Raw genomic sequence first — 115,343 nt, forward strand, 5'->3', positions numbered from 1 at the left:
TCTTTAAGCTTGTTTGGACAATAAACATCTTTTAAGTCTACAATTTTTTGTTCAAAATTTTCAGGAATCATTATTTTATTTTTTAAGCATTCATCCTTAATAAAGGCTTTAAGGTTTTCAACTCCGAGTTTTTCTAGAATTGATGGAACTTGAATAAGAATTACGTTGTTTTTAGAGCAAAGCTCTAACTTGAGTTTGTCTCGGTTTAGAGTTTGTTGAAATTTTTCAGGCTTTGCCGAATAAAAAAAATTGATTTTCTTATAATGTTGTTCTCCCTGATGTTCAAATGCTATTTTTAGTTTTTCTGAAAAACCATCTAATTCCATCCAGTTATCTTTTTCAGTTTTTAGCCAACTTGGTCTAGCTTTTTCAAATTCAGTTTCAAACAATTGTTCAAAATATTCACGACATATTTTTTCGCCAATGCCTTGACTACATTTTGGACACCAAGCACCACGCTTAATTAAACTTGGCATTGCTTTCCATCTATGACCTTCGGAACATTGCCATTCTAATTTAGTTGATGAATTTTTATAAATAGAGGATAAACATTTTCCATTTCTCTCTTTTGCAATTAAATCCATTTGTAGAATATTGCCTATATAATTTCCAGCACAAAATGGACACCATTTGTTACTATTAATTACATTATCGGCTACTGCTTCCCAAATGTGACCATTTATACATTCCCATTTATATTTAGATTTGATATTAATGAATTTTTCAGAATTACAAAACCCTCCTTTTTTTATTGCGAAGTCTTTTAAATCTTCAATAGTATATTTAATTCTATTTCTTGCACAGTTAATAACTGCACAAGTCGGACACCAATTTCCACCATTTTTAATTTTATGAAATGAAGCTTTCCAAATATGACCTTCTGAACATTCCCAGTCATATTTTTTTTCTACACCTAAAAAAACATTCGACAAACATTTTCCATTTTTGGCTAAAGCAAATTCTTTCAAATCTTCTATAGAATATTTCATTTTTCTATTTTGCAAAAATTCAATTTTATTAATTTTTATACTTTTAGAAAAATTTGGCACTTTATTCTTCTAAAATTTATATAAATATACTAATAGCCAAATTGTTATTTTGGTTTTCACCTCTAAACTTCTTACTTGATTCTCTGGTAATCCAACGTTATTATTTAATCTTTTTTAGGATTTAATTATTGATACATTTTTCGTTTTGAAGTTCTTTAAGTAAAATAATCAGCTTTGAAAAACTATCATTAAAGTCCCGGTTATAATCTATAGCAAATATTTTTACTCCATATTTTAAAGATTTTTACGTTTTTGATTATCGAAAAACTGCGTTTTGGCTAGACCTTCTTTTCCTCCAAAAAAAATCTATGGGATGAAAATGTTAAATACCATTATATTCTATTGCAATATTTAGTTCTTTAATAAATATATCGAACCTCTGCCCATTTAACCATTCCGGAGAATATTGGCTAATAATTCTGTAAGTAGGAAATTCGATAGTAAGTAGATTTAAACTTCAATTGGAATTTGTAAAAGAACTGGAGTGTAAATATCCACATTTATATCTGATGTCTCAATTGTTACGATTAAGCTATAGCGAATTTGATTGGGGTAGCGAGCAAGTTGCTTTCTATTTTTCCACCATCCTCCTACGGGATAAATTGCAATTTTATTTCGCGTTGAAAGATCTATAGCTGTCCCTTCCCAAATATCTTTATGGATAGATCCTTTATCTCGAGCTTTTGAGCCAAGAATCCAATGCTCATTTCCTTCAGGAATATAATTGTCATCGCGGGCTGCTTTACTTACTCTTGCAGAAAATGCCTCTTCACTCTCGTTTGTATCAATCGTTTTTTGAGATTATTTTACAAAATAAGGTTCAATAACTAATGTCATAACTCCACCGTTATTTTCATTATCATCATCAGAAATAAACATTCGACCAACTATTTCAAAATAAAAGGTTTTAAAGTCTTCTTCCAAATTTGCACTATAAGACTTATTTCTAAGATTAATAACATCTCCTTTGCTTAGATTATATGTTGTTTCTAAATCTAATAAATCATATAGTTCAGTTTTAGATTTATCTTTTGATGAGATTTTCAGAAAGTAAATATTTGAATTTCCATTTATCGTTTTTTGAGATTTTAATAGCAATAGCAAAGTCCTTTGGCTTTGCGGGAGTTGAGGAAATTAAAATTGAGTTTGCTCGGCTGGACTAAACAACAGCAATTTTGCAAAACCATTGTTAGGCAGTTTTAGGTATTTTTCTCATTTATTAAAATCTTCAAATTTAATATTGAAATGGTAACTCATATCGTATTGGTCTTTTAAAATTTTTGCAATATGAGCCTTTCCAATATCCGTAATATTTTCCCAATCATTTATGGCATCAAATTTTTTTAAGGTTTCTATATCTGATGCCTCTAACAATACTTTTCTTTTTTCGAAACTATCATTCATATAAACATTAAAATTAGCTCCATTAAGCATTCGTAAATCTATATTCTCGCTACTGAAGATTTTTGCGAAAATTTCTGAAATATTATCAATCTTAAGTGATTCTATTATTTCATTTTTTAAAAATCCAAGTTTATGTTGGCGACTATATTCCAAAGTCTGTTTTGAAATTCTTGTGGCTAAATCACCATTAAACGGATTGATAGTTTTGTCAAAACAATTAACTATAGCTTTCATCGTAGCTTCTTCAAAGTGCTCTGGTCGAGTGTCCACAACATGAATTCCAATATTTGTTATTTCAAATTTCAGAAAAGTTGTTTTTCCTTTTATTCCTGAAACATAATTTGTAAAAAATGTTAATGTTTCATCTACAATTGATCTATGTCCAAAGTTGTAAGGAATTTGATTTTCACTTATGTTCCATAAAACTTCAGATCCATAATCAATATCGGACTTCTGCATAATTAATTCTATATGCGCATATCTATCGCTTCCGGTAAATTTTGCAACTAAACCTTTTCCTTCTATTGGTAATAAGTCCCATCCTACAATTTTTTGATTTATAGGGAATAAACTAGCAGATTGATAATTTCTTTTAAGATAAGTTTTCATTTATAGTCGATCGTTTTTTGAGATTTATATAATTTATAATCTCTCATTGAAGAGATTATATCTAAAATCTAAATCTTCCATTCTATGAATTTATACTAAAGTTGATAAATTCATACTATTTTTATTTTTCAACACGACTTCTGCATTATATTTATTGATATGTAGATCCTGCATAAATGCATTAGTATGAAGCAGGTAGCTATATCCTCCATAATAAAACTCGTACAATCTGTATTTTCTATGTAGTTCCAGATCTGACTCCATAAAGTGAAGTTTAGGATTATCCAACTGCTCCTGATCAATAAGTAAAATAGGATACCGAGGCTTTAAGTAATATAAAGGTACATCATTTAAATTATATCGTGAAAACTCCCTGATAAAATTAAACTCTTCAGAATGAGAATCTCCACAGATTCTTTCTCTTTCTTCTAAGAATATTTTATATATACCCCGCTTGAAACTTCTAGCAAAATTTTCTTGAAATTTGCTTTGAAGCTTATACTTCATTTTGATATTAATCTGTCTTCGTTGCAGATTTACCTTAAAATATTCTGAGCTGAACCTTTTGTAAGAAGAAATATTTTTACTATCTGAAATTAAAAATCTTGAAAGATTAAAAATCTCTTTGACTGCCAAATCCACAGATGGTTGAAAGCTTTGTTTTTTCCCAAACTCAAAGTTGCAGGAGTCACATACATTTAAGCAGATGTTTTTTCCTCCTAATGATTGAGGAAAAGTGTGTGCTAGAGTATTAAAATTTACATCATGATCATTTCGGCTACACCAAATACATTTTTTCATTTATTGTCATAATTTAAATTATGTAGTCAACGAAATAAAATTTCGTACTTTAAGATTAAACACTTACAAATTGTTCTTTTGAGATTTTTATATTTTCTATTACTTACATAGCGATGTATATTATTATTCATAAGATTCTGGCTTCCAAAAATCATTAAAGTTTTCTAATTCTGCAATCATCGTCTTTTCAACATCTTTCAATTCGGTTGAAGTAGAAATACCAATTTCAGTTAATGCATCTGTTATCTTATCAGTTTTTTTTAATATTAATCGTCCAGTTCTTGAATGAAAATCTCTTTTTAAATAAGAAAAATTCTTAGTATAAGTATTATCCCTTCCTATAATAATTATATTTTCTTTAACATTTGAAAGAACAACTTCCCAATTAATCTCATCGCCAATAGAATAATTAGGTGATGTCGGAGGATTGCCAATAAGCTTTCTTTTATGAGCTTTATTTAATATCTCATCAGTTGTATACAATAAAGTATTTAATCTTGTACATTCTCTTACCATATCTGTAAAAAATGCATAAACAGGATCTTTTTCAGGAGCTTCAAGTATCATATCCATAGCTCCAATAACCAATTTTCTTTTTTTATGATAATCACTTAATGATTTGACTAATTCTGTAAATTCTTGTAAGTTTTCTAAAAATGCACTCGGTTTGTACAGGATATTTGAATCAAGTTCAAAAGCCTTTTTCATTTCATTTATGACAACTTCTCTATTTCTTTCAAATTCTTGAATTATTTGATCAGTCAAAATAATTTTGTCAAAATGTTTCGCTAGTTCACTTAGTAATTTTATTGAATCTTTTTTACTTCTATAAAAATCTAAATAGATATTTGTATCGATGAGAATTTTTACTTTAGCAGATAGAGCTTCAGGAGTTTCTTTTTTTATTGCTTTCATAGTGTATAATCTTCAATTATAGCCGATGAAGCGTTCATTTTCACAGACTCAATTCCTATTTCCATCCCATTTTTAGATTCATACATCTGGCTGGTTCCGATGATTTCTCCACTAGATGCTTTTAGATTAAAATAATATCTACCATCTTTTGCAGATCTTCTTTCATATTTATCATCATTTTGAGAATTGAGCACAACAGATTCAATTCCTTTTTTACAACCTTCTTTAGAGGAATAGCCTTCACTCACCAAAATAATTTGACCATTAATAGCTTTTAGGTTAAATTGATAATCTCCTGTAAATCTTTTTGATATTACGAACTTTCCCATTTATTTCTTTTATTTTTTAAGATTTTATTATTTTATTATTTTATAAAATGTTGCTTTACTGCCTATACTAAAAGCTTTCATAATTTCCTCAATTGAAACATTCTTACTTTCATAAGAGCTCTTTACTAAAGGTGCGATTTTTTTATATTTTTCGGTCATACCCTTTGGTCTTCCTCCGTTTTTACCTCTTGCCCTAGCAGATTTCAATCCAGCATTTGTTCTTTCAATCAAAACATTTCTTTCGTGCTCAGCTAAAACACAGAAAATCTGGAAAATTAATTTTCCACTTGCTGAACTTGTATCAATGTTTTCAGAAATAGATTTAAAATGTATTCCTTTTTCGTTCAGCTCTGTCACAAACTGAATTAACCCAACTGTAGTCCTCCCAATCCTATCTAATCTCCATACGGTTAAGGTATCCCCTTTACGTACGAAATTTAATAAATCGTTAAGTTGCGGTTTTTCTGATTTAACACCACTAACTTTATCGTTTTTTGAGATTTAATTTTATCTAGAACGTTTCGGGGCTTTGCGATGGTGGGGCAATCGAAGCATAAATCTTCAATTTTGAACAAATGTTGAACCGAAGAAATACCGTTGAACTTTGCAGTTTCGCCTCACTATTGCAAAACCCTTGTTATAGGCAGCTCTTCTGTCAATCAACGTTACCATAGTTTCCATCTACTTTTGTTCTTTATCAATTCCTTTATAGTTAGTTTAGTTGTCGAACGAGGTTTTGTTTCTTCGGATTTAATTTGTTCGTCAACCGCCTGAATTATGTGGATGTCAAAATCCGCTACAAAACCAAACGTTGAACTATTTATGTCATACTTTTTCTGGACTTCTAAACTATCAGTTGTTTCAATTAGCTGAGCTATATGCTTATGTCGAATTGGAAGATACCATTTTACATTCGGTTTATTGTTCCAAATTGCAAAATTCATTACAAGAACTTCGGCATCTTCAAAGTCTTTTTTTGTCGGTTTATTCGATTGGTTTATTCTTGTTGTTGCAATTAAATTATGTCCATACTCATTATCTCTAATTGCTTCTAAAACAACTGCTCCACCAAAATTTCCGTTTTCGAGCTTAAAAGTCAAGCAGTCTCCTTTTTCAAAAACGGGCTGGCGAATTATTTTCTTTTTTCTTGATTTCGCTTTTGGTCTTTCTGTTTCTAAGTCCGCAAGAAATTTGTCGAGAACTACTTTACGTTTTTTAATTTCCTTTTCGTCAGCGTCAAGTTGTTGCCAAACTTCAAGTTCTGCTCCTGTTTCAATAATTGTTTTTACACGGTCAAAAATGTCTTTGTTGAGTTGTTTGCATTCCCATTGTGCTTTTGCCAACGCAAACCAAAAATTATTACAATCATCATTATCGCTGATGATTTCTTGATTTTCAGCAATTAACTTGTTCGAAATTTCTGCCACGTCAAGTCCATCATTATACAGGCCGAAAAACTCACTGTAAATGTCAGCATAGGTGTCATTAGATGATATTGCTGTTCCCCAAGTTCCCATATTCTCTGTGTTGTGTCTGTCTTTTAGAGTTGCCTATAAAGTTCAAATTTACGCATTATGTCAATCCAAACTATATGATATTCGCAAAGCCATTTATGCTACTAATATAAAATTTAATTTTGATCATTTTTTGAGAATTATTATTCAGTTAAGTCTAGTAATTTTTTGTCAATATTAATCATAATTCCATAGACTGTAATAAAGTAGTTAAGAGCCATTTGTTCCGAATATTTTTGTTGATATAGTTGAGAAAAAGTTGATGATAAAGTTGTTATTTTCTTTTTTTCTCCGAGTTGGATAGGCTCTCCTTTAATTAATGATTCTTTTACGTCATTTATATTAAACATAAATCCTGTGAAATTTTCAGGAGCATCAATTAGTATTTTTTTTATTTCTGCATGAGAGAAAGGATTTCGTATTTTTTGTCTTAATGCAGTAAGTATAACTTTTTCAGATTCCGTTATCAAATTTTGTTCTTCTGCAGCATCCAATGATTTAAATAAAATAAGATTATCGTACAAATCAATAGCCTCTAAAGTTTTTTGATTATATGTTTCATGATTTGAATAATCTAAGCCCAAAGTATGTTTTTCAATTAGAGCAAATTTTATCATCCTTTCCAAAAAATGGTTTGTTCCTAAAATTGCTGTTTGAAATAATTCAAGTTGTAAATTCTGTAAAATTTCATTTCTTAAACTTGTTAATGGTAAGAAATGACGGGGTTTATGTAAAAAATAAGTTTTTAAATTTCCATAATTTATTTCAACCATTTTAGTGTAATTAGGAATAAAATATGTTTTCATTGGCACCTTTTATTTTATTTATTAAGAAAAATATTATATCTAATTTATAATCCAAGAAGCAAGATTTCTGAACAGCTCGTATTTTGGAATCTAAAGATTTACTTATATAGCTCTTTAGTACGTTTTTTCCAATACTCATGTAATTCATACCGTGTTGTAATAATTAAATTTATGATTTCTTTTAAAGAATCTTCAGAGAACTGTATATACTCTTGTTCCATCCCATTACTTGAAATCTTTAAGTTTACATAGGTATAACCATCGTCATCAGTATTTTCCCAATCAGCATGTACTACAAGGTTTCGTAATCTCCCCGTCTCTCTTAGATCTGCTATTAATTTTTGGTAGCCTTCAATCTTAATAGCACAACCGAGATGAAAATCATCACTAAATCTTTTAAATAAATCTACCTTAGTAGCATATGCCATTTTATGTAATACAATTAGGCCCGTAGAATCTGATCTGTCTGTAAATATTTCACATATTATACTATCTAACGATTTTTCTAAACCATTAAAATACATTACTACTAGGCCGATAAGTGAGAGAGAACTATCCAAATATTTTTCTGCCTTTTCCTCATCTTCTATTTCATGATATAAATGTTGTACAAATACTTTCCTCTTTTGTTTCATAATATTGTAGATATTTCACCAAAAATATATTCTGTCTGCGTAATCTATTTGCGTATATTATTGTTTTTTAATTGCCATTTTCTTTATTTCTTCATTTGTATGATTATCAAGAATTTTAGCATAACGATAAAACGTTGCTCTAGTCAAACCAAGTGGCTTGTAAATCTCCTCTGGAGCCTTAGTTGGATCTTTATACACAGACCGCATAATTATTAACTTAGAAATTGTTTCTTTTGTATAACCTTTTGGTCTACCTCCCAATCTACCTCTCGCTCTGGCAGCTTGCAAACCAGCATTAGTTCTTTCTCTTATAAGTTCTCGTTCATATTCTGCTAGAGAAGCCATGAGGTTTAGAAATAATCTGCCATTAATAGTAGAAGTATCTACACCATCAACAAGACCTTTTATTATAATTCCTTTGTCACTTAAACTTAGCACAAGATCAATAATATTTTTCAGGCTTCTCCCCAGCCGGTCTAATCTCCAAACATAAAGTTCATCACCTTCTCTAAACTGCTCTATCATTTTATCAAGTTCAGGACGATTCTTTGTTGCACCCGAAATTTTCTCTTGATAAATTTTCTCACAACCAACTTTTTCTAAGGCTTCAATTTGTAAATCCAAATTTTGGTCTTTGGTTGAAACCCGTGCATACCCAATTTTCATATTTTGTTACATTAAACTCATACTCTATAAATTTATGAAACTTTGTTTAATGATACGAGATTTTGAGAAATTAAAATAAAAAATAAAGTGTTCCGAATCAGTCAATTGTAAAAATCTCAAAATACCACCGAATAATCTATGCTACATTATAAGGGGAAATGGTCTAAAATATAAGATTAATAATTGGGGTAATAAATAGTAGTATTAAGAATTTAACTTTACCAATATTTCCAAATCATCAACTAATTAATTCGATAATTGTTCATCTTGGATTACAAAAGCGTTGATTTTTAACGCTTTTGTAATTTAATAACTCCAAAATTCATTATTAAAAATACTCGAAGTATTTTTAGAATATGCACGAAATATGTACGAATCAATTTATTCAGATATTTTTCAGACATTTTTATCGAACCTTCTTTATGATGAAAGAGGTAATATTCTCAAAAGCGGGATTAATGTTCTTTCATTGAAGTTTTTACCTATATTTGCGTGGTTTAATTCTGCTGAATTTCAGGATAAAACCGCTGACTCTATCGTCAAATATCAGAAATTAGTTAAATAAATAATTATGAAATATCAAGCGATATTTATCGTTTTGTTATCATCTGTACACCTCTTTTTTGCTCAGGTACTTGATAATAATTTTGGAACCAATGGAAAAATGGTTTATGATATCAATGCAAACTCAAATCTTGAAAAAATAGGGTCGATGATTGCTGTGAGCAACAGTAAAATACTGGTTGGAGGTACTGACAATACCAGCGCTTATCTTGTGAGACAGAATTCTGACGGTTCTATTGACACTTCTTTTCAGAGCAACGGAATCAAACAGCTTCCGTTTAAATCAATTGAAAAAATATTAAAGACAAGCAACAACGAGATGATCATTCTCGGAACTAAGCTTGCCACCGACGGCTATTTTAACATCATCGTCTGTAAAGTTGATGAAAATGGAAATTATGTTACAAATTTCGGCACAAACGGTATTCTGGAAATCAATTTTGGCGCTCAATCAGATGACAATGTCTTTAACGGTGAACTGCAATCTGACGGAAAAATAATTGTGGTCGGTAACAAAAGAGGCACGAATGCATTTACAGAAGGTTACGTTTTGCGTTTATTACAGAACGGTCAATTTGATACTACGTTTAATAATACCGGACTATTCACTATTGCACCTGTTAATCACCGCCATTATTTGAATGCCGTAAATATTGCTCCAAATGGAACAATAGTTTGTTCAGGCTATCTTTTGCTGACGACAGGCTCCAACCAAGATAGAATGTTTATATTAAGATTGTTACCAAACGGAACTTTGGATACTTCATTTGCCACCGTAGGATACAGATATTTTAATGTTACGAATATAGGTGGCTCACTGTCAAATACCAATATTGTTTTAAGTGACGGAAGTATTTTATTGGGCGGAGAATCATTCTCATCAAGCAATAACAATGTTTCATCTAACTTTACAATAATAAAATTCAATGTGGATGGTTCTTTTGAAAATTCTTTCGGAACGAACGGTGTTGTACAGACACTTCTTCCAAGTATCGGAGGTCAGCTGAGAAATATGAAATTAGATTCTTCAAATAATATTATCGCAGTTGGTTCTACGTACTCGGCGACCAATGGTAATGAAAATTTTGCGATGATGAAATTTAATCTATCTGGGATTTTAGATACACAATTCGGAAATTCCGGTGTTGTAATTACAGATTTTTCAGGATTTCAGGATATTCCGTACTCATCGTTGGTTTTTGATTCAAAAATAATTCTTGCAGGATTTGCTTCTTCTTCAGATTTTCCCAGCAACAGCAAATTTGCACTTGCACAATACACATACAATAACTTAGGAATTGTTGAGCCTAAAAAAGCAGATAATTTCAAGATTTTCCCGACAGTTTTTTCAGACAATATTAATATAAAATGTGAAAAAGAGACCAAAGTAAGCGTTGGTATTTTTGATTATTCGGGTAAACTTATTTATGAAAAAGAAAATTTCAGATGCTCTCAAACTCCGGAACAGCTGCAACTGCCGATCTCAAAGCAAGGAGTATATTGGTCACAAATCAATTCAGGAAATAAAATTTCTGTTCAGAAATTGATAAAGAAGTAATATTGGAGTTGCTAACTTTGTTAGGACATAATTCTTATACTCTTTAACGTTAAGAGTATGAAAAAGATCAGAAAAAAGTACCATATTTCTAATTATCTATTCCACTATTCAAACTAACTTCTTATAACTGTAACGTTGATAAAATTTCAAAATCATCAAAGAATTGGTTCGAGATTTGTTCGTGGGGGTCTACAAACCATCCTTTTTCAAGGATGGTTTTCTTTTTTTTTATCTTTTTATTTAATCCTATTTGAAATGGGAGTTAACGCCAACTGCAAAGAATTAACATAGTCGTTATCAAAGTAAATAGCCCGTATTTCTTTATACAGAAAAGATTCGATTAACAACCAGTTTGCTTTGGGACTCAATAATCTCACTTTGAATGAATGTTCTTTAACAAGATCAATTTTACCAATATAACATTTATGAGGTGACTTCAGCTCAATTTGAATAAGTTCAATTTTAGATTGCATATCCGATAATAGTTTTATAGTATCACCAATATTTAGCTCAACACTTTTTTCAGCAATCGCTCCCTTTAATCTCAGTATATTTTCTTTAAATTCATGCTCCTCCGATTTTTGAATGTTTTTAATATATCTTTGGTTGATCAGTACAAAACCGTCCACCACATAATCAACAGGAATATATTTTATATAGCACCATTCATCTGATATATCTATCAATATACCTTCAAATTCTTTTTTATTTTTTAGGGTAATTAAAACAACATTATTGATAAGCTCATTTGTTTTCATCTCTTTTAACCTTTTTACTAAAGGCACTCAAATTTACAAACTCTATAAAGAACAACATCATTCACAGATATAATGATTAATATATTTATAAATAAAATATTTACTTTGTCTATATTGACATTAATAAAAAAAGGCAGCTATAAAAGCTGCCTTTCTCTATTTTTCATTTTTATTTATTAAACCAGATCAAACCTATCCAGATTCATCACCTTCGTCCATGCCGCCACAAAATCATTCACAAATTTACCTTGTGCATCAGCACTTCCGTATACTTCTGCTACAGCTCTCAATTCAGAATTAGATCCGAAAACAAGATCTGCACGCGTAGCGGTCCATTTTGGCTGGCCTGTTTTTCGGTCTGTTCCCATATATAGCTCTCTGTCATCTGACATTGCTTTCCATTGCGTTCCCATATCCAGGAGATTCACAAAGAAATCATTGGTAAGAACGCCCGGTCGGCTGGTGAATACTCCATGTTTTGAACCGTCAAAGTTCGTATCCAAAGCACGCATTCCTCCTATCAATACGGTTAGTTCCGGAGCAGTAAGGGTTAATAGCTGTGCTTTATCAATCAGTAAAGATTCTGTAGAGACCGTATATTTTCTTTTAAGATAATTTCGGAATCCGTCAGCTGCAGGCTCAAGATAGCCCATAGATTCTACATCCGTCTGTTCCTGAGAAGCATCCATTCTTCCCGGAGCAAAAGGAACTTTTACGTCCTGACCTGCATTTCTGGCAGCCACTTCTACGGCTGCATTCCCTGCTAAAACAATCAGATCCGCTAATGATATTTTTTTACCTCCGTTTTGAGAATCGTTGAATTCTTTCTGGATTCTTTCCAGCACATTTAATACTTTATCCAATTGAGAAGGATTATTGACTTCCCAGTTTCTTTGAGGCTTCAGTCTGATTCTTGCTCCGTTGGCACCCCCACGCTTATCACTTCCTCTGAAAGTAGAAGCAGAAGCCCACGCTGTAGATATTAGTTCTGTATTGCTTAGTCCTGAGTTTAAAACTTTTGATTTTAATGCTTCCACATCGTTTTCATCAACCAGTTCGTGGTTTACCTCAGGAATAGGATCCTGCCAGATTAATTCCTCCTGCGGAACATCTGGTCCCAGATAACGGGCACGTGGTCCCATATCTCTGTGTGTAAGCTTAAACCATGCTCTTGAAAAAGCATCAGCAAATGCATCAGGGTTTTCATAGAAATGTCTTGAAATCTTTTCGTAGACAGGATCCAGTCTCAATGAAAGGTCTGTGGTAAGCATTGTTGGTTTATGCTTTTTGTCAGCATCAAATGCATCAGGAATAATATCGGCTCCATCTTTAGCTACCCATTGGTGAGCTCCGGCAGGACTTTTTGTTAATTCCCATTCATTTTCAAAAAGGTTTTTAAAGAAATAATTACTCCATTGAGTCGGTGTTTCTGTCCAGGTTACTTCCAGACCGCTGGAAATAGCATCTCTTCCGCTTCCTGATTTATAAGTACTTGCCCAGCCTAATCCCTGCTGTTCAATTCCGGCACCTTCTGGTTCTTTACCTACGTGATCTGCAGGACCTGCTCCATGGGTTTTACCGAAAGTATGTCCTCCGGCGATCAAAGCAACGGTTTCTTCATCATTCATCGCCATACGGCCGAAAGTATCACGGATATCTTTAGCGGCAGCGATAGGATCTGGATTTCCATCCGGACCTTCCGGGTTTACATAAATAAGTCCCATCTGTACAGCAGCCAATGGATTTTCAAGGTTTCTTGAATGAATATCTCCGTCTGCATCATCATCGGTAGGAAGAACTGCTGAGTGACCTTCTACAACTCCTTCCGAACCGTGAGCATAACGTAAGTCACCTCCCAGCCATGTTTTTTCTGATCCCCAATATACATCAGAATCCGGTTCCCACACATCTGCACGTCCTCCTGCAAATCCGAATGTTTTAAAGCCCATCGATTCCAGAGCGATATTCCCCGTTAGGATCAAAAGGTCTGCCCATGAAATGTTTCTTCCATATTTCTGTTTGATAGGCCACAATAATCTTCTTGCCTTATCAAGACTTACGTTATCGGGCCAGCTGTTTAATGGTGCAAAACGCTGTTGCCCGGCTCCTGCTCCACCCCTTCCATCTCCTACACGATATGTTCCGGCACTGTGCCATGCCATACGGATAAACAGAGGTCCATAATGACCAAAGTCTGCCGGCCACCAATCCTGGGAATCTGTCATCAATGCATGAAGGTCTCTTTTTACAGCTTCCAGATCAAGGCTCTCAAATGCTTTGGCATAATCGAAATCCTTATCCATAGGATCTGAAAGGGAAGAATGCTGACGCAGAAGATCTACTCTAAGCTGATCCGGCCACCAATCAGAATTCTGGGTTCCTCCTCCTGCTACACTCTTCTTCATTGTTCCGTTGTGAAACGGGCATTTACTGATGTCATTCAAATCTTTTTCCATTGTCGTTTATTTTATTTTTTATGTTGATTAATACAGTTTCAATTTTCTGTTGTAAGAACATGACAAACCTACAACGTTTAACCGATAAATACAATCTATTAATTTTTATTTCGATGATAGTCAAAAACTATAAATAAATATTTTCAACGGCACAACATCTGGACATAATTGTGGTATTAAGTTAGTCATTTTTCAGATTAACTTGAATAAAAACAGCCGGATACAGTCCAATTTAGAATTACTCAACGTAAGAATTTTAAAGAGGAAAGGAAGTTGGAGGCTGGAAGAAGGAAGTTTAACAGCATCATAAAAAAGTAACTTTATAATTTCTGAAAAAACATGCTATTTCAACAATTTCTGAAAGCACTTCCCTTCCCAGTTTCCAGTTTCCAATTTTATCTCATAAAAATAAATTAACTATCTTTATATTGATCAAACATGAACATCTGCTATGAAAAAAATAATTGTTGTCATTCTCGTTGTATTTATTATTATACAGTTTTTTCCTATTGATAAAACGAATCCGCCGCCTACTCCCGGCATGGATTTTCTGAAGATTAAAAATACTCCGGAGAAAATTGCCCGTACCCTCAGAACTTCATGTTATGACTGTCATTCCAATGAAACAAAATACCCGTGGTATGCCAATATTTCCCCTACTTCGTGGTGGGTAAAAAATCATATTGATGAGGGCAGGAAACATCTTAATTTTTCTACCTTTGCAGTATATGAACCTAAAAGACAGCTTCATAAGCTGGAAGAATGTATAGAAATGGTTGAGAAAAAAGAGATGCCGCTTGAATCTTATTATTTAGGTCATCAGAATGCTAAACTGTCGGATGAGCAGCGTGCAGATCTTATTCAATATTTCAAAAAAGTAAAAGAAGACACTGAAAGAGGAATCATGTTTAATAAATAACGTCATGGAAAGTTGGGAAAATAAACATATTGTATTTTTTGATGGAGATTGCGGAGTCTGCAATTTCTGGGTGCAGTGGATTTTGGAGCGGGATAAGAAAGACCAATTCATGTTTGCTTCTCTTCAGTCTGATTTCGGACAGCAGTTTCTATCTGAAAGAGGGCTGGAAACGAATGTATTCAATACCATGTATTTATGGAAACCCGGACGGTATTATCAGATCAAATCAAGAGCTGTACTGGAAATAGCTAATTTACTGGGAGGAGTTTATAAACTTTCCTTTGTGGGAAAAATTCTGCCTGCCTCTTTAAGTGACAAAGTGTATGATGCCATTTCCAGAAACAGGATGAAACTGGCCAATCAGAAATGTTATTTACCGGATCAGCATCAGAAGAAAAAGTTTATTCAGGTGTAAATAGTCTTGCACCATTTCATTCAACCTATAAAAAGATATCATTCCGTAAGATTCTCCTACAATATGTATTATGAATAATGCATTGTAGAAAGATTCCTACGGAATGACAAATAAGACGTATAGTTGTTTTTGTTTAATGTTTAATAAAAAATAACCTGAATAAAAATCCCTTATCAACTTTATCATTCATCATTCATTATTACTCATTACCCATTACTCATAAATTCGGCGACCAGACAGAATATGAATTCGGAGGACACTGTATTTTCACCCATTTATCACCCTGAGTGGTTGGATACCAGCTTGAATTCCCTGTGAAATCTTTGATCTGCTGGCTGCTCCAGTTGGTTTCTATCCATCTTTCCTGCCAGCTTGAAGATGTATTGATGTAAACTACAAGTCCCGGATTGCCGTTATAACCGTTACGTCTTGCAATATATTCATCATTATCGGTATACAGAATAGAAGTTGTTCCGGTAGCTTTATTATTATGAATCCAGATCAGGTTGTTCAGTCTTTCTTTATTTAACCATTCTTCATAATCTCTGTAAAAAATAGTCGGATATCCTTCATGAGTTAAGATATAGGCATATGCCGGCATTTTATTGTAGATGATATCTGTATCATGATTGGCAACAAAAGTAACTGCTTTGTATGGGTTTCTTTTCCACATCATATCATCATTCAGGACATTTAAGTTTCCGTTATCAAAAGCTTCATCCATTTTATAATAGGCAGCAAAGTCAAATACGGAACTGTTGGCATTATTGGCCCACCATTCCAATGTGTTGACATTTGAATCCCATAATTCCCCGACAGAAAATCCTCCTACTTTTGAATTCCAGGTATTGACCACCCAAGGTCCGAAACCTTTAACGTAATCGAATCTCCAGCCGTCAAATTTCATTACATTTTTATAATATTTTGCCACGGAATCATCCCTTCCCCAAAGCCAGTCCTGTACATGAGGATTCGCATGACATAAATCCGGGAAACCTCCAAAAGCTCCTTCATCATTGTTTCCGTAAGCATTTTTATAAAAGTCATTATAATTCCTCTGGAATTTCCCTGATGCAACCCCTGAAAAATTAGTCCAGGTATTGGTTCCTGTAAAAGGATTGGCTTCGGATTGTCCTCCACTGTTGTGATTGATTACAATGTCCGCATACACCTGCATATTTTCAGTATGTGCTTTTGTGATCAATGCTTCCAGTTCGGCTCTGGATCCGAAACGGGTTTCTGTACTTCCATTTTGATTAAAATCTCCAAAATCATAATAGTCTGTGGGATCATATCCCATAGAATAGGCTCCGTTCTGTGCTTTTGATGCCGGAGGTAACCATACAGCACCAATTCCTGCATCGGACCATGCTGTCAGTTTATCTTTAACAGTATTCCACCAGTTACCACCTTCCGGAACATCCCAGTAAAAGCCCTGCATCAGAACTCCGCCACCTGGCCCGGCTGTAAATTTACTCTGTGCAGAACCTGAACCACTTCCTGTACTGAACGGGCGGCCATCATGATTGGTAACATTCACTGTTTTGTTGTGCACCTCTTCTTGCTTGGAGGGCTCAGTTGTCAATTCATCACTGGTTCTACATGAGCTTACTAATGCTAAAGCCAGCAGTGAAAGGAAAAAGTTTGTTTTTTTCATCGTTATAATTAATTATCAATCTATTAAACAAGATACGATTTTATAGAAAACAAATTCAAATAAACGGGAAATATTTTCATTTTCTGCAATAAATCAGAAAGATAGGTATTCAAATTTTTCATTAAAAAATCATAAATTTTTCAGATTCCCGAGACAATTTTTCTTTTAATGCATATATTTGCATACTATGGAATACAATACCCAAAAAACTCAGCTTCATATGCCGGAATATGGCAGAATTATACAACAGTTGGTTGAGCGCTGCAAAGAACTTCCTTCCAAAGACGAAAGGAATGAAATGGCTATGGCAATCATCGATTTTATGGGTCAGAGAAACCCACAACTTCGCGACGAGGAAAATTATAAACATAAACTTTGGGACCATCTTTTTATTCTTGCCAATTATGATCTGGATGTAGATTCTCCTTATCCGTTCCCTACAATGGAACAGCTGGCGGAAAAACCTAAAAGAATGGAATATCCAAAACTTCAAGGTGACTTTAAGTTCTACGGAAAAAGTATTCTTCAATTGATAGAAAAAGCAATCGAACTGGAAACGGGTGATGAAAAAGAAGCCCTTATTGAGGTAATTGCTAACAATATGAAGAAGTCTTATAATGTCTATAATAAAGAACATGTGACGGATGATGTTATTTTCCGCCACCTGAAAGAACTGTCTGAAAACAGGTTGGATCTTACCGGAATAGATTCTCTTGAGAAAAGTAAAATCTATTATACCAGCAATAACAACAACCGAAATAATAACAATAACAACAGGAATAACAACAATAATAAAAATAGTAACAATAACCAGCCTAACAAGAGAAGGCACAATAACAATCATAAAAACAGAAAATAATGAGTGGAACATTTCAAATAAGAGGAGGAAAAAGACTGCAGGGTGAAATAACTCCACAAGGAGCCAAGAATGAGGCTCTACAAATTTTATGTGCTGTTCTTCTGACTGACGAGGAAGTAAGAATCAAAAATATTCCGGATATCCATGATGTTAACAGACTGATTGAAATTCTTGGAGATTTTGGGGTAAAAATTACTAAAAACGGACAGGGAGATTATACTTTCAAAGCTGATCAGGTTAATTTTGATTATATAAAATCTAACGAGTTCAAAAAGGACGGAGCAAAATTACGTGGATCCATTATGTTGATGGGACCAATGCTTGCCCGTTATGGAGAGGCTTACATGCCTACTCCGGGAGGTGATAAAATCGGAAGAAGAAGATTGGATACCCACTTCCAGGGACTTGTAGAATTAGGTGCTGAATTCAATTATGATGAAGAGGAGTATTTCTACTCTTTAAAAGCTAAAGAATTAAGAGGTAAATTTATTTTATTGGAAGAAGCTTCTGTAACAGGAACTGCCAATATTGTAATGGCTGCAGCTCTGGCAAAAGGAAAAACAAGAATTTACAACGCTGCATGTGAACCTTATCTTCAGCAATTGTGTAAAATGCTGAACAGAATGGGAGCCAATATCTCAGGGATCGGATCTAACCTTCTTACGATTGAAGGGGTTGAATACCTTAGAGGTACTGAGCACACCATGCTTCCGGACATGGTAGAAATCGGTTCATGGATTGGTCTTGCAGCGATGACAAAATCTGAGATTACCATCAAAAATGTCAACTGGAATCAGCTTGGTGTCATCCCGAATACTTTCAGAAAATTAGGAATCGAGCTTGAGCAAAGTGGTGATGACATCTATATTCCTGCTCAGGAACATTATAAAATTCAGAAATTTATTGACGGTTCTATCCTTACCATTTCGGATGCGCCATGGCCAGGATTTACACCGGATTTATTATCTATTATTTTAGTAGTGGCTACTCAGGCCAAAGGAAGTATTCTGGTTCATCAGAAAATGTTTGAATCCAGATTATTCTTTGTGGATAAATTAATTGATATGGGAGCCCAGATCATTTTATGTGATCCGCACAGAGCTACGGTAATCGGATTGAATCAGGAAGCGCCGTTAAGAGGAACAACGATGGTTTCCCCGGATATCAGAGCCGGAAACGCACTTCTTATTGCAGCACTTTCTGCAGAAGGAAAATCTATTATCCACAATATCGAGCAGATCGACAGAGGATATGAAAATATTGATGGAAGACTGAGAGCTATTGGTGCTGACATCGAAAGAATTTAAAATTATTTATTGACCTTATCCTTTTAGTAATAATAGTTCGACAGGCTCAGCCTGGCAACACTTAAAAATTTCAGTTGGTATTCGGGCTGTCACCCTGAGCCTGTCGAAGGGTTATCAAGAAGAAACCTTTGTTAATTATTAATCTCGAGTATTAAATAAAGGGAGATAAGTCAAGAATTTCATTTAAAAGCGTTCAGGATATCTGAGCGCTTTTTTTGTTTTACCACCCCGTCAAAAATTCTTTGAATTTTCGCCACCCCTCCAAAGAAGGGGAATTTTGTCCCTGTTAACGATTGATCTTTTTAATCTGTTTTTCATCTGCTTTTGTAAAAAATAAAAAGTGCCCGGTAAAAAACCGGACACTTTGGTAATTAAAACTATATGAATCTCACTTAAAAATAGGTTCTGCAGGTATATTCTACCGTTGTATTGATAAGTTTATTTTTATTCAGATAGACTTCAAGCTGCTGAAAATCATCTGAATTGACATTAATATATAACTGTACTGAACCGAAACTATATCCGTTCACATACTCTACGTTAGCAGATAACACTCTATGACAGATGCCGAATTGATTATAGATGGTATTCATCAAATGTTCAAATTTCATTTTGCCATTCAACTCTATTTCCAGTAACAATTCTTTTTTAGGCAGGTTTATTTTATTCTGTAAAACCTGCAGGGCGGGATTAGGTGTAATCATTGCTAAACATTTTTGGGTTAAACTCTGTCAGATCATATGACACTTTTGTTTTTAAATCTGTGACAAAAATATAAAAAAATATTAGTCCACCAAATTAGTAGACTAATATTTTTAAAAATTTAACATAAAAAAAAGAAGCCCGTTCAGCTTCTCTCCATATTTTAATAGTTTCCTATCCTTTCTAATTTATCAGACCCTGCAAGTCCGTTAGGGTTACAACCCGGTTGTCCTTCAGGGACTTTGAGGTTTTTCTTAGTATAAAATTCTTCCCAGAATGTATTCGTTTTTTCTGTCTTTGGATCAATAAACGTCATCGGTTCCAGCTTAAAAATATTTTCAGTCCGAAAAGCTCTTTCTACAAAATCTGAACAGTAATATGAGTTTTCATCCAGAATATAATTAAAATTGTAAGGTTTTCCCAGCATGAAATTCGCTTTTTTAACAGCTTCAGGAATTGCTTTCTGATATTCCGGTTTTAAACGGTAGACAATTACCTCCTGCCCATCTTCTTTCTGATCTTTAATAAAATCTTTCAACTCCTGTTTCTGAGAACCACCTTTTGGAGCAGCGTGCAGAACAAACATTTCGCTGCCTTCTTTTTCCAAAATACCTATGTGATCAAATGACACCGCTTTTTGTTTTTGAGTGACATTATTAATTGCTCCGGAAAGGCCCGACTCCTTGGCTGTCACAAAAAGGAGGTCACCATTTTGGAGTTGTATCTTACCTTGAAAGGAGTGATTACATTGAATCAACAACACCATTAAACAGGACAAAAGCCCGGTAACCATATTTTTTTTGATTATTTTGCTAAAAAACGTTTTAATTTCGGACATCCTATAATACTTTTCGGGGCCAAAATTACAAAATAGAATTCATTACATTTGTGAGAATATTGATCTATTGCTCATACCAACCCAAACATTCCAAAAATCTTATGCCCCATATTTTATTAGTTGAAGACGACGACAGGCTTTCAAAATTGATTGCAAAGGGATTTCAGGAAGCTGAATTTGCGGTCACTGTGGCTTATGACGGAGTCATGGGTCTGAAGCTGGCACTGCAAAATCATTTTGATCTGGTAGTAACCGATATTATATTACCGAAAAAAGATGGCCTTGAATTTTGCAATGAGATCAAAGCTTTAAAACCCCATCTTCCGGTTATTATGCTTACTGCACTGGGAACTACTGATGACAAATTGGAAGGATTTGATGCCGGAGCAGATGATTACCTCACCAAACCTTTTGAAATGCGTGAACTGGTAGCAAGGATTAAGGTACTTCTGAAACGTTTTTCACAACCGTTACATCAAAAAGTTTTCGTTCTTAGATATGAAGGCATTGAAATGAATCTGGAACAAAAAACCGTGAGCCGCGATCATACTCTGATAAAACTAACTCCGAAAGAGTTTAATCTTTTAAAATTCATGCTGGAAAATGCTGAAAAGGTTCTTTCCAGAAGTGAAATTGCGGAAAAAGTGTGGGAAACTCATTTTGATACAGGGACCAACTTTATTGATGTGTATATCAATTATCTCAGAAAGAAAATAGATAAAGATTTCGAAACCAAACTTATCCACACTAAAGCCGGTATGGGATTTATTCTGAAAAAAGACTACGAATCAGGTACCGTACAGTAAATCATTAAGATGAACTAAAAATATCGGGATGAAAATAAGAACCAGACTTACCCTGCTTTTTACCTTAATCACTGCAATGCTTTTAAGTATTTACAGTATTTCGATCTATTATTCATCCAAAGAAGCCAGAGAAAAATCATTTTACAGTGAACTTCAGAACGAAGCGATTGCCAAAGCCGATTTATTTTTCCGAAGCTCACTGCCCGAGCAGGAAATGCATAAGCTTTATAAAAATAATACCAGAACGCTTAATGAAGTTCAGGTTGCCATTTATAATGCCAATAAACAATTAATTTACCACGATGATGCCAAGGTAGACTATGTAAAGGAAACTCCGGAAATGCTTTCGCAGATATTCCAGAAAAAGAAAATTAATTTCTTTTTAAATGATTTGCAGGTCATCGGAATGGTATATCATTATGAAGGAAAAACTTACGCGGTCACCGCAGCCGCTTATGATCAATACGGATACGATTATCTTACGCATCTCCTTACCATCAGTATTATCTCATTCTTCATTATTTTAGTACTGATTTATCTGGCAGGAATATTTCTTTCTAAAAAGGCATTGAGCCCGCTCAGTGAAATGGTTGTTCAGATCAAAAAGATTACTGCCGGAAAATTACAGTTAAGACTTAAAACAACGAAAGAAAAAGACGAACTTAATGAGCTTGCCCAAAATTTTAACGGAATGCTGGAGCGGCTTGAAAATTCTTTTGATTCGCAAAAACATTTTGTATCCAATATTTCACACGAGCTGCGAACTCCGCTATCAGCTATTATTACTGAACTGGAACTGGCTTCTGAAAAAGATAAAACGAAAGAAGAATATCAGGAAACCATTCAATATGCACTGGATGATGCCCGAAATATGGTAAAACTGTCCAATAGCTTAATGGATCTTGCCAAAGCGAGCTATGATCCCAATGAAATCAGTTTTTCCGAAGTACGTCTTGACGAAGTTCTTCTGGAATCTTATACCAAAATCACAAAAGAAAATTCACGATACAAAGTTTCACTGAACATAGAAGACTCGGTAGAAGAGCATCAGCTTACCATTCAGGGAAATGAATATCTCCTACAGGTTTCTTTTAACAATCTTATAGACAATGCCTGCAAGTATTCACCGGAACACACGTGTCTGATTGATGTAAATACTGATTCAAAAATTCTAACAATCAGTTTTACCAATACGGGAAATAGCATTAATAAAGAAGATGTACTTCATATTTTCGAACCTTTTTACAGAAGCGAAACGTCCAGACAGGAAAAGGGTCATGGAATAGGATTATTTCTCACTCAGAAAATTATTCTGCTCCACAATGCAAAAGTGACTGTAATATCAGATTATAACGAAACTATTTTCACGATAGAGTTCATGATTAGTTGATGTGTCAACACTTCATTAAAATTTATTTGAATCTTAATTTCCCTTTTAAAATTCCATACCTCTACTCGTGAGAAAGAGATTTCTTATTGAAAACCGTAGTTCCTATGCTGGCTGCAATCACACATGCAATAGAAATCCACTGTAAAAAAGATAATTCTTCGGCAAGAAAAACCAATCCTGAAAGTGCTGCAAATGCAGGTTCAAGACTCATCAGAATACTGAAAGTCTTTGCAGGAAGTCTTTTCAATGCCATAATTTCTAATGAAAAAGGTAAAGCACTCGAAAGAATAGCCACACCGAGACCTTTTACAAAAATAGCAGGAGTAAGATTAAAAACCGCTCCATCCCAAATCGTAAAGGGAATAATTACCATACTCGCAAATATCATCCCGGTCGTTACCGCATCTTTTCCATCCATTATTTTGGAAACCTTCCCTCCCATTACAATATAAACTGCCCAGAACATTCCTGCCAGAAAAGCCAGCCCGAGTCCTATTAAATCTACATGATCATTCTGCCATGGAACGATCAGCAGAATGCCTATACATGCCAGTAATGCCCATATGACATCCAACAGTTTACGGGATAAAGCCAGCGCAAGGAATAAAGGACCTGCAAATTCTACTGTAACCGCCAATCCCAGCGGAATTCTTTGAATAGCCATATAAAAAATAAGGTTCATTGCGGCCAGTCCTGTTCCGTAGACCGCACAGTATTTCCATTTCTGGCTGTTAAATTGTAAAAACTTCGGACGGTTGATCAAAGTAAGCAAAACAGCAGAAAGTACAATTCTTAAAGTAACCGTACCAATAGCTCCAATAGCCGGAAAAAGCTGTTTTGCAATGGAGGCACCTCCCTGCACACAGATAATCGCTAAAAGAGTAGCCGGTATTGCTAAGTTTGATTTTTTCATTTTTAAAATATAGTGTTCAAAGATTTTGGAAGGAAATTTCCGGGATTACACAAGCTCTTATTTTATATAACAAATTGTGAAAATTTATCATACAAAAAAAACAACCTCCAAATGTATTGAAATTTTATCTCTTACCATGGATACAGTTAACACATATTAACAGGATATAATAAATAATTATTCCTTTTCAGAATCACCAAAAAACACACATGAATTTCTCTAATAATATTCTAATGGTATTCTAAAGCTTTTCTAACTGGGAAAGAAAAGAGTCCTCTATACTTTTGCACTGTAAAAAATAAAGCATATGGACCCAGATCCTTACAGTAATAATCAATCTTAAAAGCTTTAGTTGTACTCACTTTTCCCGTACAGCTGAAAAGCTTTATAAAAACAGGAAAAGTTATGAATACATTCGAATTTACCCTTCGTCTCCTTACCGCATTTGCCTTGGGTGCAAGCATTGGTTTCGAAAGACAATGGCGTCAGAAAAGCGCAGGTCTCCGTACCAATACCCTTGTATGTCTCGGCTCAGCTGCTTTTGTTCTTCTTTCTATCAGAATTGGAGGTGATGCTACAGGCAGGATAGCCTCTTATATTGTAAGCGGTATTGGCTTTTTGGGTGGAGGCGTTATCATGAAAGACGGCCTTACCGTGAGAGGGCTCAATACAGCAGCTACCATCTGGTGTTCTGCATCGGTAGGAGCTCTCAGCGCCATGGGATTTCCTGTGGAAGCAGCCATTACCAGTGGATTTATTATTCTTACCCACATTATCCTTCGTCCTTTAGGCGTAAAACTGGGCAATAACATCAACAGCAGAAACCATTATACCGTATACCTTCTCAGCATCAAATGCAAAAGTGAAGTGGAAAATCATGTCCGCGTACAACTCATGCAATCGCTGAGTGGAAATGATAAAGTATTACTGAAATCCCTTACCAGCGATGACAACGGTCTGCCTGAAAATGCCATCATAACAGCAGAAGTTCATGCTTCTACTCCACAGGACAGTTTCATGGAAAAAACAGCCAGCAGACTCACCATTGAAGATAAAGTCATCAAAGTAAGCTGGGAAATTATAGGCACTGAAAACGATTTGTAACATTAAAAACAACCCTTGAAGCAATGTTAAAAAAATCTTCAAACAAAAATCTCAATTCCGCAGCTCTTGTAAAGTTGAAAGAAGCTGCTGCCGAGAACGAAAAAATGATTTATGCCCTACTGGAAACCTCAGAAGAAGGCCTCAGTGAAAACACGGTAAAAGACCGTCTGAAAATTTATGGTAAAAATGAAATTGCTACCCAAAAAGCCCCCTCATGGGTGAAACAGTTTGCCCATTCTTTTTTTAATCCATTTAATTATATCCTGGCCTGTATTGCCATCATTTCATTATTCATTGATGCTATTCTTGTACCTGCGGGTGAAAAAGATTTCAGCACCAGTATTATTATTTCGGTGATGCTGCTCTTTAGTACGGTTTTAAGATTCATTCAGGAATTCCGAAGCAACAAAGCGGCAGAAGCATTAAAAAAGATGGTAAAGACAAGCTGTCTCACCAAAAGAAAATTCAATGAAAGCAAAGAAATAGAAATCACTGAAATTGTTCCCGGTGATATCATTATTCTGTCCGCAGGGAATATGGTTCCGGCCGACTGCAGAATTCTTAAGAGTAAAGATCTTTTCATCAGTGAATCTATACTGACGGGAGAAGCCCTTCCGGTGGAAAAAAATGCACTTCCCATCAAGGATGCTAAAGACCGCAATCCTCTCGGCCTTCAGAATATATGCTTTATGGGTACCAATGTGGTAAGCGGATCTGCAACAGTTGTTGTGGCAAACACAGGTATTTTCACCTATTTCGGAAGTATCAGCAGAAGTCTGGTTTCTAAAAGACCAGAAACCGCTTTTGATATCGGAGTCAATAAAGTAAGCTATCTGCTGATCAGGTTTATGCTGATCATGACTCCTGTTATTTTCCTGATCAATGGGTTGGTAAAAGGAGACTGGATGCAGGCTTTATTATTTGCCATTGCCGTTGCCGTAGGATTAACTCCTGAAATGCTTCCTATGATTGTTACTGCCAATCTCGCCAAGGGAGCAGTCAATATGAGCAAAAAGAAAGTAATCGTTAAAAGACTGAATGCTATTCAGAATATCGGAGCTATGGATATTCTATGTACTGATAAAACGGGAACGCTTACACTGGACAAAATTGTTTTGGAAACCCACCTCAACGTTCGTGGTATTGAAGATGATGAGGTTTTGAAATGGGGCTACCTCAACAGTTTTCATCAAACAGGTCTCAAAAATCTGCTGGATCAGGCAGTACTGGATCATGCTGAGGTTCACAACCTGATGAGAGCTGATGAATTGTATCAAAAGGTAGACGAAATTCCTTTTGATTTTGAAAGAAGAAGAATGTCTGTGGTATTGAATACCTCCACAGGAAAACACCTGATGATCTGTAAAGGCGCAGTGGAAGAAATGCTTCCTTTATGTCAATATGCTTTAGATCCGGGAGAAGATCATAGTCTGCATATCGAGAATGATAATAGTGTTCCGCTGGATGATACTATGAAGCAGCAGATTATCAGAATGTCCGAAAAACTGAATGCGGAAGGACAACGTGTATTATTAATTGCCATCCGGGAGTTTGACGGTGATCACCCATTGAATTATTCTGTTGCCGATGAAAATAGCCTTACGCTTACAGGATTTATGGGATTCCTTGATCCGGCAAAGCCTTCTGCAGAACCAAGCATCAAAGCTCTGCACAAGCTGGGTGTAGAAGTAAAGGTAGTAACCGGAGATAATGATATTGTAGCTAAAAAAATATGCCATGACGTAGGAATTCCTATCAATACTATTATGCTCGGTGATGAACTGGAGCACATGAGTGATGATGAACTTCGTAAGGAGATGGACCTCTATTCTGTTTTTGCTAAGGTAAGCCCTTTACAAAAACAACGTATTGTAAAAATATTAAGATCTAAAGGTCACACCGTTGGCTTTATGGGAGACGGAATCAATGATGCGGCAGCCATCAAGGAAGCAGATGTAGGAATCTCTGTGGATACCGGAGCAGACATTGCCAAAGAAAGTGCAGATATTATCCTGTTGGAAAAAGATCTGATGGTCCTTCGAAGCGGAGTGATCTATGGAAGAAGAACTTTCGGAAATATAGTGAAATATATAAAAATGACTGCCAGCAGCAACTTCGGAAATATGTTCAGCATGATCGGAGCCAGTGCTTTGCTTCCGTTTCTGCCTATGCTTCCGCTGCAGATTCTGACACAGAATTTACTGTATGATGTATCGCAAGCCTCCATTCCATGGGATACAATGGATAAAGATTTTCTGGAAAAACCGAAAAAATGGGAAGCAGCAAGCATCAAAAAATTTATGCTGTATATAGGTCCTTTGAGTTCCATTTTTGATTATGTGACTTTTGCTGTGATGTTCTTCATTTTTAAAGCCAATACACCGGAACAACAAGGTTTGTTTCAGACAGGTTGGTTTGTGGAAGGTTTATTATCTCAAACCTTGATTGTTCACATTATCAGGACGAAAAAAATACCATTTATCCAAAGCTGGGCCGCCACACCGGTAGTTGCTTTAACAAGTTTAATGATGCTGATCGGAATTCTGATTCCCTTCACTCCAATGGCCGTATATCTGAAAATGCAGCCTCTGCCTCTGAGCTACTTCCTTTATTTAATAGGAATTCTTACAGGATACTGTGTATTAACCCAGTTTGTGAAACAATGGTTCATTAGAAAATTCGGGCAATGGCTTTAGAAAAAATCATAGCTACGGATCTATAAAGAGAAATTTAAATAATGGTTATAAATAACTTATATGAGAAAAACAGTCTTAACAATGGTCTTTTTGACATTGATAACCTCTTGTAAAAATTCTAAAAGTGAAGTTCCGCAGGATCAGGATCTCCTTATAAAAAATGGTCAGGTGACCGTTCCTGAAAATAATCCCATTTTCAAAAAAATCAAAACACAGATTGTTACTGAGCAGGAACACAGTGATGGTGTGGTTTCTGCAGGAACAATCCAGGCAATCCCTAATCATTATGCGGAAATTGCCAGCCCTTTTTCCGGAAGAATCACCCAATCGTTTATTCAGCTTGGCCAAAATATTTCTGCGGGAAGTCCTCTTTTTGAAATCCTTTCTTCAGATTATTTTTCAGTTCAAAAAGATTATACAGATGCCTTGAATGATGTACAGCTAGCCGAAAAAAACTACAGGCGCCAGCAGGATCTCGTAAAACATGGAGTCGGTATTCAGAAGGAGCTGGACGAAGCGGAAACTGATTTTAAAAATAAGAAAACCTCTCTCTCCAATGCTTCTTCTGCCTTGAAAGTCTATAACAGTAAAGGCGGAGGTCTAGGAAGCCCTCTTGTGGTGAGAGCTCCTATTAACGGAGAAATTATTTCCAACAAAATTGTAAACGGCCAATATCTGAAAGGAGATGCAGATCCGGTAATGATTATCGCAGAATTATCAAAAGTCTGGATTTCAGGGGATGTAAAGGAAAAAGACATCCGCTTTGTCAACACCGGAGATCAGGTTTCTGTAAAAGTAAGTGCGTATCCGGACAGAAATATTACCGGAAAAGTATATCATATCAATGAAATTGTAGACGAAGATACCCGAAGTATCAAAGTTCTTATTGAATGTGACAATCCGGACAGAAAACTAAAGCCAGGAATGTATGCTACAGTCAGTTTTTCAACGACTCCTGAAAAGACAGTGATGATTCCCATAACCGCTTTGATGCAGCAGGATGACTCCCAGTATGTATGGGTAAAAACCGGTAAGAGCCAATATGCAAAACGTCCTGTGACAACGGGAGAAACCGATCAGAAAACAGTAAGAATCACATCAGGAATAAAGCTGGGAGAAACCATCATGACTGAAGGGGGAATTTATATGCTGGATGCGAAATAATGTAAAAGAAAAACTATGAAGAAATTACTAACAATCTCGATACAGAAGAGATGGCTTATGCTTGCTCTCTTCCTTTTACTGGGATTCTTCGGATATTATTCCTGGACCAGATTATCCATAGAAGCTTATCCTGATATTGCTGATGTAACCTCACAGGTGGTAACACAGGTTCCGGGCCTGGCAGCCGAAGAAGTAGAACAGCAGATCACTATTCCTTTGGAAAGATCCCTGAACGGTCTTCCGGGAATGCATGTGATGCGAAGCAAAAGTACCTTCGGGCTTTCCATTATTACCATGGTTTTCGATGACGGTATAGATGATTACTGGGCACGCCAGCGTATTCAGGAAAGACTGACGGATGTGGAGCTTCCTTATGGTGCGCAACCAGGATTAGACCCTCTCACCTCTCCTATCGGCGAAGTATACCGTTATATTATCGAAAGCAACAACCACAGTCTGCGGGAATTGACAGATCTACAAAAGTTTGTCATCATTCCTCGTATTAAGCAGGTTTCAGGAATCGCTGACGTCACCAATTTTGGAGGAATTACCACTCAGTTTCAGATCGAACTGGATCCCCATAAACTTGAACAATATGGGTTATCTCTCTCAGAAGTTACCGAAACGATCTCTAAAAATAACATGAGTGCCGGAGGAAGTATGCTTCCTCGTGGAAACCTTGCCTATGTAATCCGTGGAATTGGTTTGGTAAAAGATTTAGATGATCTTGGAAAAATTGTAGTCAAAACTCAAAATGGTGTTCCGGTTTTTCTGAATGACGTAGGAACATTGAAATACGGAAATCTGGAAAGGAAAGGGATTCTTGGCTATACAGACAGAAAACGTAATTATTCTGAAAGTGTGGAAGGAATTGTGCTTTTATTAAGAGGACAAAATCCTTCACAAGTGTTGGAAGGTGTTCATGAAGCTATTGAAGAACTGAATAACGAAACGCTTCCTCCCGGTGTAAAGATTCATCCTTTTCTGGACAGAACAGATCTTGTCAGAACAACGCTTACTACTGTTTCCCATACCCTGACCGAAGGAATTGTATTGGTTATTATCGTATTGATCGTATTTCTTGGAAGCTGGCGCGGAGCATTGCTGGTGGCGATTACCATTCCGCTTTCTTTATTAGTTGCTTTTATATTAATGCAATTCACCAATATTCCGGCCAACCTGCTTTCACTGGGAGCTATTGATTTTGGAATCATTGTGGACGGCGCTATCGTCATGCTGGAAACCATTCTGAAGAAAAGAGAAGAAGACTCAGAAGAAACGCTGGAAGAAAAGACCATTACCCAAAGAGTGATTGAAGTGGCAAAGCCTATTTTCTTTTCCACCATTATTATCATTACTGCTTATCTTCCATTATTTGCCTTTGAAAGAGTAGAAAAAAAATTATTTACACCCATGGCTTTCACTGTAGGATATGCACTGCTGGGTGCACTCGCTGTAGCATTATTGTTAATCCCCGGATTGGCTTATGTGATCTATCGTAAACCGCAGAAAATCTATCACAATAAATGGCTGGAGAAACTAAGCACAGCCTATGGAAAAAGCATTGAAAAAATAATGCAGATTCCTAAAAGAGTGATTATTCCTATTATAATTGTTCTTGTATCTGCCGGAGTTCTCTCCTATCATGTAGGAAAAGATTTTCTTCCCGAACTGGACGAAGGTTCCATATGGCTGCAGGTACAGCTGCCACCCGGAATTTCTTTAGCCAAATCAAAAGAAATGAGTGATACTTTACGTGCCCGAACTTTAAAACATTCTGAAATCACTTATATGATGGTTCAGGCAGGACGAAATGATGATGGTACCGATCCATGGACCGCTTCCCACTTTGAAGTTTCTGTCGGAATAAAGCCCTACAGCGAATGGCCTTCAGGAAAAACAAAAGCCGACCTCATCAAAGAACTCGCAGCAGATTATAAAGACATGCCAGGATTCACCGTTGGGTTTTCACAGCCTATGATTGACGGGGTCATGGATAAAATCTCCGGAGCTCACAGTGAGCTGGTGGTAAAAGTATATGGAGAAGATTTTAAGGAAACCCGAAGAATTGCAGAAAATGTCTTGTCAACTTTAAATACAATTCCTGGTTCGGCAGACCTTGCTATCGATCAGGAGCCTCCATTACCTCAATTGCAGATCATTGCCAACAGAGACAAGATTGCTCAATATGGATTGAACGTAGCTGATGTTGCCGACCTTATTGAAGTGGCATTGGGAGGAAAAGCCATTTCTCAGATCTTTATCGGCAATAAGGTATATGATATTTCATGCCGCTATACGGAAGACAGCCGTGATACTCCGGATAAAATCGGAAACCTGATGCTGACTTCAGCTACCGGTGCAAAAATTCCACTATCCCAGGTAGCAGAAGTAAAATTAAGTACCGGAGAAAGCACCATTACCAGAGAAATGAACAAACGACATCTTACGGTAAAGCTGAATCTGAGAGGAACTGATCTTTCTTCTTTCCTGAAAAAAGCGCAGGATAAAATTGAAAAAGACATCAGATATGATCATGAGAAATACCAGATTAAATGGGGCGGACAGTTTGAAAATCAAAACAGGGCGTATTCCAGACTGGCATTTATTGTTCCGCTGGCATTGGCAATCATGTTCCTTTTATTATACGGTGCATTTGGAGATTTCAGACAGGCTTTGGTTCTGATGTCTATTGTTCCACTGGCATTATTTGGCGGAATGCTGGCGCTTAACATCCGGGGAATGTCTCTGAATGTATCTTCCGCAGTGGGATTTATCGCTCTCTTTGGAGTTGCCATCCAGAACGGAGTCATTATGATTTCCCACATCAACGATCTGCGTAAGAAAGGATACGAACTGAAACAGGCAGCCATCAAAGGCGCAAAAGACCGTTTCAGACCTGTACTGATGACCGCAACGGTGGCTGTAATTGGATTATTCCCGGCATCATTGGCCACAGGAATCGGTTCTGATGTACAGCGTCCACTGGCAACAGTCATTGTTTATGGGCTGATGTTCTCTACTATTTTAACCCTGTTCGTACTGCCGGCTATTTATTTTATGGCTGAACGTCGCAACGAAAAACAAAATTTGGAATCAGATGAAAATTAAAGTTCACATTATGATATTATCTGTCATATTGTTTAGTATTACAAGCATGAAGGCACAGGAAAAAGAGCTTTTACCATTTGAAGAATACCTGAGTCTTGTCGGCAATAAAAATCTGGGTTATGCCTCTCAAAAATACAATGTAAGTATGGCCGAAGCTGCTATTCAGACTGCCAATATGTTTCCTGACCCTCAATTAGAAATGGAAACCACCAATAATGGAGTAAAACAAAGTATGGGATATGTGTATGGTGCCTCACTCGGCTGGACACTTGAATTGGGTGGTAAAAGAAAAGCCAGGGTAAATCTCGCCAGAAACCAATCTGAGCTGAGCAAAATACTATTGCAGGATTTTTTCAGAAACCTCCGTGCAGACGCCAGTTTAGGATATATTGAAGCTTTAAAATCCAAGGCTTTGCTTGAAGTACAGCAGGACTCTTATAAAAACATGCAGCAATTGGCAAAATCTGACAGTATCCGTTACAAATTGGGAACTATAACATTAGTGGCTTCCAAACAGAGTAAACTGGAAGCCGCTTCGCTGCTTAATGAAGTATATCAGGCAGAAAGTGCAGAACAGCAGGCGCTCACCAGTTTGTCTGTATTTCTTGGTGACACCAAAATAACAGGGAGAGATGTTTCCGGGGATTTTAATGCCTTCAATCGAGATTTCAGCATTGATGATCTGATTCTTCAGGCGCTGAATGAAAGAGCAGATTTATTGGCAGCCAGACAAAATACAGAAGTTGCCAAAAGTCAGATCAATCTTGAAAAAGCCAATCGGATCATAGATCTGGGTATCAGTGCAGGAGCAGAACGCCACACCGAAGCCACCAACGAGATAGCTCCTTCTCCCACCGTCAATGCTGTCAAAATGGGTATTAGCATTCCCTTGAAATTTTCCAACAGGAGAAATGCAGGATTGAAAATCGCTGAAATGACCCATTCACAGGCAGAAGTTGAATACAAACAGATTGAACAAAGTATAAGAGCGGAAGTAATACAGGCCTATCAGCAATATACAGCTACTCAGAGACAGCTCAGACAGTTTCATAACGGAATGCTTTCTGAAGCGAAAAGTATTCTTGAAGGAATCACTTACAGCTACAAAAGAGGAGAAAGCTCTATCCTTGAAGTTTTGAATGCCCAGCGAACTTATAACAATATAAGAAAAGATTATTACCAGGCTCTTGCCGATAATGCAGCAGCTTTAATTGAGCTTGAAAGGAAAGCAGGAATCTGGGATATTCATTTTTAGCTGGAAGAGGGAAACTGGAGGATGGAAGTTTCCGGATGTCGATGAATAAATATACACCATTTAATTAACTTTTTAATCCTAAAATACATACCCGTCAAACGACAAACATTGATTCTAAAAACACAACTATAACTTCCTACTCCCATCCTCCAGCTTCCAGCATAAAAAAGGCCCTGAAATTTGGAATTCAGGGCCTTTTTTTATCTTTTATACTGAGATTCATAAATTCCGATCCAGTCATCAGGAGTCATTTTTTTACTGAGTTCAGCGATCAGTTCAAAAGGGATATCTTCTACTTTTTTGAAACGGATACAGGATTTCCCCATATCCAGTTTCTTTTTGGAATGTTTTGGATATTCTCCCACAAACCAGTCGAGAAGTTCAGGTTTTGAATAGAGTCCCATATGATACAATGCTATAAAATTTTTCTGGGAAGCAAGATTGATGAATGGCAGCGGTGTGCCGGGTGCACAGTGATACCCGGCAGGAAATGTGGCCAGAGGAACTACCCAACCTATCATTCCATAATTCGTGGCTTCTTCGAAACCTTTCGGGAGATTGTTGTTCACTGTATCAAAAAGTTTTTTAAAAGCTTCCTGTCTTTCTTCAGGAATTTTTGAAATATAATCTTCTATAGAAACTGACTGAATCTGCATTTTATATTTTTTTCTAAAATACAATTATTTTTATATATGTATTGCAAAAAAGGCAGCCACACGAATGCAACTGCCTACAGAAATTATTAACTCAAAAACTTTTATTTTTTAATGGCTTTTACAGTAGATTTTGAACCATTTTTAAAGTTCATCGTCACCAGGTATAAACCGGCATTTAATTCTCCCAGCGTAAGTTCAGTGGTTGGATTGTCGATAGTTTTCACTACTCTTCCTGCTACATCCGTAACTGTTATGGTTTGAATACCTTTGATGTCAGTTATATGAAAAGTATCTTTAAAAGGATTTGGGTAAATCTCTTCTTTTTTAAGACCATTTGCTTCGGCAATACTGAGTTGTATATTTTTGTCTGCAGAAAAGGCAAAAAGATTAACAACACCATCTCCTCCGCTTTTTGTCAGGGTAACACTTTTTACAGATTTAGACTGGTTGGCGGTATCTATATTCAATGCAAACTGATACATTCTGGGATTAGAACTATCAGATTCTATATCATCACTACCTACCACAACCCTTCCCAGCCCCTGAACCGCATAATTGAATCCGCCATACCAATCAGGAATACTTATATTGGAAAATACCTGAGATGTATTATCTGTGAATGTAACGGTAGCCGTTACACTGGCTGAACCACTTCCGCTTGTTGCAAGCATATATAATTTTAAAGCTGCTAATGGAGTGATAAATACAAGTGTACCAGATTGCCCGATAGTTTCGAGCCTCAGCGAATTATTGGAATTCAGATTCCCCAACTGATAACTTAATCCAGGAGTCGAGGCTACTGCAGAATTGATAATACCATTAGCAGGTATACCAAAAGTTAGTGGCGGATCAGAACTCACTGCTTTAAAATCTGCTGCAACAAAAGCATAACCTACCCCATCAATGTCATTGGTAGTAGAATCATCAGCAGATCCGATGCCATTAGCTATTACATCATCCGTATATCCTGACAGGACAGGCATTGTCTGAAAATTTTGAGCCTGCATTACAACGGCAGAAAATAAAGCAAGACATGAAAGCTTTTCTAAAAATATATTTTTTTTCATAATAAGATGTTTTTGTGTTTAATTCAATTCAAAAATAGAAAACCCATAATAAAAAAGCTATTTAACAAAACAATAAATAAAATATTGACTTAAATTATAAAAAATAGCCGCAAAAAAACTAAAATTATTAACACTCAAAAAATATGTAATGAATATTATTTACTTATTCCCCAGAATAAATCCCCGAAATTAGAAATAATACATCTCATAAAACGGGAGAATAGTAAAAATCAGAAAGTTACACCTGATAACAAAAAAAGGCAGCTACACGAATGCAACTGCCTACAGAAATTATTAACTCAAAAAATTTTATTTCTTAATGGCTTTTACTGTTGATTTTGAGCCATCTTTAAAGTTCATCGTCACCAGGTACAAACCGGTATTTAATTCTCCTAACTGAAGTTCCGATGTAGGATTGTCAATAGTTTTCACTACTCTTCCTGCTACATCTGTAACGGTTACAGATTTAACATTCTTTATATCTGCAACATGAAGTACATCTTTGAAAGGATTAGGATATACATTCACTTCTTTTTTCTTCAGGTTCGTTTCTGAAGTGGATAAAGAGGTAGCCACTTCAAAGGTAAAATCAATGAATTCTCCTCTTGAAATAGCAGTACAAGGATTTGAAGGTGCTGTACTGTTATAATCAGTCACTACTCTCATTCTGTAAATTCCAAGAGGTGTTCCTGCTGGTACAGTGATGGATCCTGAAGTACTTGTAACATAAGTGTTAGTTACAAACATTCTCTCCGAAGCTTCAAAAGTTAAATTATTATTCCAGTCTACCCAAACCCCAATTCCACATGTAGGACCACCTGCAGTGAAAGATACTGAAGTACTGGATCCCGGAGCATTTATTATTTTGTTACTGGTTGTTGTTAAATTCTGATATCCGCCTGCAATACTTGAACCGGACGAATAAGCCATATCTACAAGTCCTCCTGTAGAACTGAAGTCAGAAAGCCATGAGTTCTGAGAAGTAGATGAAGGTAAGCAATATCCTGTTCTGAATGTAAGCATCTCACTCCAGATACTTCTATCAGTAGCACTACATACAGATCTTACCCACACATAATAATTTGTATCAGAAAGCAGTGAATTCAGAGATGCAGAAGTCGTAGCAGAAGTTACAGAGTTGGAAGCGTTCAAAACAGTAGATGCATCAGGTGCTGTATTCGTTGTGCTGTAGTATACTTCGTATCCGTTTCCAGGAACCGTAAAAGGTGCTGTCCAACCAATTGCCGCAGAGTTCATTGTAAGATTTGACACTACAACTGCACTCGGCTCTAGGCAGGATGGAATATCCTGAACAGTAATATTATCAATATAAATAGAACGTGAAGAACCTCCTAAACCATGTTTAAATGCTAACTGTAAATCAGTACCCGCTGGAATATTAACGGTATATTGAGTGTGGGTAGTTGTTAAAGCAATAGGAGAACCAATTGGTGTAAAAGAAGCAGGATCTGTAGGATTTGACAATGTTCCCACTAATAATGTATAATTACTTCCTCCTCCTTTTGCATAGAATCTTACACGTTTGGTACCATCTGAAAGATTTACAGTTGGAGGTGCAACCAGCATTTGGCTACCCGTAGTAGCACTTGAATTGGTCATATAATAGGCATTAGGTGCTGAGTAGTTGTTGGATGTACTTACATATCCATACCCCGCAAATGATGCACTTTCCAGATATGCCCAGCAGCTTGGTGCATTTGTATTGGTACTGGAACCTGTACTTGTAGTATCAAAGTTTTCTGTATACGGAACTGTGAAAGTAGAACAGGCTGTTTTAAATGTTCCTGCAAATGACCATACACTTTGGCCTGTCGCCGTGTTACAATTGGATCTTACCCAATAATAATAGGTTGTATTTGAATTAAGACCTCCAATCGTTGTACTTGACCCTGTTACTCCCGGATAAGTAGGTGTTACTGTACTTGCCGGTGTTGTGTTTGAAGTACTGTGGTATACATCATAACTGGCAGCACTACCTGTCCATGAAACCAAAGCTGAGTTGGCCGTAATTCCGGAAACTGCCTGCAATACAGGAGGCATACAATCCGAATAAGCATCTGCTGAAAAAGCAAAAATATTTGGTATCCCCGAGCCGCTTGCTTTGGTTACTGTTACACTTTGTATCAGTTTAGCCTGATTGGCAGCATCTATTGCCAGTTCAGCCTGATATAATCTTGGATTGGTTCCGCCTTCCGGGGAAGGAACATCATCACCAGCTGCAGGAGTAGCTCCCGGCTTTTTAATCCTTCCTATTCCCTGAATGGCAAAATTGGATCCGTTATACCAGTCTGCGAGGCTGATACTTGAAAAAGTCTGTGAACTGCCATCCGTAAAATTGACCACTACACTTACTGTAGAAGTCCCACTTCCACTTACAGCAAGCATATACAGCTTGGTTGCTGCTTTTGGTGTTGTAAATGCCAACGTTCCGTTATCACTGATTGCAGCCAGCCTTAAAGAATTATTTGCATTCAAACCGGCCAGCTGAAAGCTCAATCCCGGAGTTGTTCCCACTACAGAATTAATAACCCCATCAACAGGAATACCATACGTAATAGCTGCACTTGTGGAGGTTAACTGAAAATCTTTCGCTACAAAAGCGTAAGAAACTCCGTCTACGTCATTGTTCGTAGTAACTGTTGAGGAGCCTATCCCGTTAGCAATCACATCAGCTGTTAAGCCGGAAGAAATAGGCATAGTTTGATAATTTTGCGCCATGAGTACACTGGCAGAAAAGAGAGCAATAGCAGGTACCACTCTAGAAAATAAATTTATTACCATTTTAATCACATTTGAGGCGAAATTTAAGAAAAATATTAACACGAAAATATTATTTTTAACATAATCGTAAAGTTTATTTTATATACATGAAAATTTAATACTAAAACAAACAGATTTTAAGTACACAAAAAATGTAATGAAACATCTTCTTCTCGATTCTTAATTTTATTATTGAGAAATTAAATCCTATTTTTGTCATACAAATTTTTTGAACAATGCCGAATATTTCAAACAGAGCACTGCATATGCCGCCATCGCCGGTAAGAAAACTGGTTCCTTTTGCATTACAAGCAAAACAGAAAGGAATAAAAGTATACCACCTTAATATCGGACAGCCTGATATTGAAACTCCGGAAACAGCTTTAAATGCTTTAAAAAACATCGATTTAAAAGTATTGGAATATGCGCTTTCTGAAGGGAATATCGAATACAGAAAAGCCCTTACAGAATACTACCATTCGTTAGGTTTCTCAGATCTTACTCCTGATAACTTTATTGTGACTAACGGAGGTTCTGAAGCGCTTAACTTTGCCATCTCAACTTTATGTGACGAAGGGGATGAAGTGATTATTCCTGAACCTTATTATGCTAACTACAATGGGTTCACCAGCACATTTGATGTGAATGTAGTCGCTGTACCTTCTACAATTGACACTGGTTTTGCTTTGCCTCCTGTTGAAGAATTCGAGAAAAAAATTACAGAAAAAACAAGAGCAATCATTATCTGTAACCCTGGAAACCCTACAGGATATCTTTATACCCGTGAGGAACTTCAGAAATTGGCAGAAATAGCTTTGAAATACGATATCGTAATCATCTCTGATGAAGTATACAGAGAATACGTATATGATGGAAAGCAGCAGATTTCAATGCTTGATTTCCCTGAACTGGCTGAAAACTGTATCATCATAGACTCAGAATCCAAGCGTTACTCTATGTGTGGAGTAAGAATCGGATGTATGGTCACACGTTCCAACAAAATCCGCAATGCTGCTATGCTTTTTGCGCAGGCAAGATTGAGCCCGGTTCTTTTAGGACAGATTGCAGCAACCGCAGCACACCAGAATGATGGTCCTTATATCAGAGCTGTAAGAGAAGAATATACCCACAGAAGAAATGTATTGGTAGACCTTTTAAATGCTATTCCCGGGGTAATCTGCCCTAAGCCAAGAGGAGCTTTCTACTGTGTTGCAGAACTTCCGGTAGACGATACTGAAAAATTTGCTCAGTGGTTGCTTGAAAAATATTCTCTTAACAACGAAACCATTATGGTTGCGCCTGCAGGAGGATTCTACAGCGATCCGGAATTAGGTAAAAAACAGGTAAGAATTGCGTACGTTCTGAAAGAAGAAGATTTAAAGAAAAGTGCTGAAATTCTTAAAGAAGCTTTAAAGAAGTACAGAGAAGAATTCAGTCTGTAAAACATATCTTATGCCGACAACAAAAAAAAACCATCTGAAAATCCTGTTTTCGATTCTTTTGCTGTCGGCATTTTTTTCCTGTGATTCCAAAAAGACAGAACAGTCAGCTCCCCACAAAAATCCATACGAGATTACATTCATCAGCGTATCCGATATCGGAGGAAATCTTGGAAATTACAGAATTATCAAAGCCACAAAAGATTCTGTTTTTGCAGAAAAGGGAATGACGGCCAATCAGAGCCATAAAGCCTGGTCAACTGCTATGAATTCCGACATCTGGAAAAAGCTGGTATCAACAATCCATGTTACAGATCTTGATCATATAAAAAGTTCTCCCAGCCAGCAGTCTGTAGACGGAACGGATGAAACTTTCCAGATCCGGACTCCCAAAAAATCACATATCTATGTGAATGCTTATGCAGATACTTTACATTACAAGCAATTACAACAACTTAAGGAACAACTAGACAAAATTCTTCCCAAAGAATACAAATAAACATGCAGGAAAATTTTTCATTACAACCTTATAACACTTTCGGTGTTGAAGCCAAAGCCAAATATTTTACTGAAGTCAATACAATTGATGAATTAAAAGAGGCGCTCATTTTTGCGAAAACCCAAACTCTTCAGCTTCTGTTTCTGGGAGGTGGAAGTAACATTCTTCTAACCAAAGATTTTGACGGTCTTGCCATCAGACTTAATTTAAGAGGGATTTCTGAAGAGAATATCAATGAAAACGAAGTATGGGTAACAGCAAAAGCAGGTGAGAACTGGCATGAATTTGTGATATACTGCCTGCAAAAAAATTATGGAGGTCTTGAAAACCTTTCTTTAATTCCCGGAAATGTAGGAACTTCTCCAATGCAGAATATCGGGGCTTACGGAACAGAAATTAAAGATATTTTTATAAGCTGCGAAGTATTGGATTTAGAAAACCTGGAACTGAGAACGTTCAATCTGGAACAATGCAGATTCGGGTACAGAGATTCTATTTTCAAACAGGAAGGAAAAGGGAAATATGTTATCCTTGAAGTCACTTTTAAACTGACTCAAAAAAAACACTCTATCAAAACCGAGTATGGAGCGATCCAATCTGAGCTCGAAAATCTTGGCATTGACAATCCAACCATTCAGGATATTTCCAAAGCTGTTATTAATATCCGGCAAAGCAAATTACCTGATCCTAAAGAAATCGGAAATGCCGGAAGCTTTTTCAAAAACCCAACCATTCCTTTAGGTCAGTTTGAAGCATTAAAACAAAAATTTGAAAATATTCAGGGTTACCCGAATGGAGACTGGGTAAAAGTTCCTGCAGGATGGCTGATTGAACAATGTGGATGGAAAGGAAAACAAATCGGGAATGTAGCTTCACACAAGTTACAGTCTCTGGTGATCATCAATGCTACCGGAAATGCTACCGGAAAAGAAATCTTTGATTTTTCCACTGAGATCATTAATTCTGTGAAAGAAAAATTTGGAATAGAATTAGAAAGGGAAGTAAATATTATTTAATCTAAAAATGCATAAAGGCTGATTCATATGAATTCAGTCTTTTTTATTTCTTAATTATCTGTAAGTGTCGAATATTTTGAAGTCTTATTTTATGCAATATATTTTCGCACGGATTTCTCAGATAGCATAGATCTTTATGATATTATTTTTATTTCACTCTTGCTGAAATTCTTCGATTTTCTTGCGCCTTAAAGCAGCATATTATTCAAAATCTTTGCGTCATTGCATTTTCCAACCAACAATTAATTCAGAATAAACTCATATCCAGTGTCCGGAAAATCACTATTTTAGCTTAAAAATTATAATTTGCGATGAAAATAGCTATTCTTGGAGCCGGAAATATGGGACTTTCTTTTTCAAAATCATTTTTGAAATATGAACTGATCAAACCTGAACACCTTCACCTGATTATCAGAAATAAGGAAAAAATCTCCAAAATAGCTGACGAATTCCCCAGGTCTAAAATTTCCACTTTTGAAGAAGTAAGAGACATTGATGCGGATCTGGTTATTATTGCTGTAAAACCTCAGGATTTTCAAACTGTTGCTCAAAATATTCAATTTACGTTCAAAGAAAACCAGATGATTTTATCCATCATGGCGGGAATCAATATTGAAAAAATTCAGAAATTACTGAATCATCCACTTGTCGTAAGAGCGATGCCCAACTCTCCTACCCTCCTGGGAATGGGAATCACAGGTTACACTGCAGCCAACGGAATTTCTTTCAGCCAGTTAATCAATATTGAAAGGTTATTGAACAGCACCGGCAGATCGGTTTATCTGGAAGATGAAGAGCTTCTGGATGGCGTCACCGCCCTTTCAGGAAGTGGCCCTGCTTATTTCTATTATATTATTGATGCGATGATCAAAGCTGGTATTGAAATGGGAATTGAAGAAAATCTTTCGAAACTTTTTGTAAAACAGACCATGCTTGGGGCTTATCATCTGATCAATAATTCAGAAAAAAACCTTGAGGAACTGATTAAAGATGTTGCATCCAAAGGAGGAACTACCGAAGCTGCTTTAAAAACATTTGAAGACAACAGTTTCAAAGAAATTCTGAAACAGGGCATTCTGAACGCCGAAAAGCGTGCAAAGGAACTTAATAACTAATTTTTTTTTCAATCATTCTGCAAAACTCCCATCCCAGATACACGCCAAACGTATTCAGGATGATATCGTCTACCTCAAATATTCCCATTCTGGTAAAATATTGAAGTGCTTCCACAATAACAATACATGAAATAAAGCTAAACATCAGGGGCTTCAGTTGTTTCATTTCGGGAATGACCCAGCCCAAAAAACCAAAAGGAATAAACATCATAATATTTCCCAAAACAATCGTCACAATATCTATGGTCTTAGCGGGCCCCTGGATAAATTTAATTGTAGAAAAAACAGGTTCTATGGTAATGAGATTTTCCTCATACTGAAATCTGCCCATTCCCAAAAACATCAGATAGAGCAAAAACAGAGTATACGGAACAATAATGATTTTATAAATTTTCTTTAACATCAAACTGCTAATATATTCATTTCAAAAACATTAAATTTGTGTATTAAAATAATTTAATGAAATACGTTCTACTTACACTTATTTCAGCAATGCTGCTGTCGGTTTCATGGCCAACTTATGGAGTTCCGTTTTTTATATTTTTTGCTCTTGTTCCTCTTCTGATGATGGAGCATGGAATTTCAAAATTTTCAGATTACAAAAGGAAAAGCTGGGTGGTCTTCGGATTGTCTTATCTATGTTTTGTGATCTGGAATATAGTCACTACAGGATGGCTGTATGGCTCAAAGAATCCTGACGGAAGCCATTCTCTGATGGCCGTTGTATTCCCGGTATTGGTTAATTCTTTTTTATACTCACTGGTATTCCAATGTTATCACTGGTACAAAAATGCTCAGGGAACCTATTGGGGATTAGGATTTTTAATCGCCATCTGGATGAGTTTTGAAAAATTTCATTTGGGATGGGAATTGACGTGGCCCTGGCTGAACCTTGGGAATGTATTTTCAGATTATCCAAAAGTGATCCAATGGTATGATACTTTAGGAGCAACCGGAGGAAGCTTCTGGATCCTCCTGATTAATGTTCTGATTTTTTACACCGTAAGAACATGGGAAGCGGGAAGAAAAAGAAAGGATTTGATCAAAAACTCGGCTATTATTGTAGCTTTGATTGCCTTACCAATGATTATTTCAGTGATCAAATACAATAATTTTGATGAAAAACCAGTCGGACAGGTGAATATTCTGATGTTGCAGCCGGATCTTGATCCTTATGCTGAAAAATATTCTAAAGACAGCCTGACCATAGAACAGGATTTATTAGCACTCGCTGAAAAAAACTCAACAGGTAAAATTGATTATTATATTGCACCGGAAACAGCGCTTCCGGGAAGAGGATCTATTTCCGAAACAGCTTTTGAAAAGAGTGTACTTCTCAACAATATCAAAGGATTTTTATCCCATCATCCTGAATCTGTTTTTGCTACAGGAATTTCTTCACACCGATTTTTTTATAACCCTGCTGACCTACCTAAGGAAGCATACCAGATCAACAGTGGAGTTTGGGTGAGCAGTTATAATACAGCCATTCAATTAGTACCTAATCAAAAAGTACAGGCTTACCACAAAGGGAAATTAGTACCCGGTGTTGAAATATTCCCTTATATGAATGTTTTAAAACCGCTTTTAGGAGATGCTATGCTCAACCTGGGAGGAACTGTAGCCTCTTTAGGAACAGATAAAGAAAGAGTTGCTTTTTCAAACCCTTACAACAAAGGAAAGCTAGCGCCTATCATTTGCTATGAAAGTATTTATGGTGAATTTGTAACAGACTATGTAAAAAAAGGAGCTAATTTCTTAGGCATTATGACCAATGACTCATGGTGGGGTGTTACAGAAGGACACAAACAACTTTTATCTTATGCTAAACTGAGAGCTATTGAAACCAGAAGAGAAATTGCACGTGCTGCCAACAGCGGAATTTCTGCACACATCAATGCAAAAGGAGAGGTAACTGCTGATACTTTCTATGGTGACCAAACCGCTTTATTTGCAAAAGTAAACCTGTATGATACCATGACATTCTACACCAGAGCAGGTGACCTTCTTTCAAGGTTTTCCATATTTGCGCTGGGATTTTTATTGTTTTACTACCTGATTGAATGGTTCAAAAAGAAAACGAAGAATGCGTAACCCCGAGGGTTAATTAAAATTACTAGATAGGGCTAACATGAAAGAAAAAATATTCAGATACAGATATTCTGTCATTTTTCTGGTGTATTGTATTACAGTATACTTTCTGAGTAAAAATGCAAGTCTTGTATTTGAATGGAAGGTAATCATGGAAGATTTTTCCATTTATCATGATTATTATTATCTAGGCAAACCCACAGCTTATATGCCGCCTTTATATCCTTATTATTTACTTTTAATAGAAAGTATTGTTAAGACACCGCAGTGGGTTATGATTTCATGTATTCTGCAGTCTGTCATTTTATTTTTCTCGGTTTTAGTGCTTGTTCTTTCTTTTGAAAAAAATGCAATAATAAAAAACAGATATTTCTTTGCTTTTGCGTGTATTATTTTTTTCCCGCCTATTCTTTTAGGCGCTACAAAAATCAGTTCATTTGCTCTTACATTATCTGTATTCTGCATTTTCTTTGCGTTAGTATTGAAATTATCGCGAATGGTCACTGCAAAAAGTGTAATATTAATTTCAATATTTTCAATAGCAGGGCTGTACCTCCGGTTTGAATTTCTGTTCTTAATGATCATCTCAGCAATTATGCTGATCCGATATAAGAGAATGAAATATTACAACCTTCTGTTTGTTTTCGCATTTATTTTCATTGCTTATCTTCCATGGTGTATAAGAAACCATGAAAAAACGGGAGTATTTCATTATTCAACTTCTCTCAATTATAATTTCGCAAAGGGGAATAATGAAAAATATGATATTTTCTCAAGCGAAAACCTGCCGTATGATCCAGCAAAAAAAATGGTATTAACCGATGAATATCTTCGTCAGAATTTCACAGATGAGAAACAAATAGATCAATATCTGCAGCAGCTCAATAAAAATTTTATTTCCAAGCACCCTGAACTATTTATTACAAACAGTTTAAAAAAATTAGGAATCAACTTTTTAAATTATTATCCAGGAAACTATAATTTAACAAGCGCTTACATAGTGTATCTATACTCTGGTATTTTACTGGTTTTTAGTTTGCTTTTTATTTACACAATCATTCAAAAGCTAAAATTAAGATTCACATTTGATGCTGTATTTCCCGGAGTCATTTTCATTTTCTATTTATTGTTTTATTCAGTAGCACCATTACCTAGATATTTCCTGTTATATTTCCCCCTATTTTTCCTTTTTGTGTTTCAGAATTTCAGTGGTAAACTCTATTTATATTTATTGAAAATCAAAAAGATAAACAGATAAAAAAAGAAAAGCCAGCTGGACGTCTGGCTTTTCTCATTGATAGAAGATAGAATTGATTCAATTACTTAATCGTAAGCTTCTTTGTGGTTATTTCGTTTTTTATCTTCAGTTTTAATAAATAGACTCCTTTAGGTAAATGAGAAACATCAATTGACTGGTCTGCATTCATACTGACATTCAGTTTTCTTCCATCCATAGAATACATTTCGGCTTCTGAAACTTTTTCCCCTTTGATATATACTTTGTCTGACGTAGGGTTCGGATAGATAACAAATTGCTTTTCAGATTTAATTTCCGCTGTTCCCAACACACTTTGTGCAGAAGCGTCAGAATATACTTTTGCAGCATCAATAGATTTCACACTCCAGTACACATTTTGAATGGATGGATCAAGCTCAAGGAACCAAGATGGTGTTGTTACTACATATTTAGCAATATCTTGAGCCCCCTGTACAGTTCCTACCGTAATTTCATAGCGTAAAGCATTCACCGGAGTTTTATCGTCTGATGCCCCACTCCATGTAAAATTAAAGCGGTTTCCGTTTTTAGTTACATTCAATTGAGTAGGAGCAGTAGGTTTTGCGTTTGCTGCTGTAGAATTATTTTTAAAAACTTTAGTCAGTGAAGGAAGATCGGAAGCTGCCCAATCAAATCCTCCTAATAAGATATCCAGATGATGATCATTATTAAAATCAAAAAGCTGTACCAGCCCCGGACCTCCAAGCGCCGTAATGCCATTGACAGTTCCTTCATTGAATGTATGATTGGAAATATCATAGATATAGGTTTTCACAACAGCATTGTAATTCTCATTTCCTGAAATAATAAAATCGTAATAGCCGTCGTTGTTTAAATCTCCAACACTCAATGCTACATCTGAAATATCATTTACTGCAATCGACTGAGGAGTCAATGTTCCGGTGCCATCATTCATTAAAACAGCAAAATAGACATCATCATTAGCATCTCTTCCCATCACTACAATATCCTGGAAACCATCTGCATTAAAGTCTGCAAAATCTATTTTCCCCACGGCTACAGGTGCAAGATCCTGTGTAGGGGTAAGAACTCCAGCCTGGTTCATATATACTTTGGATACCGCATCTCCATTGATATCTGATCCGATAATCACAAGATCAAGAAGGTTATCATTATTAAGGTCTACTACTTTAAAACTTCCACTCTGAGTTCCGTCTACCCAATTTTCCGTAAGATCAAAACCGGCGCCTGTATTTTTGTAATAATCCAAGCTATTTCCAAAACCTCCTCCATGAGCATATTGAGTTCCATTAAGGGCATAATCAGGCTTTCCATCATGATTAAAATCAAAAACTTCCAGAGAACCGTAAATTTTACCAGGCAGTTCTGCTTCTTTTACAAATCCTGTCCCCGTATTTTTGAATCGGTATTGTTTATAATTAACAACATCCATATAACTGAGTCCTGTAGAAATAATATCCATTAACCCATCATTATTGTAATCAATAAATTTAATATCTCCCAGATGGGTCACATCTGCTCCCAATCCTACAAACGGCACCAAGGTCATCCCATTATTCTGATATACTTCATTATAGGTACTGTCTACATTTCCGTCGCCATCAGAATCTATTGCTCCGTTGAGCACAATATCCAGCGTACCATTGTTGTCTATATCCGCAATATCTGCTGCAGAATAATAAAAATTATTCATGCCGGTCTGTATCTCTGTAAAATTCTGAGCCATCAGACTGACAGGCAACAAAGACCATAAAATATAAATCCTCCTCATATTTGTTTTTATTTAGATTAATTAAAAACAAAGATAGAATATTAAATTTTCTGGGTGAAAAAAAGGCTGTATGAAATATATCAGCACTGATTATCTGCCGTATCCCAAGGATTCTACTATTTTAAAAAATCAATATTATTAATCAGCCACTTATTTGCAAATATTTTTCAAAAGATTTGTCTATCTAAAAAATTCTTCGTTATTTTGCACTCTCAAATATTATACAAATAAGAACATCGAGATATGTCAAGAATTTGCCAAATAACAGGAAAGCGTGCAATGGTTGGTAACAACGTTTCTCACGCTAATAACAAAACGAAGCGTCGTTTTGAAATTAACTTATTAGAGAAGAAGTTTTACCTTCCAGAGCAAGATAAGCACGTTACACTGAAAGTATCAGCTCATGGATTGAGAGTGATTAACAAGATTGGAATCGAGGAAGCTATTGAAAGAGCTACTAGAAACGGATTGATTAAAAAGAATTAATAAATCATGGCAAAAAAAGGAAATAGAGTTCAAGTAATTCTTGAATGTACAGAGCACAAAGAAAGTGGTATGCCAGGAATGTCTAGATACATTTCTACAAAAAATAAAAAGAACACTACAGAAAGATTGGAATTGAAAAAATACAATCCTGTTCTTAAGAGATCTACCCTTCACAAAGAAATTAAGTAATTTATAAATAATAACTTACCATGGCAAAGAAAGTAGTAGCAACCCTACAAAGCGGTCAGTCTAAGAAAATGACTAAAGTGGTGAAAATGGTTAAGTCTTCTAAATCAGGAGCTTACGTTTTCGAAGAAAAAGTAATGAATGCTGACGAAGTAGATGGTTATTTAAAAAAATAATCAGTACTTGGTTTACAATATAAAAAACTACTCATTTATTTGAGTAGTTTTTTTGTTATATTCGTTTCATAAAAAACACAGTATGAAACAATTGTTTATTTTATTTTCCGCGATACTATTCACCGGACCTTCCTATCATTCTCAGACTATTCACGAAAAAAGCAGTTCTCAGGAGAATGTAAAAATTATTATTTTAGGAAATGTGCAGGATGCAGGCTCCCCACAGATCGGATGCCGTAAAGAATGCTGTATGGACCTCTGGAAACATCCTAAGCAGGATAGAAAAGTATCTTCTCTGGGAGTAATCGACAACGGGCTGCAGAAAAATTACATCTTCGATGCTACTCCTGATTTCACCCAACAACTGCAATTACTGATGGACCACTCAGCGGTTCCGAAGAAAACTGTACCTGATGGTATCTTTATTACCCATGCCCACATCGGACATTATACAGGTCTTATGTTTTTGGGGAAAGAAGCTATGAATTCCAAGGCTGTTCCTGTATATACCATGCCGAGGCTTAAAAAGTTTTTTGAAACCAATGGGCCATGGTCTCAGCTGATCCGTTTGAATAATATTGCTCCTTATGAGATGCAGAATGAAGTGCCAATAAAGGTGAACTCCAATTTAGAAGTTACTCCTATCCAGGTTCCCCATCGTGATGAATATTCGGAAACCGTTGGTTTCATCATTAAAGGTCCTCATAAAAAGGCACTATTCATTCCGGATATAGACAAATGGAACAAGTGGAAACACAATATTGCAGAACTTATAAAAACAGTAGATTATGCATTTCTGGACGGTACATTCTACGACTCGGAAGAAATAGGATACAGAAATATTGAGGATATTCCACACCCGTTTGTAGTGGAGAGTATGGAACTATTTAAAAACCTGTCACCGGAATATAAAAAAAGAATTTTCTTTATCCATTTTAACCATAGCAATAAAATTTTAAATCAGGACAGCAAACAGAGTAAGCAGGTCATTGAAAAAGGTTTTAATATCGCACGTCTGGGAGACGAGTTTGAATTGTAATTGTCATCAGTTTCTTTATCAGGCCGTAATAAAAACTCCTGATATGGAATATCAGTAAATAAAAATAATAAAGACTTTGTTTACATATAAAAAAACAACTCCTGTTTTGGGTAGTTTTTTTGCTATCTTTGCTCACCAGATTATTAATCAGTAAAGTATGAAAAAGATACTTGTTCTGGCCTGCACAGCAACTTTTCTATTTTCATTCAGTCAGAAAACAATGAGCACCATAGAATATAAAAGTTCGCCTAAAGTTTTCAACATAAAAGGATTATCCCAGTCGGTAAGTATTGACTGCGGAAATTCCAGAATGATTTTGTTATCCGGACAGGTTCCTCTGGATCCTGAAGGTAATCTTGTAGGAAATACTATTGAAGAGCAAACGCAGCAGGTTTTCAAAAACATTGAAAACATCCTGAAAGAATATGAAGGTACAGGCAAAGATATTATCAAACTGGTAATCTATACCATAGACATCAAAAAAACACCTGATTTCAGAAAAGTAAGGGATTTGTATATTAATCTTCAAAATCCTCCCGTAAGCAGCCTTGTAGAAGTGAACAGGCTTTTCAGAGATGATGTGTTGATAGAAGTAGAAGCCACAGCAGTGATTAAAAATAAATAAGAATAAACTAAAACTATGAGTTGGTTTAAAAATATTTTCAAAAAGGAAGAAAAAGAAACCTTAGATAAAGGATTGGAAAAATCCAGCCAGGGATTCTTTGAAAAAATGACGAAAGCCGTAGTCGGTAAAAGCAAAGTAGATGATGAAGTTCTGGATGACCTGGAAGAAGTCCTGATTGCTTCCGATGTAGGAGCCTCTACCACGATCAAAATTATTGAAAGAATTGAAGAACGTGTTGCCAGAGATAAATATGTAGGTGTTAACGAACTTGACAAAATTCTTCGTGATGAAATTTCAGGATTATTGCTTGAAAACCCACATGCCGGTACAGGAAATATAGATACCTCCAAAAAACCATATGTCATTATGGTAGTTGGGGTAAATGGAGTGGGAAAAACAACAACCATTGGAAAACTGGCTCACCAGTTCAAATCGGAAGGTAAAAAAGTAGTTCTTGGGGCTGCTGATACCTTTAGAGCCGCCGCCGTTGACCAGCTTGTTATCTGGAGCGAAAGAGTGGGTGTTCCTATTGTAAAACAGGAAATGGGATCAGATCCTGCCTCTGTAGCATTTGATACCGTACAAAGTGCTGTCGCTCAAAATGCAGACGTTGTCATCATCGATACCGCAGGAAGACTTCACAACAAGATCAACCTGATGAATGAATTGTCCAAGATCAAAAGAGTAATGCAGAAAGTGATTCCTGATGCACCTCATGAAATTCTATTGGTACTTGACGGATCTACAGGACAAAATGCTTTCGAACAGGCCAAGCAATTTACAGCAGCAACAGAAGTCAATGCTTTAGCAGTTACAAAACTGGACGGAACAGCCAAAGGAGGTGTTGTTATCGGAATCTCCGATCAGTTCCAAATTCCGGTGAAGTATATTGGTGTAGGCGAAAAAATGCAGGATTTACAACTCTTTAATGGTACGGAATTTGTAGACTCATTCTTCAAGAAAAGATGATTTATATCATGTTTTCCCTTATATTAGCAAACAAATCATTTTTTAAATATTAACAATAAAAAAATTTGCAACTATGGGAATTATTACATGGATCCTGTTCGGTCTTATCGCAGGTGCTATCGCTAAAATGATTATGCCGGGAACTCAGGGAGGAGGATGGCTTATCACTATTATCCTTGGAATTCTTGGAGCATTTGTTGGTGGAGCTATAGGAGTTTACGTTTTACACTGGGGAGATGTCACTTCATTCTGGAATCCAAGAAGTTGGATTCTCTCAATCGGAGGTGCTTTAATTATTCTCTGGATTTACGGAATGGCAACAAAGAAAAGCTGATATTAAAGCTGATAAAAATAAAATCCCGGATCTGAAATTTCAGGTCCGGGATTTTTGTATACAATATAAAATTTAGTTAGTTGTTGATTCTGATCTGATAAGGCATTTCCATTTTCACCTCAGACTGTAGTTTTTTGTTTGTGATCTGCTGTAAAATTTCATAGTTGGACTTCCCTATCTTATTTTTAATAATTCTGGCAGAAACATCTTCCTCATTCAGGTCTTTGAAGATTTGTTCAAACGGAGTCATTCTCTTAGGGAAAGCCTCTACATGGTATGACTTTAATCCTGCTTTCTGTGCTGCAAATTTTACAGCATCAGTTAAAGTACCCAATTCGTCTACCAGTCCAATTTCTTTTGCACGAACACCGCTCCATACTCTACCGCCTCCTACATTGTCAATCTGCTCAAAAGTTTTCTTCCTGTTCTGAGTCACAAAATGTACAAATCTCTTATAGGTACCTTCTACACTTCTTGTCATCATATTCACTCCATAAGGTGTCACTCCGTTTAACCCGGAATAATACATAGAGTTGGCATTGGTAGCAACAATATCTGCGCGGATCCCGTTTTTAGCAGCAATATCTTTATAATAAGGCATCACTCCGAACACTCCGATAGAACCGGTAAGTGTATTAGGCTCTGAATAAATTTTATCTGCAGCCATAGCCACATAATATCCTCCTGATGCCGCATAGTCTCCAAAAGAAACAATTAATGGTTTTTTCTTTTTCAGCTGCTGTAATTCAAATAAAATTTCATCTGAAGCATTAGCACTTCCTCCCGGAGAGTTGATTCTGAAAACAACAGCTTTCACTTTATCATCTTCCTGAAGCTTTTTGATATACTTCACATATTTCTCAGAATGGATGTCATTGTAATCATCTCCATTATTAATAGATCCCGAAGCGTAAAGCACTGCAATCTTTTCACCGGATTTATCTTCATCCGCATAAGAATTGATATAACTTGTCAAAGAAATTTTGTTCAGTTTTTCATCATCCTTCACACTTAACTTCGCCTTAAGAAGATCTTCATATTCTGATTTCTGGATCAGTTTATCTGCAAGTTTATACTTTAAGCTTTGCTCAGGAATCATTCCATATAAACTATCTGTAATCATTCTGAACTGAGCAGTATCAATTTTTCTTGATGCTGCCATTTTACTGGAAGTATTTTTCCACAGGTCATTCAAAAGTGTACTTAGCTGTTCTTTATTTTCAGGAGAAATATCATTTCTTAAAAACGGTTCTACTGCAGACTTGAATTTACCGTGACGGATTACTTCAATTCCAACTCCGTATTTATCGGCAAAATCCTTAAAGAAAGTAACCTCCGTAGCCAGACCTTTTAATTCTACCATTCCTGCCGGATGCAGATAATATTTATCAGCAACAGATCCTAAATAATAAGCAGACTGTGATACTCCGTTTCCATAGGCATATACAAATTTTCCGCTTTTCTTGAAATCTTCGATAGCATTTCTAAGATCATCAATTTGAGTAAGCCCGGCAGATAAATAATCAGTTTCTATACTGATTCCTTTAATGTTATCATCCGTTTTTGCTTTATTGATGGCCTCTAATGCATCATATATAAGGATACTTTTATTCTGGGCACCTATACCGAATAATCCCATCTCTTCTTCCGTAGGACTATCGATTATATTGGTCTTTAAATTAATCGTAAGAACTGAGTTCTTTTTCACCGCCACCGACTTATCATTCCCCATCGCACTAAACACAAGCATCATAATGAAAAAGATGAAAAATAGAGCGCAAAGTATGATAATTGCTACTATATTTGCCAAAACATTTTTAAAGAAACTTCTCATAAATCAATCAATTTTCTAATATGTCGCAGCATAAGGTCGTTTTGTTACTAGGAAGTAACTTAGGAGAGCAAAAAAAAAATGTAGAGCTTGCATTAAAGAAGATCAATGAAGCCGGAAATCACATTTCACAAACCAGCGAATTTTTAATGTCTGACCCCGTAGAGTTTGCCAGTTCCAATATTTTTTGTAATATTGCAGCAATAATATTCACTCATCTTTCACCAATCCAACTGCTTGATTGTATTAAGAATATAGAAGTTGAGATGGGAAGAATTAATGATTCAAAAGTATCCGGAGGTTATACTGACAGGATTATAGACATTGATATCATTAAGTATAATGAGTTAAATTTTAAATCAGAAAGGTTGGAAATCCCTCATAAAAAACATCTTTTTGAAAGGGACTTTTCCAGAATATTATTGAAAGATTTTATTTAAAACATAAAACATATTGTATGAAATTAGGTTTATTATTATTGGCTACGTCATTGCCAATTGCTGCGTTCGCACAGAACAGTGGCACTACAGTAAACTCTTCCACAGAGTATCCTAATACATTCTCCTCAGGTTCCGCCAATGTACAAACTTTCGACAATAAAGCCAGACGTTTCAGAGACTGGTCTATTTCTGTCGGAGGAGGTCCTGCATTTATGGTACACTCCGATTTAAAATCTATCCGCAAGGATAAGACCAATTGGGGATACAATGCTTACGTAAGCGTGGACAAACAAATCACACATGCATTCGGGCTAAGCCTAATGTATATGAGAGGAGAAACGAAACAGACAGCCCAGCTTCCCGGTGCTGCAGGTGTAAAATCAGGAGTAGCTACTGCAACAACACAATTTGACAACATCTCTTTATTAGGGGATATCAACTTCTCGAATCTCTTCAGAAGAGTAGACAACCACTCTCCATACAGATGGGCTTTCCATGGATATATGGGTATTGGAGTTCAGGGATTCAGAACTTCACTACATGATAACGACGAATTCAGATGGAGCAATACTCCAAGAAGAACTCCTTTGTTTATTAAGCAAGACATTGATATCAATTCTATCTTCTATCAGGGAGGTGTTGGAATAAAATATAATGTTTCAAAACTTATTGACGTTGAGGCAAGAACCATGTACATCATCAGTGGTGATGATGAATTCGATGGCGGCGGATGGGCAGATCCTAATGATTATGATCCTTCTACTCCAGGTTCAAAATATAACATGCTAAACTCAAGAAGATCTGATAATGCCTGGACAGTAAGTTTAGGAGTATCTTTCAAATTAGGAAAGCACGAATCTCACCTGGCATGGCATGATCCTCTTCAGGAAGCTTACTACAGAACCAGCGTTCTTGAAAATGCAAGTACTGACCTTGTTGTTTGCGAAAAAGGAGATGCAGATAATGACGGAGTATGTGATGATTGGGACAGACAGCTTGATACTCCTGCAGGAGCAAGAGTAGATGGTGCCGGAGTTGCTTTGGATATGGATCTGGATGGAGTTATCGACCTTTATGATAAGTGCGTAACTGTACCGGGACCTGTTGAAAATAACGGATGTCCAATTAAATAATTAAACAGACTTCAACTTCTTTTTTCAAAAAAGAAATCAAATAATAATACACGATGAAATTAAGTTTAGCAATTGTAGCATTAGCTTTGGCAATTCCTTCTGCCACTTATGCACAAGACTCAACTGCAGATTCAAATGGAAAATACCCTAATACATTTTCTTCAGGATCTGCCAATGTTACCCCATTTAACAACCAATCTAAAAGATTTAATGATTGGTCTATCTCTGTAGGAGCAGGTGTTCCCCTTCTTCAGTCAGCAGATTTGACGTCCATCAAAAATGGTAATGGTAAAAATCTTTTTGGATATTCAGCGTATGTAAGTATTGATAAAGCGATTACCCATGCCTTTGGGATCAATTTACAGTATGACAGAGGTGAAACCAGACAAGGATGGTTCAATACTAAAAATGCAGCACCAGATGCATCAGCAGTAGGAGCAAGAACTCAGTATGACGCAATCTCTATCTTAGGAGATATTAACTTCTCGAATCTGTTAAGAAGAGTTGATAACCACTCTCCTTACAGATGGGCACTTCATGGATATGCAGGTATCGGTACTATCGCTTACAGAGCATACCAGAAAGACGGAAGTAACAGACAGAGGTTAATGACAGAAATCAAACCTTTCGAATTAGGTTCTATGTTCTTCCAGGCTGGTACAGGTGTGAAGTTTAAAGTAAACAGAAGAATTGATATTGAAGGTAGATTAATGTATGTAGTAACCGGTGATGATGAATTTGACGGAGGTGGTGATGCTTACAGTGCTATCAACAAACGTTCTGAGCAGGTTTCTGACAACTTCTTCAACGCTACTTTAGGTCTTTCTTTCAAATTAGGAAAGCACGAGTCTCATGTAATGTGGCATGACCCACTTCAGGAAATCTATTATAAGCTTGATGTACTGGCTAATAAAAACCAGGATATCGAAGTATGTAAAAAAGGAGATGCTGATAATGACGGGGTATGCGACGATTGGGACAGACAGCTTGATACACCTGCAGGTGCTAGAGTGGACGGTGCCGGAGTTGCATTGGATACTGACCTGGATGGTGTAATTGACCTTTACGATAAGTGTGTAACGGTTCCAGGACCTGTTGAAAACAACGGATGCCCTATTGCTAAAAAAGATAATAAGGAAACCGCTGTAGAAGTAGAGAAAACCCTTAAAGATATTTACTTCAACTTTAATAAAGCTACTATCAGACCTGAATCTAACGAAAAATTGGATCTGGCAGCTTCCATTATTAAAGAAAACGGAGGTAATTATCTGTTAACAGGACATACAGATATCAAAGGAAATGCAGCGTACAACCTTAGATTGTCTAAAGAAAGAGCAGCTGCTGTAGTAGGAGCTCTGGAAAACAGAGGCATTAATGAAAATGTGCTGAAATCAAGAGGTGTTGGCTCTGCTGAAGCAACAATCCCAGCGTCGGCTTCAGATGCTGAAAGAATGGCAGACAGAAAAGTTACGGTAAGATTTATAGAAAGTTCAGAATGGGATTCTATCAAAAAGAAAGACTATGAAGACGCTCCTGTAAAAAAAGCAGTAAAAAAAGTTCCTGCTAAGAAAAAGAAGAAATAATTTTAAAATACTTCATAAACCGAAAAGAATTGTTCTTTTCGGTTTATTTTTTTTTTACTACGATTTTTTTTACATACCTTTATCATTATTTAAGACAACTTTATGAAACATATTAGTAATCAGTAAGTTTGTTTTGAAAAAAATTAACACAAAATCACTTTTTAACGTAAAAAAATCATTTAAATAACTTAACTTAAAAAAATAACACTATGAAATTAAGTTTAGCAATTGTTGCATTAGCTTTGGCAATTCCTTCTGCCACTTATGCACAAGACTCAACGGCAGTTTCAAAAGGAGAGTATCCTAATACATTTTCTTCGGGATCTGCTAATGTTTCCCCATTTACCAATCAATCTAAAAGATTTAACGATTGGTCTATTTCTGCCGGGGTAGGTGTTCCACTTCTTCAGTCAGCAGATTTGACGTCGATCAAAAATGGTAACGGTAAAAACCTTTTTGGATATTCAGCGTATGTAAGTATTGATAAAGCAATTACCCATGCTTTTGGGATCAATTTACAGTATGACAGAGGTGAAACCAGACAAGGATGGTTCAATACTAAAAATTCTGCACCAGATGCATCAGCGGTAGGAGCAAGAACTCAGTATGACGCAATCTCTATCTTAGGAGATATTAACTTCTCGAATCTGTTAAGAAGAGTTGATAATCACTCTCCTTACAGATGGGCACTTCATGGATATGCAGGTATTGGTACTATTGCCTACAGAGCATACCAGAAAACCGGAAATAACAGACAGACATTAATGACTGAAATCAAGCCTTTTGAACTAGGTTCTATGTTCATGCAGGCTGGTACTGGTCTTAAATTCAAAGTGAACAGAAGAATCGATATTGAAGGTAGATTAATGTATGTGGTAACCGGTGATGATGAATTTGACGGTGGAGGAGATAAATACAGCGCTATCAACAAGCGTTCTGAGCAGGTTTCTGACAACTTCTTCAATGCTACTTTGGGTCTTTCCGTTAAACTTGGAAAACACGAATCTCACTTAATGTGGCATGACCCACTTCAGGAAATCTATTATAAACTTGATGTACTGGCTAATAAAAACCAGGATATTGAAGTATGTAAAAAAGGAGATGCTGATAACGACGGGGTATGCGACGATTGGGACAGACAGCTTGATACACCTGCAGGTGCTAGAGTGGACGGTGCCGGAGTTGCATTGGATACTGACCTGGATGGTGTAATTGACCTTTACGATAAGTGTGTAACAGTTCCAGGACCTGTTGAAAACAACGGATGTCCTGTAGCTACAACCGGACCTGTAGTAGAAACAGAAACTAAGTTGGAGGGAATTGAATTTGATTTAAATTCTGACAGAATTTTACCATCAAATACTCCAATTTTAAATAACGCTGTAAACTATATTAATTCTTCAACTGGTTCTTACAATGTAATAGGAGCTACTGATACAAGAGGTACTGATGCTTACAACCAAAAACTATCAGAGAGAAGAGCAAACAACGTTAAGAACTATCTGATCAAAAACGGTGTTCAAACAGGTAAACTACAGGCTGTAGGAAAAGGTGAAAAAGACCTTAAATACCCTGAGTGTGAACCAGCAACGAAGTGCCCTGAATGGAAAAACAGAGCCAATAGAAGAGTATACTTCGAAGCTAAATAATAAATATATTGATATATCATATGAAAGTCACGCCCTGCGTGACTTTTTTTGTCTAAATCTTTCCTTATTTTTACAACATGATTTCTCCGCAGGATTTTCAAAAGCTAAAATATGATACTCTTAAGTATTTCTGGGGTTATACCGACTTCAGAGATTCTCAGGAAGAAATTATCAATGCTGTTATCAACGAAAAAGATACCTTGGTTCTGTTACCTACAGGAGCAGGAAAGTCTCTGTGCTATCAATTACCCGCATTATTGAAAGAAGGGACCTGCCTTGTTGTATCTCCTTTGCTGGCATTGATGAAAGATCAGGTCAATCAGCTTAAATCACGCGGAATAGAAGCAGAATATCTGTCTTCTGAACTGGATGAATATGATGCGGAAGCAGTGTACGACCGTTGCAAGGAAGGGCTTACAAAACTTCTCTACGTTTCTCCTGAAAGACTTACCAATACTCAGTTTATTCAAAACATGGAGGAAATTCAGTTATCCTTCATTGCCGTGGATGAAGCCCACTGTATTTCGGAATGGGGACAGGATTTCAGACCCAGTTACCAGAATATAAAAGGATTCAGAAATAATCATCCTGAAATTCCATGTCTTGCTTTAACGGCAACAGCGACCCCGAAAGTGCTTGAAGAAATCAAAAATAAGCTGGAACTGAAAAATCCTTTTGTTTTTCAAAAGAGTTTCAAGAGAGAGAATATCAAAATCTTTACCGATGAAGTATCTGATAAATTCCAACGTGTTTTTGATATTTTAAAATACAGCAACGACTCCGGGATTGTCTATGTAAGAACAAGAAAAGAAGCAGAACTGCTGGCAGAATTTCTAAAGAAAAACCAACTGAAAAATGTAGATTATTTTCATGCCGGCCTAACAACCAAGGAAAAGAATGCAAGACAGAATCTTTGGAATAACAGCGATAATCATGTTCTTATTTCTACTAACGCCTTTGGAATGGGTATTGACAAAGACAATGTTCGCTTTGTCATTCACTATTCTCCTGCTGCGTCTCTGGAAAACTATTATCAGGAGATCGGTAGAGCCGGAAGAGATGGAAAAGAAAGTTTTGCTTTCATGCTATGGAACAAACAGGAATTATTAAATTTTGATCAGGTTTTAAAAAATCAGACCCCCAACAAAGCTGAGTTTTTGAAGATCATCAGCTACCTCTACTCTATTTTTCAGGTAGCAGAATTCGAACTTCCGGAAAAAACATTTCAACTGAACAGCCTTAGTATACAGAATTTCACAAAACTGTCTAAAGCTAAGATCAACAATGTACTCAATTTTCTCCACAACCAGGAAATTGTTTACTACAACGATTATAAAAGCCTGTCTTCGCTTGAACTTTTCATTAAAGCTGATGAGATAGACCAGCTCCCCCAAAAGGATGCCCATTTTATAGAACTTCTTTTCCGAAACATATCCGGGATTACAACCCACAAAGTAATGTTCAGTGAGCAGCAGGTAAGCAACAAAATCAATATCAGTGTTCCTTTGATCAAAGAACGTTTGAAAGAACTTCAGCAAAAAAATTATCTTGAATATATTGATGGGGCACTGGCAAGTATCAAATTCCTGAAACCCCGCGATGAAAGAGCTGTGAATAGTGCTTACTGGAAATTATTTGAACATATTCAAAGGAACAAAATTCAGAAATGGGAAGAGATGAAATTTTACGTAGAAAACAATGACTACTGTAAAATGAAACTTATCCTAGCCTACTTTGGTGAAAAAAATTCCAAAAACTGTGGCCAGTGCTCTGTCTGTGAAAAAAATAAGCAGTCGATCTTTGGAAAAAATATTTCTCAGCAAATCATCAGCTTACTAGCTAAAAAATCAGCTACTATTGAAGAACTGTCTATCCAGCTCAGTTACCATTCCAAAGAAAATATACTGGAAAACCTGATCTTTCTTTTGGATTCAGGAAAGGTAAGAATGCTGAATTTCAGAACGTATGCGCTGAATCATGAGTAATGAGTAATGGATAATGAGTAATGAGTATTATAAACATTATGATCTCAACCTGCCTAAATCCACTGCTCTCAAACTCTCACACCCTAAAACTCTCTTACCCTCAAACTCCAATATCATCCGACTCTCAGATCAAAAACTTATCTTTGCAGTATGAAATCATTGAAAGTCGTTTTTTTAGGAACTCCTGAGTTTGCAAAAACCTCTTTGGAGGCTATTCATCAATCTCATCATCAGGTGGTAGGCGTTGTAACCGTTGCTGATAAAGCCAGCGGACGCGGACAGAAAATTCACCAATCCCCGGTAAAAATATATGCAGAAGAAAACAACATCCCTGTTTTCCAGCCGGAAAAGTTGAGAAACCCGGAGTTTCTGGAAGAACTCAGAAAACTCGATGCTGATGTATTTGTTGTGGTAGCATTCAGAATGATGCCTAAAGTACTTTTTGAAATGCCTAAAATGGGAACCTTCAATCTTCATGCTTCGTTACTTCCTGATTACAGAGGTGCTGCACCAATTAATTATGCTGTAATCAATGGAGAAGAAAAATCCGGAGCTACTACCTTCTTTATTAATGAAAAAATTGATGAAGGTAATATTCTTCTTCAGCAGGAAATAGAAATTTTACCTGATGAAAATGCAGGAAGCCTTCATGACAGGCTGATGGAGATGGGTTCAGGTCTTGTTGTAAAAACCTTAGATGGTCTTGCTGAAAATGCAATTGAAGAAAGACCTCAACCTCACGTAGAACATCCTAAAAACGCTTATAAAATTTTCAAGGAAGATACGAGGATCAATTGGGAGCAGCCTTCAAAAACTATTCATCAGTTTATTCTGGGAATGTCGCCTTATCCTGCAGCTTTCACTACTTTAAAGATTGACAATGAAGAAAAAGGATTAAAAATATTCGGGGGCAAATTTGAACTTTCCGATCACGGGAAACCAGCCGGAAGTCTCGATATTTCTAAAAATGATTTTAAAATCTATACCCAGGACGGAATTTACTATCCTTTGGAACTTCAATTGGAAGGGAAAAAAAGAATGATGGTAAAAGATTTTCTGAATGGCTTCCGAAACTTTGACGGAATTACATTAAGCTAAAAGCAGATCATGACCCAGCATAAAAAGTCCCGAAAGTATTTAAACTTTCGGGACTTTTTATTTTTCAAAAATCAGCTTTTACTGACAATTTTCTTCCGGATTCTGCTGATAAACTCAGGAGTTACTCCCAGATAGGCCGCAATCTGAATATTGGTAAGACGATTGGCTGTCTGTGGATAATCTTTTAAAAATTCTACATAACGTTCATCTGAAGGTTTGCTTAGATTATCAATAATTCTACGCTGTAATGCTATAATTGACTTTTGAAATTTAAGTCTCATTAATCTTTCAATCTCCGGCATTTCAGCATATAACTTTTCTTTTTCCATTTGGGGAATGAGAAGAATCTCGCTATCCTCAAGCGCCTGAATATTGAGCTTTGAAGGAATACGGTTCACAAAACTATCAATATCGGAGATCCACCAGTTTTCAATTCCAAAATACAATATCTGTTCGGCTGCATTATGATGGGTATGAAAAACTTTTAAGCAGCCACTTACCACAAATCCTTCAAATTCGCAAATCTCACCTTCTCTTAAAAGGAATTCTCTTTTCTTTATTTTCTGAAGATGAAAGGCACTGCAGTATTTATCCAGCTTTTCGTCTGAAATATCAATATAGCCCCGGATGTGTTTTTTTAAAGACTCAGTCATAATTTAAAAATAAAAAAGGTTTAGAAAAATCCTAAACCTTATATTTTATATTAGAAACAGTCATTTATTATGAAAAAATTCATTACCGACTGTTCATTTACTAAAGTTGTACCATCTCAGTAACCTCTACATCATATCCTCCAACCTGAGGTTTGATATTAGGGTTTTGAGTGATTACTTTGAACTTATTGATTCCTAAATTCTTTAAGATCTGCGTTCCGATTCCATAATCTCTGTAGTTGTACGCTAATGTAGGATGCTGCTCCTGGCCGTCCTGATAGTTCAGGAACTGCTGAAGCTTTCTCAATGTATTTTCAGAGTTTGAAACGTTATTAATGAAAATGATGGCACCTTTTCCAGCTTCATTAACCATACCTGTTACTTTTTCCAACAGGGGTTTCTCACCATTATTTAATCTTGTCAGTACATCGAAATAAGAATCTGAAGACTGTACTCTTACCAAAACAGGCTCATCTACTGTCCATGTTCCTTTTGTCAATGCAAAGTGGATCTGTTCATTGGAAGTTTCTCTGAAAGCATAAAAATCAAAATCACCATAATGTGTTTTTACTTTTTTCTCTTCAAGTCTTTCTACCAGATTTCCTTTTTTAAGCTGATAATGGATCAGGTCTTCGATAGAAACGATCTTCATATCGTGTTTTTGCGCAAAAGCGTGAAGTTCCGGCAGACGGGACATTGTACCATCTTCATTCATGATCTCACAGATCACTCCTCCTTCTTTCAACCCAGCTAAATTCGTAAGATCGATTGCAGCTTCAGTATGTCCGGCTCTTTTCAATACACCACCTTTTCTTGCACGAAGCGGGAAAATGTGACCAGGTCTCATAAAGTCTGTAGGTTTGGATTTTTCATCCATCAGTGCTAAAATTGTTTTTGCTCTGTCACCTGCAGAAATTCCGGTAGATGTTCCGTTACCCAGAAGGTCAACGGATACGGTGAAGGCAGTTTCTTTAGGATCGCTGCTTCTGCTTACCATTACTTCAAGGCCAAGCTCATCACATCTTTTTTCAGGAAGCGGCATACAGATCAGTCCTCTTCCGTGAAGTGCCATAAAATTGATAATTTCCGGCGTTGTCAGTTCTGCAGCACAAAGAAAATCACCTTCATTTTCTCTGTCTTCATCATCTACTACTATGATTATTTTACCATTTTTAAGGTCTTCAATAGCCTCTGGAATAGTATTTAATTTAATATCGGACATTTTTACTTTTTATTTTTGCAAAGATACTCATAAAAATAAGCATCTGCCAATTAATTATGGATGGTTTATTACGCTTTGGATAAGGAGTCTGCTGCCTCTCTGAAAATCTCGTAAGATCTCAATCTTTTCTGATGATCATAAATATGTGAGTTGATCATCAGCTCATCAACCTGGAATCTTTCCTGGAAATCTTTAAGTTTTTCCTGAACTTCAGCCTGATCTCCGATAAAGGTATATCTCAGTTTCTGCAACACCATGGATTTTTCCATCGGGGACCAGATTTCGTCCATATCATCCACGGGTGGAGCAAAAGGTTTTCTGTCATTTCTTACAATATTGATGAATGCCTGAAATAAAGTTGTGGATATTTTATGAGCTTCTTCTGAAGTTTCTGCTGCCACACCATTAACACAAGCGATGATATAAGGTTTGTCCAGATATTTTGACGGTTCAAAATGTTCTCTGTAAATTTTAAAAGCCATTTCCATCTGCTCAGGAGCAAAATGTCCTGCAAATGCGTACGGCAAACCTAGTTCTGCAGCCAGCCATGCACTGTCTGTACTGGATCCCAGAATATAAAGCGGGATATCAAGTCCTTCTCCGGGAATGGCACGAACCATCGCATCCGAATTTTCTTTTGAAAAATATCTTTGAAGTTCAAGAATCTGTCTTGGAAACTGTTCGTTGATGATAGCTGGGTTTCTTCCCAAAGCCTGGGCTGTAAGTCCGTCTGTTCCCGGAGCTCTTCCTAAACCAAGATCAATTCTTCCGGGAAACAAAGATTCCAGTGTTCCGAACTGTTCTGCTATGATCAGGGAGCTGTGGTTAGGGAGCATAATTCCTCCCGAACCAACCCTTATAGTTTTCGTTCCGTTGGCAATGAAACCAATTAAAACAGAGGTTGCTGAACTGGCAATACTTTCCATATTATGGTGCTCTGCCAGCCAGAATCTTTTATAATTTAAATTTTCAGCATGATTCGCTAATGATAAGCTGTCCTGAAAAGTTTCGTGAATGCTTTTATCCTGCTTTACCGGCGCAAGATCTAAAACAGAAATTTCAAAATTTTTCATATTGAGATCGTTAATTTTTCCAAAGGTGATAGTGAATCTCCTCTGTCAATTTCATATTCTAAATTGAGTTCTTAAAAACCAAACAAATTTAAAACATAAAAACTGCATTAGTTACTTTTTGTAATTAATAAAAACAATTGATCAGTTCAGGGAAAAACTATTGGAATAAAATTTTTGTTTACATCGTTTTGCTTATGTGAGTTTAAAATTAAATAATCGCATTAAAAAATATATTTTAACAAAAATAATTCAATAAAAAGAGAGATATTCATTATATTCGTATACCAAATTTTTAAAAACTTTAATATGATCAAAAAAACAAACAGCCTGTTTTATAAGCAGATGCTGACAGGAAAAACTGTGTTTATGAGTTTTCTTATTGCAGCTACATTTTCCTCTTGCAGTAAAAACAATGAGGAAATTGCTTCTGAAGCTCAAGCCAATGCCTTCAACGCAGACAATGTAAAAAAAGGACAATTGAATGGCCAGGAAATTACCTATGAAAGAAAAAACGGAATGAATTTCTTTCAGGGAGATATTGTTCTTACAGACAAACAACTATCAGAGGGTAATGAAGTTAATAAAGGCGGTGCCAGTTATTCAAGATGGCCTAATGGGAAAATCTATTATACCATTGCCAGCAATATGGGTTCCATTAATATTAATAAAATCAATTCTGCCATCAGCGAGTACAATAATAAAACGAATACGCAGTGGATCTACCGTACCAACCAGTCTAATTATGTTGAATTTATTTTCGGAAGCTCATCAGGATCTGACGGCTGGGCACATATCGGATATCAGGGTGGAAAACAAACCGTTTCTTTGGACCAATATATTTCTGTAGGCTCAGTCATTCATGAAATGGGACATACGGTAGGACTTTACCACGAACATACGCGTAAAGACAGAGATCAATATGTAAAAATCCTGTGGAACAATATCCAAAGCGGACAGTCTTATAATTTCAATATCTATAATTCCGGAACAGATATAGGACCTTTCAATATTAATTCTGTGATGATGTATTGGCCAACCTCTTATTCTAAAAATGGACTGCCAACGATTACCAGAGCTGATAACAGTAATTTTACTTATAGCAGAACCGGATTTACTACCGGAGACATCAATACCATCAATGCGATGTATCCTTAGTTTTCAAAAAATTCATATCAAAAAAAGAACTCTTATGAGTTCTTTTCTTTTTTATAATTATAATGATTAATTAAAATCCTGATTTCGTTAAATTCAAAATGATTGGGCAGTGCATTTTTCCATTCAGTCAATGTTTCATGCGGGTTTTTGTAGAACTCATCTTCAAAAGCCTTGATCTTATCTGAAGTAATGACTCGGGAAATATCCAGTAATCCCTGCTCGGCAAATTTGGCAAGATGGCCGATAACGGTTTCTTTCACCAATCCTCTTGCCAATGCAATTTCTCCTATGGTTTTTCCCTGTTCAAACAACTGGAAGGTTAAAACCTGTGACGGAACTTTAGCAATTTTCAGATTGATTTCTTTATCATTCTTTTCATCTAAAAGTTTCGTTTCAAGAAGGTGAATGTCTCTCAGGCTGTTCAGATATTCTTCAATATCTTCCAGCCAGCTTTTAAATTCTTCGTTGTATTGTTTTAAGCCTTTCGCGCCCTTTATTTCGGCATAAAAATCTTTCAAAGGATCGAAAATTTTATTTCTGATTTCTGTAAAGAAGAAATTAACAGCGCCTTTTGATTTGCTTTCAATTTCGGACCATTCTTCTTTCTGTTCAATAAAATTATTGACTTTCTGAAAAATGATACGTTCCAGTTTTTCAAATATTTTCCCCAAATTAACCGCTTCATGTTTCAGCTGAAGATAAAGCTGCTTGGTTTTAACATGGTCAATATTCTTGGTGACAATGGAAAGGTTATTCCACTCCTCCACTTCTTTCAAAAACCATGTACAGTCTAACGTACGCAATACTTTTCTGATGCTGTAATCATATTTTTCCTGATTCAGGATAGCTTCTACATGATCATTGGCAATAGTATCCGTATGGAAATGCAGAATCCTGTTATCCTTGAAGATTACTTCGGGAGTAATTTTTGATTTTAAAACAATTCCTTCCAAGGTTCTGCAACGGGATAAAGCAACATATACCTGTCCGGCAGTAAAACTTTTCCCGGCATCAATAATCACTTTATCAAACGTTAATCCCTGGCTTTTGTGAATAGTAACGGCCCATGCCAATTTGATAGGAAACTGTTCGAAACTTCCCAACACTTCTTCTTTGATATTTTTATCCGTATCAAGAAAATATTTTTTCTGTTCCCAGGTTTCTCTTTTTACAACAATTTCTCTCTCACTTTCATCCAGAACAACACGGATTTCGTTCTCGTCCAACCCGATAATCTCGCCCAGTTTTCCGTTAAAATATTTCTTTTCACCGGAAATATCATTTCGGATAAACATGATCTGAGCTCCTATTTTCAATTCTAAAAACTGTTCGTTCGGGAATTGATTTTCTTTAAAATCCCCCACCAGTTTAGCTTCATACACCTGAGGATCAACTTTAATTTCCGCCAGTTTTTCCTGGTTGATTTCATCTGCCATTTTGTTGTGAGAACACAGATATACATAAGATTCTTTTCCCATATCAAAATCAGGATCATACCTTTCATTGAGATGATTAAAGTCTATATTATCCACATCGCCGTCACGGATTGCATTCAGAATTTCCAGAAACTCTTCATCAGATTGTCTGTATACTTTTGTAAGCTCAATGGTGACAATTGGAATTTCCTTAATGGCATGGCTGTCAAAAAAGAAGGGTGAATTGTAATACATTTTCAGGATATGCTCATCCCTTACCACCGGAGGAAGCTGAAACAAATCTCCGATAAAGAGCATCTGTACCCCTCCAAATCTCTGATTATTCCTTCTGATAAATCTCAAAGAAAAATCCATCATATCCAGAACATCAGCCCTCAGCATTGAAACCTCATCGATAATGATAATTTCAACCTCTCTCAGAAGCTTCAGCTTATCTTTACGGTATTTGAAATGAGGCATCAGATCGGCAATATTATTAGCCAAACTGGTATCTATCCTTTCTGTAGTAGGAAGAAAGGTTCTTAACGGCAGTCCAAACATGGAATGGATGGTTACTCCTCCTGCATTAATGGCAGCGATTCCCGTGGGAGCTACTACAATATGCTTTTTCTTTGTGCGCCGTACAAAATCATTAAGAAATGTCGTCTTTCCTGTTCCGGCTTTCCCGGTTAAAAAAACGCTTCTGTTGGTATACTCTATTAAGTCAAAAAAATGATTATTCATCTTCGTCAAAAATACGGAAATGAATTTGAATTTCTTACCTTGGCATAAGTTTTGAAAAATTATAAAAAAGAAAACGTTTATTGTGAAAAAAATATTCTTTCATATCCCGGCAATAGTATTGTGTACTACATTAACTTTAGTTTCATGTAATACCTCAAAGAATGCCAATACCAATCTTCCTATTGATATCGCAGACAGACCTGCTGACGAAGACAGTCAGAAATATGAGCAGGCACAGCTGGATAGATTAAAAGCTTCTATTGAATCTGAAGTATCAGGAGAAAAATGTACGGATGCCAGTGAATGGGCATTTGCTCCTATGGGATCAAAAGCCTGTGGCGGACCTCAGCAATACATCGCCTATCCTAAGAAAATAGAAGAAACTTTCTTACAAAGAGTGAATGAGTATACGGATAAAGTGAAAGCTTTTAATGAAAAGTATAATATTACATCTGACTGTATGATGATCACGCCTCCCACATCACTTAAATGTGTCAATGGTAAGATCAGACTTATTACACCAGATAATAATTAACAATAACGCAAAGGTTCTATATCAAATCGAAAAAGCTCTGTCTTCAAACAGAGCTTTTATATTTATTTTAAATAGATCAATGGTGAATTGTGCTTCGTAAGTGAATAGTGCATTTTACTGCCAAAAATAATTGACAAGCGCAGCGAATTAACTATTCGCTATTCGCCAAACAACCTAAAATTGATGATCCTTCACACTCTCCTTATACCATGATGAATATTTCACGTAGTTATCTGCAATTCTGTTCACCTCTCCTTCCAGTAACTGAGCATTAATATCTTTGATTTTTCTTGCCGGAACTCCTCCCCAGACTTCTCCGGATTTGATATGGGTTCCCTGAGTCACTACAGAACCAGCTCCTACAATAGAGTTTTCTTCTACAAGACAGTCATCCATCACAATAGCTCCCATCCCGATCAATACATTATCTTTAATGGTACATCCATGAACAATCGCGTTATGTCCGATAGAAACATTGTTACCGATATTCAAAGGATATTTCTGATAAGTACAGTGCAGCATTGCATTATCCTGAACATTCACCTTGTCACCCATTTTGATATAGTGAACATCACCTCTGATCACTGCATTATACCAGACACTGCAGTCTTTTCCCATTGTAACATCGCCAATAATGGTTGCCGTTTCTGCTAAAAAAGTATTCTCTCCGATCTGTGGTGCTTTTCCTAAAAGCTGTTTTATTAGTGCCATAATATTAATTTGAAATGTGAAAATGTGCCCAATTGAAAATTAAAATACCCTATCTTTTCTGATATCTAACTTCTAAATTACAGTGATAGCAAAAATCTAACTCTCAATTTTCAGCTTCTAACTTCTAATGCGTATTTTTGTATCTCAAATTTAACGAAAAAATGCGTACCGTACTTATAGAACCAACTGAAAACCCAAAAGTGATGAAATTTGTAGCAGATTACAATCTCATCCCGGGTTCTTTAGAACTGGACAGAAATTCAGATATTTCAGAAATTCCTTTGGCACAGGAACTTTTCAATTATCCTTTTGTGGAAAGAGTTTTCATTACCGCTAATTTTGTAGCTGTGGCAAAACAGGATACCATAGAATGGGAACATGTTGCTGAAAGTCTGAAAAATGTGATTGAAGATGAATTACTGGCCAACCCGAGAATTTATCTTCAGAAGAAAAAAGAAATGTATCAGATTTATGCTGAAATGACTCCGAATCCCAATGTAATGAAGTTTGTTTCCAGCAAATTACTGATGGATGGTTTTGTAGAAGTAAAATCGAAAGAAGCTGCTGAAGAAGTTCCTTTAGCATTGGCTATTTTTAAAGAGTTTGATTTTGCAACGGAAGTTTTCATTTCGGACAACTTTGTAGCCGTTACAAGAGATAATTCTGTTGAATGGCACCAGGTGATGATGACTGTTCGTGCACTTATCGCCGAATATCTTCAGAACGGAGGTGAAATTTCAAAAATAGAACCTCAGAAACATGAAAATCCTGTTGAAAAAATTATCAACAGAGATTATACTGAAGATGAGCAGAAAATTTCTGATATTTTAAATGAATATGTAGCTCCTGCCGTAGAAAATGATGGTGGAAAAATTTCTCTGATGGAATATGATCAGGAAAGTAAAACAGCAAAAATGCTTCTACAGGGTGCATGCTCCGGATGCCCAAGTTCTACTGCTACTTTGAAAAACGGAATTGAAAATATTTTAAAGCAATTCGTTCCGGACCTGGTAGAAAGAGTAGAAGCTGTAAATGGATAAAACAGTTAAAATACCTCCCGGAAAGAAAATTTTGGTGATTATTGGAAGTGCTTCGGCAAATTCCAGCAATCAGAAACTGACGGAACAGGTGCTGGAAAAGACAGACAACACAGATTTTCAGCTGTATGCTGATCTTTCTGTTCTTCCGCATTTTGATACCACATTAACTGATGAGGATACTCCGGAAGAAGTTCTGAAGATCAGAGAGGATATTAAAAACTCTGCAGGTGTTATATTTTCTACACCGGAATATATTTTCAGTATTCCCGGAAGATTAAAAAATCTTTTGGAATGGTGTGTTTCCACAACAGTATTTTCTGAAAAACCTGTTGCTGTGATCACCGCTTCTGCCAGTGGAGAAAAGGGGCATGAAGAATTGTTGTTGATTTTAAAAACTCTCGGAGCCATAGCAGATGATAAACATCAGGCATTAATAAAAGGGATAAAAGGCAAATTTGGAAGCAATGGCTTACTGGAAAGTAATACCTTTGCTAAAGTATCAAAATTAGTAACAGATTTTATAACTTCTGTTTCATAATTAAAATTTAGAATATTGAATAAGAAAGGAATTTTACTAGTCAACCTCGGATCACCGAGATCTACTTCTGTAAACGATGTAAAGGAATATCTTGATGAATTTCTGATGGACGAAAGAGTGATTGATTACCGTTGGATCTTTCGTGCCCTTCTTGTACAGGGAATAATCCTGAAAACAAGACCAGCAAAATCTGCCGAAGCGTATAAAACGGTTTGGACGGATAAAGGTTCTCCGCTGATTGTCATCACTGAACAGATTCAGAAAAAGCTTCAGAAAGTAGTAGATGTTCCTGTGGAAATCGGAATGAGATATGCACAACCGAGCATTGAAACCGGTATTCAGAAACTGGTAGATCAGGGAATCACTGAAATCGTTCTTTTTCCTCTGTATCCTCAATATGCGATGAGTACAACGGAAACGGTCATTGAAAAAGCCGAAGAGGTAAGAAAAAAGAAGTTTCCAGGTATAAAAATTAATTATATTCAGCCTTTCTATAACAAAGATATTTATATTAACTGTCTTGCGGAAAGCATTAAGGAAAAGCTTCCCGAAAATTTCGATGCATTACAGTTTTCTTATCATGGAGTTCCGGAAAGACATATTTATAAGACAGATCCTACGAAGACCTGTAATCTTAATGACTGCTGTTCCAGGGATGATAATCCAAGTCATCAGTTCTGCTACCGTCATCAATGTTATAAAACGACACAGCTTGTCATTGACAAATTAAACTTACCTAAAGAGAAGACTATTGTTTCTTTCCAGTCAAGATTAGGAAAAGACAAATGGATTGAACCCTATACCGATGAAACATTGGAAACAATTGGTAAAAAAGGGATCAAAAACCTGGCTATTGTATGTCCGGCTTTCGTTTCTGACTGTCTTGAGACCCTGGAAGAAATTTCTGTAGAAGGAAAAGAGCAGTTCATGCATGGCGGCGGTGAAAATTTCCACTATATCCCATGTCTGAATGATGAAGACCGATGGATTGAAGTTGTAAAAACGCTTTGTGAAGAAAAACTGAATGATTTCTATTTGGTATAATCTTCTTTACTTACAATATACAAAAGGCCGCAGGAATTAACTTGCGGCCATTTTGTTGACATATATAAAAAAATTTGGTGCTATTTTTTAATCAGGTTTCCTGCTTTCTCTCCGTTTACCAATACAATATATACTCCCGGAAGAATATTGGAAGGAAGCTGGATGTTCAGCTTATTCACCCCGTCTGTAATTTCTACTTTCTCAGAAATTTCTTTTTTACCTGTAAGGCTTACCAATTCTACAATTCCTTTTCCTGATTTCCCTTCAAAGTTGATGGTAAATCTGTCGGTTGCAGGATTCGGGCTTATGGTATACAGGGCTGTTTGTGCTGCTGCCACTTTTCCTGAAGGAGAAGTTCCACCTCCTACACCTACAGCATTCCAGGCATTGGTAACCTGTGTTACTTCATTGCTGCCTGATCCATACAGATCTGCGGCTGCCTGAAGAGAATAGGTTCTTGCATTCGCATAGGTAGAAGAAGACGTCAGATAAGTTGTCAATGTTCTGTAGGCAATGGCCCCAGCCTTATCGAGTCCGATTCCGGAAACATTATAAGCAAAACCTTTATCGTTCGTACCTGACCCTCCTGTTACTAATAAATAATACCAGAAATTAAGTACTCCTGAATTGGTATGCACTCCGCAATAGTCATTGGACTGGCTTGGAGTAACACAACCCGAAGTTGTAGTCGTTTTCCAATAGGTTCCCATATAAGTATCCGGCTGGCTGTACGCATTAGGATTGGCCATATTTCTGATTACATAATTGAAATCTTCTCCCAGTGTCCAGCTTGCCTGTGTAGGTCTTGCCCAACGCTCAATGGTATTCCCGAAGATATCTGAAAAACCTTCATTCAATGCTCCGGATTCTCTCTGATAAGCAAGATTAGCCGTTTTAGAAGTGAGCCCGTGTGTAATTTCATGCCCACATACATCTATTGCTGTCAAAGGTTTTCCACCGTTGGTGGTAGAGCTTCCGTCACCATAAGTCATTCTGGAGCCATCCCAAAACGCATTAAAATAGTTGGTAGAATAGTGAACATAAGATTTTATGGCGAAATTATTATTATCAATACTCTTACGTCCGTATTTTGTGTAGAAATAATCCACTGTCATTTCTGCTCCCCAATGAGCATCGGTAGCATACTGATCTTTATTGGTATTAACATTATTCCAGTTATTGTCTGTATCTGTAAAGTCTACCGCAGAAGCATAGCTGGTTCCCTTTTTCAGATTATAGGTTTCTACTGAAGTTCCCGCATTTCTTCCGGTTTCTCTTAAACGATAGCTTCCGTTATAAGAATCTGTGGTGATGTTGCGGGTTCCGCTATATCCTGTAACGGCTGTTCCCGGTGTGTTTACTTCATGAATAATGGCATCTACTCCAAGTACTTTCCCATTTTTAGCATCTACAAAAACATATTGTCTGCTTAATGGTTTTTCAGCATAGATATCAAATTTATAAGCGAGCCTTAAATCATTCAGCTTGTCATCATCAGGATTTGAATAATAAACCAGTTCACCTTTTGGAGTATAGCTTGCATTGGGATCACCGGTTTCTTTTTTAAGAAAATCTTCCTCTTCTTTATTTTTCCATTTATAGGATTCTGCTCCTACAAATGACAAAGCACTCTGTAAAGCTGCATTTTCAGCAAGGCTGGCATTTTTGTCAAGCCCTTTCGGAACTTTAACAACCCATTTTCCGGATTGTCCTACAATTTTGCCGTCTTTTGTTTGTACCGCCATCATTCCGTATTCTACAGGAATATCATTTACGGTCTGTTGAAATCTTTGAGTTTCAAAACCCAATGCATCTTTTTCTAAGCCTAGTTTACGGGCCTGTCCCGGAGAAAGTCTCTGAGAAGCTTCGTCAAATAAAACAGGGCTTCCCTGATACGCAGGTGCATTTTTTTCAAATCTCATAAATTCAGCATGCAGTCCGCTTTTACCCGGAACTAATTTCGATGGAGTGTTTTGTCCAAACACAAAGGAGCAGGCGGCAACACTTGCCACTAAGATAAATTTCGTTTTCATATTAATATTGGTTGATTGTGGTGAAGAATTTATAAACTTTTCACAATAAAACAACAAAAACGATGAATAAAATTCAATTGATATTATAAATCAATAAATAAAACACAATAATGATTTTAAAAAAAAGAAAATTATTTAAACATAATTTTTTCGTAATGTGAATTTTATGTTAAAAAATTTAATTAAAATCAAAATTTTGTGAATTATTTTTTTTCACTATGTAGTGCATTATATTATGAAAAAATTAGTCATAATATAAGATTTGAGAGATTAATTCTTTTCAATACAGACAAAAAATAGGACTATCTTAAGAGACAGTCCTATTTTTTATGTATATTTTAAATTATAATTACTTACCGTTTATTGGCAATGGGGGTTCTGAATTCTCCATATCCCATTAAACCATCATAATTTCTTCCAAATGGCGCATAATAAAGAAAGGCCTGATAAAGGTTTTCTGTCTGCCAGAAATTACCATTCACTTCTCCAAAATTCAGAGCGCCATTTCCTTCTTTTGTAGCCAACACATAGTTATAAAACCCTTGTTTAAGGAATATTTTCGCTACATACTGCTTGGTGGATGCGTCATACTGCATCTGATTTTCCTTGCCTGGCTTATAATTATTAAATCCTCCGAGCACATAAATTTCTTTATCCACAGGATCAGAGTCCAGATAGAAATGAACCCATGAATAGTCAGCTTCTCTTTCCGCATCTCTCTCTCTTCCCAAGTCGTTTCTTCTGTAATACCATGCTCCATTCACATCTGGCTGATACTGATAATTTAAAGGAAACGCCCATACCGGATGAAGGTAAGTCTGGTTGACATCATCTTTTATTTCAGTAGCACGCACCATATCCGCTGCCATGTTCATATTTTTATTATCGAAATAATAAAACTCATTGTCTCCCGGAAAAACAAGATTCATCTGCTGGAATAACACCTGATTTCCTAAAACACTACTAGGCTTAAGATTGGAAATCACCATATTCGGGTTGTTATTCTGCATCACATTCATGGTGATAGAATTGACATTGGAAGAAATATCACCCCCTTTCGGAGAAACATTCACTTCTACCCTCTGATTAACATTGGGATTTTTTGCATCCGCAAATCTCGAAATATTTAAACCCACAGCGGTTACATCTTCTACCAGATAGAATCTTTTTTTGAAAAGTGGCTGGTCTGCCGAATCTTTGTAGACAATCAATTCATAATTCCCTGAAACTTTCAGCTGGATTTTATCATTCGGAAAAACCAGTTTATAATGCGTATAAGCCTGCAATGTATTGAATGAATACTGAAACTGGTCCAGCAAAGCATTCATACTTCCGGTAGCAAATTCTGTAAAAAACAGATTATCTTCATTCCAGTTTCTGTCATAATGCTTGAAGGTATATCTGTAGATCTGACTGCCGTTTGTAAGATCATCAAAACCTAAAACCAATTGTTCACCTATCTTAATTACAGGGGTTTCATCATTAGTCTGAGGATTGAACAGCTGAACACTTTGGATATTTTGTCCAAAAACCAGTCCGCCCAAAGAAAGTAAGAGTATTCGCAAAGTTTTCATTATGACGAAGATAACGAAAAATAGCCATTTTCTTAATAATATCGTATTTTTGAATCAAAAATATTCAGATATGCTTCAGATTCAAGGTTTCGTATTCAACTTTGCGAGTGAAAATACTTATATCATCTATAACGAAAATAAAAATGCCTGGTTAATCGATCCGGGAAATATGAATGCTCAGGAAACTCAGGCTATTCATAATTTTATTACAGAGAAAGAACTGAAGATTCAGAAAATTCTTTTAACCCACGCTCATATTGATCATGTATTGGGACTTCAGTGGGCTTTTGACAAATTCAATGTACCTGTCAGTATGCATCAGGAAGATCAGGAAGTACTGGATATGCTTCAGGCAAGTGGTATGCGGTTCGGAATGCAGATCAACCCTGTAAAAGTGAATATAGAATATGTGAAGGAAGGTGACGAACTGGATCTGGATGGAGAAAAGTTCAAAATCTATCATGTTCCGGGACATTCTCCGGGAAGCGTTGTCTATCACAATGATACACAGAAGTTCATGATTTCGGGTGACGTTCTTTTTGAAGGAAGTATCGGAAGAACAGATCTGTATAAAGGAAATTATGACCAGCTGATCGAAGGAATTCAATCGAAACTTTTTATTTTAGATAATGATACCCAGGTTTTCTCAGGACATGGAAATCCTACATCGATTGGTTTTGAGAAACAGTATAATCCGTTTTTGAAGTAAAAGGGTCGGAGGGTTTGAGAGTTTGAGAGATTGAGGGTTTTAATTGTACCAACGTCTGAAATCAAAACTTAAATCTGATACTTATATAAAAATCATTCTATAAAATTTAAACATAATTAACAGGTCGCTCCTCCGGAGCTTTATTTTACGGTGATCTCATTTTTCTACTAACAGTTTATCCCGATGGGATCAAATTTAGCTCCAATGGGAGCTAACTGTTAATATAACGTATATGTTTTAACGTTAGAGCTCCGGAGGAGCGACCTGTTAATCCATGATATAAATATTGATATTTCCAATGTATTTAGACTTTTTATCGGAAATAATAAAAAAATACAAAACCGTCAGAAATTCTAACGGTTTTGCTGTTATAAAGAAATAGAATTTAGAAATCCAATGTGATGGATGCTCTGGCAGCGGCTCCCATAATAGGTCTTGCCATGATGATTCCGTCTCCATTTGGAGAACCTGCTCTTGGATCACCTTCTGTGATTCCGATGGTATTAAAGATATTGGTTCCATCCACTGCAAAGCGTATTTTCCCTAGCTGATAAGACATTCCCGCCCCAAATTCTGTGAAAGAAGGCAACGTCTGTACGTTCTTTTCATCCTGGAAACGTTTTCCATAATAATTCATACTTACATAGGCTCTCCATGATTTGGTAATATTGACTGCCGGTGAAAGATTAAAATAAAACTTCGGCATTCTTCTTACTACATTTCCTTCAAGAACACTTCCTGCTTCAAGATTCTTATATTTTGGGCTTTGAATGGTTCCATTAAAGGTAACTTCCAAGATATTATTGAATAATCGGGCATAACCTTCTAATTCAACTCCATAATTTTCTGTATTGGCAAATGTATTTTCAGACTTTCCATCTGAGAAGATATCTGTAAATGACAGGTTTTTTAATGTGGAATAGAACGGAATCACTGCTACATCAAAAGTACGCGAGTAATATTTATATCCAACCTCCAATTGGTTTGTTGTTACTGATTTTAAAGGTTTATCAGGGTTTGGATTGGAGAAATAGTTGTAATAAGCTTCCTCATTCGGTGATCTGAAACCGTTAGAAAAACGTGCATACACTGCATTCTCTCTGTTGATTTTATAATTAGCTGCCGCCGTGAAGGATACTTTATCAATATTATAATTCCAATAGGTATATTTGTTTCCCAATACACTCATATTATCATCAGCGGTTGTTGTGTTGAAGCTGTGAGTTCCATCAGTTGTTAACCCTGAATTATTTAAATTCGAACTTGTTGTATTGGCAAAATTTCCTTTGTAATAATCGTGGCTGTAACGAAGACCTCCATTTACACTTAAAGCATCGGTAATGTTGTAATCAAGGTTTACATAAAGGTCATTCAAACTTCCCTGAGTCTGAGTTCTTCTTTGTAAGAATGTCATATCCATTACTCCGTTGTAGGTTTTAGAATACCCATTATCAGACGGACTCATAGAAGGGTTTACCAGATTTAAAAGCTCAGGTCTGTCCGTAGCAGTTGCCAGAACATTACTCCAGTTCCAATATTGCTGAGATTTCCAGTTGGATTTGTAAAATCCTGCGGTAACATTTCCTTTATCGAATTTATAATTGAATTGTAAGTCATTCACGAAGTTATTCATCTGCTTGTCGATTGCCCAGAATCCTAATTTTTGTACATACTCAGGGTTGACAACAGCTCCGTTGCTTACCAGAGAATACTGATAGTTACTCATTCCAAGTCCACCGTCTTTCACAGCATCAGTGGCATATTTAGAAGCTAGTTTTGGGCCTCCTGCCGGGAAAATCCCAGTATAATTCATATTGATATCGGTATATCTGGTTTTGTTTAAAACCGTGAAATTATTTCCAAGATCATATTTAAATTCAGCACCCAATACATCTACTTTCGGATGGATTCCATCTTCAAGATTTCTGTTGAAAAATCCGCCTCCTGCCTGTGGAATATTCAGCTGGCTGATGGCTCTGTAGCTGTAGGTTCCATAATTAGGATCAAACCCCTGGAATCCTTTCAGCTTGTTACCGTTTTGTACCAAAGGAATCGGAAGGAAGAATGTATTTCTGTCATCCAGTTTTTTGTAATATACTTTTACATACCCTTTATCGAAAACATATTTCAGGTTCATTCTTATCTGTCCGCCGTTATTGGCTTTGAAACCTGTTTTTCTGATTCCGTCATCTGTTCTGTAAAAACCACCGACATTAAAAAATAATTTATCCTGAACTAAAGCTCCTCCCACGTTTACATCGGTACGCATTAATCCATAAGTACTTGTTTCAAGTTTTGCTGTACCTCTGAAATCATTAGTTCCTTCCCTGGTAATAAAGTTGATCAGACCTCCTGGAGAATTCGTTGCATAAATAGATCCGGAACCTCCTCTCAAGGCTTCCATACGGCTGACCGAATTGTCTACACGGAAAAAGTTATCTGCATTGGCAAACTGAAGCGCTCCGTCTTCAAAAACCGGAAGACCGTCTTCCTGAACCTGTACAAATTCGTACGCTCCTGCAGAAGGAATCCCTCTTGCAAAAAGGTTGTTTCCTACTTCTCCTCCTGAAGTTTCCACGGCAAATCCCGGAACTCTCTGTAATAAAGCAGCAGCACTGATCGGATTCTGCTTCTGGATTTCTTTGGCACTAAATGTGGAAATCGCTGTACTGGATTCTATTTTTTTCTTTGGATTTGAGTTTCCTGTGATGACAATCTGATCGATAGAGGAAACTTTTGCAGAATCCTGCGGCGTTTCCTGGGCATAAGCATTATTAAAATATAATGTAGCTGTTGCGGCGATTAAAAAGATTGATTTTTTTTTCATAGCCTTATTTTTATAGTTAGTTTCAGTTTTGTTGTAATTGTAAATACACTCCATTCGTCCAACCGAATCCGTCCTGATTGGGGTATTCCCCGCCGCCTGCTATTGTTTCTGTGTCTAATGCATTGTATTTTTCCATCAGTTTCCCGGTATTTTTGTAGACTCTTTCTACATTGGAACACCAGTTGTTTTTAATTTTTTCTGCCAGCTCATCAAAGCCGTAATTTTTCATTGCTTTAAAGCCAAGCCATTGATAAGGAGCCCACGCATTGGGAAGATCCCACTGCTGCCCTGAGTTTTTAGTGGTGGTAACAAGCCCGCCACGATAAAGGAACTTTTCAGCAACAGTGTTGGCAACAGCCTCAGCCTGTTTCTGATCTGCAATACCCAGGAATAAAGGGTAAAGAGCAGCAATATGTTCAGACGGTGTTTTTGTGTTTTTTTTTGTGTGATAATCTTTATAATTGTTAGTATTTCCATCCCAGAAATATTTATTGATCATCTGTCTTCGGCTTGCTGCTCTTTCTGAAAAATAATTTTCTTTTTCACTCAGATCCTGAAGTGCTGAAGATTTTGCCAAAGTCATCTCCAAATGCCATAAAAGGCAGTTCAGATCAACCTGTGCAAGATTCAGAGTTTCTATCGTCTGTATATGTTCTCCGTCCGCAAACCATCTGCTGGAAAAATCCCAGCCTGATTCACAGGCGCTTCTTATATTTCTGTAAAATTCTTCTCCTGAAGCTGTTTCATGATCTTCAATATCGATCAGATAACTTTCGGGACGTGGTGCATTTTCTGCATCATAATAACGGTTCAGAATATCTCCGGCTGCTGTTCTCACCACTCTTTTTACCCTGGCATTGTTTTCAAGCCCTTCTTCACCATCCATCCAGAAAGCATATTCTTTGTCCAATGTTTCATGGTATTGTGTATAAATTGTTTCATCATGCGTTGTTTCAAAAAGGAGATCAAGCATTAATGAAAAGTAAGGAGGCTGCGATCTGCTCAGGAAATGCGTTCTGCTAGCATTCGGAACAAATCCTACATTTTGGATCAGGTAAGAACAGTTTTCAATAATGTTTTTCATCATTTCCACTCTGCCGGACACTTGCAGTCCAAGCATGATAAAATAACTGTCCCAATAGAAAAACTCATTAAAACGGCCTCCGGGAACAATGTAAGGTTTAGGTAATTTTAAAAGAGTACCCTTTTCTTCATACGCTGTACGGGTAAGCTCATCCCACAACTTTTCGATATGTTCACGAATGGGAAGCTGGTCTTCTCTCTGCACAGAAACTCTTGCCCCTAAAAAGTCAAAATGAGTCATCACAAAATCTTTCAGATCAAAACCTTCTGCATTTTTTGATTGTTCATAGTCCTCATTGATCTTTGCTATGGGAAACAGAGGAACTGCATCCGTCATCATTTTCTGATCTTCAAAAATTTCAGATCTCTGTACATCATCAAACAGACTTTGAATTTCGTTTATATAAAGCTGATTACTCATTGTTATTTTTTAGGATTAATTTTTAATTTATTCATGAAAACCGCGGAGGTGATCAGTAATGAAAGCGGAATCAGGGAAAGATAAAATGCCTGCTGACCGCTGAACTCCTGAAACACAAAACCGGTGATAATAGAACCGATAGTTCCTCCGATTGCTGAGAACACAACAATCAGTCCTGACATCGCACTGTGCAGATATTTCGGGATAGATGCCAGAATTACAGAATTAATGCTCGGATAAATGGGTGCCAGCAAACCTCCCATCAAAGGAAATAAATAAACAACCAAAGGAGCATTCATCCAGTTTGTATTCGTATCAATATGAATATTATGGGTCAATGGTAAAACCAACAGTAAACTGATAGCAAAACCAACTACACAGAAAGAAACCACATAGATCCAGCTGAATTTTTTGGAGAAGAATCCCGATAAAAATCTTCCCAATGCAAAAGCTCCTGCTAAAACGGCACCTGCCTGGATACTCATAGAAGTAGGCACTTTTAAAATTTCTTTATAAAAAGTAGGCGTCCACGTCTGAAAGCTTTGCTCTACCAATACAAAAAGAAAAGCACATAATAAAAAGCACAATACTTTTTTATAGCTGAATAAACTTACACTGTTTTTTAAATCACCCAAGAGGTCTGTTTTCTCACTTTTAGCTTCCTGTTCGTTCAGTTTTGAAAAGAATAAGAATAAAAAAGACAGCGTTGAAAGAGCTCCCAGCACCCAATATACATTCAGCCATTCTGTAGATTTCGGATTATGATCATCAATATATAAGCTGAACAAAACATTTCCTGCCAATACTCCGACCATAAAAAAACCTTCCAGAAATCCCATAAAACTGGAATGTTCCTTATCTGTTTCCGTTACCAGCCCGATAGAGGTAAAAACCGATATTTTGATTAATGCAAAGGAAACTCCTACCGTTGCAAATAATAATTTGAATACCCAAAAATCATTGGTAAAAGGCATTACAAAACACATGCAGCTTACCAAAAGCAAGGCGGTCAGCATTGATTTTTTGATTCCTATCTTCGGAAGAAATGAAGCCAGAATGAAAGAACATATAGCAATGGGAAGATCTTTGAAGCCTTCCAAAACACTGGCCGATGATTTTGAAATTCCAAAGTTCTGCTGTACCTGTAGAATGACTGTTCCTACAGAATTCAGAAGAATGGCAAAGACAAAATAGTTTAAAAATAAAACGGCCTTGATGTTAAGATTTCTCATTCAGGTTATTTCTTGTCGGCTAAGATAGAAGCATTTGTGTTAACGATAATTTAACACAGTAAATGAATATTTGAACTATATTAATATATTTACTATTTTTAGTAATTAAATATGATTAATTAAATGAAAGTTACTTTTGAAAGGGTTATCCCTAATGAAAAGAGTTCATTCCGCACGATTCATAATAATTCCCCTATTTCAGAATTCAAATGGGAATACCATTATCATCCCGAAATTGAGCTGGTATGTGTGATTTCCGGGAGTGGTACCCGCCACGTGGGCTATCATAAAAGTAATTATACGAACGGAGATCTGGTACTCATCGGATCGAATATTCCTCATTCCGGATTTGGCCTGAATTCTATTGATCCGCATGAAGAAATTGTCCTCCAGTTCAAGGAAGAAGTTCTACAGTTTCCTCAGCAGGAAGTAGAAGTAAGATCCATCAAAAACCTGTTGGAACTTTCAAAATATGGAATTCATTTTCATCATAAAGTTAAAAAAGTAATGCTTCCCAAACTGAAACTGATGCTGGAATCTGAAGGCTACAAAAGATATTTATTATTGCTTGAAATTCTTTTTGAACTTTCAAAATGTGAAGATTATGATCTGTTGAATAAAGAAATCATGCCCTACACCATTATTTCAAAAAATAAAACCCGCCTTGAAAACATCTTCACTTATGTAGAACATCATTACGACAAGGAAATTGATATTGAAGACGTGGCAAAACTTGCCAACCTCACTTTACCTGCTTTCTGCAATTTCTTTAAAAAAGCCACCCAGATTACGTTTACAGAGTTTGTGAACCGCTATAGAATTAATAAAGCATGCCTGCTGATGGCGCAGGACAGATCTATTTCAGAATGCAGTTATCAATGTGGATTTAATAATGTGACCTATTTTAACAGAATGTTTAAAAAATATACAGGAAAGACTCCTTCTGAGTTTATCAGAAATTACTCTCATAATAAAGTGAATGTGGATCTGAAGGTTGAAAAGGAGACTAAGGTTAAAGCAAGTTTTTAATAGTAGTATAAATTCCTGAGGACAATTCGTATGGTTATACTAAGCGTTATACTTGTCCATTCCGTAGGAATCCAGGCTTACATTTCAGAAGTTTATAATAAAGGAATGCAAACTGTGTTGAGACTCTACGGAGTGACAAAGCGTAGGAAGAAATTTACTATGTATTAAAAATCTGCGTCATCTGCAAAATCTGCGAGAGAAAAGAACCCTGCAAGAAACAAAAAAAGCTACCCCAAAAGAGCAGCTTTGTATTATTGAGTAAAACCAGTAACTAAATAAACCAGCAACCAGTAATTATTTCCATTTAATATTGCATCCCATGCTTGGTCTTTGAATTTCTTCCTGAGCTTCCCCAGCCAAAAGATTTTCAAAAGCAATAATCAGATCTTCTCCGGTTACATCTTTATTATTTCCAGGTCTTGAATCATCCATCTGGCCTCTGTATACAAGGTCAAGCTTATCATCAAAGAAATAAAAATCCGGTGTGCAAGCGGCATCATAAGCTTTAGCTACAGCCTGGCTTTCATCAAACAGATAAGGGAAATCAAATCTCCTTTCAATCTGGAATTCGATCATTTTTTCCGGAGAATCTGCCGGATATTTTTCAATATCATTAGCATTGATAGCAATGAATTCAATTCCACGCTCGTTATAATCTTCGTACAGTTCATTGATCTTATCAATCACATGAAGAACAAACGGACAGTGGTTACACATAAAGATCACCAATGTACCTTTTTCTCCTTTCAGTTCATCCAAAGACTGAAGTTCATTCGTTTTTGACGGGTTAGGAAGTTCAAAAAACGGAGCTTTTGTTCCTAATGCCAGCATATTTGAGGGAGTATTCATATCCTTATTTCTTTAGTGGCAAAGATAATTATTTCTTTTATTAATTGAACTGAGTTCTTAAACAGAGATATTATTTTTGCAGGGTAAGGAAGCTGGAAGCTGCAGGAAGGAATACTTTCAGGTCTCAAAAATAGTTATAGTCAAATTCTATTATTCAATTTATTTACCTCAGAAATAACTTCCAGCCCCCATTCTTCCAGCTTCCCGGCTTTGGTATATTATTTTTAAAAAGTCGGTAAATCTATAAAACTCATAATATCCCTTGGAAGTTATATTAAAAAGTTTGTAGTTTTGCTAACGCTGTTAGTAAATAAATATCATGGGTCTACATGAACGCCGTCAACGAGAAAAAGAATCTATCCGCGCAAATATTTTGCAGGCTGCTTTTACGTTGGCTAAAACTGAAGGCTGGGCATCACTTTCTATGCGAAAGATAGCAGACGCTATTGAGTATAGTGCCCCGGTGGTGTATGATTATTTTGAAAATAAAGAAGCTATTCTATTTGAAATTTCTTTAGATGGCTTTCACAAGTTACATATAGAATTATTAAAAGCTCAGCAGAAACACGATACTCCGGAAGAGCAACTTGTTGCCATTGTGGATGCGTACTGGAACTTTGCTTTTAAAAACAAGGAATATTACCAGCTGATGTTTGGTCTTGGAATGCAGTGTTGCGGAAAAGGACAGATGAAAAAGGAATTCTCATCATTCCAAGAGCTTATCTATGAATGTACTTATGAGATTATAAAGAAAAACGGATCCAATCCGGACAATGCCTGTCATATGTCTCACGCTCTGTTTTCTGCCGTACACGGAATGATCTCTATTATGATGATGCGTACAGCTGATATCCCTTCAACAATGAATAAGACGACTTTAGACGAAACTGTTTCGGCTTTTATTAAGTCTTTATAGATTTTTTTTGAATTAAAAATTAACACCGTTAGGAAAATTAACACTGAATTAATATAGATAATTCCTGTTAGTCCTGATTAAAAACTCAAACATTTATGAAGCCATTCATCTTTTTAAGTTGTTAAAATTAGTGATTTTTTGCTTATTAATTAACACTGTTAGTAAAATTAACACACCTTACACCATCATTATACACTTAAATACATTAAAAACAATTTCAATTATGGAAACAATCGACTTTATTGGACATTAAAAATTCTGTAATTTTTTTTGAACTAATTATTAACACTGTTAGGAAAAAATACAGCATTTATCAAAACACATTACTTACCTCTAACACTTCATTAAAAAAATTAAACCAACAATGAAATTACCTGGAAAAACAAGGTTTATTGTACTTATTGCAAGTATAATTCTTTTACAGAGCTGCACAAAAGCCGCAGAAGGAACCAATGCCGCACCTCCAGCTCCAGAACTTCCGGTTTATACCGTTATTACTTCGCCCGCTACTACATATCAGGAGTTCCCAACTGCTTTGGAAGGGAAAAACAACGTCGAAATCCGATCTCAGGTAGATGGATATCTGGATAGAATCTATGTAGAAGAAGGTGCTTATGTAAGAGCGGGACAACCGTTATTTAAAATAGATTCAAGAAGCTATGGCGAGCAGATGAATATGGCTCAGGCTAATCTTCAGGTTGCCAATGCCAATATTCAAAAAGCACGAGTAGAAGTTGACAGACTTCAGCCACTGGTTGCTGCCAAAGTAGTTTCTGATGTACAGCTTAAAACAGCAAAAGCTAATTATGAAGCTGCCGTTGCTGCAGCTTCACAAGCCAAAGCCTCTGTAGGCAGCGCCAGAATCAACGTAGGATTTACCACCATTACAGCTCCTGTGAGCGGTTATATCGGAAGAATTCCTTATAAAAAAGGAAGCCTGATCTCAAGAACAGATGTAAATCCATTGACTTTATTATCTGATATCAGTGAAATCTATGCCTATTTCTCTTTAAGTGAACTTGATTTCATCGCTTTCCAGAATAAATATCCGGGAGCAAGCTTAGAAGAAAAACTGAAAAATATGCCCATGGTAGATCTTGTGATTGCTGACAACAGTACTTACCCTGAAAAAGGAAGACTAAGTATTGTAGACGGACAGTTTGATAAAACTACCGGAGCGATCAGTGTACGTGCCGTTTTCCCTAATGCCAACGGAACGTTAAGAACCGGAAACACGGGAAGAGTACGTATGCCTCAGCTTATTTCAAATGCTGTAGTTATTCCTCAGGAATCTACCTTCGAAATTCAGGATAAAACCTATGTCTATGTAATGGGTAAAGATCAGAAGGTAACCGGAAGACCTATCAAAATATCAGGAAAAACGGATAGCTATTATTTTATTTCTGAAGGGCTTGCGCCTGGAGAAAAAATTGTATTCACAGGAATTGGAAACCTGAAAGATGGTGCCTCCATCAAGCCGAAAAATATTTCTTCGGACAGCTTGTTAAAAGCAAAACCATTATAGTCCTTTCCGAATACAGAAGACTTAAAAAAATAAACTTCTTATGTTAAAACAATTTATAGAAAGACCGGTCCTTTCAACGGTCATCTCCATAATACTCTTATTATTGGGAGCTTTGTCTCTCTTTAATTTACCGATTGCCCTCTTCCCGGATATCGCTCCACCAAGCGTTCAGGTAACGGCATTCTATCCCGGAGCCAATGCTGAGGTGGTAGCACGTTCGGTGGCTACTCCTATTGAGGAAGCAGTGAACGGGGTTGAGAATATGACCTATATGACTTCCAACTCCAGTAACGACGGTACCATGACCCTGAGTGTTTTCTTCAAACAGGGCGCTGATGCCGACAATGCGGCAGTAAACGTACAGAACCGTGTATCGAAAGCGATGAGCCAGCTGCCTCAGGAAGTAGTTCAGGCGGGAATTTCCACACAGAAGGTACAGAACAGTATGATCATGTTCATGGGATTGACCAGTGAAGATGAAAAACAATATGATGAATTATTCCTTCAGAATTACCTGAAAATTAATGTCATTCCACAGATACAGCGTATTCCTGGGGTAGCACAAGCTCAGGTATTCGGAACAAGGGATTATTCCATGAGAATCTGGCTGAAACCGGATCGTCTGGCAGCTAATAACCTCTCTCCTCAGGAAGTTTTGGGAGCCATTAAAGATCACAACCTTGAAGCTGCCCCAGGCCGTCTTGGACAGGGAAGTAAGGAAACCTATGAATATATCCTTAAATATAAAGGAAAACTGAATAAGGATGAAGACTATGAAAACATCGCCATCAAAGCAAACAGTGATGGATCTTTCTTAAGATTAAAAGATGTAGCAAGAGTAGAATTTGGTTCTTATACCTATACTGCCACCAACAGAGTAGACGGAAAACCGGTTGCCGGATTTGCTATCCTGCAGACAGCCGGATCCAATGCCAACGAAATCCTTACGGAAATTGAAAAGCAGGTGAAAGTAATGGAAACTACCCTTCCAAAGGGAGTGAAGCCAATCATCATGTATAATTCCAAAGATTTCCTTGATGCTTCTATCCACCAGGTTGTGGAAACGCTTGTTATTGCCTTCGTATTGGTATTTATTGTAGTATTTATCTTCCTTCAGGATTTCAGATCTACCTTAATTCCGGCTATTGCAGTACCAGTTGCGATTATCGGGACATTCTTCTTCCTACAGTTATTTGGTTTCAGTATCAACATGCTTACGTTGTTTGCATTGGTACTCGCCATTGGTATTGTGGTAGATGATGCCATTGTTGTGGTGGAAGCCGTCCATTCTAAAATGGAACAAACGGGAATGCCTGTAGAACATGCTACGATGCACTCGATGAGCGAAATTTCAGGAGCTATTATTTCCATTACATTGGTAATGTGTGCCGTGTTTATTCCGGTTGGATTTATGCAGGGACCTGCAGGAGTTTTCTACAGACAGTTTGCTTTCACATTAGCGATTGCGATTTTAATCTCAGCAGTGAATGCATTAACATTGAGTCCGGCATTATGTGCGATGTTCTTAAATGATCCTCAGGGAGAACACGGGGAACACGGTCATAAAAAAGGTTTTGGAGCAAGATTCTTCAATGCTTTCAATGCCAGCTTCAACAGCATGACGAGAAAATATATCTACAGCCTTAAGTTTTTAATTAAAAATAAATGGGTTGCAATAGGTGGTCTTGTTGTTATTACAGCAGCCAGTGTCTTTCTGATCAAAAAAGCACCGTCAGGATTTATTCCTACAGAAGACCAGGGATTCGTATTATATGCCGTGAATACTCCTCCGGGAAGTTCACTGGAAAGAACACACAGAGCGACAGCACAAATTGATAAAATCATCAATGGTGAAAAAGCAACCAACCACCTTTGGGTAGCAGATGGGATGAACTTCATCAGTAATGCCAACGCTTCTCCATATTCTGCAGGTTTCATTAAACTTAAAGATTATGACAAGCGTGGTGAAATGAAAGATCCTGATCAGATTGCAGCAACATTGACAGGTAAGGTAAGCCAGGTAAAAGATGCCAATGCATTCTTCTTCAACTTCCCTACTGTACAAGGTTTCGGTAACGTTTCCGGATTTGAGTTCATGCTTCAGGATAAAACGAACGGTTCTTTTGAACAGTTGGGAACAACTACTCAGCAGTTCATTGGAGAGCTGATGAAAAGACCTGAGATTGCATTTGCCTTTACAACTTATGCCGCAGGAAATCCCCAGTATACCATTGATGTGGATACAGATAAGGCCAACCAGCTGGGTGTTTCTGTAACAGAACTGATGCAGACCATGCAGATTTATTTCGGAAGTAGCTTTGTATCAGATTTCAACAGATTCGGAAAATATTACAGAGTAATGGCTCAGGCAGATATTCCTTACCGTACGGATGTCAATTCACTGGAAGGAATTTATGTAAAAAATAAATCCGGAGAAATGGTGCCTGCAAAAACTTTGGTAACATTAAAAAGATCTTTCGGTCCTGAAACGGTAACAAGAAATAACCTTTTCAACGCAGTAACCATCAACGGAACTCCAAAACCTGGTTACAGTACCGGAGATGCCATCAAAGCGGTAGAAGAAGTGGCACAGCAGTCACTGCCAAGAGGATACGGATATGAATGGACAGGGATTACCCGTGAAGAGATTAAAACAAGCGGACAGACTGCCTTTATTTTCTTCTTAAGTATTCTTTTTGTTTACTTCTTACTGGCAGCTCAGTATGAAAGTTATATCCTTCCGTTTGCTATTATCCTTACCATTCCTACAGGGATTTTCGGAGTATTTGCCTTCACAGGATTAGCCGGAATCGATAACAATATTTATGTTCAGGTAGGATTGATCATGCTTGTCGGGCTATTGGCAAAAAATGCCATCCTGATTGTAGAGTTTGCCGTACAGAGAAGAAAAGCAGGGAAAACATTGATTGAATCTGCACTTCAGGCATCAAGATTACGTTTAAGACCGATCTTAATGACCTCTTTTGCCTTCATCGTGGGAATGCTTCCGCTGGTATGGACGCAAGGTGCTTCTTCAAAAGGAAACCACTCTATCGGTTACAGTACAGTAGGGGGAATGCTTACAGGAGTAATATTCGGGATCTTTATCATTCCGGTAATGTATGTCATATTCCAGTATCTGCATGAAAAAATGCCAAGCAGAAAAAAGAAAAGACTTCTGAGAAAACAAATGGAGGAAGAGCTTTTAGCTGCTAGTCACTAATAAAAAATGAATTACAAAAACTTAGAGAAAATTTTAAGATCATAGGTTTACCTATTTACCTGCCTGTTCTTAATGGTTTAAAAAAGCTGATTATTTTCTCCTACTAAAGACAATTTTTGCCTCTACAGAAACCTCTCTAAGTTTTGGATTCAATTAAAAGTTTAAAAACTATGAAACGAGTAAAAAATATTATTCTAACATTTGTGCTGGCCATCGGCTCTGTTTCGTGTGTGTCTAAACTGGCCTACACGGAGCCTGAGCTTCCTCTTCCGGAAAAGTTCCAGTACACCGCAACTGCAGACACCGCCAGTATAGCCAATCTGGAGTGGAAACAGTTTTTCAGCGATCCTATTTTGCAGGAATTGATTGAGAAAGGAATTAAAAATAATTATGACCTTCAGATTGCCCTGAAACAGGTAGCTGCTTCACAGGAAAAACTGAAACAGGCAAAATATATGCAATATCCGGACGTTGGTTTCGGAGTAAGCGGACAGATTTCAAGACCTTCCAAAAACAGCATGAACGGACAAAGCTTAAATTTATTTTTAGGTTCAAGCCATGTTGAAGATTATAATGCAGCTTTCAACCTTTCATGGGAAGCAGACATCTGGGGAAAAATCAAAAACCAGCAGGAAGTTTCAAGAATGCAGTACCTTCAGACCTATGAAGGTTCAAAAGCAGTTCAGACTCAGGTAGTAGCAGCTATTGCTCAAGGATATTACAACCTGTTGATGCTTGACAGACAATTGGCTATTGCAAAATCAAATCTGGAACTGAGCAGCAATACTCTGCTGATTACACAGAAAATGTGGGAAAGTGGTGATAACACCTCTTTAGGAGTACAGCAGGCAGCAGCACAGAAACAGGCTACTGAACTTTTGATTGCCCAGCTGGAACAGAATATCGCCATTCAGGAAAATGCATTGAGTATTTTAACTGGTGAGCTGCCTAATAAAGTAAACAGAACCATTGAAATGTCTGATACTTCATTACCTCAGAATATCTCAGCAGGACTTCCTGCAGCTATGGTAAGCCGAAGACCGGACGTACGCCAGCAGGAATTGGTTTTATTAGAATCCAATGCGATGGTAGGAATTGCTCAGGCCAACATGTATCCGGCACTGAAGATTACAGCTAACGGAGGGGTTAATTCATTCAAATTTGATAACTGGTTCCAGATTCCGGCTTCGTTATTCGGATCGGTTTTAGGGGGAATTACCCAGCCTATTTTCCAGAAAAGACAGTTGAAAACAGATCTGGAAGTAGCTAAAATTCAAAGAGAGAAAAATGTCCTGGCATTTCGCCAGTCGGTATTGAATGCTGTAGGTGAAATTTCTGATGCTTTGGTTTCCAATGAAAATCTAAAAGTTCAAGAACAGAAAGCCACAGAGCAATCTACCACATTGAAAGACGGAATTAAAAGTGCACAACTTCTTTACAAAGGAGGTTCAGCCAATTACCTGGAAGTGATTACAGCACAGGGAAATTCCCTACAGGCAGAGTTGAATCTGGCTTCCATTAAAAGACAGAGATTAAGCAGCATTGTAGATTTATACAGAGCTTTAGGCGGCGGTTGGAAGTAGTAAATTAAATTATATTTGTTTTAAGGTGCGGTTCTTTTCAGAGCCGCATTTTTTTAATATAAAAATACCTTAATTAATGATCATCCGTACTGTCATTCTGAATGGAACAAAGTGGAATGAAGAATCTTTTAAAATAATAGTTGAGATTCTTCCTTCGTCAGAATGAAAAACAGAGCGCTTAACTTATTCCTGAAATTGCTCCGCAATCCATTTCAGCAAATCCTCATAATCCTTTTCAGAATACCCCAACTGTAAATAATGAATATCATCCGCCTTTCTGTACCATGTCAGCTGACGTTTTGCATATCTTCGGCTGTTCTTTTTAATTTCCGAAACCGCAAAATCAAGATCCCATTCTCCGTCAAAATATTTGAATAATTCTGCATAGCCCACAGTATTCAAAGCAGTCAGGTCTTTGAATTTTTCAAGACCTTTCACCTCATCCAGCAATCCATTTTCCATCATTATATCAACCCTGCGGTTGATTCTGTCATACAATTCTTCCCTTGGCGCTTCAATTCCGATTCTGATCACATTAAAATCTCTTCCATTTTGAGAAACCGAAATATGTTCAGAATATTTTTTATCCGTTTGCCAGATAATATCTATGGCTCTTAATAGCCTACGGTGATTGTGAATATCTACCACATTGAAATATTCGGGATCGAGTTCTTTTAAAATTCCCTGAAGTTTTTCTATCCCTTCCTCTTCCATCATGGCCTGAAGCTTCTCCTGGTTTTCAGCATTCGCTTCCGGTAAATCATGAAGCCCTTCTATCACTGCTTTTTCATACATCATGCTTCCACCAACAAGAATCACAGTGTCATGAGCAGCAAAAAGTTCATTAAGTTTCTGAAGCGCATCTTCTTCATATTGTCCGATAGAATAATAGTCTTCCACAGATAGGTTTCCGATAAAATGATGAGGTGCTCCAGCCAGTTCTTCTTCTGAAGGAGCAGCCGTTCCTATTTTCATTTCTTTAAAAAACTGGCGGGAATCACAGGAAATAATCTCCGTATTGAAATGCTGAGCCAAATCAATTGCCAATCTCGTTTTACCAATTCCGGTGGGTCCTACAACAGAAATTAAATTTTTCTTTTTCACCGCGCTAATTTACGAAAATGCACTCATTTGATTTTTTATTTTTGAATACAAATAAAGCTGCTGTTTATTTTGAACCATTAAGTTTTTAATGAAGAAGTTAAGAATATTAGGACGAGCTTCGCTTCTTAGTATGCACTTATAAAAATCTACCTTATTTTTTTCCTTAGTTAGCTTAACACCTTACATGTTCTTAATGGTTCAGATAAATTTAAAAATTGAATAATCATATATTTTATGTTGAAGTTTCATGGTATTATAGTATAGACTTAAATGTTTATCTTTGTAGAACAATAAAAAACTATGATTTTATCAATGACCGGATTCGGTAGAGCCGAAGATGTTTTTGAAGGAAAAAAAATTACAATTGACATTAAATCTCTCAACAGCAAGAGCTTTGATTTAAATATTAAAATTCCTTTACGTTATAAAGAAAAAGAATTTGAAATCAGAAAAATTCTTAACGATAGAATTATCCGTGGAAAAGTAGACTGCTACGTTAATATCGAGAATCTTGAAGAGTCCAATGATGTAAAAATCAATAAAAACTTAATTGACTCTTATATCAACGAACTTAAAAACATAGCTTCTGACGGTCCTAATTTCGAATACCTTAAAATGGCGGTAAGACTTCCTGATGCCATCACCTCAAGACCTGACGAATTAACAGAAGGGGAATGGGAAGCTCTGGCTACGATTGTCAACAATGCCGTAGACAGATTCGAAGAATTCAGAAGAACTGAAGGTAGTATTTTACACGAAGAATTAAACAGAAACATCCAGAATATTGACAAGTATCTTGGAGAAGTAATTCCTTTTGAAGAAGAAAGAATTGTAAGTGTGAAAGAGCGTTATCAGAAATCTTTGAAAGAATTTGAAAATGTTGATGAAACACGTTTCTATCAGGAGATGGCCTATTTCACTGAAAAACTTGATATTTCTGAAGAAAAGGTAAGACTTGCCCAGCACTTGAAATACTATAAAGAAGTAATGGACAATGAATCTTTCAACGGAAAAAAACTAGGATTTATTTCTCAGGAAATCGGTAGAGAAATCAATACATTAGGTTCTAAAGCCAATCACGCAGAAATCCAGAAACTGGTGGTGATGATGAAAGATGACCTTGAAAAAATTAAAGAACAAACGTTAAACGTATTGTAGATACGAGGTGCGAGATACGAGGTTGTCATTTCTAAAAAAAACCGAAACTCAACACCCGTAACCCGAAATTGTAAAAAATGGATAAAGTAATTATATTTTCAGCACCATCTGGGAGCGGAAAAACTACATTGGTAAAGCATTCACTGGAGACATTTCCTGAACTGGAATTTTCAATCTCATGTACCACGAGACAACCCAGAGGAAGTGAAGTTCATGCGGTAGACTATCATTTTCTGACACCTGACGAGTTCAGACAGAAAATTTCTGAAGATGCTTTTGTAGAATATGAAGAAGTATATACTGATAAATATTACGGTACTTTAAAATCTGAAGTGGAAAAAATCTGGAAGCAGGGGAAAGTTGTTATTTTTGATGTAGACGTAAAGGGAGGCATTTCATTAAAAAAATATTTTGGTGAAAAAGCGTTGTCTATTTTTATAGAACCACCTTCCATTGAAGAATTGGAACGAAGATTGATTTCCAGAAACACAGATGATGCAGAAACCATAAAAACCCGTGTAGCAAAGGCAGAAGAAGAAATGACCTATGCCAGCGGGTTTGACAAGATCGTAATTAATGAAGATCTTGATGCAGCTAAAAAAGAAATAGAAAGTTTAATAAAAAGTTTTATCAGTAATTAATGGCTGGAAGATAGAAGCACGAGCATGGGAGTAAAATATGACACTCAAAATCTGACTTCTGATTTCCAACCTCTAGCTTCTGATCATAAAAAATTGAGGTTGATATGAGTACCGAAACATTAGAAAAAGCTAAATCTGCAATTCCTGTCAGAGGATTTCTGGATATAAAAGATATTGCTATTCCTCAGGGTGAAGAATTGGTAAAAGCCATTCTTAAACTTAAAGAGGAAAAAAATGCTGTTATTCTTGCCCATTACTACCAGCCGGGAGAAATTCAGGATATCGCAGATTTCCTTGGAGATTCTTTACAGCTGGCGAGACAGGCAAAAGACACCAATGCTGACATGATTGTATTCTGTGGAGTACATTTCATGGCAGAAGCCGCTAAAATTCTTAATCCAACTAAAAAAGTAGTTCTTCCTGATACCATGGCCGGATGCTCACTGGCAGATGGCTGTTCTGGAGAAGGATTGAGAAAAATGCGTGAGCAGCACCCGAATGCTTTGATTGCCACTTACATCAACTGTAATGCAGAAACCAAAGCAGAAAGTGATATCATCGTAACCAGTTCAAATGCCGAAACAGTCATTGAAGCTCTTCCGAAAGACAGACCAATTATTTTCGCACCGGACAAAAACCTGGGAAGATACTTATCTAAGAAAACAGGACGTGATATGATCCTTTGGGATGGAAGCTGTGTAGTACACGAAGCATTTTCAATGGAAAGAATTGCCCAGCAATTGGCAGACAATCCAGATGCAAAACTGATTGCACACCCAGAAAGTGAAGAGGCTGTTTTAAAGCTGGCTCACTTCATTGGTTCTACTTCTGCCCTGTTGAATTATGTAGAAAAAGATGACTGTCAGAAATTCATCATCGCTACAGAAGAAGGAATTCTTCACGAAATGAAAAAACGTGCACCTCATAAAGAACTGATCCCTGCATTGGTTTTTGACGAAAGCTGCAACTGCTCAGAATGTTTCTACATGAAGCGTAATACAATGGAAAAACTATATTTATGCATGAAATATGAACTTCCTGAGATCCTTATCGATGAAGAATTACGATTAAAAGCATTGAAACCTATTGAAGCAATGCTTGATCTTTCGAAAAGCATAAAATAATTTTTTTGTTATTCAATATTTATTATATTTAGCACTTAAACTAATAATAAATATGAAAAATCTAAAAAGATTAGACAGAAAAAGTCTTAAAAACGTAAACGGAGGCGGTAGTACATGCAACTTAAACTGCGAAATACACGAAACCTGTGGTCTAGGGTGCAATGGAGAATTAATCTGCGTACCCAGAGGCATGTATATTCCGGATAACTGTTAAAAAAATAAAGCACTGTTTTCACAGTGCTTTTATATTTTTAATCTGCAGTAATTGCAACAAAACAATCTGTGCTTACAACGACGCACATTCTGCAATTCTCAGACAGTGTCCAATATGCCTCACACGAAGGATCACTGGAAGAGCCAGGTCCAAAAACCAGATGGGTAGGACAGCCATCACATCTTGATACGCCAGCTCCCTTCATCTGTTCCAAATCTCTTCTGCTTAATTTTTTAATTGTTTTCATATTTTAAAATTTTAAGACACTCCTCCATTTACACATGACATATCAACAATCACGCACATTTTACAACGGTCAGGAAGCATCTGAAAAGCCTCACAAGGAGCATCGCCAGGATTATTTCCGTACGTAGTATTCTTAGGACATCCTGTACATGTGGCTGGACCTGCTCCCTGTACTGTCTGAAGTTCTTTTCTGTTTAATTTTCTTAAATTTTTCATAGTAGTTTTAATTAATTTTTGATTTTTTACTAAGCTTCTAGAATGGGGCAGCTTCCCGGCACTGACGGATCATAAGGAAAAAGGTAAAGGCACACTTTACGTCCTTTAAAATCTGTACATACCGCGCACCCTTTTGGCCCGCAGTCAAGATCAACAGCACAGGAGTCTCCTCCACCTCCAATAATAGCTCTCAAATTTTCTCTGTTTAATTTTTTTGAATTTTTCATAGTACTTTTGTTTTAAATTAAATTGAGTTTACTCTTTTTTATTCAATGCTACAGCATCGGTGCGTAGCAGGTTCCTCCCGGTTTCAGCCAGCATCCCCATTTTCCTCCACCGCGGAAACAGACAAACTGCTCTCCTCCGCAAGCTTCAATCTGGATATCAGTGAAACCACCTTTGATGTTTTTCTTATCTTCTCTTGATAATTTTTTAATTGTTTTCATATTCTAATAATTTAGTATTCAGTAATTAAAAAAACAGACTTTTTGTTATTGAAGATTAAAAAGGACCAAAGCATTCAAAACTTACCAACACTCTACCTTTACAACATTCCGGTAAAGCATGATAATCAGCACACGATCTCGGTTCACCGGGTCCGTATGGTCCAGCAGGACAGTTTGCAGTACAAGGGCCTATTCCACCGTTGACTGATTTCAAATCCTTTCGATTGATTTTCTTTAAATTTTTCATAGTATTTTTTTTGATTAGTTTTCAGGATAAATACACAGTGAACTTACAAATACACAGGATTTGCAACGTCCAGGTAACGCATTATATTCTTCACAGGAATGGGCAAATTCAGGCCCTGGACCATATCCTCCATCAGTAGGACATCCGTCACACCTAAAAGCGGCTCCGCTTATTTGTTTTAAAGTCGTTTTGGAAATTTTCTTTAGATTTTTCATGGATATTTTGCTATTAGTTAATATCATAAATGTAACATTTTTAATCAATTACACCAAATATATCTCCCAAAAAGGAAATATATTTTATTATGTTAAACTCTTGCCTGTTTCAAAATAATTTGTACATTTGTTATGTTACAATGAATTTTTTAAGAAACATATCTGATATTTCTGCCCTGAAATCACTTATTTCAGGCATATCTTCTGTTTCTACATTTGGCACTACAACAATTACCCCATAACGGGGTAGATTTTCACATATTATTCCCGGTACCCGTACTCTTTTTTTTAAAGAGTAGTCACTTCGTTATATCCAACTTCAAATAAATAATTGATGAAAGTTTTAAAATTCGGCGGAACTTCAGTCGCCCACTCTCAGAATATCCTCCAGGTGGAAAAAATAATAAAAGAAGAATCTTTAAAAAATAAAATAGTTGTTATTGTATCCGCTCTTCATGGCGTTACCGACCAACTGATCAGAGCAGCAGAATATGCTTCCGTGAAGGATGAGAGCTATATCCGGACTGTTCAGGATCTTGAAGAAAAACATATTAGCCTGGTAAAAGATCTTTTCCCTATCACAGAACAAAGCTCATGGTTAAGCTTTGTAAAAAAACATTTTAACGATATTGAAGAGCTCTGCAATGGAATTGCAGTACTTGGTGAATTCACAGACAGAATTAAAGATAAAATTGCGTCTTACGGAGAATTTCTGTCCTCAAAAATAATTGCAGCAAGATTACAGCATGAAGGATTAGACTGTGTATGGATGAATTCCGCAGAACTAATCAGAACAAACAGTAATTTCACTCATGCAAAAGTAGATTTTAAATGTACAGATCAGAATATTGCCGGTTTTTTGAATGAAAACCCAAACCGCATCATTTTAGGTCCGGGTTTTATTTCCTGTGACGAAAAAAATAATGCTACAACATTAGGAAGAGGAGGTTCAGATTACACAGCTTCTATTATTGCCGCCGCTTCTCATGCAGAAGAACTCCAGATATGGACAGATGTAAGCGGCATGATGACTGCCGATCCACGCTTGGTTTCCAATGCCAAACCTATTTCAGAAATTTCTTATCATGAAGCTATGGAACTGTCTCATTTTGGAGCAAAAGTGCTTTATCCGCCTTCCATTCAGCCGGTGATGGTAAAAAATATAAACCTGGTTATTAAAAATACTTTTGATCCGGACGCACCGGGAACTTTAATTTCTCATCAACTGACATCTTCAGAAGAGGAAAAACAGATTGCAGTAGGAATTTCCAATATGAACAATATTGCCCTGCTTACACTGGAAGGTAGCGGAATGGTAGGAATTCCGGGTATTTCAGCGAAATTATTCCAATGTTTAAGTCATGAAAAAATTAACGTGGTTCTTATTACACAAGGATCTTCAGAACATTCCATCACCGTTGCGATTGAAGAAAAAGAAGCTCAACGCGCCGAATATGCAATCAACTCTTCTTTTGCGGATGATATTGATCTGAAAAGAGTGTATGCCGTAAAAATTGAAGCCGGACTTTCTATTCTTGCTTTGGTAGGAGAAAGCATGAAAAGCAGAAGTGGTGTAAGTGCAAAAATGTTCGGATGTCTCGGTAATAATGGCATTAATATAAGAGCCATTGCTCAGGGATCTTCAGAAAGAAATATCAGTATCGTTATTTCAGAAAAAGACAGTAAAAAAGCAGTCAATGTACTTCACGAAGAATTTTTTGAGTCCGAAATAAAGCAAATCCACCTTTACATCTGTGGAACAGGAAATGTAGGTTCAAAACTGATCCAGCAGATTTATAACCAAAATGATTATTTAAAAGAAAATTTTTTAATCAATCTAAGAATTGCCGGGATTTCCAACAGCCGTCATATGATGTTTTCAGACCAGGGAATTTCACAGGAAAATTACCTTAGCTGGAATCAGCAGGGCGAAAAAGCTTCTGCCAGAGAATTTGCTGATGAAATTATCCGCAGAAACCTCAGAAATTCTGTTTTCGTGGATGTAACAGCAAGCCCTGATGTTCCTGAAGTGTATGAAAGTTTATTAAAAAGAAGTGTAGACATTGTTGCCTGTAATAAAATTGCGGCTTCTTCGGATTTCAAAAAATATAAAACTTTAAAAAATACCGCCAGAAACCACAACTGCAGTTTTTATTTTGAAACCAATGTAGGAGCAGGACTTCCGGTAATAGGAACTATCAACGACCTCATCAAAAGCGGAGACCAGATTCAATCCATTAAAGCTGTACTAAGTGGCACCTTGAATTTTGTGTTTAATGAGTATGACGGAAGCAGAACTTTTTCTGAAGTGGTAGCCCAGGCTCAGAAAGAAGGTTACACAGAGCCGGATCCAAGACTTGATCTATCCGGAACAGATGTAGCAAGAAAAGTTTTAATTCTCGCAAGAGAAGCGGGATATCCTCTTCAGTTTGAAGAAATTGAAAACATAGGTTTTCTGCCTGAAGAATGTATGCAGGGAAGCGTTGACAGCTTTTATGAAAAGCTTACAGTATATGAAGATCATTTTAAGAACTTATTAAATAAAGCTAAAAACGAGGGTAAAATATTAAAATATGTTGCAGAATTTGAGGATGGAAAAGCTAAAGTAGGTCTACAGCATATTGCTCCGGATAGTGATCTGTTTCACTTATACGGTAAAGACAATATTGTCATTTTTAAAACCCTCAGATATTCCGAGCAGCCATTGGTTGTAAAAGGTGCTGGTGCCGGTGCTGATGTAACAGCAAGTGGAGTTTTTGCAGATATTATCCGTTCTATTTAAAAAACAATTATGAAAAAAGTAAAACTAAAAGTCCCGGCCACTGTTGCCAATCTGGTTTGTGGATTTGATATTTTGGGAATGGCAGTTCATGCCCCTTATGATGAAATGGAATTAAGATTATTGGAAACTCCTGATATTATTATAAAACATACAGACTCTTTCGGGCTTCCTGAAGAACCTTCAAGCAATGTTGCGGGGATTGTTCTCGTAAAAATTCAGGAATATTTTAATCTTAAAAACGGCTTTGAGGTCATTATCCATAAACATATAAAACCGGGAAGCGGGCTCGGCTCCAGTGCGGCAAGTGCCGCCGGAGCCGCCTTAGGGGCCAATCTTTTATTAGGAAACAAACTGTCCAAGGAGGAAGTGGTTCATTTTGCCATGTTTGGAGAAGAACTGGCTTCAGGAGTACGCCATGCAGACAATATCGCACCATGTATCTATGGTGGAATTACGCTGGTGAAGTCTACCAACCCGATTGATATCATCCCTTTGAACAGCCCGGATTTATTTGTAACCGCTGTACATCCACAGGTGGAAGTAAAAACTTCAGATGCCAGACAGATTTTAAAGAAAAATATCAGTTTGAAAAGCGCTGTAGAACAATGGGGAAATATAGCCGGACTGGTAGCAGGAATTCAGAAAAATGATTTTTCATTGATTGGAAGAAGCCTCAATGATGTCATCATAGAACCTGTCCGCAGTATTCTGATTCCGAAGTTTGATGAAATCAAAGAAAAAAGTTTGCAACTAGGAGCCTTGGGAGGAGGAATATCCGGTTCAGGACCATCAATTTTCATGTTGTCTGAACAAAAAGAAACAGCAGATAAAATTGCTCAGATGATGGAATCAGTATACAATGAAATTGAAATAGAAAGTTTTGTCTATGTTTCAAAAATAAATCCAGCAGGTGTTCAAATCGTAGAAGAATCTTAATCATAAAAACAGAAATGAAATATTATAATTTAAAAGACCATTCGGAAAAAATTGATTTCAGAGAGGCAACAATAAAAGGTCAGGGAAAAGAAAAAGGGTTATTTTTCCCTGAAAGTATTCCACATTTTGACGAAGAATTCATTCAAAATATACATCAATATTCCAATGAAGAAATTGCATACAGATGTATGAAAGATTTTGTGGGTGATGAAATTCCTTCAGAAATTCTAAAAGAAATTGTGGCAGAAACGGTGAGTTTTGAAATACCTCTGGTGAAGATCAGTGAGCAGATTTCCATTTTGGAATTGTTTCATGGCCCTACCCTGGCCTTTAAAGATATTGGGGCCAGATTTATGAGCCGCTGTCTGTCTTATTTTTTGAAAGATCAGGAAAAAAAGGTTACTGTTCTTGTTGCCACTTCCGGAGATACCGGAGGAGCTGTTGCCCATGGGTTTTATAAAATCCCGCAGATTAATGTGGTAATTCTGTACCCTAAAAACAGAGTCAGTCCGGTTCAGGAGAAACAGTTGACGGCATTAGGCGAAAATATTTCAGCTCTGGAAGTTAATGGTAGTTTTGATGATTGTCAGAATCTTGTTAAACAGGCTTTTTCAGATAAAGAAATCAACAATCAGTTATTTTTGACGTCTGCCAATTCTATCAACGTAGCAAGATGGCTTCCTCAGCAGATTTATTATTTAATAGCTTTGAAACAATGGGTTCTGCAGCATAAGGAATATCCTGTAATCTGTGTGCCAAGTGGTAATTTCGGAAATATCTGTGCAGGATTGCTGGCTCACTTCAGGGGATTGCCTGCCAGTCATTTTATTGCCGCCTGTAATGCCAATGATGTAATTCCTGATTATTTTACAACCCAGAACTACCAGCCACAAAAAGCAATTGCTACCCTATCGAATGCTATGGATGTAGGAGATCCGAGTAATTTTGTACGAATTCTGGAGCTTTTCGGGCATCAGTTTGAAACACTACAAAATAAAATCTCAGCCTATTCCATTGATGATGACCAAACCATGAGCACCATCACGGAAGTCTATAAGAAATACGGGTACATTCTGGAGCCTCACAGCGCTGTAGCTTTTGCTTCAATGGAAAAATATCTGCAGGAAAACCCTTACCAGAAAGGATTTATTCTGGGTACTGCTCATCCGGTAAAATTTCCTGATGCTGTAGAAAAAGCTATTCATACTCAGATTGAAATTCCTGAATCCTTGAAGGACCTGATGAAAAAGGAGAAAAAAACTGTAGAAATAAATTCAGATTTTGAAGAATTAAGACGATTTTTGCTTCATAAAATCTGAAGCAATGAGCAAAATATATCTTGAAGATGTACGAATATATGCGTACCATGGTGTACTTCCTGAAGAAAATATCATTGGAACGTATTATATTCTGAACATAGAACTTCATACCGATCTGTGGAAAGCTGCAGAATCTGATGATTTGCATGACACTATAAGTTATGCCGATATCAATGAAATCCTTCATAGTGAAATGAAAATAAAATCCAGATTACTGGAACATGTTGCCGGAAGAATGATTACAAAAATTCACAACAGCTTTCCACAGATCGATTATATTAAATTAAAAATTACCAAAACAGCTCCCCCGATGCAGGGCGAAATGAAAGGAGCAAGTATTGAGTTGGAAAAGAGTTTTAAACCGGAAAATTAAAATTCTTATTTTCGTTTATAAAAAAAACATTCAAATTGAAATTCGTTAAAATATTATTTTTAGTAGCAGGGGTTAGTGTTTTTGGTCAGACTGGTGTAGATAATCAGCTGGCGGCTTATAACTTCCCAAAGATAAAGTCCAGTATTACCATGCCTGTGACAATTCCCCTTTCTGAGCTTAGCAATATGATCAATGCTTCCGTGAAAGATCTGGTTTATCAGGATGACTCCTATACTGATAATAACAATGATCAGTTCAAGGTAAAAGTTTGGAAAACCAGACCTATCCGCCTTGTAGGTGGAACCAGTCAGAATCTGCTGATCGAAGTTCCTTTAAAAATATGGGCTGAAAAAGGAATCGGTACATTGGGAGTTTATACCTACCAGAATACTACTTTCGAAACGGTAATGTCTTTCAATACAACCGTTACATTTAAAAATAACTGGACTATTACGACGAGTACCCGGCCGAACGGTTTCAGATGGGTAAGTAAACCTGTGCTTGATTATGGAAGAATCCAGATTCCCATTACTTCTATTGTTGAAAAAAGTTTAAAAGAGCAACAGGAAAAATTCTGTAAAACCATTGATCAGCAGATGGCTACACAGCTGAATTTCCAGCAGTATGCCTTGATGGCCTGGAATACCTTTCTACAGCCCTTCAATATTTCTGAGGAATATAATACATGGCTGAAAGTAAGTCCTGTGGGCGTTAATATTACTCCTTTAAAATTTTATGGAAATCAGATCAACGCTACATTTGGGGTTGATATCTTTTCCGAAACATTTACAGGGAATAAACCTGCCGCATCTTCTCCTGTGACCAGTGTTGCCAATTTTAATACAACCCCTACAGTTGCTGATAAGTTTATTTTGCAGACTACAGCCAATATTCCTTTTACTGAGGCAAGCAGTATGGCGAGAAAAACTTTCCTGAATAAGGAGTTTGACATACGCGACTCTAAAGTAAAAGTAACAGACATCAGAGTGTATGGTGTTGATGACAGAGTAGTTATTGAAGCTCAAACCGATGGTTATATAAAGGGGACTTCTATCATTTCAGGAATTCCCGTGTATGATGAGACAAAAAGAAAAATTGTTTTGTCAGAAACGAAATTCAAACTGAAAACCACCAATATTCTGCAGAAAACGGCCTCTCTTCTGTTTCAGGGAAAAATCGTAAAAATGATTGAAGAAGAATATGGCATCCCCACTCAGGAACTGGAAGAAACCTCGAGAAAAAGTATTGAAGAAGCATTCAACAAAGAATATTATAAAGGATTAAAAATGAACGGAAAAGTTTTCAATCTTAAACCCAGCAAAATTCTGCTCAGCAATACAGGAATTACGGCCGTTATTGATACGAATGCTTCATTAAAGCTTATTGTCAACGGGTTCTAAAATTTTAAACAAAAAAAACTAAACCAAAAACTAATAACCGACCATGAGAAAATATTTAGTCATTGTAGACCGAAACAGAGCTGAAAAGCTGACCAGATTTGCTAATTTTTTTATTGACAGACTTGTAATCTCAGCTTTTTTTCTTGCTTTGGGCTTTATTGCTTCCTTGCTGTACAACCTTGCCAATATTGACTTTCTGATTAAGATTGTTTATAAAATGTCAGAAATGAATAGATTCCTTGATATACTGATAACCTCTCTTATCTACTTTATATACACTTTTCTGATAGAGTATTTTACCAAAGGAAGGTCGGTCGGCAAGTATATTACAGGAACTAAAGTCATTTGTACAGATGGCACTGAGCCTACTTTCAATGACTATCTTATCAGAAATATTTCGAGAATTGTTCCTTTTGATACGCTTTCCTTTTTCGGTGAAAATGGCTGGCATGATAAATGGAGTGAAACAAGGGTAATTAACATCAAAAATTATCAGGCTGAAATTCAAGCGAAAAGCGAAATTGAGGATCTTGGAAAGAAAGAAATTGCTTAAAAACTTTTGTTCATAAAGAAATTTTACTATATTTGCACACCTCAAAAATGGTAAAAATGGTACTTTGGCCGAGCGGCTAGGCAGTGGTCTGCAACACCATCTACAGCGGTTCGAATCCGCTAGGTACCTCAGAAAAAACCTCTAAGTTATTTAGAGGTTTTTTTGTTTTTATATTTGTTGTTGTTTTATTATTACATTCTTTATCATCAATATTACGTATGAAAAAATCAATATCCTTTTTTATTATTTCATTCGCACTTGCCCTTTTGAATGGATATTTTTTTAATTACATTAATGATACCTATTTTCATTTTGATATCAACCACAATAAGCACAATAATATTTCAAAGGATGAATTAAACTTCATTGCCATATTTATCGCTCCTTTTCTGGAAACATTTTTATTTCAGTATCTCCCATACTTAGTTTTAAGCCAATGGATGAAGATCAGCAATAAAGTACTTTGTATAATTATTATGAGTATCATTTTTGCATCCATGCATTATTATAATGGGCTATATATTGTCATGACATTTTTTGGAGGCATTATTTTAAACAATCTCTATATTTATTACAACAAGCACGCCCATGCCTACAGTTTTATGCTGACAGTATTCTTTCACGGGTTATTCAACCTGTACGGCTTTTTATTTATAATGTAATATAATTTTCCTCTTTTAATGATACAAAAAAAGCCCTTCAGATCACAGAAGAGCTTGATAAATAATGTAAAAAGTAATGATGGATAGAAAATTATCTCCTTCAAAAATAGAGGATTAATCCAACAAACTTTTATGAGTAGCGTCATATTGGGCAAAAAAAAATCCTCGGAAATTCCGAGGATAAAAACTAATAACCATGAAAACTCAAATTAAACATGAGTTACATTTCTATATTGAAAAATCGTGCCAAGAATAATGATTTTGAGAAAAAAAGTCATTTTCTTACTGTAGCACCATTTTAACCAATTCAACATTTAAAACAGATTATACTGATACCTTAAAAACCTCCTCATAATTACCTTTAATAGTTTCAGATAAATCTAATTGTCCGGCAAAAGTATTAAAAAAAAAATAATTTACATTTTAATAAAATAAAATTTACATTCAGGACATAAAAAAAATTTAACATAGCTCATCTGCCATAAAAAAGTATTTCAAATAACAAATTGGCACACTTTACCCGTTATGACATAAAAATAAAATTTCATCAAGATCAACATAAAAATATCACTTCAATTCTTTTATATAAAAAGCCCCCAGAAATGGAGGCCTCAAAAAACACAAATGATGAAAAAAAATTTTATATCAGAGATAAAAATTATTTTATCTATTAATTCTAAGCCAAAGATATACCAGTCTTTTTTTTTATTTTATGAGTATAATCATAAAATTATTATTTCTTTTAAATACTGAATTTCCCGATCATCAACTTTATTTCTCAAAAAAAGACAATAATCAAAATCTATAGAATCATATTTCTTATAGCTGTGAAACATTTTACACTTAAAAAAACATAATACACTACCTAGTGTGCAAAATATAAGAAAAAAATACCCGATATATGATGATCGAGGTTATGTTTTCCACATATATAATTTTATAATTTTACATTATTAATTCAAGAAACTGTGGCAAATTTTTCTATACTTATAGCAAACTATAATAATGGAAAGTATTTCAAGGAGTGCTATCATTCATTAATCAATCAAACCTACGAAAACTGGGAGGTAATTATTATTGATGATGCCTCTACAGACGATTCGGTAGAGATCATAAAGTCTCTGATTAAAAATGATTCCCGTTTTAAGCTTTATCATAATGCCATTAATAAAGGTTGTGGATTTACCAAAGCTAAATGCATGAACTATGCTCAGGGAGATTTATGTGCATATCTTGATCCTGATGATGCACTTCATCCGGAAGCACTGGAAAAGGTAACATTGGAATTTAAGAACAGAGAAGATCTTGCTGCCGTATATTCTCAAATGATACTGTGCAATGAAAACCTTGTTCCGGAAAAAATTTATACAGGCACTAAACAAATTTATAACAACCGCTATTTCTTCAACTATCCTATTCAGTTTGCCCATTTCTTCACCTTTAAAAGAAAGATTTATTTAAGAACTGCAGGCATTAATGTAAATCTGAAAAACGCAGTAGATCAGGATCTTTATCTGAAAATACTGGAGCAGGGGCAAGTGAAATACCTCAAAGATCCTTTGTACCTCTACAGACTGCATTCCAACGGAATTTCTCAGGACAAAGCAAAACAAAGTGCAAAGGAATCATTTGCAAGAGTAATTCATGACACGATGAAAAGACGGGGAATAAAAACCATTAATCACAAAGTTGTTCCTGAAGTTTTTACCGGTTCAAATGAAATTTTTGATCTTTTGAATTACCAGACCCGCAGAATGCACCGTCTCATCAGTAAAATAAAAGTTACTTTAGATAATATATAAGTAAAAAGGCTGCTCAAATTGAGCAGCCTTTTGTTATAAAATATGGAATGAAAAATGTTTGTAATAAAAGTATCCGTTTTTGAACAATGAGTATATGCGCAAAATCATAAAGCATCAAAAAGAAACGGCCTCCTGACGGAGGCCTAAAAAACACAAATGATGAAAAAAATCTATTTAGAAAAATCCAAACAGAATATTGTAGAGTCATTCAGCATGACCAATATAGTCTACATTTTCCAAGCAGAAAATATAACACAGTATAGGAACAGAAGAATGAATACTTTCTATAAGAATCAAACCGCACCTGAAGACAAATCAAATATAATTTACATTACAAAATACTTTATAGTTTATATTTAATATAAAAATCAAATGTAATGACTGAAAATATCTTCATCTCTGGAATGGGTAAATTTAGCTAAATATTTGTTTGCTCACAAGGCTTATTCTTCCCAAATGATTGGAATATACACTGTGATATATCCATCAGCATCTACCTGTGCGTCAGAAACTGTAGCAACTACGGTTCCATAGCCAACCCATCCACCTTGCCCCTGCATTGCCGAAAAAGTATAAGTTCCAGCAGGAAGCCCATCATAATATTGTGGAACAGATTGAAATCCTCCACTATAATATGTATCATACACTTCCCCGGTCGTCATATTTTCTGCAAGGAAACTTCCTACATCATAATTTCCTGACAGAATTTTTGTTCCGTTTTTAGAAAGAAGGCCATACCGGATCTTATAAGTCTGGGTTTTTAGTGCTTTATCAGCTATTTCTGAACTACCTTTATGGGGTTCTGTTATTTCCCTGGAGGAAAACGATGTTGCAACAGCCAGCAATCCAATAAATGCTGATACTGTAAAAATTGATTTTTTCATATAACAAGTAATTTGGTATTCAAAAATACTCAACTTATATGAATTTAATAAAAACTATCAGTGAAATAAAATTTACAAATACTTTTAAAAACAAAAAAGAAGATTGGAAGCATAATAATATTTACTTTATTTTTTTATTTTATCCTAAAAAGCATAGAACTTAAAATAATCAACCTTTATTTTTCAACCTTTGAAATCTACCATCAACAGTACAAAACTGATCATTATATAAAATTAACTCTCTTTTTAATTATCAATTTTAACACTTATTAACTAAAATTTGGCTTCATAATTGAAAATAGAATTAAAATCAAAGTCATTTTGGCTTGATCGTATTAAAATTTGAATTATGAGAAAGATAGTATTAGCAGGTTTTTTATCCGTCTTTTTAATGACGGCCTGCAAGAAAGATGACAGTGTTGCAGAAAAGTCACTGGAAGCACAGAAACTTGAATTTCAGGCCAGACAACTTGAAATAGAAAAACAAAAACTGGCTATTGAAAAGGAAAAAATGGTATATGAAGCGCAGAAAAAAGCAGATAGTGTATCAGAAAGCAAAAAAGCGAGAGCTGCTGCCGAAAATAATTCAAAACCACAGGTAATCAGAGAAACCCGAACAATATATAGAGACAGAAACTCCAATTCTGGATCAGGAAGCAGCAACGGAAGTTATGCTAATAACGGAAGTGGTACTTCACAGGGAACTACTCAGAAAAAAGGATGGAGTAAAGCTGCCAAAGGAACTGTTATTGGTACGGTAGGTGGAGCTGCTGCCGGAGCACTTATTGCTAAGAAAAACCGAGGATTAGGAGCTGTAATTGGTGGTGTTGTAGGTGGTGCAACCGGATATACCATTGGTAGATCACAGGATAGAAAAGACGGAAGGGTACAACCCCGTTAATAAATATTTTTAATGATAAAATATAAAGATTGCTTACTTTTAAGCAATCTTTTTTTATGGTGTTAATTCTGTTTTCTTCCATTTTCATTATTCCTGTCCTGATGGGCTGGGGAAAGATCATGGAAAATATATGGGGAATTTTATTCCAGGGTATCTCCGGGAAAATTTTATCAGGAATCCTTGGAATAAGCCTGATATGGACCATTCTTTCTTTTTTCATTCCCTTAAATATCAAGGTGGAAGCGCCTTCAGTACTATTGGGTCTATTTTTTTTCTTTAAAAATAAACTTTATCAGGAATTCCATCACTTTTCAAAAAAAGAGTGTCTAGTTTTGAGCGTAAGTTCTGTGACTGCTATATTTGCCGGTTCTTTCTACCCTTATATATTGGATCATTTCGGTTATTATGTTCCCACTTTGAAATGGCTCACAGAATATGGACTGATAAAGGGAATCTCGAATGTTGACCTCACCTTGGGACAAATGTCTGTGTGGCATATTTTTCAGGCGGGATTTTCCAATTTTTCTGATCCGTTTTTAAGAATTAATACCCTATTGCTTATAATTTACAGTATCTATAGTATTGAAAGGAAAAACTGGGTTCATCTTTGTTTTCTACCGATATTACTGCTGTTTTCGCAATCTCCAAGCCCTGATCTTCCTGTAATTATTTTTTCATTAATCATTTTAAATGAAATTACAGCCGGAAACAGTAATACCACGCTCCTTTTTGCCTTTTCTGTTTTTGTTTTTACTATAAAACCTACGATGCTATGGTTGCCTGTTTTCGTTTTCTTAAACTTTGTTTTAATTTGTAAAAGTACCTTTAAACAATTTCTTTTTGGGGGTTCAATTTTATTTTTATTCTTCATTAAGAATATCTGGACATTCGGATATCCGGTATTTCCCATAGCAACAGGTGATGTCGGAGTACCCTGGAAGCCTGATCCGGAGATTTTAAAAATTTCTTCACAATTTGCCATCATGAAAACCTATGATATGCAGTACACGTTTGAGGAAATACAAAAATTCTCAACTATTGATTATATCAGAAACTGGTTTTCTTTGGATGGAATAAAATCCAAAATCAATATTCTCTTTGTTTTAAGCTTAGTTATTTTCTCCGTATTTGCCTGGATTAAAAAGAGAAAACTCATCACCCTGCTTTGTATTTCTTTGTTGATAAAAAGTATATTAGTTCTGGCTTTTTCAGCCCAATACAGATTTTTTACAGATGTATTCTTCGTGATATTCTTTGTTCTGTTTTATGAATATTTTGATCGGAAGAAATCCATTATTACTTTTTCTGCGCTCAGTTTATTATGTATTTCAATCTTATCGTTTCCTGAATTGATCCAGAGATCTATTCCCAGTTTCAGGGTGGGAAGTTTTATGACCGGATTTGAAAAAGAACAGATTTACAAGCCTGCAACCTATGAATATCAGCAGTTTGACACCTATAAGGTAGGAAATTTTAAATTTAATGTTTCTCACCATTATCCTTATAGTTTTGACACCCCACTTCCGGCAATTACTCCGGCTTATCTTTCTGATGATGTGAAAGCGGGGATTTTCCCACAACTTTTAGACAAAAAGGATATCAAAAAAGGATTTATCTCAAAAAAAATGACTTCAGCAGAAAAAGAGGAAGCCCAAAAGGTTATCAATAATATCAAAAACACTGATAAATAGAACAAATCCAGAAACTTTATTATCTGAAGAAAAAAAGGTAATTTTGTATCATGTTCAATACATTAGGTAATCTTCTTAGTCTTACAACATTTGGAGAAAGTCACGGAGTGGCTTATGGCGGTATCATCAATAATTTTCCGGCAGGTTTAGCGGTAGATCTCAATCAGGTTCAGTACGAACTGAACCGAAGAAAACCCGGCCAGTCATCAATCGTTACACAAAGAAAAGAAAGTGACACGGTAAAGTTTCTTTCCGGAATCTTTGATGGAAAAACAACTGGTACACCCATCGGTTTTATCATCGAAAACGAAAATCAGAAATCGAAAGATTATGATCATATTGCCGGGGCGTATCGTCCTAGTCATGCAGATTTCACGTATGACCAGAAATTTGGTTTCAGAGATCACCGTGGTGGTGGAAAATCTTCTGCAAGAGAAACCATGAACTGGGTAGTTGCGGGGGCACTTGCCAAGCAGCTTTTACCGAACATTGAGATCAATGCTTACGTATCTTCCGTAGGTGATATTTTCTGTGAAAAACCTTATCAGGCTTTAGATTTCTCCCAAACAGAAAGCAATGACGTTCGTTGTCCGGATGCTGAAACGGCAGAAAAGATGATTGCAAGAATCAAAGAGATCAAAAAAGAAGGGAATACTATTGGAGGAACAATTACATGTGTGATTAAGAATGTTCCTGTAGGAATTGGTGAACCTATCTTTTCAAAACTTCAGGCTGAACTGGCAAAAGCAATGCTGAATATCAATGCATGCAAAGGTTTTGAATATGGAAGCGGTTTCTGCGGTGCTAAAATGACCGGAAAAGAGCACAATGACGCCTTCAATACAGATTTCACTACAAAATCTAACCTTTCAGGAGGTATCCAGGGTGGAATTTCAAACGGAATGGATATCTATTTCCGTGTGGCTTTCAAACCTGTAGCTACTATTCTGAGACCTCAGGACAGTATTGATAAAGATGGAAATCCTGTCATTGTAGAAGGAAAAGGACGCCACGATCCTTGTGTAGTTCCGAGAGCTGTTCCTGTAGTGGAAAGTCTTGCTGCATTTGTACTGGCAGACCTATTTTTGATCAACAAAACAAGAAACATCAATAATTTTTAACATAAATATTTTTAGTAATGAAAAATTACTGGGATAAAGGAATTTCGTTTGAAGAATACCTTCAGATTGCAAAAAAAAGATTAGAGAATCCTGCCAACCAACAGGAAGCTGACTATAAACAATATTATGAGCTGGGTCTTCAGAGAATGGACCGAACGGTAAAAAAATACGTCCCGGATGAAGAGCAGCTGAAAGAACTTTCTTCCAAGAACTTTGACGGAAAGATTCTGATTATTTCTGAAGCATGGTGTGGAGATGCAAGTGCAACAGTACCTGCTCTTTTCAGATTTTTTGAAGGACATAATGAAGTAAGGGTATTCCTGAGAGACAGTGATAAAAGCTTAATCAATCAGTTTCTGACCAATGGTACGGAATCTATCCCGAAAGTCATTATCCTAGACAAGGACCTGAATGTAAAAAATTCGTGGGGACCGCGTCCCAAATATGGATATGAACTTCTCATGAAATATAAAGCTGATCCTGAAGCCTATCCAAAAGATTCTTTCTATAATGACCTGCAGATATATTATGCTAAAAACAGAGGGAAAGATGCTGTTCAGGAAATTTTGGATCTTCTATAAAAAAGAGATATGAAAAAAAATATCATTTATCTTGTAATTATTGTCATTATCGCTGGTGTTGCTTTTATGCCAGGGGTAAGAAACTTTCTAAAAGAAACCTTCTTTCCGGTAGCAACTATAGAAAATGCAGTTCATATCAGTGAAGAGGATTATGATATAGAGCTTAAAGGGATTAATGCACCAAGCACTAATCTTAAAAACTTTAAAGACAAAGGTGTTTTCCTGAATTTCTGGGGGACATGGTGCCCACCTTGCAGAAAAGAATGGCCTTCTATCCAGAAACTATATGATACCAGAAAAGATCATGTAGATTTTGTATTGATTGCCATGAATGATAAGGAAGAGGATGTAAGAAAGTTTTTGAAAGATAATAATTATACCGTTCCGGTGTATATTGCTCAGAGTCCGATTTCTGAGAAAATTCTTCCAAAGGTATTCCCTACCACTTTCCTGCTGGATAAACACGGAAGAATCCTTATTAAAGAGGATGCCACAAAAGACTGGAACACAGAGACTGTGCACCAGTTCATTGACAATATTATCAAATAATATTTTAACTAAATTTTATAATTTGTTGGTACAGGATTTGCGAATTTTATAGCATTGAAAAATTTATTAATCCAAACACAAAATGAAATATTCAAAATTAAATCTTGCAAAAGAAGCCATCAATCATAAGGGCTTTATCAAAAAGATCCCTGATATTTTCAGAATGGTCAAAATGTGGAGAAAAGGAATTTATCCTATGAAATCCATAGACATTATTCTTCCTTTACTGGGGATTTTATATGTACTCTCCCCTATTGACCTCCTTCCTGAATTTGTGATACCGGTTCTTGGAGTCATGGATGATCTGGCAGTATTGTCACTTACCATTCCTAAGCTCATCAAAGAGGTTGACAAGTTTTTATTATGGGAAGCCCAGCAAAAATACAGTGGTGCCCAAGTCATTGATGCTGAAATCGTAAAATAATAGTTTATTATATTTTTAACACCATCCCGGTCAATCCGGGATGGTTTTTTATTGACAAATGAGCGATAAATTTTTAAGCCTTATTTCAATTCCTTAAATTTGCAGTATCTAATAAAAAATAATGGAAAGTAAAAAAGAATTCTTCTTAGAGTGCTACAAACTAGGAATCATTAAATTCGGAAGGTTTACCCTGAAAAGTGGTATTGAAAGTCCTTTTTATGTAGACCTGAGACCTTTGGCTTCAGATCCTAAAATTTTAAAAAATCTTGCTAATTATTTACTGGAAATGCTTCCGTTAGATAATTTTGATTTAATCTGTGGAGTTCCTTATGCTGCGCTTCCTATGGCTACTGCAATGTCTCTGGAAAGCTATATTCCATTAATTATTAAAAGAAAAGAAGCGAAAAGCTACGGTACCAAGAAGCTGATTGAAGGAATTTACCAGAAAGGACAAAACTGCCTTCTGGTAGAAGACGTGATCACTTCAGGAAAATCTTTGCTGGAAACCATTCCTGAAATAGAACAGGAAGATCTTAAAGTTTCTGACATTGTGGTGGTACTTGACAGAGAACAGGGAGGAAAGCAATTACTGGAAAGCAAAGGATACAGAGTACACACTCTTTTCAATATTTCAGAAGTATGCAACATTCTTCAGGAAACAGGTGAATTATCAGATGAAGAAGTAAATAGAATCCAGGACTTCCTTCAGGGAAATCATATTCAGTTCGAAGAAGAAACCAGATCTTCTTATGAGCAGAAACTTCAGGTAACACAGCATTCCGTTTCAAAAAAATTACTGGAAACAGCTTTAGCAAAAAAATCAAACCTTATTGCCTCTGCAGATGTTACTACAACTCAGGAGCTGTTGGAGCTTGCTGAAAAAGTTGGTCCGCATATTATTGCTTTAAAAACGCATATCGATATTATTTCTGATTTCGAATACGAAAAAACAATCACTCCTTTAAAAGCTATTGCTGCAAAACACCAGTTCTTACTGATGGAAGACAGAAAATTTGCTGATATCGGAAACACTCAGGAACTTCAGTTCACAAGCGGGGTTTTCAAAATTACAGATTGGGCAGATTTCGTAACGTCTCAGGTAATCGGAGGTTTTGAATCATTAGACTGCTTCAAAAATGTAGGAGTGGTAGCCATCGTTGGAATGTCTTCCAAAGGAGCTCTGACAACTGCAAGCTATCGTGAAGAAGCTTTAAAGGTAGCTTTATCTCATCCAAATGTAATTGGAGGTGTATCTCAGAATAAAATTCCTGAAGATCTGTTATTGTTCACTCCGGGAGTAAACCTTGCAGATTCCGGAGATGGTAAAGGACAGCAGTACAACACACCGGAGCATGTTTTCAAAACCCTTCACACAGATTTTATTATCGTAGGAAGAGGAATTTATAAATCCAACGATCCTGAAGCATCAGCAATCACTTATAAAACAGAGGGATGGAATGCTTATATTAATTCTTTGGAAAAAAAAGCAATTCAAGGTTAAAATGCTATAAAGTATATACAAAATAAGTTATATTTGGGCTTTATCACGAATATTTGAAAAAGATCAGCATTTGCCTTATTTTGTTATGGGGAGTTGTACAGGTTTCTGCGCAGACAGACAGTATATATATTGAAACAAAACTGTCTCCTGACAAAAAGAACCTTGAGGTCCGCCAGGAAATTGTGTATTACAATCATTCCGGGAAAGACCTTCAAACCATAAAACTCCTGAATTGGGTTTCCGCGTACAATAAACGGGGAACTTCTTTAGTCTACAGAAAACTGGAAGACCGGAATAATGATTTGCATTTTGCAAAAAATGATCAATTGGGAAAACTTCTTGAACTGAATATTAAAAATTCTGAAGATGAAGTCCTTCCCGTCAATACCCTTTCAGATGAGAATCTTTTTATTCCTCTGAAGAACGTATTAAAACCTGGCGAAAGCGTCACCCTACAGTTGCAATACAGGATGCAGCTTCCCGATAAAACTTTTACAGGATACGGGACATCCGCTCAGAATACTGTATTAAAATATTTCTTTATTGTTCCGGATCATTTTGATCCGGACAATATTTCCAGAAGAAACTATCATGATATTGAGGAACAGGTAAGTTTTAATACTTTCTGGACCATTAACTTTGACATCCCTGTAAATAGTTTTGTTGAAGGTAATCTTCCACAGGTTCAGATGAATTCATTTAAGGGATATCTGGACTCGGACCCTGAATTCCTGATTTCTACAACAGAATTCCAATCCATCAAAACCAATGTTGACGGAGATGAAATTGAAATCAAATTTGGATACAATCTGAAACCGGATGAAAAACAAAACCTGGAGTTTTACCTTCCTTTACAATTAAAATTCATTAAAGAACGCATCGGATATCTTCCGAAAAGTATTTTTATTTCTGATAAGTTCAGAGCCAAAGAAGACTTTTTCGGGAATAATGATATTACTTTCTGGAAATTCAGATTCCGCCTGTTTACCGAAACCGAAAAAACAGATATGGATTATTTTGGGATCATTGCCAAGAAAATTCTTGACGAAGGCGTAATTGCTGATAAAGAAAAAGATCATTGGTTTAAAAATGGTTTAAAATCTTATCTGGAAATTCAGTACCTCAAAAAATTCTATGCTGATACAAAACTTTTAGGTACACTTCCCGAGACCAGAATCTTTGGACTTAAGCCTTTAAAGTTATTCCACGCCTCCAAAGTAAAACTTCTGGACCGCTATGGGCTTTCCTATCAGTATATCATGCTGCAGAACCTTGATCAGAAAATCGATGAACATTTCCCTGTTTTGAGTAATTTCAATGATATGGCTATCAGCAGCTTTGAAACCGGAAGTCTTTTCAATTATTCGGCAGACAAAATGGGATATGACCAATTTGATGCGATTTTAAAAAACTATATTTCTCAGAATTCCGGAAAAAAAATTAATCCTGATGAATTTCTGTCGTCCCTTGCTGAAAATAATAAATCAACAGCCTATCTCTCCAACTTTTTCAAACAGAAGAACAGGGTTGATTTTAAATTAAAAAATATTAGAAAGGATAACGATTCTCTCCAAATAAAAATTGTAAGAAATACAGACATCTCTATTCCTGTAAAACTGGAAACAGAAACCAGGGAAGGAGAAAAGAAAACGTACTGGATAGACACGGAGGAAAATGAACGTACCACCAGCCTGTCACTTCCTGCATCAGATAATATTTACAAAACCACCTTAAATAGCGGCTATATCTTCCCTGAATCCAATTACAGGGACAACTTCCTGTATGCGAAAGGACTGTTTTCCAATGCAAAAAAAATTAAGCTTAAATTAATAAAAGATATTCCTAACCCGGAATACAATGAAATTTACATCAGCCCAAGGGTACGTTTCAATAATACGTATGATAAATTTCTTCTGGGAGCCAATTTTAAAAATCAGTCTTTCTTTGATCAGAAATTCCTGTATTCGGTAACTCCAACTTATAGTACCGGAACAGGAAAACTTACCGGTTCAGGAGCTGTCTCCTATTCTATCCTTCCCGCAGAAAGCATTATCCGAAGTTTAACATTTGGACTTTCAGGGTCTTATTTTCATTATGATTATGATCTGGCTTACAGAAAAACCTCAATTTCTTCTTCTATTAACTTCAGAAAGAACCCAAGAAGTACCGTTAGCAGAAGTCTTGGCGTTTCCTATAATTATTTTGAAAGAGATCTGAGTCCGCAAATGATCGCCAATAATGATTACAGCAAATATAATCTCTGGAGTATCGGCTATGGTTACAGCGACAGCCAGATGATTCATGAAAAAAGTTTCAGTCTGAGCGCCCAGGGAATGGAAGATTTCAATAAAATAACGGCTGAAGGCTTCTACAGATGGGAATTTGCACCTAAACAAAAGCTGAGCTTACGTTTATTTGCCGGATACTTCTTAAGAAACAATACCCGAAATAACCTTTTTGATTATGGAATTTCAAGGGTTTCCAACTATTCATTCTCTTATACTCTCTTGGGAGAAAGTGCCAGCAGTGGTCTTCTTTCCCAGCAGTTTATATTAGCTGACGGAGGTTTTAAATCTTTCCTGCCGGGAACAGTGAACCAATGGATCACTTCTGCCAATGTAGATTCCAGTGTATGGAAAATATTTCATGTGTACGCAGATGCCGGAGTGTATAAGAACAAAGATCTCCCTGC

The 115,343-nt window shown here is 36.3% G+C and carries 103 protein-coding genes and 1 tRNA gene (2 of these 104 running past the window's edge); 63 read left to right on the forward strand and 41 right to left on the reverse strand.

Annotated features, from left to right (window positions below):
• From FB551_RS13285 to FB551_RS13335, 11 genes are all read right to left on the reverse strand, one after another.
• Positions 1–989: the 5' portion of a zinc-ribbon domain-containing protein gene (locus FB551_RS13285; RefSeq protein WP_142017833.1), read on the reverse strand. Its footprint begins 541 nt before the window's first position; the window shows 989 of its 1,530 coding nt (coding positions 1–989); its start codon is at positions 987–989; the stop codon falls past the left edge of the window.
• An 861-nt stretch (positions 990–1,850) separates the two neighbouring features.
• Entirely contained in the window at positions 1,851–2,153 is a 303-nt protein-coding gene (locus FB551_RS13290; RefSeq protein ID WP_226798690.1) for a hypothetical protein, read from the reverse strand.
• A 108-nt stretch (positions 2,154–2,261) separates the two neighbouring features.
• Positions 2,262–3,062 carry a hypothetical protein gene (locus tag FB551_RS13295; RefSeq protein ID WP_142017835.1) on the reverse strand — a complete coding sequence of 267 codons (801 nt, stop codon included), beginning with the start codon at positions 3,060–3,062 and terminating at the stop codon, positions 2,262–2,264.
• A gap of 90 nt (positions 3,063–3,152) precedes the next feature.
• On the reverse strand, positions 3,153–3,863 hold the full coding sequence (locus tag FB551_RS13300) for an HNH endonuclease (protein ID WP_142017836.1): 711 nt from the start codon (positions 3,861–3,863) through the stop codon (positions 3,153–3,155).
• A gap of 123 nt (positions 3,864–3,986) precedes the next feature.
• Positions 3,987–4,778, reverse strand: coding sequence for a PIN domain-containing protein (locus tag FB551_RS13305; RefSeq protein ID WP_142017837.1), 792 nt, complete (start codon positions 4,776–4,778; stop codon positions 3,987–3,989).
• The gene (locus FB551_RS13310; RefSeq protein WP_142017838.1) at positions 4,775–5,107 is read right to left on the reverse strand and encodes a YegP family protein; all 333 of its coding nucleotides are present in this window, start codon (positions 5,105–5,107) and stop codon (positions 4,775–4,777) included. Before FB551_RS13310 ends, FB551_RS13305 begins: the two co-directional genes overlap by 4 nt.
• A 27-nt stretch (positions 5,108–5,134) precedes the next feature.
• Positions 5,135–5,608 (reverse strand): recombinase family protein, encoded by a 474-nt coding sequence (locus FB551_RS13315; protein WP_142017839.1) that lies wholly within the window; start codon positions 5,606–5,608, stop codon positions 5,135–5,137.
• Between the two features lie 164 nt (positions 5,609–5,772).
• Complete coding sequence (locus FB551_RS13320; RefSeq protein ID WP_142017840.1) at positions 5,773–6,624, reverse strand: hypothetical protein; 852 nt, start codon at positions 6,622–6,624, stop codon at positions 5,773–5,775.
• 140 nt (positions 6,625–6,764) lie between these two features.
• The gene (locus FB551_RS13325; protein ID WP_142017841.1) at positions 6,765–7,427 is read right to left on the reverse strand and encodes a hypothetical protein; all 663 of its coding nucleotides are present in this window, start codon (positions 7,425–7,427) and stop codon (positions 6,765–6,767) included.
• A gap of 98 nt (positions 7,428–7,525) precedes the next feature.
• Positions 7,526–8,062, reverse strand: a complete 537-nt coding sequence (locus FB551_RS13330; RefSeq protein ID WP_142017842.1) for a hypothetical protein — start codon at positions 8,060–8,062, stop codon at positions 7,526–7,528.
• Between the two features lie 57 nt (positions 8,063–8,119).
• Entirely contained in the window at positions 8,120–8,728 is a 609-nt protein-coding gene (locus FB551_RS13335) for a recombinase family protein (protein ID WP_142017843.1), read from the reverse strand.
• Positions 8,729–9,299: 571 nt separating this feature from the next.
• On the opposite strand from FB551_RS13335, the gene FB551_RS13340 reads away from it, so the two are divergent.
• Positions 9,300–10,850, forward strand: a complete 1,551-nt coding sequence (locus FB551_RS13340; protein ID WP_142017844.1) for a T9SS type A sorting domain-containing protein — start codon at positions 9,300–9,302, stop codon at positions 10,848–10,850.
• A gap of 236 nt (positions 10,851–11,086) precedes the next feature.
• Here the strand turns inward: FB551_RS13340 and FB551_RS13345 are convergent, their stop codons facing one another.
• On the reverse strand, positions 11,087–11,608 hold the full coding sequence (locus FB551_RS13345) for a hypothetical protein (RefSeq protein WP_047434845.1): 522 nt from the start codon (positions 11,606–11,608) through the stop codon (positions 11,087–11,089).
• Positions 11,609–11,784: 176 nt separating this feature from the next.
• A complete protein-coding gene (gene katG, locus FB551_RS13350) occupies positions 11,785–14,064 on the reverse strand; it encodes a catalase/peroxidase HPI (protein WP_142017845.1) in 2,280 nt (759 codons plus the stop codon).
• 451 nt (positions 14,065–14,515) lie between these two features.
• Here katG and FB551_RS13355 point away from each other — a divergent pair, with 451 nt between their 5' ends.
• Positions 14,516–14,983: a heme-binding domain-containing protein gene (locus FB551_RS13355; protein WP_047434850.1), complete on the forward strand. Its 468-nt coding sequence runs from the start codon at positions 14,516–14,518 to the stop codon at positions 14,981–14,983.
• A gap of 4 nt (positions 14,984–14,987) precedes the next feature.
• Positions 14,988–15,398 carry a thiol-disulfide oxidoreductase DCC family protein gene (locus FB551_RS13360; RefSeq protein WP_142017846.1) on the forward strand — a complete coding sequence of 137 codons (411 nt, stop codon included), beginning with the start codon at positions 14,988–14,990 and terminating at the stop codon, positions 15,396–15,398.
• Positions 15,399–15,615: 217 nt separating this feature from the next.
• On the opposite strand, the gene FB551_RS13365 is transcribed toward FB551_RS13360, so the two are convergent.
• Positions 15,616–17,055 (reverse strand): alpha-amylase, encoded by a 1,440-nt coding sequence (locus tag FB551_RS13365; protein WP_142017847.1) that lies wholly within the window; start codon positions 17,053–17,055, stop codon positions 15,616–15,618.
• Between the two features lie 187 nt (positions 17,056–17,242).
• Here FB551_RS13365 and FB551_RS13370 point away from each other — a divergent pair, with 187 nt between their 5' ends.
• Both FB551_RS13370 and murA read left to right on the forward strand, forming a co-directional pair.
• Complete coding sequence (locus FB551_RS13370; RefSeq protein WP_047434860.1) at positions 17,243–17,914, forward strand: DUF4290 domain-containing protein; 672 nt, start codon at positions 17,243–17,245, stop codon at positions 17,912–17,914.
• The gene (gene murA / locus FB551_RS13375; protein ID WP_047434862.1) at positions 17,914–19,221 is read left to right on the forward strand and encodes a UDP-N-acetylglucosamine 1-carboxyvinyltransferase; all 1,308 of its coding nucleotides are present in this window, start codon (positions 17,914–17,916) and stop codon (positions 19,219–19,221) included. The genes FB551_RS13370 and murA overlap by 1 nt, the downstream gene beginning before the upstream one ends.
• A 392-nt stretch (positions 19,222–19,613) precedes the next feature.
• On the opposite strand, the gene FB551_RS13385 is transcribed toward murA, so the two are convergent.
• Both FB551_RS13385 and FB551_RS13390 read right to left on the reverse strand, forming a co-directional pair.
• The gene (locus FB551_RS13385; protein WP_047434867.1) at positions 19,614–19,925 is read right to left on the reverse strand and encodes an NIL domain-containing protein; all 312 of its coding nucleotides are present in this window, start codon (positions 19,923–19,925) and stop codon (positions 19,614–19,616) included.
• 161 nt (positions 19,926–20,086) lie between these two features.
• Complete coding sequence (locus FB551_RS13390; protein ID WP_226798714.1) at positions 20,087–20,689, reverse strand: YiiX/YebB-like N1pC/P60 family cysteine hydrolase; 603 nt, start codon at positions 20,687–20,689, stop codon at positions 20,087–20,089.
• A 173-nt stretch (positions 20,690–20,862) separates the two neighbouring features.
• On the opposite strand from FB551_RS13390, the gene FB551_RS13395 reads away from it, so the two are divergent.
• Entirely contained in the window at positions 20,863–21,567 is a 705-nt protein-coding gene (locus tag FB551_RS13395) for a response regulator transcription factor (protein ID WP_142017848.1), read from the forward strand.
• Positions 21,568–21,595: 28 nt separating this feature from the next.
• Positions 21,596–22,957: an ATP-binding protein gene (locus FB551_RS13400; protein WP_142017849.1), complete on the forward strand. Its 1,362-nt coding sequence runs from the start codon at positions 21,596–21,598 to the stop codon at positions 22,955–22,957.
• A gap of 61 nt (positions 22,958–23,018) precedes the next feature.
• On the opposite strand, the gene FB551_RS13405 is transcribed toward FB551_RS13400, so the two are convergent.
• On the reverse strand, positions 23,019–23,870 hold the full coding sequence (locus FB551_RS13405) for an EamA family transporter (RefSeq protein WP_047434875.1): 852 nt from the start codon (positions 23,868–23,870) through the stop codon (positions 23,019–23,021).
• Positions 23,871–24,275: 405 nt separating this feature from the next.
• Between FB551_RS13405 and FB551_RS13410 the strand changes: the two genes are divergently transcribed.
• From FB551_RS13410 to FB551_RS13430, 5 genes are read left to right on the forward strand one after another with little or no spacing between them, the layout of a single operon-like run.
• Positions 24,276–24,974 carry an MgtC/SapB family protein gene (locus FB551_RS13410; protein WP_142017850.1) on the forward strand — a complete coding sequence of 233 codons (699 nt, stop codon included), beginning with the start codon at positions 24,276–24,278 and terminating at the stop codon, positions 24,972–24,974.
• 23 nt (positions 24,975–24,997) lie between these two features.
• Complete coding sequence (gene mgtA / locus FB551_RS13415) at positions 24,998–27,670, forward strand: magnesium-translocating P-type ATPase (protein WP_142017851.1); 2,673 nt, start codon at positions 24,998–25,000, stop codon at positions 27,668–27,670.
• A gap of 60 nt (positions 27,671–27,730) precedes the next feature.
• Positions 27,731–28,834, forward strand: a complete 1,104-nt coding sequence (locus FB551_RS13420) for an efflux RND transporter periplasmic adaptor subunit (RefSeq protein ID WP_142017852.1) — start codon at positions 27,731–27,733, stop codon at positions 28,832–28,834.
• A gap of 15 nt (positions 28,835–28,849) precedes the next feature.
• Entirely contained in the window at positions 28,850–31,945 is a 3,096-nt protein-coding gene (locus tag FB551_RS13425; protein ID WP_142017853.1) for an efflux RND transporter permease subunit, read from the forward strand.
• A complete protein-coding gene (locus FB551_RS13430; protein WP_142017854.1) occupies positions 31,935–33,200 on the forward strand; it encodes a TolC family protein in 1,266 nt (421 codons plus the stop codon). Before FB551_RS13425 ends, FB551_RS13430 begins: the two co-directional genes overlap by 11 nt.
• Positions 33,201–33,400: 200 nt before the next feature.
• Here the strand turns inward: FB551_RS13430 and FB551_RS13435 are convergent, their stop codons facing one another.
• The 3 genes from FB551_RS13435 to FB551_RS13445 all read right to left on the reverse strand — a co-directional run bounded on the left by FB551_RS13435 (position 33,401) and on the right by FB551_RS13445 (position 37,725).
• Positions 33,401–33,856, reverse strand: coding sequence for a DUF1801 domain-containing protein (locus FB551_RS13435; protein ID WP_047434890.1), 456 nt, complete (start codon positions 33,854–33,856; stop codon positions 33,401–33,403).
• 101 nt (positions 33,857–33,957) lie between these two features.
• On the reverse strand, positions 33,958–34,923 hold the full coding sequence (locus FB551_RS13440; RefSeq protein WP_142017855.1) for a T9SS type A sorting domain-containing protein: 966 nt from the start codon (positions 34,921–34,923) through the stop codon (positions 33,958–33,960).
• Between the two features lie 309 nt (positions 34,924–35,232).
• A complete protein-coding gene (locus FB551_RS13445; protein WP_142017856.1) occupies positions 35,233–37,725 on the reverse strand; it encodes a GEVED domain-containing protein in 2,493 nt (830 codons plus the stop codon).
• A 215-nt stretch (positions 37,726–37,940) separates the two neighbouring features.
• On the opposite strand from FB551_RS13445, the gene FB551_RS13450 reads away from it, so the two are divergent.
• From FB551_RS13450 to proC, 4 genes are all read left to right on the forward strand, one after another.
• Positions 37,941–39,146 carry a pyridoxal phosphate-dependent aminotransferase gene (locus tag FB551_RS13450; RefSeq protein WP_047434897.1) on the forward strand — a complete coding sequence of 402 codons (1,206 nt, stop codon included), beginning with the start codon at positions 37,941–37,943 and terminating at the stop codon, positions 39,144–39,146.
• A 10-nt stretch (positions 39,147–39,156) separates the two neighbouring features.
• Positions 39,157–39,642, forward strand: coding sequence for a hypothetical protein (locus FB551_RS13455; protein ID WP_142017857.1), 486 nt, complete (start codon positions 39,157–39,159; stop codon positions 39,640–39,642).
• Entirely contained in the window at positions 39,639–40,658 is a 1,020-nt protein-coding gene (gene murB / locus FB551_RS13460; protein ID WP_142017858.1) for a UDP-N-acetylmuramate dehydrogenase, read from the forward strand. The genes FB551_RS13455 and murB overlap by 4 nt, the downstream gene beginning before the upstream one ends.
• A gap of 311 nt (positions 40,659–40,969) precedes the next feature.
• Positions 40,970–41,773, forward strand: coding sequence for a pyrroline-5-carboxylate reductase (gene proC, locus FB551_RS13465; RefSeq protein ID WP_142017859.1), 804 nt, complete (start codon positions 40,970–40,972; stop codon positions 41,771–41,773).
• Here the strand turns inward: proC and FB551_RS13470 are convergent.
• On the reverse strand, positions 41,763–42,176 hold the full coding sequence (locus tag FB551_RS13470; RefSeq protein WP_142017860.1) for a VanZ family protein: 414 nt from the start codon (positions 42,174–42,176) through the stop codon (positions 41,763–41,765). The genes proC and FB551_RS13470 overlap by 11 nt on opposite strands.
• Before the next feature lie 56 nt (positions 42,177–42,232).
• Between FB551_RS13470 and lnt the strand changes: the two genes are divergently transcribed.
• Positions 42,233–43,867: an apolipoprotein N-acyltransferase gene (gene lnt, locus FB551_RS13475; RefSeq protein WP_142017861.1), complete on the forward strand. Its 1,635-nt coding sequence runs from the start codon at positions 42,233–42,235 to the stop codon at positions 43,865–43,867.
• Positions 43,868–43,904: 37 nt separating this feature from the next.
• Positions 43,905–45,122, forward strand: coding sequence for a hypothetical protein (locus FB551_RS13480; RefSeq protein WP_142017862.1), 1,218 nt, complete (start codon positions 43,905–43,907; stop codon positions 45,120–45,122).
• 61 nt (positions 45,123–45,183) lie between these two features.
• Here the strand turns inward: FB551_RS13480 and FB551_RS13485 are convergent, their stop codons facing one another.
• Positions 45,184–46,893 carry a T9SS type A sorting domain-containing protein gene (locus FB551_RS13485; RefSeq protein WP_226798691.1) on the reverse strand — a complete coding sequence of 570 codons (1,710 nt, stop codon included), beginning with the start codon at positions 46,891–46,893 and terminating at the stop codon, positions 45,184–45,186.
• Between the two features lie 243 nt (positions 46,894–47,136).
• On the opposite strand from FB551_RS13485, the gene rpmB reads away from it, so the two are divergent.
• From rpmB to FB551_RS13520, 7 genes are all read left to right on the forward strand, one after another.
• Entirely contained in the window at positions 47,137–47,379 is a 243-nt protein-coding gene (gene rpmB / locus FB551_RS13490; protein ID WP_002976757.1) for a 50S ribosomal protein L28, read from the forward strand.
• A 6-nt stretch (positions 47,380–47,385) separates the two neighbouring features.
• A complete protein-coding gene (gene rpmG / locus FB551_RS13495; RefSeq protein ID WP_027373683.1) occupies positions 47,386–47,568 on the forward strand; it encodes a 50S ribosomal protein L33 in 183 nt (60 codons plus the stop codon).
• Positions 47,569–47,588: 20 nt separating this feature from the next.
• Entirely contained in the window at positions 47,589–47,741 is a 153-nt protein-coding gene (locus tag FB551_RS13500; RefSeq protein ID WP_002976755.1) for a DUF4295 domain-containing protein, read from the forward strand.
• A gap of 82 nt (positions 47,742–47,823) precedes the next feature.
• Positions 47,824–48,780 carry an MBL fold metallo-hydrolase gene (locus FB551_RS13505; RefSeq protein ID WP_142017863.1) on the forward strand — a complete coding sequence of 319 codons (957 nt, stop codon included), beginning with the start codon at positions 47,824–47,826 and terminating at the stop codon, positions 48,778–48,780.
• Positions 48,781–48,937: 157 nt separating this feature from the next.
• Complete coding sequence (locus FB551_RS13510) at positions 48,938–49,405, forward strand: RidA family protein (protein WP_142017864.1); 468 nt, start codon at positions 48,938–48,940, stop codon at positions 49,403–49,405.
• A 15-nt stretch (positions 49,406–49,420) separates the two neighbouring features.
• Positions 49,421–50,374, forward strand: coding sequence for a signal recognition particle-docking protein FtsY (ftsY, locus tag FB551_RS13515; protein ID WP_034694984.1), 954 nt, complete (start codon positions 49,421–49,423; stop codon positions 50,372–50,374).
• A gap of 73 nt (positions 50,375–50,447) precedes the next feature.
• The gene (locus FB551_RS13520; RefSeq protein ID WP_034694983.1) at positions 50,448–50,708 is read left to right on the forward strand and encodes a GlsB/YeaQ/YmgE family stress response membrane protein; all 261 of its coding nucleotides are present in this window, start codon (positions 50,448–50,450) and stop codon (positions 50,706–50,708) included.
• 76 nt (positions 50,709–50,784) lie between these two features.
• Here the strand turns inward: FB551_RS13520 and sppA are convergent, their stop codons facing one another.
• Positions 50,785–52,542: a signal peptide peptidase SppA gene (sppA, locus tag FB551_RS13525; protein WP_142017865.1), complete on the reverse strand. Its 1,758-nt coding sequence runs from the start codon at positions 52,540–52,542 to the stop codon at positions 50,785–50,787.
• Positions 52,543–52,562: 20 nt separating this feature from the next.
• Here sppA and folK point away from each other — a divergent pair, with 20 nt between their 5' ends.
• The 6 genes from folK (at position 52,563) to fmt (ending at position 60,427) form a co-directional block, all read left to right on the forward strand.
• Positions 52,563–52,979, forward strand: coding sequence for a 2-amino-4-hydroxy-6-hydroxymethyldihydropteridine diphosphokinase (gene folK, locus FB551_RS13530; protein WP_047434928.1), 417 nt, complete (start codon positions 52,563–52,565; stop codon positions 52,977–52,979).
• Positions 52,980–52,996: 17 nt separating this feature from the next.
• The gene (locus FB551_RS13535) at positions 52,997–54,112 is read left to right on the forward strand and encodes a hypothetical protein (RefSeq protein WP_047434931.1); all 1,116 of its coding nucleotides are present in this window, start codon (positions 52,997–52,999) and stop codon (positions 54,110–54,112) included.
• 53 nt (positions 54,113–54,165) lie between these two features.
• The gene (locus FB551_RS13540) at positions 54,166–55,695 is read left to right on the forward strand and encodes an OmpA family protein (protein WP_142017866.1); all 1,530 of its coding nucleotides are present in this window, start codon (positions 54,166–54,168) and stop codon (positions 55,693–55,695) included.
• A gap of 209 nt (positions 55,696–55,904) precedes the next feature.
• Entirely contained in the window at positions 55,905–57,344 is a 1,440-nt protein-coding gene (locus tag FB551_RS13545) for an OmpA family protein (RefSeq protein ID WP_047434936.1), read from the forward strand.
• Between the two features lie 77 nt (positions 57,345–57,421).
• Complete coding sequence (locus FB551_RS13550; protein WP_047434938.1) at positions 57,422–59,329, forward strand: RecQ family ATP-dependent DNA helicase; 1,908 nt, start codon at positions 57,422–57,424, stop codon at positions 59,327–59,329.
• 150 nt (positions 59,330–59,479) lie between these two features.
• On the forward strand, positions 59,480–60,427 hold the full coding sequence (fmt, locus tag FB551_RS13555; protein WP_142017867.1) for a methionyl-tRNA formyltransferase: 948 nt from the start codon (positions 59,480–59,482) through the stop codon (positions 60,425–60,427).
• A 71-nt stretch (positions 60,428–60,498) separates the two neighbouring features.
• Here fmt and FB551_RS13560 read toward each other — a convergent pair whose 3' ends face one another.
• The 3 genes from FB551_RS13560 to FB551_RS13570 form a co-directional block, all read right to left on the reverse strand.
• Positions 60,499–61,080, reverse strand: coding sequence for a Crp/Fnr family transcriptional regulator (locus FB551_RS13560; protein WP_142017868.1), 582 nt, complete (start codon positions 61,078–61,080; stop codon positions 60,499–60,501).
• A 100-nt stretch (positions 61,081–61,180) separates the two neighbouring features.
• A complete protein-coding gene (gene ribB / locus FB551_RS13565; protein WP_047434942.1) occupies positions 61,181–62,302 on the reverse strand; it encodes a 3,4-dihydroxy-2-butanone-4-phosphate synthase in 1,122 nt (373 codons plus the stop codon).
• Positions 62,303–62,370: 68 nt separating this feature from the next.
• A complete protein-coding gene (locus FB551_RS13570) occupies positions 62,371–63,375 on the reverse strand; it encodes an LLM class flavin-dependent oxidoreductase (RefSeq protein WP_142017869.1) in 1,005 nt (334 codons plus the stop codon).
• Between the two features lie 306 nt (positions 63,376–63,681).
• Here FB551_RS13570 and FB551_RS13575 point away from each other — a divergent pair, with 306 nt between their 5' ends.
• Positions 63,682–64,530, forward strand: coding sequence for a M12 family metallopeptidase (locus FB551_RS13575; RefSeq protein ID WP_142017870.1), 849 nt, complete (start codon positions 63,682–63,684; stop codon positions 64,528–64,530).
• A 32-nt stretch (positions 64,531–64,562) separates the two neighbouring features.
• Here the strand turns inward: FB551_RS13575 and FB551_RS13580 are convergent, their stop codons facing one another.
• A complete protein-coding gene (locus FB551_RS13580; RefSeq protein WP_142017871.1) occupies positions 64,563–66,689 on the reverse strand; it encodes a helix-turn-helix domain-containing protein in 2,127 nt (708 codons plus the stop codon).
• 82 nt (positions 66,690–66,771) lie between these two features.
• Between FB551_RS13580 and FB551_RS13585 the strand changes: the two genes are divergently transcribed.
• A complete protein-coding gene (locus tag FB551_RS13585; RefSeq protein ID WP_047434951.1) occupies positions 66,772–67,224 on the forward strand; it encodes a hypothetical protein in 453 nt (150 codons plus the stop codon).
• Between the two features lie 174 nt (positions 67,225–67,398).
• Here FB551_RS13585 and FB551_RS13590 read toward each other — a convergent pair whose 3' ends face one another.
• On the reverse strand, positions 67,399–67,935 hold the full coding sequence (locus FB551_RS13590; protein ID WP_142017872.1) for a gamma carbonic anhydrase family protein: 537 nt from the start codon (positions 67,933–67,935) through the stop codon (positions 67,399–67,401).
• A 161-nt stretch (positions 67,936–68,096) separates the two neighbouring features.
• On the opposite strand from FB551_RS13590, the gene FB551_RS13595 reads away from it, so the two are divergent.
• From FB551_RS13595 to hemH, 3 genes are read left to right on the forward strand one after another with little or no spacing between them, the layout of a single operon-like run.
• A complete protein-coding gene (locus tag FB551_RS13595; RefSeq protein WP_047434954.1) occupies positions 68,097–68,975 on the forward strand; it encodes an iron-sulfur cluster biogenesis protein NfuA in 879 nt (292 codons plus the stop codon).
• Positions 68,968–69,513, forward strand: a complete 546-nt coding sequence (locus FB551_RS13600; RefSeq protein ID WP_226798692.1) for an NADPH-dependent FMN reductase — start codon at positions 68,968–68,970, stop codon at positions 69,511–69,513. The genes FB551_RS13595 and FB551_RS13600 overlap by 8 nt, the downstream gene beginning before the upstream one ends.
• Positions 69,514–69,528: 15 nt before the next feature.
• The gene (hemH, locus tag FB551_RS13605; protein WP_142017873.1) at positions 69,529–70,557 is read left to right on the forward strand and encodes a ferrochelatase; all 1,029 of its coding nucleotides are present in this window, start codon (positions 69,529–69,531) and stop codon (positions 70,555–70,557) included.
• Between the two features lie 80 nt (positions 70,558–70,637).
• Here hemH and FB551_RS13610 read toward each other — a convergent pair whose 3' ends face one another.
• Positions 70,638–72,590 carry a M4 family metallopeptidase gene (locus FB551_RS13610; protein ID WP_142017874.1) on the reverse strand — a complete coding sequence of 651 codons (1,953 nt, stop codon included), beginning with the start codon at positions 72,588–72,590 and terminating at the stop codon, positions 70,638–70,640.
• A gap of 353 nt (positions 72,591–72,943) precedes the next feature.
• The gene (locus tag FB551_RS13615; RefSeq protein ID WP_047434961.1) at positions 72,944–74,164 is read right to left on the reverse strand and encodes a type IX secretion system plug protein; all 1,221 of its coding nucleotides are present in this window, start codon (positions 74,162–74,164) and stop codon (positions 72,944–72,946) included.
• Positions 74,165–74,234: 70 nt separating this feature from the next.
• On the opposite strand from FB551_RS13615, the gene FB551_RS13620 reads away from it, so the two are divergent.
• Positions 74,235–74,873 (forward strand): MBL fold metallo-hydrolase, encoded by a 639-nt coding sequence (locus FB551_RS13620; RefSeq protein WP_142017875.1) that lies wholly within the window; start codon positions 74,235–74,237, stop codon positions 74,871–74,873.
• Between the two features lie 385 nt (positions 74,874–75,258).
• On the opposite strand, the gene FB551_RS13625 is transcribed toward FB551_RS13620, so the two are convergent.
• From FB551_RS13625 to FB551_RS13635, 3 genes are read right to left on the reverse strand one after another with little or no spacing between them, the layout of a single operon-like run.
• Positions 75,259–77,700: a TonB-dependent receptor gene (locus FB551_RS13625; protein WP_047435897.1), complete on the reverse strand. Its 2,442-nt coding sequence runs from the start codon at positions 77,698–77,700 to the stop codon at positions 75,259–75,261.
• Positions 77,701–77,722: 22 nt separating this feature from the next.
• Positions 77,723–79,204: a trehalase family glycosidase gene (locus FB551_RS13630; RefSeq protein ID WP_142017876.1), complete on the reverse strand. Its 1,482-nt coding sequence runs from the start codon at positions 79,202–79,204 to the stop codon at positions 77,723–77,725.
• A gap of 2 nt (positions 79,205–79,206) precedes the next feature.
• Positions 79,207–80,436 (reverse strand): MFS transporter, encoded by a 1,230-nt coding sequence (locus FB551_RS13635; RefSeq protein ID WP_142017877.1) that lies wholly within the window; start codon positions 80,434–80,436, stop codon positions 79,207–79,209.
• A gap of 123 nt (positions 80,437–80,559) precedes the next feature.
• Here FB551_RS13635 and FB551_RS13640 point away from each other — a divergent pair, with 123 nt between their 5' ends.
• The gene (locus tag FB551_RS13640; RefSeq protein ID WP_047434970.1) at positions 80,560–81,465 is read left to right on the forward strand and encodes an AraC family transcriptional regulator; all 906 of its coding nucleotides are present in this window, start codon (positions 80,560–80,562) and stop codon (positions 81,463–81,465) included.
• A gap of 294 nt (positions 81,466–81,759) precedes the next feature.
• On the opposite strand, the gene FB551_RS13645 is transcribed toward FB551_RS13640, so the two are convergent.
• Positions 81,760–82,314 (reverse strand): thioredoxin family protein, encoded by a 555-nt coding sequence (locus tag FB551_RS13645; RefSeq protein WP_034694944.1) that lies wholly within the window; start codon positions 82,312–82,314, stop codon positions 81,760–81,762.
• 319 nt (positions 82,315–82,633) lie between these two features.
• Between FB551_RS13645 and FB551_RS13650 the strand changes: the two genes are divergently transcribed.
• The 4 genes from FB551_RS13650 to FB551_RS13665 all read left to right on the forward strand — a co-directional run bounded on the left by FB551_RS13650 (position 82,634) and on the right by FB551_RS13665 (position 89,561).
• Positions 82,634–83,230 (forward strand): TetR/AcrR family transcriptional regulator, encoded by a 597-nt coding sequence (locus FB551_RS13650; RefSeq protein WP_142017878.1) that lies wholly within the window; start codon positions 82,634–82,636, stop codon positions 83,228–83,230.
• Between the two features lie 364 nt (positions 83,231–83,594).
• A complete protein-coding gene (locus FB551_RS13655) occupies positions 83,595–84,755 on the forward strand; it encodes an efflux RND transporter periplasmic adaptor subunit (RefSeq protein WP_047434978.1) in 1,161 nt (386 codons plus the stop codon).
• A 40-nt stretch (positions 84,756–84,795) separates the two neighbouring features.
• Complete coding sequence (locus FB551_RS13660; RefSeq protein ID WP_142017879.1) at positions 84,796–87,978, forward strand: efflux RND transporter permease subunit; 3,183 nt, start codon at positions 84,796–84,798, stop codon at positions 87,976–87,978.
• Between the two features lie 170 nt (positions 87,979–88,148).
• Entirely contained in the window at positions 88,149–89,561 is a 1,413-nt protein-coding gene (locus FB551_RS13665) for an efflux transporter outer membrane subunit (RefSeq protein ID WP_047434982.1), read from the forward strand.
• 183 nt (positions 89,562–89,744) lie between these two features.
• Here FB551_RS13665 and miaA read toward each other — a convergent pair whose 3' ends face one another.
• Positions 89,745–90,665: a tRNA (adenosine(37)-N6)-dimethylallyltransferase MiaA gene (gene miaA, locus FB551_RS13670; RefSeq protein WP_142017880.1), complete on the reverse strand. Its 921-nt coding sequence runs from the start codon at positions 90,663–90,665 to the stop codon at positions 89,745–89,747.
• Positions 90,666–90,965: 300 nt separating this feature from the next.
• On the opposite strand from miaA, the gene FB551_RS13675 reads away from it, so the two are divergent.
• The 4 genes from FB551_RS13675 (at position 90,966) to FB551_RS23700 (ending at position 93,802) form a co-directional block, all read left to right on the forward strand.
• Entirely contained in the window at positions 90,966–91,823 is an 858-nt protein-coding gene (locus tag FB551_RS13675; RefSeq protein WP_142017881.1) for a YicC family protein, read from the forward strand.
• 77 nt (positions 91,824–91,900) lie between these two features.
• Positions 91,901–92,464: a guanylate kinase gene (gmk, locus tag FB551_RS13680; protein ID WP_047434987.1), complete on the forward strand. Its 564-nt coding sequence runs from the start codon at positions 91,901–91,903 to the stop codon at positions 92,462–92,464.
• A 104-nt stretch (positions 92,465–92,568) separates the two neighbouring features.
• Positions 92,569–93,588, forward strand: a complete 1,020-nt coding sequence (gene nadA / locus FB551_RS13685; RefSeq protein WP_002976710.1) for a quinolinate synthase NadA — start codon at positions 92,569–92,571, stop codon at positions 93,586–93,588.
• Positions 93,589–93,640: 52 nt separating this feature from the next.
• Entirely contained in the window at positions 93,641–93,802 is a 162-nt protein-coding gene (locus tag FB551_RS23700; protein ID WP_445343426.1) for a bacteriocin-like protein, read from the forward strand.
• A gap of 258 nt (positions 93,803–94,060) precedes the next feature.
• Here the strand turns inward: FB551_RS23700 and FB551_RS13690 are convergent, their stop codons facing one another.
• The 5 genes from FB551_RS13690 to FB551_RS13700 are packed head-to-tail and all read right to left on the reverse strand — an operon-like array spanning position 94,061 to position 95,199.
• The gene (locus FB551_RS13690; RefSeq protein WP_047434991.1) at positions 94,061–94,264 is read right to left on the reverse strand and encodes a bacteriocin-like protein; all 204 of its coding nucleotides are present in this window, start codon (positions 94,262–94,264) and stop codon (positions 94,061–94,063) included.
• A gap of 29 nt (positions 94,265–94,293) precedes the next feature.
• On the reverse strand, positions 94,294–94,491 hold the full coding sequence (locus tag FB551_RS13695) for a bacteriocin-like protein (RefSeq protein ID WP_047434993.1): 198 nt from the start codon (positions 94,489–94,491) through the stop codon (positions 94,294–94,296).
• A gap of 48 nt (positions 94,492–94,539) precedes the next feature.
• A complete protein-coding gene (locus FB551_RS23300) occupies positions 94,540–94,710 on the reverse strand; it encodes a bacteriocin-like protein (RefSeq protein ID WP_156121586.1) in 171 nt (56 codons plus the stop codon).
• A gap of 55 nt (positions 94,711–94,765) precedes the next feature.
• Entirely contained in the window at positions 94,766–94,957 is a 192-nt protein-coding gene (locus FB551_RS23705; RefSeq protein ID WP_156121588.1) for a bacteriocin-like protein, read from the reverse strand.
• 14 nt (positions 94,958–94,971) lie between these two features.
• Complete coding sequence (locus tag FB551_RS13700; RefSeq protein ID WP_142017882.1) at positions 94,972–95,199, reverse strand: bacteriocin-like protein; 228 nt, start codon at positions 95,197–95,199, stop codon at positions 94,972–94,974.
• A gap of 307 nt (positions 95,200–95,506) precedes the next feature.
• On the opposite strand from FB551_RS13700, the gene thrA reads away from it, so the two are divergent.
• From thrA to FB551_RS13745, 9 genes are all read left to right on the forward strand, one after another.
• Complete coding sequence (gene thrA / locus FB551_RS13705) at positions 95,507–97,954, forward strand: bifunctional aspartate kinase/homoserine dehydrogenase I (protein WP_142017883.1); 2,448 nt, start codon at positions 95,507–95,509, stop codon at positions 97,952–97,954.
• A gap of 9 nt (positions 97,955–97,963) precedes the next feature.
• The gene (locus tag FB551_RS13710) at positions 97,964–98,890 is read left to right on the forward strand and encodes a homoserine kinase (RefSeq protein WP_142017884.1); all 927 of its coding nucleotides are present in this window, start codon (positions 97,964–97,966) and stop codon (positions 98,888–98,890) included.
• Between the two features lie 14 nt (positions 98,891–98,904).
• Positions 98,905–100,209: a threonine synthase gene (gene thrC, locus FB551_RS13715; protein WP_142017885.1), complete on the forward strand. Its 1,305-nt coding sequence runs from the start codon at positions 98,905–98,907 to the stop codon at positions 100,207–100,209.
• Positions 100,210–100,213: 4 nt separating this feature from the next.
• Positions 100,214–100,582 (forward strand): dihydroneopterin aldolase, encoded by a 369-nt coding sequence (gene folB / locus FB551_RS13720; RefSeq protein ID WP_047435002.1) that lies wholly within the window; start codon positions 100,214–100,216, stop codon positions 100,580–100,582.
• Positions 100,583–100,617: 35 nt separating this feature from the next.
• Positions 100,618–101,982, forward strand: coding sequence for a DUF4403 family protein (locus FB551_RS13725; protein ID WP_142017886.1), 1,365 nt, complete (start codon positions 100,618–100,620; stop codon positions 101,980–101,982).
• Between the two features lie 43 nt (positions 101,983–102,025).
• A complete protein-coding gene (locus tag FB551_RS13730) occupies positions 102,026–102,535 on the forward strand; it encodes an RDD family protein (protein ID WP_142017887.1) in 510 nt (169 codons plus the stop codon).
• A 58-nt stretch (positions 102,536–102,593) separates the two neighbouring features.
• Positions 102,594–102,664, forward strand: a tRNA-Cys gene (locus tag FB551_RS13735).
• An 89-nt stretch (positions 102,665–102,753) separates the two neighbouring features.
• Positions 102,754–103,197, forward strand: a complete 444-nt coding sequence (locus tag FB551_RS13740) for a CPBP family intramembrane glutamic endopeptidase (protein WP_142017888.1) — start codon at positions 102,754–102,756, stop codon at positions 103,195–103,197.
• A 968-nt stretch (positions 103,198–104,165) separates the two neighbouring features.
• On the forward strand, positions 104,166–104,999 hold the full coding sequence (locus FB551_RS13745; protein ID WP_142017889.1) for a glycosyltransferase family 2 protein: 834 nt from the start codon (positions 104,166–104,168) through the stop codon (positions 104,997–104,999).
• Between the two features lie 443 nt (positions 105,000–105,442).
• Here FB551_RS13745 and FB551_RS13750 read toward each other — a convergent pair whose 3' ends face one another.
• On the reverse strand, positions 105,443–105,883 hold the full coding sequence (locus tag FB551_RS13750) for a hypothetical protein (protein WP_142017890.1): 441 nt from the start codon (positions 105,881–105,883) through the stop codon (positions 105,443–105,445).
• A gap of 349 nt (positions 105,884–106,232) precedes the next feature.
• On the opposite strand from FB551_RS13750, the gene FB551_RS13755 reads away from it, so the two are divergent.
• The 8 genes from FB551_RS13755 to FB551_RS13790 all read left to right on the forward strand — a co-directional run.
• Positions 106,233–106,784 carry a YMGG-like glycine zipper-containing protein gene (locus tag FB551_RS13755; RefSeq protein WP_142017891.1) on the forward strand — a complete coding sequence of 184 codons (552 nt, stop codon included), beginning with the start codon at positions 106,233–106,235 and terminating at the stop codon, positions 106,782–106,784.
• 56 nt (positions 106,785–106,840) lie between these two features.
• The gene (locus tag FB551_RS13760; RefSeq protein ID WP_226798693.1) at positions 106,841–108,475 is read left to right on the forward strand and encodes an LIC_10190 family membrane protein; all 1,635 of its coding nucleotides are present in this window, start codon (positions 106,841–106,843) and stop codon (positions 108,473–108,475) included.
• 50 nt (positions 108,476–108,525) lie between these two features.
• Complete coding sequence (gene aroC, locus FB551_RS13765) at positions 108,526–109,596, forward strand: chorismate synthase (protein WP_047435022.1); 1,071 nt, start codon at positions 108,526–108,528, stop codon at positions 109,594–109,596.
• A gap of 17 nt (positions 109,597–109,613) precedes the next feature.
• Entirely contained in the window at positions 109,614–110,177 is a 564-nt protein-coding gene (locus FB551_RS13770) for a thioredoxin family protein (protein WP_142017892.1), read from the forward strand.
• 9 nt (positions 110,178–110,186) lie between these two features.
• The gene (locus FB551_RS13775) at positions 110,187–110,726 is read left to right on the forward strand and encodes a TlpA family protein disulfide reductase (protein WP_142017893.1); all 540 of its coding nucleotides are present in this window, start codon (positions 110,187–110,189) and stop codon (positions 110,724–110,726) included.
• Between the two features lie 82 nt (positions 110,727–110,808).
• A complete protein-coding gene (locus tag FB551_RS13780; protein WP_034694904.1) occupies positions 110,809–111,150 on the forward strand; it encodes a YkvA family protein in 342 nt (113 codons plus the stop codon).
• A gap of 121 nt (positions 111,151–111,271) precedes the next feature.
• Positions 111,272–112,651, forward strand: coding sequence for an orotidine-5'-phosphate decarboxylase (gene pyrF / locus FB551_RS13785; RefSeq protein WP_142017894.1), 1,380 nt, complete (start codon positions 111,272–111,274; stop codon positions 112,649–112,651).
• 53 nt (positions 112,652–112,704) lie between these two features.
• A protein-coding gene (locus tag FB551_RS13790) for a gluzincin family metallopeptidase (protein WP_226798694.1) crosses the window boundary here: on the forward strand, positions 112,705–115,343 show its 5' portion. The gene runs 184 nt beyond the window's last position; only the first 2,639 of its 2,823 coding nucleotides appear in the window; it begins with the start codon at positions 112,705–112,707; the stop codon falls past the right edge of the window.

It is taken from the genome of Chryseobacterium aquifrigidense (assembly GCF_006716485.1).
GTDB lineage: Bacteria > Bacteroidota > Bacteroidia > Flavobacteriales > Weeksellaceae > Chryseobacterium > Chryseobacterium vietnamense.

What these genes read in the sequence shown, in the direction of transcription:
- FB551_RS13575 (WP_142017870.1), top strand. Translation starts at nt 63,682, where the DNA reads ATGATCAAAAAAACAAACAGCCTGTTTTATAAGCAGATGCTGACAGGA.
- FB551_RS13390 (WP_226798714.1), bottom strand. Translation starts at nt 20,689, where the DNA reads ATGGTGTTGTTGATTCAATGTAATCACTCCTTTCAAGGTAAGATACAA.
- FB551_RS13540 (WP_142017866.1), top strand. Translation starts at nt 54,166, where the DNA reads ATGAAATTAAGTTTAGCAATTGTAGCATTAGCTTTGGCAATTCCTTCT.
- FB551_RS13640 (WP_047434970.1), top strand. Translation starts at nt 80,560, where the DNA reads ATGAAAGTTACTTTTGAAAGGGTTATCCCTAATGAAAAGAGTTCATTC.
- sppA (WP_142017865.1), bottom strand. Translation starts at nt 52,542, where the DNA reads ATGAGAAGTTTCTTTAAAAATGTTTTGGCAAATATAGTAGCAATTATC.
- FB551_RS13405 (WP_047434875.1), bottom strand. Translation starts at nt 23,870, where the DNA reads ATGAAAAAATCAAACTTAGCAATACCGGCTACTCTTTTAGCGATTATC.
- FB551_RS13755 (WP_142017891.1), top strand. Translation starts at nt 106,233, where the DNA reads ATGAGAAAGATAGTATTAGCAGGTTTTTTATCCGTCTTTTTAATGACG.
- FB551_RS13365 (WP_142017847.1), bottom strand. Translation starts at nt 17,055, where the DNA reads ATGAAAAAAACAAACTTTTTCCTTTCACTGCTGGCTTTAGCATTAGTA.
- FB551_RS13395 (WP_142017848.1), top strand. Translation starts at nt 20,863, where the DNA reads ATGCCCCATATTTTATTAGTTGAAGACGACGACAGGCTTTCAAAATTG.
- ftsY (WP_034694984.1), top strand. Translation starts at nt 49,421, where the DNA reads ATGAGTTGGTTTAAAAATATTTTCAAAAAGGAAGAAAAAGAAACCTTA.
- FB551_RS13665 (WP_047434982.1), top strand. Translation starts at nt 88,149, where the DNA reads ATGAAACGAGTAAAAAATATTATTCTAACATTTGTGCTGGCCATCGGC.
- FB551_RS13645 (WP_034694944.1), bottom strand. Translation starts at nt 82,314, where the DNA reads ATGAATACTCCCTCAAATATGCTGGCATTAGGAACAAAAGCTCCGTTT.
- FB551_RS13510 (WP_142017864.1), top strand. Translation starts at nt 48,938, where the DNA reads ATGAAAAAGATACTTGTTCTGGCCTGCACAGCAACTTTTCTATTTTCA.
- FB551_RS13650 (WP_142017878.1), top strand. Translation starts at nt 82,634, where the DNA reads ATGGGTCTACATGAACGCCGTCAACGAGAAAAAGAATCTATCCGCGCA.
- FB551_RS13310 (WP_142017838.1), bottom strand. Translation starts at nt 5,107, where the DNA reads ATGGGAAAGTTCGTAATATCAAAAAGATTTACAGGAGATTATCAATTT.
- FB551_RS13580 (WP_142017871.1), bottom strand. Translation starts at nt 66,689, where the DNA reads ATGAATAATCATTTTTTTGACTTAATAGAGTATACCAACAGAAGCGTT.
- aroC (WP_047435022.1), top strand. Translation starts at nt 108,526, where the DNA reads ATGTTCAATACATTAGGTAATCTTCTTAGTCTTACAACATTTGGAGAA.
- proC (WP_142017859.1), top strand. Translation starts at nt 40,970, where the DNA reads ATGAAAATAGCTATTCTTGGAGCCGGAAATATGGGACTTTCTTTTTCA.
- fmt (WP_142017867.1), top strand. Translation starts at nt 59,480, where the DNA reads ATGAAATCATTGAAAGTCGTTTTTTTAGGAACTCCTGAGTTTGCAAAA.
- FB551_RS13340 (WP_142017844.1), top strand. Translation starts at nt 9,300, where the DNA reads ATGAAATATCAAGCGATATTTATCGTTTTGTTATCATCTGTACACCTC.
- FB551_RS13535 (WP_047434931.1), top strand. Translation starts at nt 52,997, where the DNA reads ATGAAATTAGGTTTATTATTATTGGCTACGTCATTGCCAATTGCTGCG.
- FB551_RS13430 (WP_142017854.1), top strand. Translation starts at nt 31,935, where the DNA reads ATGAAAATTAAAGTTCACATTATGATATTATCTGTCATATTGTTTAGT.
- FB551_RS13660 (WP_142017879.1), top strand. Translation starts at nt 84,796, where the DNA reads ATGTTAAAACAATTTATAGAAAGACCGGTCCTTTCAACGGTCATCTCC.
- FB551_RS23300 (WP_156121586.1), bottom strand. Translation starts at nt 94,710, where the DNA reads ATGAAAACAATTAAAAAATTATCAAGAGAAGATAAGAAAAACATCAAA.
- FB551_RS13385 (WP_047434867.1), bottom strand. Translation starts at nt 19,925, where the DNA reads ATGATTACACCTAATCCCGCCCTGCAGGTTTTACAGAATAAAATAAAC.
- FB551_RS13300 (WP_142017836.1), bottom strand. Translation starts at nt 3,863, where the DNA reads ATGAAAAAATGTATTTGGTGTAGCCGAAATGATCATGATGTAAATTTT.
- FB551_RS13305 (WP_142017837.1), bottom strand. Translation starts at nt 4,778, where the DNA reads ATGAAAGCAATAAAAAAAGAAACTCCTGAAGCTCTATCTGCTAAAGTA.
- FB551_RS13655 (WP_047434978.1), top strand. Translation starts at nt 83,595, where the DNA reads ATGAAATTACCTGGAAAAACAAGGTTTATTGTACTTATTGCAAGTATA.
- ribB (WP_047434942.1), bottom strand. Translation starts at nt 62,302, where the DNA reads ATGTCCGATATTAAATTAAATACTATTCCAGAGGCTATTGAAGACCTT.
- FB551_RS13445 (WP_142017856.1), bottom strand. Translation starts at nt 37,725, where the DNA reads ATGGTAATAAATTTATTTTCTAGAGTGGTACCTGCTATTGCTCTCTTT.
- mgtA (WP_142017851.1), top strand. Translation starts at nt 24,998, where the DNA reads ATGTTAAAAAAATCTTCAAACAAAAATCTCAATTCCGCAGCTCTTGTA.
- FB551_RS13620 (WP_142017875.1), top strand. Translation starts at nt 74,235, where the DNA reads ATGCTTCAGATTCAAGGTTTCGTATTCAACTTTGCGAGTGAAAATACT.
- lnt (WP_142017861.1), top strand. Translation starts at nt 42,233, where the DNA reads ATGAAATACGTTCTACTTACACTTATTTCAGCAATGCTGCTGTCGGTT.
- FB551_RS13330 (WP_142017842.1), bottom strand. Translation starts at nt 8,062, where the DNA reads ATGAAACAAAAGAGGAAAGTATTTGTACAACATTTATATCATGAAATA.
- FB551_RS13360 (WP_142017846.1), top strand. Translation starts at nt 14,988, where the DNA reads ATGGAAAGTTGGGAAAATAAACATATTGTATTTTTTGATGGAGATTGC.
- FB551_RS13450 (WP_047434897.1), top strand. Translation starts at nt 37,941, where the DNA reads ATGCCGAATATTTCAAACAGAGCACTGCATATGCCGCCATCGCCGGTA.
- FB551_RS13635 (WP_142017877.1), bottom strand. Translation starts at nt 80,436, where the DNA reads ATGAGAAATCTTAACATCAAGGCCGTTTTATTTTTAAACTATTTTGTC.
- FB551_RS13485 (WP_226798691.1), bottom strand. Translation starts at nt 46,893, where the DNA reads ATGAGGAGGATTTATATTTTATGGTCTTTGTTGCCTGTCAGTCTGATG.
- FB551_RS13730 (WP_142017887.1), top strand. Translation starts at nt 102,026, where the DNA reads ATGAGAAAATATTTAGTCATTGTAGACCGAAACAGAGCTGAAAAGCTG.
- thrC (WP_142017885.1), top strand. Translation starts at nt 98,905, where the DNA reads ATGAAATATTATAATTTAAAAGACCATTCGGAAAAAATTGATTTCAGA.
- rpmG (WP_027373683.1), top strand. Translation starts at nt 47,386, where the DNA reads ATGGCAAAAAAAGGAAATAGAGTTCAAGTAATTCTTGAATGTACAGAG.
- katG (WP_142017845.1), bottom strand. Translation starts at nt 14,064, where the DNA reads ATGGAAAAAGATTTGAATGACATCAGTAAATGCCCGTTTCACAACGGA.
- thrA (WP_142017883.1), top strand. Translation starts at nt 95,507, where the DNA reads ATGAAAGTTTTAAAATTCGGCGGAACTTCAGTCGCCCACTCTCAGAAT.
- FB551_RS13370 (WP_047434860.1), top strand. Translation starts at nt 17,243, where the DNA reads ATGGAATACAATACCCAAAAAACTCAGCTTCATATGCCGGAATATGGC.
- FB551_RS13570 (WP_142017869.1), bottom strand. Translation starts at nt 63,375, where the DNA reads ATGAAAAATTTTGAAATTTCTGTTTTAGATCTTGCGCCGGTAAAGCAG.
- FB551_RS13355 (WP_047434850.1), top strand. Translation starts at nt 14,516, where the DNA reads ATGAAAAAAATAATTGTTGTCATTCTCGTTGTATTTATTATTATACAG.
- pyrF (WP_142017894.1), top strand. Translation starts at nt 111,272, where the DNA reads ATGGAAAGTAAAAAAGAATTCTTCTTAGAGTGCTACAAACTAGGAATC.
- folB (WP_047435002.1), top strand. Translation starts at nt 100,214, where the DNA reads ATGAGCAAAATATATCTTGAAGATGTACGAATATATGCGTACCATGGT.
- FB551_RS13690 (WP_047434991.1), bottom strand. Translation starts at nt 94,264, where the DNA reads ATGAAAAATTTAAGAAAATTAAACAGAAAAGAACTTCAGACAGTACAG.
- FB551_RS13320 (WP_142017840.1), bottom strand. Translation starts at nt 6,624, where the DNA reads ATGGGAACTTGGGGAACAGCAATATCATCTAATGACACCTATGCTGAC.
- FB551_RS13400 (WP_142017849.1), top strand. Translation starts at nt 21,596, where the DNA reads ATGAAAATAAGAACCAGACTTACCCTGCTTTTTACCTTAATCACTGCA.
- FB551_RS13345 (WP_047434845.1), bottom strand. Translation starts at nt 11,608, where the DNA reads ATGAAAACAAATGAGCTTATCAATAATGTTGTTTTAATTACCCTAAAA.
- FB551_RS13470 (WP_142017860.1), bottom strand. Translation starts at nt 42,176, where the DNA reads ATGTTAAAGAAAATTTATAAAATCATTATTGTTCCGTATACTCTGTTT.
- FB551_RS23700 (WP_445343426.1), top strand. Translation starts at nt 93,641, where the DNA reads ATGAAAAATCTAAAAAGATTAGACAGAAAAAGTCTTAAAAACGTAAAC.
- FB551_RS13710 (WP_142017884.1), top strand. Translation starts at nt 97,964, where the DNA reads ATGAAAAAAGTAAAACTAAAAGTCCCGGCCACTGTTGCCAATCTGGTT.
- FB551_RS13595 (WP_047434954.1), top strand. Translation starts at nt 68,097, where the DNA reads ATGCGTACCGTACTTATAGAACCAACTGAAAACCCAAAAGTGATGAAA.
- FB551_RS13410 (WP_142017850.1), top strand. Translation starts at nt 24,276, where the DNA reads ATGAATACATTCGAATTTACCCTTCGTCTCCTTACCGCATTTGCCTTG.
- FB551_RS13615 (WP_047434961.1), bottom strand. Translation starts at nt 74,164, where the DNA reads ATGAAAACTTTGCGAATACTCTTACTTTCTTTGGGCGGACTGGTTTTT.
- FB551_RS13520 (WP_034694983.1), top strand. Translation starts at nt 50,448, where the DNA reads ATGGGAATTATTACATGGATCCTGTTCGGTCTTATCGCAGGTGCTATC.
- FB551_RS13600 (WP_226798692.1), top strand. Translation starts at nt 68,968, where the DNA reads ATGGATAAAACAGTTAAAATACCTCCCGGAAAGAAAATTTTGGTGATT.
- nadA (WP_002976710.1), top strand. Translation starts at nt 92,569, where the DNA reads ATGAGTACCGAAACATTAGAAAAAGCTAAATCTGCAATTCCTGTCAGA.
- FB551_RS13505 (WP_142017863.1), top strand. Translation starts at nt 47,824, where the DNA reads ATGAAACAATTGTTTATTTTATTTTCCGCGATACTATTCACCGGACCT.
- FB551_RS13425 (WP_142017853.1), top strand. Translation starts at nt 28,850, where the DNA reads ATGAAGAAATTACTAACAATCTCGATACAGAAGAGATGGCTTATGCTT.
- FB551_RS13630 (WP_142017876.1), bottom strand. Translation starts at nt 79,204, where the DNA reads ATGAGTAATCAGCTTTATATAAACGAAATTCAAAGTCTGTTTGATGAT.
- FB551_RS13550 (WP_047434938.1), top strand. Translation starts at nt 57,422, where the DNA reads ATGATTTCTCCGCAGGATTTTCAAAAGCTAAAATATGATACTCTTAAG.
- FB551_RS13770 (WP_142017892.1), top strand. Translation starts at nt 109,614, where the DNA reads ATGAAAAATTACTGGGATAAAGGAATTTCGTTTGAAGAATACCTTCAG.
- folK (WP_047434928.1), top strand. Translation starts at nt 52,563, where the DNA reads ATGTCGCAGCATAAGGTCGTTTTGTTACTAGGAAGTAACTTAGGAGAG.
- FB551_RS13760 (WP_226798693.1), top strand. Translation starts at nt 106,841, where the DNA reads ATGGTGTTAATTCTGTTTTCTTCCATTTTCATTATTCCTGTCCTGATG.
- rpmB (WP_002976757.1), top strand. Translation starts at nt 47,137, where the DNA reads ATGTCAAGAATTTGCCAAATAACAGGAAAGCGTGCAATGGTTGGTAAC.
- FB551_RS13740 (WP_142017888.1), top strand. Translation starts at nt 102,754, where the DNA reads ATGAAAAAATCAATATCCTTTTTTATTATTTCATTCGCACTTGCCCTT.
- FB551_RS13700 (WP_142017882.1), bottom strand. Translation starts at nt 95,199, where the DNA reads ATGATATTAACTAATAGCAAAATATCCATGAAAAATCTAAAGAAAATT.
- FB551_RS13435 (WP_047434890.1), bottom strand. Translation starts at nt 33,856, where the DNA reads ATGCAGATTCAGTCAGTTTCTATAGAAGATTATATTTCAAAAATTCCT.
- FB551_RS13775 (WP_142017893.1), top strand. Translation starts at nt 110,187, where the DNA reads ATGAAAAAAAATATCATTTATCTTGTAATTATTGTCATTATCGCTGGT.
- FB551_RS23705 (WP_156121588.1), bottom strand. Translation starts at nt 94,957, where the DNA reads ATGAAAAATTTAAAGAAAATCAATCGAAAGGATTTGAAATCAGTCAAC.
- FB551_RS13625 (WP_047435897.1), bottom strand. Translation starts at nt 77,700, where the DNA reads ATGAAAAAAAAATCAATCTTTTTAATCGCCGCAACAGCTACATTATAT.
- FB551_RS13780 (WP_034694904.1), top strand. Translation starts at nt 110,809, where the DNA reads ATGAAATATTCAAAATTAAATCTTGCAAAAGAAGCCATCAATCATAAG.
- FB551_RS13560 (WP_142017868.1), bottom strand. Translation starts at nt 61,080, where the DNA reads ATGACTGAGTCTTTAAAAAAACACATCCGGGGCTATATTGATATTTCA.
- FB551_RS13750 (WP_142017890.1), bottom strand. Translation starts at nt 105,883, where the DNA reads ATGAAAAAATCAATTTTTACAGTATCAGCATTTATTGGATTGCTGGCT.
- gmk (WP_047434987.1), top strand. Translation starts at nt 91,901, where the DNA reads ATGGATAAAGTAATTATATTTTCAGCACCATCTGGGAGCGGAAAAACT.
- FB551_RS13295 (WP_142017835.1), bottom strand. Translation starts at nt 3,062, where the DNA reads ATGAAAACTTATCTTAAAAGAAATTATCAATCTGCTAGTTTATTCCCT.
- FB551_RS13420 (WP_142017852.1), top strand. Translation starts at nt 27,731, where the DNA reads ATGAGAAAAACAGTCTTAACAATGGTCTTTTTGACATTGATAACCTCT.
- FB551_RS13325 (WP_142017841.1), bottom strand. Translation starts at nt 7,427, where the DNA reads ATGAAAACATATTTTATTCCTAATTACACTAAAATGGTTGAAATAAAT.
- FB551_RS13480 (WP_142017862.1), top strand. Translation starts at nt 43,905, where the DNA reads ATGAAAGAAAAAATATTCAGATACAGATATTCTGTCATTTTTCTGGTG.
- FB551_RS13610 (WP_142017874.1), bottom strand. Translation starts at nt 72,590, where the DNA reads ATGAAAACGAAATTTATCTTAGTGGCAAGTGTTGCCGCCTGCTCCTTT.
- FB551_RS13695 (WP_047434993.1), bottom strand. Translation starts at nt 94,491, where the DNA reads ATGAAAAATTCAAAAAAATTAAACAGAGAAAATTTGAGAGCTATTATT.
- FB551_RS13590 (WP_142017872.1), bottom strand. Translation starts at nt 67,935, where the DNA reads ATGGCACTAATAAAACAGCTTTTAGGAAAAGCACCACAGATCGGAGAG.
- FB551_RS13500 (WP_002976755.1), top strand. Translation starts at nt 47,589, where the DNA reads ATGGCAAAGAAAGTAGTAGCAACCCTACAAAGCGGTCAGTCTAAGAAA.
- FB551_RS13675 (WP_142017881.1), top strand. Translation starts at nt 90,966, where the DNA reads ATGATTTTATCAATGACCGGATTCGGTAGAGCCGAAGATGTTTTTGAA.
- FB551_RS13335 (WP_142017843.1), bottom strand. Translation starts at nt 8,728, where the DNA reads ATGAAAATTGGGTATGCACGGGTTTCAACCAAAGACCAAAATTTGGAT.
- FB551_RS13545 (WP_047434936.1), top strand. Translation starts at nt 55,905, where the DNA reads ATGAAATTAAGTTTAGCAATTGTTGCATTAGCTTTGGCAATTCCTTCT.
- FB551_RS13440 (WP_142017855.1), bottom strand. Translation starts at nt 34,923, where the DNA reads ATGAAAAAAAATATATTTTTAGAAAAGCTTTCATGTCTTGCTTTATTT.
- FB551_RS13455 (WP_142017857.1), top strand. Translation starts at nt 39,157, where the DNA reads ATGCCGACAACAAAAAAAAACCATCTGAAAATCCTGTTTTCGATTCTT.
- murA (WP_047434862.1), top strand. Translation starts at nt 17,914, where the DNA reads ATGAGTGGAACATTTCAAATAAGAGGAGGAAAAAGACTGCAGGGTGAA.